Source organism: Streptomyces sp. NPDC088785, from assembly GCF_044750685.1.
In the GTDB taxonomy this organism is placed as follows: Bacteria; Actinomycetota; Actinomycetes; order Streptomycetales; family Streptomycetaceae; genus Streptomyces.
The window spans coordinates 340,762-451,494 of the sequence record NZ_JBIVKH010000004.1 but is presented as its reverse complement, the minus strand read 5'-3'; the positions used below and the strand labels follow the sequence as shown (position 1 = coordinate 451,494).

The 110,733-nt window shown below is 74.6% G+C and carries 104 protein-coding genes (2 of these 104 cut by a window edge); 38 read left to right on the top strand and 66 right to left on the bottom strand.

Annotated elements, in window-relative coordinates; all coding sequences use genetic code 11:
• The 5 genes from ACIP5K_RS16030 to ACIP5K_RS16010 all read right to left on the bottom strand — a co-directional run.
• Positions 1-4,415 carry the 5' portion of an RHS repeat-associated core domain-containing protein gene (locus ACIP5K_RS16030; RefSeq protein WP_401409821.1) on the bottom strand. It extends 2,161 nt beyond the left edge of the window, so only the first 4,415 of its 6,576 coding nucleotides appear in the window; its start codon is at positions 4,413-4,415; the stop codon falls past the left edge of the window.
• A 180-nt stretch (positions 4,416-4,595) separates the two neighbouring features.
• Complete coding sequence (locus ACIP5K_RS16025; RefSeq protein WP_401410221.1) at positions 4,596-8,189, bottom strand: LamG domain-containing protein; 3,594 nt, start codon at positions 8,187-8,189, stop codon at positions 4,596-4,598.
• Positions 8,190-9,072: 883 nt separating this feature from the next.
• On the bottom strand, positions 9,073-9,504 hold the full coding sequence (locus ACIP5K_RS16020) for a nitroreductase family deazaflavin-dependent oxidoreductase (RefSeq protein ID WP_401409819.1): 432 nt from the start codon (positions 9,502-9,504) through the stop codon (positions 9,073-9,075).
• Positions 9,505-9,551: 47 nt separating this feature from the next.
• Positions 9,552-10,208, bottom strand: coding sequence for an aspartate/glutamate racemase family protein (locus ACIP5K_RS16015; RefSeq protein WP_401409817.1), 657 nt, complete (start codon positions 10,206-10,208; stop codon positions 9,552-9,554).
• A gap of 42 nt (positions 10,209-10,250) precedes the next feature.
• The gene (locus ACIP5K_RS16010; RefSeq protein ID WP_401409815.1) at positions 10,251-10,604 is read right to left on the bottom strand and encodes a GNAT family N-acetyltransferase; all 354 of its coding nucleotides are present in this window, start codon (positions 10,602-10,604) and stop codon (positions 10,251-10,253) included.
• Positions 10,605-11,000: 396 nt separating this feature from the next.
• Here ACIP5K_RS16010 and ACIP5K_RS16005 point away from each other — a divergent pair, with 396 nt between their 5' ends.
• Together ACIP5K_RS16005 and ACIP5K_RS16000 are read left to right on the top strand one after the other, a co-directional pair.
• On the top strand, positions 11,001-13,346 hold the full coding sequence (locus tag ACIP5K_RS16005) for an AbfB domain-containing protein (RefSeq protein WP_401409813.1): 2,346 nt from the start codon (positions 11,001-11,003) through the stop codon (positions 13,344-13,346).
• Positions 13,347-13,503: 157 nt separating this feature from the next.
• Positions 13,504-14,337, top strand: a complete 834-nt coding sequence (locus ACIP5K_RS16000; RefSeq protein ID WP_401409811.1) for a PIG-L family deacetylase — start codon at positions 13,504-13,506, stop codon at positions 14,335-14,337.
• 9 nt (positions 14,338-14,346) lie between these two features.
• Here ACIP5K_RS16000 and ACIP5K_RS15995 read toward each other — a convergent pair whose 3' ends face one another.
• A complete protein-coding gene (locus ACIP5K_RS15995) occupies positions 14,347-14,541 on the bottom strand; it encodes a DUF2304 domain-containing protein (RefSeq protein ID WP_401409809.1) in 195 nt (64 codons plus the stop codon).
• A gap of 169 nt (positions 14,542-14,710) precedes the next feature.
• Here ACIP5K_RS15995 and ACIP5K_RS15990 point away from each other — a divergent pair, with 169 nt between their 5' ends.
• Positions 14,711-15,190, top strand: coding sequence for a hypothetical protein (locus ACIP5K_RS15990; RefSeq protein ID WP_401409807.1), 480 nt, complete (start codon positions 14,711-14,713; stop codon positions 15,188-15,190).
• A 33-nt stretch (positions 15,191-15,223) separates the two neighbouring features.
• Here the strand turns inward: ACIP5K_RS15990 and ACIP5K_RS15985 are convergent, their stop codons facing one another.
• Complete coding sequence (locus ACIP5K_RS15985; protein WP_401409805.1) at positions 15,224-17,020, bottom strand: RICIN domain-containing protein; 1,797 nt, start codon at positions 17,018-17,020, stop codon at positions 15,224-15,226.
• A gap of 258 nt (positions 17,021-17,278) precedes the next feature.
• On the opposite strand from ACIP5K_RS15985, the gene ACIP5K_RS15980 reads away from it, so the two are divergent.
• Positions 17,279-18,541, top strand: a complete 1,263-nt coding sequence (locus ACIP5K_RS15980) for an ROK family protein (RefSeq protein WP_401409803.1) — start codon at positions 17,279-17,281, stop codon at positions 18,539-18,541.
• A 103-nt stretch (positions 18,542-18,644) separates the two neighbouring features.
• Positions 18,645-19,013: a hypothetical protein gene (locus ACIP5K_RS15975; protein ID WP_401409801.1), complete on the top strand. Its 369-nt coding sequence runs from the start codon at positions 18,645-18,647 to the stop codon at positions 19,011-19,013.
• Positions 19,014-19,042: 29 nt separating this feature from the next.
• Here the strand turns inward: ACIP5K_RS15975 and ACIP5K_RS15970 are convergent, their stop codons facing one another.
• Positions 19,043-20,932 carry an ABC transporter ATP-binding protein gene (locus ACIP5K_RS15970; protein ID WP_401410219.1) on the bottom strand — a complete coding sequence of 630 codons (1,890 nt, stop codon included), beginning with the start codon at positions 20,930-20,932 and terminating at the stop codon, positions 19,043-19,045.
• A 69-nt stretch (positions 20,933-21,001) separates the two neighbouring features.
• Here ACIP5K_RS15970 and ACIP5K_RS15965 point away from each other — a divergent pair, with 69 nt between their 5' ends.
• The 6 genes from ACIP5K_RS15965 to ACIP5K_RS15940 all read left to right on the top strand — a co-directional run bounded on the left by ACIP5K_RS15965 (position 21,002) and on the right by ACIP5K_RS15940 (position 27,651).
• The gene (locus ACIP5K_RS15965) at positions 21,002-23,272 is read left to right on the top strand and encodes a glycoside hydrolase family 3 N-terminal domain-containing protein (protein ID WP_401409800.1); all 2,271 of its coding nucleotides are present in this window, start codon (positions 21,002-21,004) and stop codon (positions 23,270-23,272) included.
• 19 nt (positions 23,273-23,291) lie between these two features.
• On the top strand, positions 23,292-24,062 hold the full coding sequence (locus ACIP5K_RS15960; RefSeq protein WP_401409799.1) for a crotonase/enoyl-CoA hydratase family protein: 771 nt from the start codon (positions 23,292-23,294) through the stop codon (positions 24,060-24,062).
• A gap of 135 nt (positions 24,063-24,197) precedes the next feature.
• Positions 24,198-24,542 (top strand): DUF1330 domain-containing protein, encoded by a 345-nt coding sequence (locus ACIP5K_RS15955; protein ID WP_401409797.1) that lies wholly within the window; start codon positions 24,198-24,200, stop codon positions 24,540-24,542.
• Between the two features lie 118 nt (positions 24,543-24,660).
• Complete coding sequence (locus ACIP5K_RS15950; RefSeq protein WP_401409795.1) at positions 24,661-24,837, top strand: hypothetical protein; 177 nt, start codon at positions 24,661-24,663, stop codon at positions 24,835-24,837.
• A gap of 406 nt (positions 24,838-25,243) precedes the next feature.
• Positions 25,244-26,482 carry a hypothetical protein gene (locus ACIP5K_RS15945; RefSeq protein ID WP_401409793.1) on the top strand — a complete coding sequence of 413 codons (1,239 nt, stop codon included), beginning with the start codon at positions 25,244-25,246 and terminating at the stop codon, positions 26,480-26,482.
• Positions 26,479-27,651 (top strand): hypothetical protein, encoded by a 1,173-nt coding sequence (locus tag ACIP5K_RS15940; protein ID WP_401409791.1) that lies wholly within the window; start codon positions 26,479-26,481, stop codon positions 27,649-27,651. Before ACIP5K_RS15945 ends, ACIP5K_RS15940 begins: the two co-directional genes overlap by 4 nt.
• 12 nt (positions 27,652-27,663) lie before the next feature.
• Here the strand turns inward: ACIP5K_RS15940 and ACIP5K_RS15935 are convergent, their stop codons facing one another.
• Both ACIP5K_RS15935 and ACIP5K_RS15930 read right to left on the bottom strand, forming a co-directional pair.
• Positions 27,664-29,133, bottom strand: coding sequence for an NAD-dependent succinate-semialdehyde dehydrogenase (locus ACIP5K_RS15935; RefSeq protein WP_401409790.1), 1,470 nt, complete (start codon positions 29,131-29,133; stop codon positions 27,664-27,666).
• Between the two features lie 97 nt (positions 29,134-29,230).
• Complete coding sequence (locus ACIP5K_RS15930; protein WP_401409789.1) at positions 29,231-30,481, bottom strand: aspartate aminotransferase family protein; 1,251 nt, start codon at positions 30,479-30,481, stop codon at positions 29,231-29,233.
• A 202-nt stretch (positions 30,482-30,683) separates the two neighbouring features.
• Here ACIP5K_RS15930 and ACIP5K_RS15925 point away from each other — a divergent pair, with 202 nt between their 5' ends.
• From ACIP5K_RS15925 to ACIP5K_RS15910, 4 genes are all read left to right on the top strand, one after another.
• A complete protein-coding gene (locus ACIP5K_RS15925; protein ID WP_401409787.1) occupies positions 30,684-31,829 on the top strand; it encodes an ROK family transcriptional regulator in 1,146 nt (381 codons plus the stop codon).
• 25 nt (positions 31,830-31,854) lie between these two features.
• Complete coding sequence (locus ACIP5K_RS15920) at positions 31,855-32,889, top strand: Gfo/Idh/MocA family protein (RefSeq protein WP_401409786.1); 1,035 nt, start codon at positions 31,855-31,857, stop codon at positions 32,887-32,889.
• Entirely contained in the window at positions 32,886-33,917 is a 1,032-nt protein-coding gene (locus ACIP5K_RS15915; RefSeq protein WP_401409785.1) for a Gfo/Idh/MocA family protein, read from the top strand. The genes ACIP5K_RS15920 and ACIP5K_RS15915 overlap by 4 nt, the downstream gene beginning before the upstream one ends.
• Positions 33,918-34,123: 206 nt before the next feature.
• The gene (locus ACIP5K_RS15910) at positions 34,124-35,215 is read left to right on the top strand and encodes a mechanosensitive ion channel family protein (protein ID WP_401409783.1); all 1,092 of its coding nucleotides are present in this window, start codon (positions 34,124-34,126) and stop codon (positions 35,213-35,215) included.
• Here ACIP5K_RS15910 and ACIP5K_RS15905 read toward each other — a convergent pair.
• Positions 35,202-36,122 (bottom strand): aminoglycoside phosphotransferase family protein, encoded by a 921-nt coding sequence (locus ACIP5K_RS15905; protein ID WP_401409782.1) that lies wholly within the window; start codon positions 36,120-36,122, stop codon positions 35,202-35,204. The two genes, ACIP5K_RS15910 and ACIP5K_RS15905, sit on opposite strands and share 14 nt — an antisense overlap.
• 181 nt (positions 36,123-36,303) lie before the next feature.
• On the opposite strand from ACIP5K_RS15905, the gene ACIP5K_RS15900 reads away from it, so the two are divergent.
• Together ACIP5K_RS15900 and ACIP5K_RS15895 are read left to right on the top strand one after the other, a co-directional pair.
• Positions 36,304-38,007, top strand: a complete 1,704-nt coding sequence (locus ACIP5K_RS15900) for a PP2C family protein-serine/threonine phosphatase (protein WP_401409780.1) — start codon at positions 36,304-36,306, stop codon at positions 38,005-38,007.
• A gap of 4 nt (positions 38,008-38,011) precedes the next feature.
• Positions 38,012-38,485 (top strand): hemerythrin domain-containing protein, encoded by a 474-nt coding sequence (locus ACIP5K_RS15895; protein ID WP_401409778.1) that lies wholly within the window; start codon positions 38,012-38,014, stop codon positions 38,483-38,485.
• Here the strand turns inward: ACIP5K_RS15895 and ACIP5K_RS15890 are convergent.
• Entirely contained in the window at positions 38,473-39,303 is an 831-nt protein-coding gene (locus tag ACIP5K_RS15890; protein WP_401409776.1) for a class II aldolase/adducin family protein, read from the bottom strand. The two genes, ACIP5K_RS15895 and ACIP5K_RS15890, sit on opposite strands and share 13 nt — an antisense overlap.
• 94 nt (positions 39,304-39,397) lie before the next feature.
• On the opposite strand from ACIP5K_RS15890, the gene ACIP5K_RS15885 reads away from it, so the two are divergent.
• Positions 39,398-40,297, top strand: a complete 900-nt coding sequence (locus ACIP5K_RS15885; RefSeq protein ID WP_401409774.1) for an Lrp/AsnC family transcriptional regulator — start codon at positions 39,398-39,400, stop codon at positions 40,295-40,297.
• Here ACIP5K_RS15885 and ACIP5K_RS15880 read toward each other — a convergent pair.
• Positions 40,270-40,725, bottom strand: a complete 456-nt coding sequence (locus ACIP5K_RS15880) for a MazG nucleotide pyrophosphohydrolase domain-containing protein (RefSeq protein WP_401409772.1) — start codon at positions 40,723-40,725, stop codon at positions 40,270-40,272. The genes ACIP5K_RS15885 and ACIP5K_RS15880 overlap by 28 nt on opposite strands.
• Positions 40,726-40,898: 173 nt before the next feature.
• Between ACIP5K_RS15880 and ACIP5K_RS15875 the strand changes: the two genes are divergently transcribed.
• Positions 40,899-41,666: a polysaccharide deacetylase family protein gene (locus tag ACIP5K_RS15875; protein WP_401409770.1), complete on the top strand. Its 768-nt coding sequence runs from the start codon at positions 40,899-40,901 to the stop codon at positions 41,664-41,666.
• A gap of 140 nt (positions 41,667-41,806) precedes the next feature.
• Here ACIP5K_RS15875 and ACIP5K_RS15870 read toward each other — a convergent pair whose 3' ends face one another.
• From ACIP5K_RS15870 to ACIP5K_RS15860, 3 genes are read right to left on the bottom strand one after another with little or no spacing between them, the layout of a single operon-like run.
• The gene (locus tag ACIP5K_RS15870) at positions 41,807-43,390 is read right to left on the bottom strand and encodes an FAD-dependent oxidoreductase (protein ID WP_401409768.1); all 1,584 of its coding nucleotides are present in this window, start codon (positions 43,388-43,390) and stop codon (positions 41,807-41,809) included.
• The gene (locus ACIP5K_RS15865) at positions 43,387-44,109 is read right to left on the bottom strand and encodes a class I SAM-dependent methyltransferase (RefSeq protein ID WP_401409766.1); all 723 of its coding nucleotides are present in this window, start codon (positions 44,107-44,109) and stop codon (positions 43,387-43,389) included. The genes ACIP5K_RS15870 and ACIP5K_RS15865 overlap by 4 nt, the downstream gene beginning before the upstream one ends.
• Positions 44,110-44,133: 24 nt before the next feature.
• Positions 44,134-45,321, bottom strand: a complete 1,188-nt coding sequence (locus tag ACIP5K_RS15860) for a lycopene cyclase family protein (protein ID WP_401409765.1) — start codon at positions 45,319-45,321, stop codon at positions 44,134-44,136.
• Between the two features lie 208 nt (positions 45,322-45,529).
• On the opposite strand from ACIP5K_RS15860, the gene ACIP5K_RS15855 reads away from it, so the two are divergent.
• Genes ACIP5K_RS15855 through ACIP5K_RS15840 form a run of 4 tightly spaced genes read left to right on the top strand, consistent with a single transcriptional unit; the run spans position 45,530 to position 50,332 of the window.
• Positions 45,530-46,765, top strand: coding sequence for a polyprenyl synthetase family protein (locus ACIP5K_RS15855; protein ID WP_401409764.1), 1,236 nt, complete (start codon positions 45,530-45,532; stop codon positions 46,763-46,765).
• Positions 46,762-48,300, top strand: a complete 1,539-nt coding sequence (crtI, locus tag ACIP5K_RS15850) for a phytoene desaturase family protein (protein ID WP_401409762.1) — start codon at positions 46,762-46,764, stop codon at positions 48,298-48,300. Before ACIP5K_RS15855 ends, crtI begins: the two co-directional genes overlap by 4 nt.
• Positions 48,297-49,322 (top strand): phytoene/squalene synthase family protein, encoded by a 1,026-nt coding sequence (locus ACIP5K_RS15845; RefSeq protein ID WP_401409761.1) that lies wholly within the window; start codon positions 48,297-48,299, stop codon positions 49,320-49,322. The genes crtI and ACIP5K_RS15845 overlap by 4 nt, the downstream gene beginning before the upstream one ends.
• Entirely contained in the window at positions 49,319-50,332 is a 1,014-nt protein-coding gene (locus ACIP5K_RS15840) for a DUF5914 domain-containing protein (RefSeq protein ID WP_401409759.1), read from the top strand. The genes ACIP5K_RS15845 and ACIP5K_RS15840 overlap by 4 nt, the downstream gene beginning before the upstream one ends.
• 22 nt (positions 50,333-50,354) lie before the next feature.
• Here ACIP5K_RS15840 and ACIP5K_RS15835 read toward each other — a convergent pair whose 3' ends face one another.
• Together ACIP5K_RS15835 and ACIP5K_RS15830 are read right to left on the bottom strand one after the other, a co-directional pair.
• On the bottom strand, positions 50,355-50,534 hold the full coding sequence (locus ACIP5K_RS15835; RefSeq protein WP_401409757.1) for a DUF6480 family protein: 180 nt from the start codon (positions 50,532-50,534) through the stop codon (positions 50,355-50,357).
• Positions 50,535-50,590: 56 nt separating this feature from the next.
• On the bottom strand, positions 50,591-50,974 hold the full coding sequence (locus ACIP5K_RS15830) for an SRPBCC family protein (protein ID WP_401409755.1): 384 nt from the start codon (positions 50,972-50,974) through the stop codon (positions 50,591-50,593).
• Positions 50,975-51,162: 188 nt separating this feature from the next.
• Between ACIP5K_RS15830 and ACIP5K_RS15825 the strand changes: the two genes are divergently transcribed.
• Positions 51,163-51,606, top strand: coding sequence for a hypothetical protein (locus tag ACIP5K_RS15825; protein ID WP_401409754.1), 444 nt, complete (start codon positions 51,163-51,165; stop codon positions 51,604-51,606).
• A 31-nt stretch (positions 51,607-51,637) separates the two neighbouring features.
• Here the strand turns inward: ACIP5K_RS15825 and ACIP5K_RS15820 are convergent, their stop codons facing one another.
• From ACIP5K_RS15820 to ACIP5K_RS15765, 12 genes are all read right to left on the bottom strand, one after another.
• Complete coding sequence (locus ACIP5K_RS15820; RefSeq protein WP_401409752.1) at positions 51,638-52,162, bottom strand: flavin reductase family protein; 525 nt, start codon at positions 52,160-52,162, stop codon at positions 51,638-51,640.
• Entirely contained in the window at positions 52,159-52,938 is a 780-nt protein-coding gene (locus ACIP5K_RS15815; protein ID WP_401409751.1) for an alpha/beta hydrolase, read from the bottom strand. The genes ACIP5K_RS15820 and ACIP5K_RS15815 overlap by 4 nt, the downstream gene beginning before the upstream one ends.
• Positions 52,935-54,062 (bottom strand): LLM class flavin-dependent oxidoreductase, encoded by a 1,128-nt coding sequence (locus ACIP5K_RS15810; RefSeq protein ID WP_401409750.1) that lies wholly within the window; start codon positions 54,060-54,062, stop codon positions 52,935-52,937. The genes ACIP5K_RS15815 and ACIP5K_RS15810 overlap by 4 nt, the downstream gene beginning before the upstream one ends.
• Positions 54,059-55,258: an acyl-CoA dehydrogenase family protein gene (locus tag ACIP5K_RS15805; protein WP_401409748.1), complete on the bottom strand. Its 1,200-nt coding sequence runs from the start codon at positions 55,256-55,258 to the stop codon at positions 54,059-54,061. Before ACIP5K_RS15805 ends, ACIP5K_RS15810 begins: the two co-directional genes overlap by 4 nt.
• Positions 55,259-55,337: 79 nt before the next feature.
• A complete protein-coding gene (locus tag ACIP5K_RS15800; RefSeq protein WP_401409746.1) occupies positions 55,338-56,444 on the bottom strand; it encodes an LLM class flavin-dependent oxidoreductase in 1,107 nt (368 codons plus the stop codon).
• A 66-nt stretch (positions 56,445-56,510) separates the two neighbouring features.
• The gene (locus ACIP5K_RS15795) at positions 56,511-57,512 is read right to left on the bottom strand and encodes an ABC transporter ATP-binding protein (RefSeq protein WP_401409744.1); all 1,002 of its coding nucleotides are present in this window, start codon (positions 57,510-57,512) and stop codon (positions 56,511-56,513) included.
• Positions 57,509-58,534 carry an ABC transporter ATP-binding protein gene (locus ACIP5K_RS15790; protein WP_401409743.1) on the bottom strand — a complete coding sequence of 342 codons (1,026 nt, stop codon included), beginning with the start codon at positions 58,532-58,534 and terminating at the stop codon, positions 57,509-57,511. The genes ACIP5K_RS15795 and ACIP5K_RS15790 overlap by 4 nt, the downstream gene beginning before the upstream one ends.
• Complete coding sequence (locus ACIP5K_RS15785; protein ID WP_401409741.1) at positions 58,518-59,465, bottom strand: ABC transporter permease; 948 nt, start codon at positions 59,463-59,465, stop codon at positions 58,518-58,520. The genes ACIP5K_RS15790 and ACIP5K_RS15785 overlap by 17 nt, the downstream gene beginning before the upstream one ends.
• Entirely contained in the window at positions 59,462-60,493 is a 1,032-nt protein-coding gene (locus ACIP5K_RS15780) for an ABC transporter permease (protein ID WP_401409740.1), read from the bottom strand. Before ACIP5K_RS15780 ends, ACIP5K_RS15785 begins: the two co-directional genes overlap by 4 nt.
• Entirely contained in the window at positions 60,490-62,067 is a 1,578-nt protein-coding gene (locus ACIP5K_RS15775; RefSeq protein WP_401409738.1) for an ABC transporter substrate-binding protein, read from the bottom strand. Before ACIP5K_RS15775 ends, ACIP5K_RS15780 begins: the two co-directional genes overlap by 4 nt.
• Before the next feature lie 468 nt (positions 62,068-62,535).
• Positions 62,536-63,492, bottom strand: coding sequence for a DsbA family protein (locus ACIP5K_RS15770; RefSeq protein ID WP_401409737.1), 957 nt, complete (start codon positions 63,490-63,492; stop codon positions 62,536-62,538).
• Positions 63,489-63,914, bottom strand: a complete 426-nt coding sequence (locus ACIP5K_RS15765) for an RrF2 family transcriptional regulator (protein WP_401409735.1) — start codon at positions 63,912-63,914, stop codon at positions 63,489-63,491. The genes ACIP5K_RS15770 and ACIP5K_RS15765 overlap by 4 nt, the downstream gene beginning before the upstream one ends.
• A gap of 167 nt (positions 63,915-64,081) precedes the next feature.
• Between ACIP5K_RS15765 and ACIP5K_RS15760 the strand changes: the two genes are divergently transcribed.
• On the top strand, positions 64,082-64,636 hold the full coding sequence (locus ACIP5K_RS15760) for a cupin domain-containing protein (protein WP_401409734.1): 555 nt from the start codon (positions 64,082-64,084) through the stop codon (positions 64,634-64,636).
• Between the two features lie 11 nt (positions 64,637-64,647).
• Here the strand turns inward: ACIP5K_RS15760 and ACIP5K_RS15755 are convergent, their stop codons facing one another.
• The 12 genes from ACIP5K_RS15755 to ACIP5K_RS15700 form a co-directional block, all read right to left on the bottom strand.
• Positions 64,648-65,382, bottom strand: coding sequence for an ABC transporter ATP-binding protein (locus ACIP5K_RS15755; protein WP_401410217.1), 735 nt, complete (start codon positions 65,380-65,382; stop codon positions 64,648-64,650).
• A gap of 91 nt (positions 65,383-65,473) precedes the next feature.
• Complete coding sequence (locus ACIP5K_RS15750) at positions 65,474-66,511, bottom strand: ABC transporter substrate-binding protein (protein ID WP_401409732.1); 1,038 nt, start codon at positions 66,509-66,511, stop codon at positions 65,474-65,476.
• A 49-nt stretch (positions 66,512-66,560) separates the two neighbouring features.
• Positions 66,561-67,430, bottom strand: a complete 870-nt coding sequence (locus ACIP5K_RS15745; protein WP_401410215.1) for an ABC transporter permease — start codon at positions 67,428-67,430, stop codon at positions 66,561-66,563.
• 5 nt (positions 67,431-67,435) lie between these two features.
• Complete coding sequence (locus ACIP5K_RS15740) at positions 67,436-68,542, bottom strand: LLM class flavin-dependent oxidoreductase (RefSeq protein WP_401409730.1); 1,107 nt, start codon at positions 68,540-68,542, stop codon at positions 67,436-67,438.
• A gap of 144 nt (positions 68,543-68,686) precedes the next feature.
• The gene (locus ACIP5K_RS15735; RefSeq protein WP_401409728.1) at positions 68,687-68,785 is read right to left on the bottom strand and encodes a putative leader peptide; all 99 of its coding nucleotides are present in this window, start codon (positions 68,783-68,785) and stop codon (positions 68,687-68,689) included.
• A 66-nt stretch (positions 68,786-68,851) separates the two neighbouring features.
• Positions 68,852-69,100 (bottom strand): helix-turn-helix domain-containing protein, encoded by a 249-nt coding sequence (locus ACIP5K_RS15730; RefSeq protein WP_401409727.1) that lies wholly within the window; start codon positions 69,098-69,100, stop codon positions 68,852-68,854.
• A complete protein-coding gene (locus tag ACIP5K_RS15725; RefSeq protein ID WP_401409725.1) occupies positions 69,100-69,585 on the bottom strand; it encodes a DUF2975 domain-containing protein in 486 nt (161 codons plus the stop codon). Before ACIP5K_RS15725 ends, ACIP5K_RS15730 begins: the two co-directional genes overlap by 1 nt.
• A 123-nt stretch (positions 69,586-69,708) precedes the next feature.
• A complete protein-coding gene (locus ACIP5K_RS15720; protein ID WP_401409723.1) occupies positions 69,709-69,990 on the bottom strand; it encodes a WhiB family transcriptional regulator in 282 nt (93 codons plus the stop codon).
• A 101-nt stretch (positions 69,991-70,091) separates the two neighbouring features.
• Positions 70,092-70,961, bottom strand: coding sequence for a SigB/SigF/SigG family RNA polymerase sigma factor (locus ACIP5K_RS15715; RefSeq protein WP_401409722.1), 870 nt, complete (start codon positions 70,959-70,961; stop codon positions 70,092-70,094).
• Between the two features lie 70 nt (positions 70,962-71,031).
• The gene (locus ACIP5K_RS15710; RefSeq protein ID WP_401409720.1) at positions 71,032-71,451 is read right to left on the bottom strand and encodes an STAS domain-containing protein; all 420 of its coding nucleotides are present in this window, start codon (positions 71,449-71,451) and stop codon (positions 71,032-71,034) included.
• A complete protein-coding gene (locus ACIP5K_RS15705) occupies positions 71,448-72,566 on the bottom strand; it encodes a B12-binding domain-containing protein (protein ID WP_401409718.1) in 1,119 nt (372 codons plus the stop codon). The genes ACIP5K_RS15710 and ACIP5K_RS15705 overlap by 4 nt, the downstream gene beginning before the upstream one ends.
• Positions 72,563-74,236: a PP2C family protein-serine/threonine phosphatase gene (locus ACIP5K_RS15700; protein ID WP_401409716.1), complete on the bottom strand. Its 1,674-nt coding sequence runs from the start codon at positions 74,234-74,236 to the stop codon at positions 72,563-72,565. Before ACIP5K_RS15700 ends, ACIP5K_RS15705 begins: the two co-directional genes overlap by 4 nt.
• A gap of 386 nt (positions 74,237-74,622) precedes the next feature.
• Between ACIP5K_RS15700 and ACIP5K_RS15695 the strand changes: the two genes are divergently transcribed.
• A complete protein-coding gene (locus tag ACIP5K_RS15695) occupies positions 74,623-75,123 on the top strand; it encodes a MarR family winged helix-turn-helix transcriptional regulator (RefSeq protein WP_401409714.1) in 501 nt (166 codons plus the stop codon).
• Positions 75,124-75,154: 31 nt separating this feature from the next.
• Here ACIP5K_RS15695 and ACIP5K_RS15690 read toward each other — a convergent pair whose 3' ends face one another.
• Both ACIP5K_RS15690 and ACIP5K_RS15685 read right to left on the bottom strand, forming a co-directional pair.
• A complete protein-coding gene (locus tag ACIP5K_RS15690; RefSeq protein WP_401409713.1) occupies positions 75,155-76,348 on the bottom strand; it encodes a PP2C family protein-serine/threonine phosphatase in 1,194 nt (397 codons plus the stop codon).
• 252 nt (positions 76,349-76,600) lie between these two features.
• Complete coding sequence (locus ACIP5K_RS15685; RefSeq protein WP_401409712.1) at positions 76,601-77,098, bottom strand: MarR family winged helix-turn-helix transcriptional regulator; 498 nt, start codon at positions 77,096-77,098, stop codon at positions 76,601-76,603.
• Positions 77,099-77,275: 177 nt separating this feature from the next.
• Between ACIP5K_RS15685 and ACIP5K_RS15680 the strand changes: the two genes are divergently transcribed.
• Positions 77,276-77,449: a CsbD family protein gene (locus ACIP5K_RS15680; protein WP_401409710.1), complete on the top strand. Its 174-nt coding sequence runs from the start codon at positions 77,276-77,278 to the stop codon at positions 77,447-77,449.
• A gap of 121 nt (positions 77,450-77,570) precedes the next feature.
• On the opposite strand, the gene ACIP5K_RS15675 is transcribed toward ACIP5K_RS15680, so the two are convergent.
• From ACIP5K_RS15675 to ACIP5K_RS15660, 4 genes are all read right to left on the bottom strand, one after another.
• Positions 77,571-78,041 (bottom strand): helix-turn-helix domain-containing protein, encoded by a 471-nt coding sequence (locus ACIP5K_RS15675; RefSeq protein ID WP_401409708.1) that lies wholly within the window; start codon positions 78,039-78,041, stop codon positions 77,571-77,573.
• Between the two features lie 100 nt (positions 78,042-78,141).
• Positions 78,142-78,483, bottom strand: coding sequence for a GNAT family N-acetyltransferase (locus ACIP5K_RS15670; RefSeq protein ID WP_401409707.1), 342 nt, complete (start codon positions 78,481-78,483; stop codon positions 78,142-78,144).
• A gap of 81 nt (positions 78,484-78,564) precedes the next feature.
• A complete protein-coding gene (locus ACIP5K_RS15665; RefSeq protein ID WP_401409705.1) occupies positions 78,565-80,058 on the bottom strand; it encodes an APC family permease in 1,494 nt (497 codons plus the stop codon).
• Between the two features lie 154 nt (positions 80,059-80,212).
• The gene (locus tag ACIP5K_RS15660; protein WP_401409703.1) at positions 80,213-81,463 is read right to left on the bottom strand and encodes an amidohydrolase family protein; all 1,251 of its coding nucleotides are present in this window, start codon (positions 81,461-81,463) and stop codon (positions 80,213-80,215) included.
• Between the two features lie 253 nt (positions 81,464-81,716).
• Between ACIP5K_RS15660 and ACIP5K_RS15655 the strand changes: the two genes are divergently transcribed.
• The 5 genes from ACIP5K_RS15655 to ACIP5K_RS15635 all read left to right on the top strand — a co-directional run bounded on the left by ACIP5K_RS15655 (position 81,717) and on the right by ACIP5K_RS15635 (position 87,260).
• Complete coding sequence (locus ACIP5K_RS15655; RefSeq protein WP_401409702.1) at positions 81,717-82,475, top strand: GntR family transcriptional regulator; 759 nt, start codon at positions 81,717-81,719, stop codon at positions 82,473-82,475.
• 102 nt (positions 82,476-82,577) lie between these two features.
• On the top strand, positions 82,578-82,781 hold the full coding sequence (locus tag ACIP5K_RS15650; RefSeq protein WP_401409701.1) for a hypothetical protein: 204 nt from the start codon (positions 82,578-82,580) through the stop codon (positions 82,779-82,781).
• Between the two features lie 51 nt (positions 82,782-82,832).
• Complete coding sequence (locus ACIP5K_RS15645) at positions 82,833-84,344, top strand: MFS transporter (protein ID WP_401409699.1); 1,512 nt, start codon at positions 82,833-82,835, stop codon at positions 84,342-84,344.
• A gap of 169 nt (positions 84,345-84,513) precedes the next feature.
• Complete coding sequence (locus ACIP5K_RS15640; RefSeq protein ID WP_401409698.1) at positions 84,514-85,692, top strand: PP2C family protein-serine/threonine phosphatase; 1,179 nt, start codon at positions 84,514-84,516, stop codon at positions 85,690-85,692.
• Between the two features lie 152 nt (positions 85,693-85,844).
• Complete coding sequence (locus tag ACIP5K_RS15635) at positions 85,845-87,260, top strand: NAD-dependent succinate-semialdehyde dehydrogenase (protein WP_401409697.1); 1,416 nt, start codon at positions 85,845-85,847, stop codon at positions 87,258-87,260.
• A 72-nt stretch (positions 87,261-87,332) separates the two neighbouring features.
• On the opposite strand, the gene ACIP5K_RS15630 is transcribed toward ACIP5K_RS15635, so the two are convergent.
• From ACIP5K_RS15630 to ACIP5K_RS15615, 4 genes are all read right to left on the bottom strand, one after another.
• Complete coding sequence (locus tag ACIP5K_RS15630; RefSeq protein WP_401409696.1) at positions 87,333-87,746, bottom strand: SRPBCC family protein; 414 nt, start codon at positions 87,744-87,746, stop codon at positions 87,333-87,335.
• On the bottom strand, positions 87,743-88,762 hold the full coding sequence (locus ACIP5K_RS15625) for an aldo/keto reductase (protein ID WP_401409695.1): 1,020 nt from the start codon (positions 88,760-88,762) through the stop codon (positions 87,743-87,745). Before ACIP5K_RS15625 ends, ACIP5K_RS15630 begins: the two co-directional genes overlap by 4 nt.
• Before the next feature lie 58 nt (positions 88,763-88,820).
• The gene (locus ACIP5K_RS15620; RefSeq protein ID WP_401409694.1) at positions 88,821-89,645 is read right to left on the bottom strand and encodes an aldo/keto reductase; all 825 of its coding nucleotides are present in this window, start codon (positions 89,643-89,645) and stop codon (positions 88,821-88,823) included.
• 127 nt (positions 89,646-89,772) lie between these two features.
• Positions 89,773-90,990 (bottom strand): MFS transporter, encoded by a 1,218-nt coding sequence (locus ACIP5K_RS15615; RefSeq protein WP_401409692.1) that lies wholly within the window; start codon positions 90,988-90,990, stop codon positions 89,773-89,775.
• 176 nt (positions 90,991-91,166) lie between these two features.
• On the opposite strand from ACIP5K_RS15615, the gene ACIP5K_RS15610 reads away from it, so the two are divergent.
• Positions 91,167-91,631: a MarR family winged helix-turn-helix transcriptional regulator gene (locus ACIP5K_RS15610; RefSeq protein ID WP_401409690.1), complete on the top strand. Its 465-nt coding sequence runs from the start codon at positions 91,167-91,169 to the stop codon at positions 91,629-91,631.
• Positions 91,632-91,917: 286 nt separating this feature from the next.
• On the opposite strand, the gene ACIP5K_RS15605 is transcribed toward ACIP5K_RS15610, so the two are convergent.
• From ACIP5K_RS15605 to ACIP5K_RS15595, 3 genes are read right to left on the bottom strand one after another with little or no spacing between them, the layout of a single operon-like run.
• Positions 91,918-93,192 carry a methylaspartate mutase gene (locus ACIP5K_RS15605; RefSeq protein WP_401409689.1) on the bottom strand — a complete coding sequence of 425 codons (1,275 nt, stop codon included), beginning with the start codon at positions 93,190-93,192 and terminating at the stop codon, positions 91,918-91,920.
• Positions 93,173-93,634: a cobalamin B12-binding domain-containing protein gene (locus ACIP5K_RS15600; protein WP_401409687.1), complete on the bottom strand. Its 462-nt coding sequence runs from the start codon at positions 93,632-93,634 to the stop codon at positions 93,173-93,175. The genes ACIP5K_RS15605 and ACIP5K_RS15600 overlap by 20 nt, the downstream gene beginning before the upstream one ends.
• Positions 93,635-93,674: 40 nt before the next feature.
• A complete protein-coding gene (locus ACIP5K_RS15595) occupies positions 93,675-94,640 on the bottom strand; it encodes an aldo/keto reductase (protein WP_401409685.1) in 966 nt (321 codons plus the stop codon).
• A gap of 92 nt (positions 94,641-94,732) precedes the next feature.
• Here ACIP5K_RS15595 and ACIP5K_RS15590 point away from each other — a divergent pair, with 92 nt between their 5' ends.
• Complete coding sequence (locus tag ACIP5K_RS15590; protein ID WP_401409683.1) at positions 94,733-95,581, top strand: RimK family alpha-L-glutamate ligase; 849 nt, start codon at positions 94,733-94,735, stop codon at positions 95,579-95,581.
• Here the strand turns inward: ACIP5K_RS15590 and ACIP5K_RS15585 are convergent.
• From ACIP5K_RS15585 to ACIP5K_RS15570, 4 genes are all read right to left on the bottom strand, one after another.
• Positions 95,514-96,623 (bottom strand): aspartate kinase, encoded by a 1,110-nt coding sequence (locus tag ACIP5K_RS15585; protein WP_401409681.1) that lies wholly within the window; start codon positions 96,621-96,623, stop codon positions 95,514-95,516. The two genes, ACIP5K_RS15590 and ACIP5K_RS15585, sit on opposite strands and share 68 nt — an antisense overlap.
• Complete coding sequence (locus ACIP5K_RS15580; RefSeq protein ID WP_401409680.1) at positions 96,616-97,650, bottom strand: aspartate-semialdehyde dehydrogenase; 1,035 nt, start codon at positions 97,648-97,650, stop codon at positions 96,616-96,618. The genes ACIP5K_RS15585 and ACIP5K_RS15580 overlap by 8 nt, the downstream gene beginning before the upstream one ends.
• A 202-nt stretch (positions 97,651-97,852) precedes the next feature.
• Positions 97,853-99,148, bottom strand: a complete 1,296-nt coding sequence (locus ACIP5K_RS15575) for a hypothetical protein (protein WP_401409678.1) — start codon at positions 99,146-99,148, stop codon at positions 97,853-97,855.
• 1,008 nt (positions 99,149-100,156) lie between these two features.
• Complete coding sequence (locus ACIP5K_RS15570) at positions 100,157-100,633, bottom strand: MarR family transcriptional regulator (RefSeq protein ID WP_401409676.1); 477 nt, start codon at positions 100,631-100,633, stop codon at positions 100,157-100,159.
• A 72-nt stretch (positions 100,634-100,705) separates the two neighbouring features.
• Here ACIP5K_RS15570 and ACIP5K_RS15565 point away from each other — a divergent pair, with 72 nt between their 5' ends.
• Complete coding sequence (locus ACIP5K_RS15565) at positions 100,706-101,533, top strand: alpha/beta fold hydrolase (RefSeq protein ID WP_401409674.1); 828 nt, start codon at positions 100,706-100,708, stop codon at positions 101,531-101,533.
• Positions 101,534-101,591: 58 nt separating this feature from the next.
• Here the strand turns inward: ACIP5K_RS15565 and ACIP5K_RS15560 are convergent, their stop codons facing one another.
• Positions 101,592-102,311: a 2OG-Fe(II) oxygenase gene (locus ACIP5K_RS15560; protein ID WP_401409672.1), complete on the bottom strand. Its 720-nt coding sequence runs from the start codon at positions 102,309-102,311 to the stop codon at positions 101,592-101,594.
• Positions 102,312-102,493: 182 nt separating this feature from the next.
• On the opposite strand from ACIP5K_RS15560, the gene ACIP5K_RS15555 reads away from it, so the two are divergent.
• The 3 genes from ACIP5K_RS15555 to ACIP5K_RS15545 all read left to right on the top strand — a co-directional run bounded on the left by ACIP5K_RS15555 (position 102,494) and on the right by ACIP5K_RS15545 (position 104,246).
• Positions 102,494-102,796, top strand: a complete 303-nt coding sequence (locus ACIP5K_RS15555) for a metal-binding protein (protein WP_401409671.1) — start codon at positions 102,494-102,496, stop codon at positions 102,794-102,796.
• Complete coding sequence (locus tag ACIP5K_RS15550) at positions 102,793-103,539, top strand: hypothetical protein (protein ID WP_401409669.1); 747 nt, start codon at positions 102,793-102,795, stop codon at positions 103,537-103,539. The genes ACIP5K_RS15555 and ACIP5K_RS15550 overlap by 4 nt, the downstream gene beginning before the upstream one ends.
• Before the next feature lie 128 nt (positions 103,540-103,667).
• Positions 103,668-104,246: a DNA-3-methyladenine glycosylase I gene (locus ACIP5K_RS15545; RefSeq protein WP_401410213.1), complete on the top strand. Its 579-nt coding sequence runs from the start codon at positions 103,668-103,670 to the stop codon at positions 104,244-104,246.
• Here ACIP5K_RS15545 and ACIP5K_RS15540 read toward each other — a convergent pair.
• From ACIP5K_RS15540 to ACIP5K_RS15515, 6 genes are all read right to left on the bottom strand, one after another.
• Positions 104,207-104,635: a nuclear transport factor 2 family protein gene (locus ACIP5K_RS15540; protein ID WP_401409668.1), complete on the bottom strand. Its 429-nt coding sequence runs from the start codon at positions 104,633-104,635 to the stop codon at positions 104,207-104,209. The genes ACIP5K_RS15545 and ACIP5K_RS15540 overlap by 40 nt on opposite strands.
• Before the next feature lie 74 nt (positions 104,636-104,709).
• Positions 104,710-105,579 (bottom strand): methylenetetrahydrofolate reductase [NAD(P)H], encoded by an 870-nt coding sequence (metF, locus tag ACIP5K_RS15535; protein WP_401410211.1) that lies wholly within the window; start codon positions 105,577-105,579, stop codon positions 104,710-104,712.
• Between the two features lie 65 nt (positions 105,580-105,644).
• Entirely contained in the window at positions 105,645-106,628 is a 984-nt protein-coding gene (locus ACIP5K_RS15530) for a carbohydrate kinase family protein (RefSeq protein WP_401409666.1), read from the bottom strand.
• 1 nt (position 106,629) lies between these two features.
• Positions 106,630-107,838 carry a methionine adenosyltransferase gene (gene metK, locus ACIP5K_RS15525; protein WP_401409664.1) on the bottom strand — a complete coding sequence of 403 codons (1,209 nt, stop codon included), beginning with the start codon at positions 107,836-107,838 and terminating at the stop codon, positions 106,630-106,632.
• Between the two features lie 2 nt (positions 107,839-107,840).
• On the bottom strand, positions 107,841-109,271 hold the full coding sequence (locus ACIP5K_RS15520) for a lyase family protein (protein WP_401409663.1): 1,431 nt from the start codon (positions 109,269-109,271) through the stop codon (positions 107,841-107,843).
• A protein-coding gene (locus ACIP5K_RS15515) for an FAD/NAD(P)-binding protein (protein WP_401409661.1) crosses the window boundary here: on the bottom strand, positions 109,268-110,733 show its 3' portion. It continues 502 nt past the right edge of the window; the window shows 1,466 of its 1,968 coding nt (coding positions 503-1,968); its start codon lies beyond the right edge, outside the window; its stop codon occupies positions 109,268-109,270. Before ACIP5K_RS15515 ends, ACIP5K_RS15520 begins: the two co-directional genes overlap by 4 nt.

The following is a 110,733-nucleotide window of genomic DNA, read 5'->3' as shown; positions in this document are numbered from 1 at the left end:
GGCGCGGCCGTCTGCTTCACCGTGCCGTCGAGGTTGTACCCGGTCGAGAACGACAGGGTGCTGGGCACGCCCGCCTTCACCATCGGGTCGTCCGCGGGCAGGGTCATCTCGTTGTTGGTGACCTTGTAGAGGGCGTCGTAGCCGGTGACCTTCTGCGTGTAGGCCCTGCCGGCGGTGCCGCCCTCGTAGCGCACCGCCGTGTCCTGCTGCCCCTTGGCGAGCGTGTCGAAGGTCCAGTGCGCCAGCTTGTCGGCCTCCGTCTTGGCGGTCTGCCACATGTCGGTCTTGCGGCCGAGGACGTCGTACTCGAAGAGCAGTTCCCTGCCCCGGCTGTCCACGGACCGGACCGCCTGGTCGAGGGTGTTGTGGTAGGTGGTGGTCCGGCCCTTGTCGGGGTCGTCGACGGTGGACTGGCGGCCGAACAGGTCGTAGGTGTACGTCCACTTGGACGTGTCGGGGGCGGTCACGGACTCCTGGTGGTCCGCGGCGTCGAAGGTGTACTTCGTGGTGGTGAAGTCGGACCCGGTGGGCTTCGGGCCGGCGTAGTCGCGGCGCGCCACGGTCTGGCCGAGGGCGTTGGTGACCACGGCGTTGGCCGATCCGCCGGCCGGGGCGCTGGTCAGCACGGTGTCGCCCTGGTAGGTCGTGTCGACGGACCACTTGACCGCGCCGTAGGCCTTCGTGACGGCCTTCGCGCCGCGTCCCATGCCGTCGTAGACGGTGTCCGTCTGCTTGGGCGCCTGCCCGCCGTCGATCTGGACCAGCGTGCCGGACGGGCCGGACTTCTCGTCCCAGATGTCGGCCTGCGCGGTGACCGCGAGGCCGCGGCTGTCGTACAGGGTCTGGGCGATGAGCCGTCCCCCCACGCCCGAGGGAGCCTGCACCTGGCGGGTGCGCAGCAGCGAGTCGAAGATCTCGTAGGTGGTGTTGTAGCCGGATCCGTCGCCCTTGAGCGTGCCGCTGGAGACCCAGGGCAGGGCGCCCGACCTGACGCTGTACCCGTAGACGTAGTTCGCCGTCTTGCCGAGAGCGCGCGAGCGGTTGGGGAGCCACACGGCGGTGACCCGGCCCAGGCTGTCGTACGTGGATTCGGTGATCTTCGCGTTGGCGTCCGTGACCTTGAGGTCGACACCGAGACCGAAGTCCTTGGCCGTGGTGGTCCGGTAGCCCTTGGCGTTCTCGACCACGGTCTGCGTGAGCGGGCCCGCCGCGGCCGGCGTGTACCCGGTCCGCGACGTGACCGCGGACTCCGCGTTCTTCAGCAGGGTGGGACGGCCCAGGCCGTCGTACTCGGTGAGGGAGACCTGCTGCCACTGGGGCTGGTCGTCCGCGCCGTACGCCTTGGCCCGCCCCTTCCAGCGGGCGTCGCCCTTGGTGGGCTTCTGGGTGGCCGACCACGTGACCGTGTCGTACGCGGTCGCCTCGTCGGAGACCACGTCACCCGGACGCGAGGAGTCCGCCGGCAGGTCGAGGGAGCCGTCCGCGACGGCACACGCCTTGCCGACGACCCGCGTGCGCGACACCGGGGTGACCAGGCCGATGTCCTCGTTGCGCGCGTACCAGGTGCGGGTGCACTTCTCGTCGCCGGTCACGGCGTCGTCGCCGCGGTCCTCGACCGTGGACGCCAGGCCGAAGCCGTCGTACGTCGTCCTGGTCGTGCGGACGCGGTCGAACGGGGTGCCTCTGCTGGTCACGTTGGTCCGGGCGTGGGACTCGCCCACCCGGACGTAGTAGGCCTCGGTGTCCGCGTACGACTTGTGCTGCGTCGCCGTGAGTTTCGACCACGGGTCGTTGACCGTGGCGGAGACCTCCGTCGCGCCGTCGTAGGACGCCGTCTCGCGCTGGAATCCGGCGTACTGCTCGGAGTCGGTGATCTCCGGCGCCTTCATCCCCGTGACCTTGACGCTCTTGCGCCGGTCCGGGTCCGGGGTCTTCCCGTCGTCCCCGAGCACCCGGTCGGCGTTCATCCCCCGCAGGTACACGGAGACGACCTTGGACTGGGTGGCGCCGGGGACACCGGTGAGGTGGGTGACCTTCCCGTATCCGCGCCAGATCGACCAGGTGCGCTCCTTGGCGGGCGTCAGCGGGTCGTCGTTGTAGTGCCAGGCGCCGCCGCCCGCGTACGCGTAGGTGTGCTGCACGGCCTCGGAGCCGCCCAGTGGATCGGTCGTGCGGACCCCGCTGACCGGGTACTTGTGGAACCAGTCGAGGATCGGGTCCTTCTCGCCGTTGGGCGACCAGTACACGGGGTAGCAGCGCCGGGTGTTCTCGTCCGCCTTCGGCATCGTCTGGCCGGCCACGCAGTCCGCCGCCAGGTAGTCGACGATCGTCTGGGCGCCGGTCTCCGACACCACGGTCCGCAGGCGGGGGCGCTCGAAGGACAGGATGTCGTCGCTGGGGCCGTCCACCCGGTTGGGCAGGAAGACGTGGCCGAACCTGACCGGGTCCAGGGCGAGGTCGCTGCCGCGCTTCCCGGTGTGCTTGATCTCGTCGAGCCAGAGCGACTGGTCGGTGGAGTCACCGGTGTCGCCGGGGTCGAGGTAGAGGTGCTTGAAGTCCCAGGTGTCCACCGGCGAGAAGGCCGGGGGCGACGCGCCGGCGTCCCAGGCGTAGGTGCTGACCGAGGTGAGGCGCTTGCGGGTGAAGAACGCCGGACTCGTGTTGTACGGGCACTTCTCCCCGTCCTTGCACACCTGGTCGAACGGCACGTCGGGCCAGTTGTCGCGGGTGTCGTCGGTGAGGGCGTCGCAGCCGGTGCCGGAGGCGAGGCAGCGCTCGGCGTAGGAGAGGACGATCTTGTTCGAGGCGGCGGGCGTCGCGCTGAAGAGGGCACCGGCGCGCTGGCCGTACCGGATCTCCTTGAGGTAGCCGCCGCGGATGTACTGCGTCCCGGTGTTCTCGTCGCCGAGCTTGTCGTAGTTGTTGGTCTCGTCCTCGTACCAGTACGACATGGCGTTGCCGTGCAGGTCCTCGACGTAGTCGAGGTTCCAGCGCCAGGCCTGCTTCTTGTCGCGGTCGGCGAAGGCGCTGCCCGCCGAGTAGCCCGGCTCGCCCTCGTCGTCGCCGAACACCGGCACCGTCCAGACGGACTTGGTGCGCGTGTCGGCGCCCGCGCCGGCCAGCTTGTTCAGACCGAAGACGAACTTCGTCCCGTCCCCCGTGACGACGGTCCAGTACTCACCGTCGTCGTCGCCGTTCTCCGCGCCCGTGGAGCGGGTGACCTTGGAGGCGTCGTCGTTCTTCAGCCGCCACTGACCGCTCGTGTCGTCCTTGACCAGCTCGGTGGCCTTGCCGTTGAGGACGAGCGAGGCGTTCTCGTACTTCCAGCAGAGGTCGCCCTTGTCGTCGTGGCCGTCCTCACGGCACGAGCCGTACTTGCGCTCGACGTAGGACGAGGTGAGGTCGAAGCCCTCGCCGAGCAGGGTGCCCTGGTTGTTCGTGTTCGCGGTGCGGCCGTCGACGCTTCCCGAGTCGTAGGAGATGCCCAGCTCGGGGGCGGCTCCCGCGGCGGCGGCCGGCGGCTTGAGCGGGTACGACCAGGTGAAGGAGCCTGAACTGCCCCCGGCCTCCCAGGTGGAGGAGGGAGAGAGCGGGGTGGCCTTGTAGTCGCCCGAGGCGGACGCGGTACCGGCCATGACGGCGAGGGTGGTGGGCGCGGACCCGGCCGTGGCCGCGCCGAGGTCGAGGTCCGCCGTGAGCGTGTTCGTCGCCCGGTCGTTGTGCGAGCCGATCGGCTCGGGCGTGCGGCACTTGGCCGCCCGCGGGTCCGTCGCGGCGCAGGGGGGCAGCTCGACCACTTGGAGCCGGCCGGCCCAGTCGCCGCCGTAGGCTGCCGCGAACTTGGTGTAGTCGAGGGTGAGTCGGGCCGCACCGCCGTTCGTCGGGCCCTGCACTTCGAGCGCGAGACCCTTGACCCCGAGCTTCGCGGTGGCCTTGCGCCCGAGGACCTTGACCGTGACGGAACCGGCGGTGGGCGCGCTCCGGCGGGCGCTCTTGTCCCCGCCGGTCCTCGGCAGTGCCTTCAGGTCCAGCGGCAGGGATCCCGGAGCGGCCGACGCCTTCGCCCCGCCGGACAGGTCGAAGCGGGCCGAACCCTCGCCGGGCCAGGTGGTGTTCCTCGCCGCGTCGGTACGCGCCCGTCGCGCGGCGTCGCGATCCGCGGTGGCCGCCTTCTTCACGGCGGCGGCGTTCTTCCTGTCGGCCCTCGCGGTGAAGGGCGACACCTGCTGGGATCGCGGCGCGGAGAGCTCCGGGCGGCCCAGGGGGTCCTTGCCCGCGGCCATGGCGGTGGGCGACAGCAGGCCCGGCAGCATGGCCAGGCCGATGCCGAGGGCGCCGCGTCGTAGCCAGCGGCCGCCGGTGGTCGTGTCAGGACGGCTGCTTCTCGGCAGCCGGTATTTCCCAAGCGGATTCATGTCGTGTTCCTTCTGCGCCCCGGCCTTCGGGGGGCGCGCTGCGACCGCGCCGCGCGGGCGGCGCCGATCGGGCTGGTGGAGGGAATGCCGGCCTCGCCGGCGCGGACGCGGGGTGCGGGAAGCGCTGCGGTCGGGCCGGGCCGGGGGCGTTCGTGGCCCGGCCCGACCGCGGCGGACCGGTCAGCGCGCCAGGAGACCGATGACCTGCGAGGCGACCTGGTCGGCGCTCATCGCCCCGGTCCAGATCCGCAGTTCTTCCAGGGCGCCGGGCAGATAGCGACCCGTGGTGCCGCTCTTGGAGCCGCGGCCCACCGCGATCGCACCGGCGCCCTGCTGGGCCGCGGTGAACCCGGAGTCGGTCTCAGCGGGTTGGTCGAACTGGCCCACGTACAGGTGGAGCCTGCCGTAGCGGGTCTCCGACGTGGCGGCGTCCGCGGGATCGGTCCACTCCCAGGCCTCCTGCGCGTCGAAGACGCCGGTGACCTGGACCCAGGTGTCGGTCTCGGCGATGTCCCCGCCGGGCACCTGGGCGCTCTGCGTGACCTTGCCGTCGGTGCCCACCGCCGTGCGGGTGAACTTCCACTGGTAGACGCCGGCCGCCGGCTTGACCACCGACAGGGCCCAGGAGGACTCCCCCGCCGAGGCCTGCTGGCCCGCGACCTGTGCTTCGTAGCCCACCGGCTTGGCCGCGAGTTTCACCGAGTCCAGCTGGACCCTGGCCGTCGCCGTGAAGGAGCCGGATTCGTCCGTCACCGGGCCGGTGGCCGACGCGTGGCCAGCGGTGCCGTCGAGGACGAGACCGCTCTGGTCGTCCAGCGTCGCGCCCGTGGCCGACAGCTTCAGCGCCGGAACGGGGTACGCGGTCAGCTCGCTGAGCTCGGTGCCGGTCGAGCCCGCCGCGTCCCAGTGCGCCACCAACTCGTTGGCCGGGACGCTGTCCTCCAGCAGCTGGGCCTCCTGGGCGACCTCGTCCCCGGTCAGCGCGCGCTGCCAGACGGAGACCTCGTCGAGCCGGCCCCGGTAGTTCTCGCCCCAGACCCCGCCGACGAAGGAGCGGCCGAACTGCAGGCCGCCCGAGGACACCCACGGGGTGTACGCGGTCGACACCGCGTCGAGCACGACCGGCTTGCCCTGGGGGCGTCCGTTGACGAACAGCTGGATGGTGTCGTTCGTCTTGTCGGTGTCGCCCTTGGTGTCGAAGACTCCCGTGAGGTGCGTCCACACCCGCAGCGGCGGCTCGCCGCTCTCGGACAGCGAGCGCAGGTACACCGCGTTGCTGCCGGTGTCGGTCGCCGTGCGGTTGAACACCCACTTCTTGTACGACGCCGAGTAGTACAGCGTGAACGCCGAGGCGTTCGTGCCGGGCGCCGCGAGCACCACCTTGGTGGACGAGGTGTCGGTCAGGAAGGCCCACGCCGAGATGGAGAAGGAGTCCTTGGTATTGACCGCCGGCGCCGCGGTGGCCGCGTAGCCGTCGCGCGGACTGTCGGCACTGGCGGAGTCGTTGAGGTAGAGCGAGTAGTCGGTGTCACCCCGTCGTGCGAGGGTCGACCAGCCCGCTCGGGCCGTCTGGAGGACGGCGTCGTGCCGGGTGCCCTCCGTCGCCGTGTCCTTCGCGACCGTCACCCCGGACCCGGGCGCGCCGTCGTCGAAGTGCCATCGGCCGACCGGACCCGCCGCCGGGGAGACCTTGAAGGTGAACTCCGCCGGGGTGCCCCAGCGGTTGCGCACGTCCCTCGCCTCCACGGACAGCACCTGGGTGCCGGAGAGCGACGGGGTGACGTCGGGGACCGTGACCGTGGAGCCGGTGACCGTCCTGGTCTCCTTGGCGGAGGTCGTCAGCAGCCGCCAGCGGTATCCGGCGATGTCCTTGTCGGCGGCGTTCGGCTTGAAGGTGAAGCTGCCGCGGACGCCCGGACCGCCCCGGCCCTCGCAGAGGTTGGCCGTGCAGGAGGTGTACGGGGAACCGGCGGTGATGACCGGAGCCTTGGGCGCCGTGGAGTCGATCTTGAAGTAGCACCAGGAGGAGTACGAGGAGAACAGGTCGCCCGACTTGCCGCCGTAGGACCAGTGGGACTGGGTGCGCGATCTGAGCCGGTAGAGGCCGCCGTCGGCCCGGTTCGAGGTGCGCACCTTCTCCAGAGTGCCGTCCGGGGACCAGCCGGGTTTGGGCCGGTAGTCGGACCACACCTGGTGCCAGGCGGCGTCGTCACCGCGCTCGACGACGAACTCGGCCTGGAGCGAACCCTCTTCGTCCCCGGCGTGGTGCTCGACGAGCGTCTGCACGGCGGACTGCACCATCGGGTCGACCCGCGTGACGGTCAGCGGGTCGGAGGACGACTTGTTGCAGTACGCGGTGGTGCCGTCCCCCGGGATCACGCCGACGCTGGTGGGCACGCCGGGCTTGTACGCGTAGTTGACCTTCAACTCGGCGTTGTCGTCGAACCTCTTCCAGGCCTCCGGGTCGCCCTCGTCCTTGGCCCGCAGCATCAGCGTCAGGCGCGAGATGCTCCCGTCGGCGAACTTGCGCACCGTGGAGGCGAGGTTCTCGTCGCTCTCCTCCGGGTTGTCGTTGAACTCGACCCAGGCGTCCGGCTGATCGGGGCTGCACTGGCTGCCGCGGCCGTTGGAGACGTACCGGTCGCCCATCTGGTCCAGCTGCGCCGGTCCCGGCCAGCGGGTTCCCTCGGAGATGTTGTTGGTGCGCTCCAGGTCGACCCACTTGGCGTCGCACGAGAAGGACCAGGTCTCGTAGGCCCGGAAGGTGGCGTCGAGGATGTACTTGCCGGCGAGCTTCGACGGGGAGAACTCGAAGTACATGCGGTTCGTGTAGTTGCTGCCGCAGTAATAGGGCCCGGACACGCTGCACTTGCCGACGCCGTAGTCGCCGTTGAACTGCCAGAACTTGTCGCCGTCGGAGGACAGCACGGTGCGCTCGGAGACGCCCAGGCCGATCGAGGGGTCGATCCGTACCGGATAGACGGTGTCCTCGCCCCGCAGCAGGCCGAGGTCGGGCTTCACGGACACCGTGTCGCCGTTCACGTGGACCGGCATCACGGCGCTCGCGTCACCGGCGCGGGGCTGGGTGCCCTCCTCGACGGGGTCGGGCTCCGCCGTCGCGGGGGTGGCCGCGGCGGTGCGTGCCGACGTCGTGCCGGACGGTCCCTCGGCCTCGCTCGCGGAGTCCCACATCTGTCCGGCGGGACCCTTGAAGACGGTGTTGCCGTTCTGGTCCACGGCGCGCAGTCCGCCCCCGGCGCCCGGCACGATCTCCAGGCCGTCCGAGTGGGCGGTGAGCTCCACCTTCTCGAGCGCCTGCTCGGCCGCGGCCTCGGCGGACTTGACCACGAGCACCTCGCGGTATCCCTCCGCGGTCGCGGTCAGCTCCAGGTCGACGCCGTCGAACACGTCCGCGTAGACGGCCTTCGCGCCGTCTAGGCGGGGTGCGGGCAGCCGGTCCGCCCAGCCGAGCCGCAGGCTGCCCTGGCCGCTGCCGATCTCGATCAGCTTCGCGCCGTCGCCGCCTCCGGAGAAGGCCAGGTCCACCACGGCCGACCTGGGCCCGACCGTGCCGTCAGGCCGCTTCTCCAGTGTGGCGTCCACGGCGTGCCAGCTTCCGTCGTCCGCCCGCACACGCTGCGGCACGGCGGACTGCGTGAAGTTGTACGTACCGTCCGGGTTGGCCAAGGTCGTGGAGTACTCGGTGCGTTCGCCGACCACCTCCACCGGCTCGCCCGTCGCGGCCGCGCGCGCCGTCGCCGCCTCGTGCGTCATGGCCGGTCCCGCGGCGGACCGCGGTCCCGCCTGGGCGGCCGCGGCCGTCACCCCGATGACCGGTAGTGACGCGAAGAGCGCGAGCGCCGTGACCCCGGCCACTCCTCCCCGTCCGCGCCGCCCGTTTCCCGTCGATGTGCGCCACCTGCGTCTTCGCACTTCCCCCACCCAACTTCACGCTTCCTGCAAATGTGTTGGGTCAGTAGATGAAGAAATGATGAGAGTGGTCAAGGCGTTACTGTGCGTGAGAACGGGGCGGGTGATCAGCTTATGTCCGGGCTCGCCCGCCTTCTCCGTCCCCGGGAGCGACCGCGGGGCGCCGTCTCAGGGGGTCGGCTCCACCGGGGGTCGATCACGGCCGGAGCGATCGTCGAGCGGACCGGCGGGCGCGGGCGCTCCGACCGCGCGGGCACAGGCCCGGAACGCGGCGCGGCCCGGTCGCTCGATGCGACCGGGCCACGTTCGCCCTAGAGAGGGGAGGGCTCGGGGTCCGGCGGGGTCGGGTCGGGGTCCGGAGTGGGCCCCGGCGGGGCCGGCGCGGGCGGCGGCTGCGGCACGGGCCGCGGCATCGGCGTCGGCAGCGGGTCGGGCAGCGGCCCCGGGTCCGGGACGTCCGGTCCGGGGCCCGGACTCGGGCCGGGGCCCGGTGTGGGACCGGGCGGGACGGGGTCGGGGAACGGCTGGGTCATGGCGATGCCTCCAGCGTTTCGGAGGGGTGAGGCCCACCGCCCGGTACGGCGGTGGATCTCCACTGTCTCCCGGGGCGCGTTCCCACGCCCGCCGGGTCCACGCGTCCTTTGGGCCGTTCGCGTGCGTCGGACGGCAGGCGGGGCGGCCACGAGCACCGCGCACAGGGCCGTCCGCGTCAGCCGCCCCGGAGGCGTCAGCCGTCGTCGCGCACCAGTCGCACGACCGGGATGTCGCGTGCGGTCTTGCGCTGGTACTCGGCGTAGGGCGGGAACAACGCGACGAGCGAGTCCCAGACGCGGGCCTTGTCCTCGGGCGAGAGGGTCTCGGCGCGCGCGGTGAACCGCTCGGTCTCGACGCGCAGCCGCACCTCCGGGTTCTCCACGAGGTTCAGGTACCACAGGGGGTGCTGGTCCGAGCCGCCGTACGAGGCGACGATCAGCAGGTCGTCGCCGTCCCGTCCGTAGATGAGGACGGTGCGGCGCCACTGCCCGGACCTGCGGCCCCGGTAGTCGAGGAGCAGACAGGGGGCGCCCTGGACCGTGAGGCCCTCGGTGCCGCCGGACTCCTCGTAGACGCGGGCCTGCTCGGCGACCCATCCGGTGGGGCTGACGACGACGTCGGTCATGGGCGGTTCCTCGTCACTCGGCTGCGATGCGGACAACTACCCTCCACTCAAGCACGCGCGGCCCGCGCGCATTCCGCCGCCGCGGCCGCGAGTCCGGGGCCCGGGCTGGAGAGGACGGGGACGGTGGTGCGGGTGCGTCCGGCGGCGCCGGCCAGGGACGCCTGGGCGAGGACGACCACGTCGGCGTCCGCCTCGGTGACGGTGTCGAGGGCGGCGGCGACCCGGTCGAGGTAGGCGTCGTGCTCACCGGCGAGGAACAGCTCCCAGGCGTCCTGGACCAGCAGGGTCCGCGGGTCGACGGGCCGTCCGGCGCGGGCGGCCTCCTCCGCGAGGAGGGCGGTGGTCGGGGCCAGGGTGCTGCGGGTGGTGGCGACGACGACGACCCGGGGTCCCGCGGCGACCGCGCGCGCCGCCATCGGCCGGTCGACCCGGAGCACGGGCACGCCGGCCGCCGCGGCCTGCCCCTCGGCGACGGCGCCGATGCTGGAGCAGGTGCACAGGACGGCGTCGGCCCCGTCGGCGGCGGCGGCCTCCAGGAGCGTACGGACGTCGTCGGCGACGGAGCCCGGGCCCGCGGCGCGGGCCCGCTCCAGGAGTTCCTCGCGGACGAGGTGCCGCAGCGCGAGGCCGGGGTGGGCGGCGTCGCGCAGGCCGTCGAAGACGGGGACGTGGACGGGCGAGGTGTGCAGCAGCGCCAACTTCATGCCCGGCACCCTACGCAGCGCACGCGGCGCCGGCCGCGCGGGTCACCACAGCTCCGGGCGGTCGGCGACGGCCGCCCGCGCGGCGTCGACGAGGGCGCCGGGGGCCTGCGGCGCCTCACCGGGATGCCGGGCCGCCCACCGGACGACGAACGAGCACAGCGGTACGACCGCGATCGCCTCCCGGGCGGCGGTCGCGTACAGCGCGCGGGCGAGGGAACCGCCGACGCCCTTCCCCTCGTGCGCGGGCGGCACGACGGTGTGCACCGCGACGAGGGCGCGCCGCGGCTCCTCCAGCACGAAGTACTGGAGGTGTCCGGCGAGTTCACCTTCCGCGCCGCCGACGCGGGCACGCAGGAACCCGGCGGCGCGGTCGTCGTCGATCACGATGTCGGTCATGGGGCCTCCCGGACGGATGTCTGTCGGACCAGTCTGGAAGCGATCCCGGCCCGGCGCGATCCGGACGACGGGCGCCGCCCGGTCGAGATCGTCGCCGACCGCGCTCCCGGCCGGCATGCAGACGGCCGGGCCGGGCGCGGCCCCGCGGTGACCACACCATTCTTGCCGGTCGAGGGGTTCCATCGATGTACGCAGATCGCGACCCGCCCGCCTGACGCCTCGTCAAAAATCCCCACAAACAACCCGATTCGCCGATCGAGTGGGCCCGGTGGGGCCGGAGGAGAAGTTCTGACGCGGAGTCTGTACAGCGGACTTACAGCGTTGTAAAAGGCAGGCAGCACCCAAGCAGTCCGGACCCGACCGCCACTCCGCGGAATCCGACGAAGGAGCACCCCCATGCCCTTGCGCCCCACCGGGTTAAGACCCGCCGGGTTGAGACCCGCCGGTATCCTGCTGGCCGTTCTCGCCCTCTTCCTGGGCGGTGTCACGACGCTCGCCCCGGCGGCCGCGGCGGCGCCGGCCGCCTGGACGCCCAAGCCCGCGCCCATGACGACCCCGTGGACCGCCCAGGTCTCCCGGGACAACCCGCTGCCGGAGTATCCGAGGCCGCAGCTGACCCGGCCCGACTGGGCCAATCTCAACGGGATCTGGGACTTCGCCGTCACCGGGAGGGACGCCGGGCAGCCCGCGTCCTTCACCGACCAGATCCGGGTGCCGTTCGTCGCGGAGTCCGCCCTCTCCGGCATCCAGCGCAAGATCACCGAGAACGACAAGCTCTGGTACAAGCGCACCTTCACCGTCCCGGCCGGCTGGAACGGCCGCCGGGTCCAGCTCAACTTCGGTGCGAGCGACTGGCGTACGACGGTGTGGGTGAACGGCCAGCAGGCCGGAGCCGTCCACAGCGGCGGCTACGACGCGTTCGGCTACGACATCACGCCGCTGCTGAACGGCGGCACCAACACCCTCGTCGTCTCGGTCTTCGACCCCACCCAGACCGGCGGCCAGGCCGTCGGCAAGCAGCGCATCAACGACGTGACACCGCACCCCGGGGGCGGCATCTTCTACACGGCCGCGTCCGGCATCTGGCAGACCGTGTGGCTGGAGCCGACCGCCGCCGCGCACGTCACCCGGCTCGACATGGTGCCCCGGCTGTCCGATTCGACCCTGCGGGTGACGGTCCAGGGGGCGGGCGTCAGCGGCCAGAGCGCCCGGGTCACGGTCTCCTCCGCGGGCACGACGGTCGGCACGGCGACCGGCGCGGTCGGCGCGGAGCTGACGGTGCGGATCACCAACCCGCACCTGTGGTCGCCGGACGACCCGTTCCTGTACGACGTGCGGGCCGAACTCGTCTCCGGGTCCACGGTCGTCGACTCCGTCGGCTCGTACACGGGGATGCGGTCGATCGCGCGGGCCTCGGTGGGCGGCAAGCAGCGGCTGCTGCTCAACGGCAGGTTCGTCTTCCAGACCGGCACCCTGGACCAGGGCTACTGGCCGGACGGCATCTACACCGCGCCGACCGACGACGCCCTGAAGTACGACCTCCAGAAGCACAAGGACCTCGGCTTCAACATGGTCCGCAAGCACATCAAGGTGGAGCCGCAGCGCTGGTTCTACTGGGCCGACAGGCTGGGCCTGCTGGTGTGGCAGGACATGCCCGCGATGGACACCCGCACCCCGGACACGGCCGCCCGCACCCAGTGGGAGGCGGAGTTCGACCAGATCGTCGACGAGCACCGCAGTTCGCCGTCGCTGGTGATGTGGGTCGACGAGAACGAGGGCTGGGGCCAGTACGACCAGGCCCGCATCGCCGACAAGGTGAAGGCGGCCGACCCCTCCCGGCTCGTCGACAACATGAGCGGCGTCAACTGCTGCGGCGCGGTCGACGGCGGCAACGGCGACGTGGTCGACCACCACGTGTACGTCGGTCCGGGCGTCACCTCGCCGTCCGCCACCCGGGCGGCCGTGCTCGGTGAGTACGGCGGGCTCGGCCGGCGGGTGTCCGGGCACGAGTGGTCGCCGGGCAACGGCTTCTCGTACGAGGACCAGGCCGACGCCGCGCATCTGAACAACCGGTTCGTCGGACTGCTCGACGCGCTGCGGCTGCAACAGATGCCGGCCGGGCTCTCGGCCTCCGTATATACGGAGATCACCGACGTCGAGAACGAGGTCAACGGGCTCCTGACCTACGACCGCCAGGTGGTCAAGGTCGACGAGGCCCGGGTCAGGGCCGCCAACCAGGCGCTGATCGCGGCCTCCGCGAATCCGGGCGGGCCGACGACGCTGCCCACCGGCCCGAGGTCGCTGCGGGTCACCACCCCCGGCTACACCGACCGCTACCTGCGGCACCGGGACGGCCTCGCCTACACGGACGTCGTCACGTCGGCCAGTGACGGCCTGCTGAAGAACGACGCCACCTGGCGGATCGTGCCGGGCCTGTCCGACGGCTCGTGCTACTCGTTCGAGTCGCGCAACTACCCGGGCGAGTACCTGCGCCACCGCGACTTCCGGGTCCACCGGGAGGCGGGGGACGGTTCGGCGCTGTTCCGGGCGGACGCCACGTTCTGCGCGGTCCCCGGGCAGGGCGGCGTCCGGCTGATGGCGCAGAACTATCCGGGCCAGTATCTGCGGCACTACAACGCCGAGGTCCATCTGGCCGTACCCGGCGGATCGCGGGCCGCGGACAGCCCGCAGCTGTTCACCGAGGACACCACCTGGGCCGTGGAGGCGCCCTGGGCCCCCTGACGGCAAGGGGCCCCGCGGGCGCCGGACCGCCCGGTCCGGCGCCCGCGCACGCCCCGGGAGCCGCCCCCGCCCCGGCCCGGGGCGGGCAGGAGCCACGATCGCGGTGCGCCTGCCGCACACTGGACCCTTACGTGGCTTCTGACGAAGGACTTGTCTCATGACCGACCGACCTTTGACGCTCATGGCGGTGCACGCCCACCCCGACGACGAGGCCACCAGCACCGGAGGGGTCCTCGCGCGGTACGCGGCGGAGGGCATGCGCACGGTTCTGGTGACGTGTACCGACGGCGCCTGCGGGGACGGGCCGGGCGGGGTCAAACCGGGTGATCCCGGCCACGACCCGGCGGCCGTCGCCCGGATGCGCCGCCAGGAGCTGGAGGCGAGCCGCGAGGTGTTGGGGATCAGCGATCTGGAGACGCTCGACTACGGCGACTCCGGCATGATGGGCTGGCCGAGCAACGACGCCCCCGGCGCCTTCTGGCAGACCCCCGTGGAGAAGGGCGCGGCCCGGCTCGCGGAGCTGATGGAGCACTACCGGCCGGACGTCGTCGTCACCTACGACGAGAACGGCTTCTACGGCCACCCGGACCACATCCAGGCCCACCGCATCACGATGGCGGCGCTCGGCCTGACGTCGCTGACCCCGAAGGTGTACTGGACCACGATGCCCCGCTCGGGCATGCAGCGGTTCGGGGAGATCATCCGCGAGTTCCACCCGGACATGCCGGAGCCGGATCCCGCCGAGGCCGCCGCGATGGCCGAGATCGGCCTCCCGGACGACGAGATCACCACCTGGGTCGACACCACGCCGTACAGCGGCCAGAAGTTCGACTCGCTCGCCGCCCACGCCAGTCAGGGCGAGAACATCTTCTTCCTGAAGATGGGCAAGGAGCGGTTCGCCGACTTCATGGGCGTGGAGACGTTCGTCCGGGTCCGGGACACCACCGGCGCGGCCGTCCCGGAGAACGACCTCTTCGCCGGTCTGCGCTGACCGGGACGCTCACATCAGCGAGCTGATGGCCGTGACGGCGGAGTCGAGCGTCGAGGACACGGCGGACGCCGCCGACGTACCCGCCAGGTAGAAGCCGAAGGCCGCGCCCACGGCGATGTGGGAGAGCTTGCCCCCGCCTTTTCGCAGCAGGAAGAACACCGCGACGATCAGGATGAGGATCACGGGCAGATGCAGGGCGTCCATCGTTGTCACCTCGGGTCCCGGCCTGGTTCGACGCCCCCGCGCGTCGGCGACAGCTTCGTGCCGGGCGCTGCCACATCCGCCAGGCTATGACCGGCCCGTCACTCCCGCCACCCGGGTGAACACGGAGCGCGAGGGCGGGCCCGCGGCGGTACGCCGTAGGGTCCGCCCCATGGATCTTCCCGACATCGCCGAGGACCGGCTGGCCGGCACCTGGCACATCGTGTGCTCGTCGTTCCCGATGTGGCAGGGCGGCCGGCGCACCGACGCGACCTTCACCTACACCCCGCTGGAGCGGGGCGGCGCCGGCCCGCCGCGGCTGGCCGACGACGTCGGCTACCGCACCGGCGGCGGGCGGCGGCGCCGCATCCGCGGCGTCGACACCCGGCTCACCGCCCGCCCGGGGACGGTGTACCGCTGGCGGGGGCGCGGGCCGCTCGCCCTCCTGTCGAGCGAGTGGGAGGTGCGCGAGATCGGCGCCGACGACGCCTGGGCGGTCATCGTCTTCAGCCGATCCCTGGTGACACCGGCCGGGGCCGACGTCGTCGTGCGCGCCGACCGGCTCACCGATCCCGAGGTGCTCGCGCAGTCGCTGGCGGCCGGGGTCCGCCACGAGGCACCGCCGGTGGCACGGCCCGCGCAGGGCCGTTGATCCCCCTGTCGGGCCTCGCGGCGGGTCCGCGGGTCAGCGCCGGTGCGCCGCGGGCGCGGCGGTGAGGGTGAGGGTCTGTTCGGCGGCGGTGCGGCCGTCGCCGGTCCTCCTCGCCGCGGTGTCCGTCCAGGCCCGTACGGGGGTGGTCTCGGCGGTCCGGTCCGGGTGGCCGGAGAGGCCGACGACGAGTCCGCTGTAGCGGTTGAACAGGCGGAAGGTGCCGGTCGGCGTGCCGTCGGGGCGGGTGGAGGGGATGACGAACCATTGCTGTCCGACGGTGGGGCCGCCGGCCGGGGCGTCGGTCGCGGTGGGGGCCGCGCCCCAGGCGCGTCCGGCGTCGCGGGTCGCGTCGACGCCGAGGAGCTGACCGGTGGCCGCGTTGGCGATGCGGTAGGAGCCGTCGCCCCGGGAGGTGAAGACCCAGCGGCCCCGCGCCGTGCTCGCGCCGCCCGCCGTGGAGGTGGTCCGCGTGCTGCCGGAGACCTGGGTGAGGCGGCGGCCGGCACCGCTGGCGACGGTGTAGGCGGCGCCCGAGGCGACGGGGGCGGCCGGGGTGTCCGTGTCGACGGTCGTCTCGTAGTACTCGCCGGACACGCCGTTCGAGCACTGGAACGAGCAGTAGCTGCGGAACGTCCTGCCGACGACGGCGGAGCCGGTCCGGTTCACGGAGTCGAGCATCCAGCGGTACCAGGAGCCGGTGCGGTAGTCGCCGGTGTCGCCGAGCAGCCGCCACTTCTGGGTGGCGAGGTCGTCGGTGACGTAGAGGCGCTGCGGTTCGCTGGAGTCCTGGACGACGGCCTCGGGCTGGCCGATGTACCGGCCCAGGTGGGCGTCGTAGGCGATGTTCATCGTCAACAGGTCCGACTTCGAGGGGAGTTCACCGGCCGCCTGCTGCTCGGCGACGGTTCCCGCGTTGTCCGGGTCGTAGTCGTGCTCGGGGGCGACGTACCCGGTGGGGTGGGCGGCGTCGACGGGTTCCATGGTGCTCTCCCGGCCGCCGAGTCCGGGCTGCGACCAGGCGCCGTCGTACCACTTGCGCCAGGAGCCGGGCGCCATCTTCGCGGACATCGGGGCGCGGGCCACGTGCGCCAGGCTGCCGTCGGTCCAGCCCCCGGGGACGCCGCCCTTCGGGATCACGCGGGAGTTGTAGAAGACGTAGAAGTAGCCGGAGGCGGTGTCCACGAACAGGCGCGGGTCGCCGTCGCCGTAGGAGTAGGTCTCGTGCGGGAACGCGGTGTCGTCGCCGCGCCGGGTGCTGTAGGGCGAGGTCAGGACATGGTTCTTGATGTCCCAGGTCCTGCCCCGGTCGGTCGAGACGGCGTAGTCGATCGCGTCGTAGTGCAGCCCGTCGCCGAACGGGCTCGGGGTGAACTCGTTGTGCACCAGGCCGTACCAGTCGCCCGAGTCGGGATCGATCCAGACGCCCATCAGGTCGCAGTAGTTCCTGCGCGCGTAGCTGGACGTGTCGGGGGCGGGTGTCGCCTGACGGCCGGTGGGGCCGTTGTCGCAGCGCCAGGTGGTGTCGTCGTTGCGGTCGTCGGGGTTCGCCGGGTTCACGGCGTCGCTCAGCGCGGCGTCGCGGGTCGCCGTGTCGAAGTCGGCACCGCGGTAGAAGGTCCACTCCCGGGGGTCGTCGGCGCCGTACAGGGCGTGCGCGGACTGGAAGTGGAAGCTGCCGTCCTTGTCGATGTACGGCGTGGCGGGGCTGTCGTCCGGGTGGCTCCAGGCGCCCCTGGCCCCGACGGAGACCGTGTAGGCGGGGTCGGCGGCGGACGCCGGGACGGTGGCGGGCCCGGCGAGCAGCACCGCGCTCACGGCGGCCGACGCCAAGACGGCCCTGATTCTGGGACGAACGGGCACAACTGCTCCTCTCCTGCCTGAACGGGCCGTGGGGGCGGGGCCGTTCAGGAGAGCGAGACCACGGGGCGTGATTTAGTTCGACTAGGATCCGAACTAATACGGGGGCTGTCAAGCGATCCGCCGCTCCGCCCCGGTGGCACCTCGATCGGGCTGCCCGGCGGCGGAGTTGTCACTATGGAGCGACCACGGGGCGGCGCACCGCGCACCGGCCACCGTGGACGAAAGGGCATGGGTGAGCACGAAGTGACCGATCTCGGTACGGCGGTCGCCGAGGCCCCCGGCACCCGGGGCCGCGCCTCGATCCGGCGCACGAACCTCGGCGCGGTGCTGGGGCTGCTGCGCGACAACGGCCCGCGCTCGCGCGCCCAGATCGCCACCGACACCGCGCTGCCGAAGCCGACGGTGACCAGCCTCGTCGCCGAACTCGTCGGGCTCGGCCTGGTCCGTGAGGGGCCCACGCGGCGCGAGGGGGCGGTGGGCCGGCCGGGCACGCTGGTGCACCTGGACGGCGGCGGTCTGTGCGGGATCGGCGTGGAGATCAGCACGAGTTACGTCCATGTGCTGGCCCTGGCACTGGACGGCACCGAGGTCCACGCGCACCGGGTGCCGCTCGCGGTGAGGGACCGGGGCCCGGACGCCGTACTGGACTTGACGGCCCGTCTTGTCGGCGACTGCCGCTCCGCGCTGGAGCGTGCGGGGCGGCGCCCGGTCGGGCTCACGCTCGCGGTGCCGGGCGTCGTGGACCGGGCGTCGGCGACCGTGACCTTCGCCCCGGGCATCGGCTGGCGCGACGTGGCCGTGGCCGAGGAGCTGCGGGCCCGCCTCGACCGGGCCGGCCACCGGACGCTGCCGCCGATCGCGCTGGACAACGACGCGAAGCTGGCCGCGCTGGCCGAGTACGCGCAGGTCCGCGGCTCCGGGGTGCGCGACATGCTCTCCCTGACCGGGGAGCGGGGCATCGGCGCCGGCATCGTCAACGACGGGCGGCTGCTGCGCGGCGCCGACGGATTCGCGGGCGAGGTCGGCCACATGCCGCTCGATCCCGCCCGCGACCCGTGCGTCTGCGGCCGGCACGGCTGCTGGGAGACGATGGTCGGCCTCGACGCCATCCTGCGGCTCGCGGCGCGCGGCAGCGATCCGCTGCACGATCCGGACGTGGCCCTGGAGACCCGGCTCGCGGACCTGCGCGGCCGCGCCGAGGCGGGCGAGCCGCGCGCCCTGGAGGCGCTGGACCGGGTCGCCCACGACCTGGGCCTCGGCCTGGCCCTGCTGGCCGACGTCCTCAACCCCCGACTGGTCGTCCTCGGCGGCTACTTCACGTACATCGGCGATCTGTTCCTCGACCGGCTGCACGTCATGCTCCGCACGCGCGTGATGGCGCCGCGCGCGGCCGGCTGCGAAGTGCGCCTGTCCGCCCTGGGGTTCACGGCGGCGGCGCGCGGCGGGGCCCATCTCGCGCTCGACGCGGTGTACACCCGACCGGTTCCCTGACGCGGGGTGACGGCGGTCGGCGGCCGGAGTCCTCGGGGCTCGACTTTCTTACTTACTGGTAAGTAAGATCGTTCGTCCGTCGCCGACGTCTCCGGAGGACCCCTTGCGCCGCGCACCTTCCCACCAGCTCCTCGCCGGCCTGCTCGCCGGGGCGGGCGTCTCCCATCTCCTGCTGCCGGGCCCGTTCGACGCGATGGTGCCGCGCGTCCTGCCCGGCCCGCCGCGCGCCTGGACCTATGCCAGCGGCGCCGTGGAACTGGCCCTGGCGGCGGGGGTCGCGCTCCCCCGCACCCGGGCCCGCGCGGCCACCGCCGCCGCCGCGTTCTTCGTCGCCGTGCTGCCCGCGAACATCCAGATGGCCGCCGACTGGGACGAGCGGCCCGCCCCGCTGCGGAAGGCGGCGCGGGCGCGGGTGCCGCTCCAGGTCCCGCTGGTGCTGTGGGCGCGCAAGGTGGCGCGGGACGCGGCCTGACGCGCCGCCGCGACCGGCGGCCGCGCCGCTCACACCGCCTCGGCCGCCGCCCGCTCGCCGTGGGCGAACTGGGTCCGGTACAGCTGCGCGTACCGCCCCTCGACGGCGACGAGTTCGTCGTGCGTGCCGCGTTCGACGATCCGGCCGTCCTCGACCACCAGGATCTGGTCGGCGGAGCGGATCGTGGAGAGCCGGTGCGCGATGACGATGGCGGTGCGTCCGTCGAGCGCCTCCGCCAGGGCCTCCTGGACCGCGGCCTCGGACGTGTTGTCGAGGTGGGCGGTGGCCTCGTCGAGGATGACGACGCGCTGGCGGGCGAGGAGCAGCCGGGCGATCGTCATGCGCTGGCGCTCGCCGCCGGACAGCCGGTAGCCGCGCTCGCCGACCACCGTGTCGAGGCCGTCGGGCAGGTCACGGACCAGGGTGTCGAGCCGGGCCCGGCGCAGCACGTCCCACAGGTCGTCCTCGCTCGCGCCCGGCCGGGCGAGCAGCAGGTTGGCGCGGACGCTGTCGTGGAAGAGGTGTCCGTCCTGGGTGACCATGCCGAGGGCGCCGCGGATCGAGGTGGCGCTCAGGTCCCGTACGTCGACTCCGCCGATGCGCACCGCGCCCGCGTCGGTGTCGTAGAGCCGCGGCAGCAGTTGCGCGACGGTCGACTTGCCGGCCCCCGAGGAGCCGACGAGGGCGACGGTCTGGCCGGGTTCGGCGCGGAAGGAGATCCCGTGCAGGACCTCGGCGCCGCCCCGGCTGTCGAGCGAGGCGACCTCCTCCAGGGAGGCCAGGGAGACCTTGTCGGCGGACGGGTAGCCGAAGCGGACCTCGTCGAACTCGACGGCGACCGGCCCCTCGGGCACCTCGCGGGCGTCCGGTTTCTCGTCGATCAGCGGCTTCAGGTCGAGCACCTCGAAGACCCGCTCGAAGCTGACCAGGGCGCTCATGACCTCGACGCGGGCGCCCGCGAGGGAGGTCAGCGGCGCGTACAGCCGAGTGAGGAGCAGCGCGAGGGAGACGACGGTGCCCGCTTCGAGCCTGCCGTCGAGCGCGAAGTAGCCGCCGAGGCCGTAGACGAGGGCCAGCGCGAGGGCGGAGACGAGGGTGAGCGCGGTGATGAACGCGGACTGCGCCATCGCCGTGCGCACCCCGATGTCCCGCACCCGCCGGGCGCGCGCGGCGAACTCGCGTGACTCCTCCTCGGGCCGCCCGAAGAGCTTGATGAGCGTGGCCCCCGGCGCGGAGAACCGCTCGGTCATGCGGGTGCCCATCGCCGCGTTGTGCGCCGCGGCCTCGCGCTGGAGCCGGGCCATCCGGGAGCCCGTGCGGCGGGCCGGGACCACGAAGACCGGCAGCAGGACCAGCGCGAGCAGGGTGATCTGCCAGGACAGGGTGAGCATGACGGCCAGGGTGAGGACCAGGGTCACCACGTTGCCGACGACGCCCGACAGGGTGTTGCTGAACGCCCGCTGGGCGCCGATCACATCGTTGTTGAGGCGGCTGACGAGGGCGCCGGTCCTGGTCCGGGTGAAGAAGGCGACGGGCATCTTCTGCACGTGGTCGAAGACGGCGGTGCGCAGATCGAGGATCAGGCCCTCGCCGAGGTTGGCGGAGAGCCAGCGGGCGAGCAGTCCGATACCGGCCTCGGCGAGCGCGATCACCGCGATGAGGACGGCGAGTCGCACCACGCGTGCCTGGTCGTGACCGCCGACGATGGCGTTGACGACGTCGCCCGCGAGCAGCGGGGTCGCGACGGCGAGCAGCGCGGTGAGGATGCTCAGCAGCACGAACCGGACGATGCGCCGCCGGTGCGGCCGCGCGAACGCGGCGATGCGGCGCAGGGTCGCGCGGGCGAAGGGGCGGTGGTGGGATCCGCCGTTCTGGGCGTTCATGACGCTGTGCAGCTGCGTCCAGGCTGTGGTCTCCATGCTCATGCGGACGACAGTAGGACCTCAACCATTGTTGAGGTCAACCGAGGGGACACGAGGAGCCAGGACGTGCCGGAGTTGGGAAGACGTACGTTGTTGTCCGCGATCGGCGTCGGCGCCGCGACGGGCGCACCCGCCCCGGCACGGGCCGCCGCGCGGACGGCGGACGGCCCGCGGCCGGGCCCGGACGAGGCGCGGGTGCGGGCGCTGCTCGCCCGGATGACCCCGGCGGAGAAGCTCGGGCAGTTGCAGCAGCTGCCGTGGGCCTTCGATCTCAATCCGGGCTCGGGGTCGACACGGGCGGTCGAGGACGCGGCGCGGTCGGGCCGGCTCGGTTCGGTGCTCGGCGTCCTCGGCGCGCGGGCGGCCAACGCCTTGCAGCGGCTCGCCGTCGAGGAGTCCCGGCTGGGCATCCCGCTGCTGTTCGGCCTGGACGTGATCCACGGCTTCTGGACGACGTTCCCGATCCCGCTCGCGCAGGCCGCCGCGTTCGACCCGGAGGTGGCGCGCACGGACGCCGAGGTGTCGGCGCGCGAGGCCCGCTCCAACGGCGTGCACTGGACGTTCGCGCCGATGATGGACGTCACGCGGGAGCCGCGCTGGGGCCGGGTCGCCGAGGGCAACGGCGAGGACCCCTTCCTGACCGCGCGGTACGCGGCGGCGAAGGTGACGGGATATCAGGGGCCGGGCGGCCCGTCGAGGACGACCCTCGCGGCCTGCGCCAAGCACCTCGTCGCGTACGGCGGCGCCGAGGGCGGCCGCGACTACAACACGGTCGACGTGTCGGAGTCCCGGCTGCGCAACCTGTACCTCCCGCCGTTCAAGGCGGCGCTGGACGCGGGCGCGGCCACCGTGATGGCGTCGTTCAACACGGTCAGCGGCGTCCCCGGGCACGCCAATCGGCACACCCTCACCGACATCCTCAAGAAGGAGTGGGGGTTCGGCGGAGTGGTGGTCAGCGACTGGTCGGGCGTGCGGGAGCTGATCCCGCACGGCTTCGCCGAGGACGGCGCGGACGCGGCCCGGCTCGCCCTGGACGCGGGCGTCGACGTGGAGATGACCAGCACCGACCTCGGCACCCACGGCCGCCGGCTGCTGCGCGAGGGACGGATCTCGCGGCGGCGGATCGACGACGCGGTCTCCCGGGTGCTGCGCCTGAAGTACACGCTCGGGCTCTTCGACGACCCGTACGCCGACGAGGGCGCGGCGCTCACCGGGCCCTCGGCGCACACCCGCCGGGCGGCCCGCACGGCGGCGGCGCGCTCCATGGTGCTGCTGAAGAACGACGGCGGGGTCCTGCCGCTGAGCCGGAGCCTCGGCTCCCTCGCCCTGGTGGGCCCGTTCGCCGACTCGGCGGATCTGCTGGGTACGTGGGCGGTGCCCGCGGCGGCCGAACGGTTCCCGGCGTCGAAGATCCTGGACGCCGTCCGGAGGGCCGCGCCGGGCACGAAGGTGACGTACGCCCGGGGCGTCGCCCCCGAGGGCGGGGACCCGGCGGGGATCGCGGCGGCGGTCGCGGCGGCGCGGGCCGCGGACCTGACGGTCGTCGTCGTGGGCGAGCCCGCGGCGCTGAGCGGGGAGGCGGCGGCGCGCGCCGACATCGGCCTGCCGGGCGCGCAGGAGGAGCTGATCTCGGCGATCGCGGCGACGGGCAGGCCGTTCGCGGTGGTGCTGGTCAACGGCCGCCCGCTGACGCTCGGTCCGTGGCTGGAGAGGGCGCCCGCCGTGCTGGAGGCCTGGCACCCGGGCATCGAGGGGGGACCGGCCGTCGCGGACGTGCTGTTCGGCGCGGTGAACCCGGGCGGGAAGCTGCCGATGTCGTTCCCGCGGACGGTCGGCCAGCTCCCGGTCCACTACAACCACGAGTCGACGGGCCGCCCCTACGCCGCGGACAACCCGTTCACGTCGACGTACCTGGATCTGCCGCCGACCCCGCGCTTCCCCTTCGGGCACGGCCTCAGCTACACGACCTTCGCCCTCGGCGCCCCGCGGCTGAGCCGGACGCGGGTGTCCGCGCGGGCGCTGCGGCGGGGGGACACGGTGGAGGTGTCGGTGTCCGTGCGCAACAGCGGATCGCGGCCGGGGGACGAGGTGGTGCAGCTGTACGTGCGGGACGTGGCCGCGAGCGTCGTCCGGCCGGTGCGCGCGCTGCGGGGTTTCCGGCGGGTCACGCTCGACGCGGGCGCGGCGACGACGGTGCGGTTCCCGCTCGCCGCGGCGGACCTGGGATTCTGGACGAACGATCCGGCCGGGACGTTCCGCGTCGAGGAGGGGACGTTCAAGCTGTACGTCGGGACGAGTTCGACGGCCGACGCCGAACTCACCCTCGATGTCACCTAGTTCTCCCGGGAGCAGCCGCATGCCGTCCGTCCGCGTCGAACGCACCGCCCACGTCACCACGGTGATCCTCTCCCGTCCCGAGGTCCGCAACGCCGTCGACGGCGCCACGGCCGCGCAACTGGCCGCCGCCTTCCGGGCGTTCGAGGCGGACGACGCGGCGCGGGTGGCGGTGCTGTGGGGCGAGGGCGGCACGTTCTGCGCGGGTGCGGACCTGAAGGCCGTCGGCACCGCGCACGGCAACCGGGTGGCGGCGGACGGCGACGGGCCGATGGGCCCGACCCGGCTGCGGCTGTCCAAGCCGGTGATCGCGGCGGTGAGCGGCCACGCGGTGGCGGGCGGTCTCGAACTGGCCCTCTGGTGCGATCTGCGGGTCGCCGAGGAGGACGCCGTGTTCGGGGTGTTCTGCCGGCGCTGGGGCGTGCCGCTGATCGACGGCGGCACGGTCCGGCTGCCCCGGCTGATCGGGGAGAGCCGGGCCATGGACCTGATCCTGACCGGGCGGCCCGTCGCGGCGCCGGAGGCACACGCGATGGGCCTGGCCAACCGGCTGGTGTCGCCGGGCCGGTCCCGGGCGGCGGCGGAGGAACTGGCCGCCCGGATCGCCGGGTTCCCGCAGGCGTGCCTGCGCAGCGACCGCGCCTCGGTGCGCGAGCAGCACGGGCTCGACGAGGCGGCGGCGCTGCGCGGCGAACTCGGCCACGGGACGGGCGTGTTGCGGGAGGCGGTCGCGGGGGCGGGGCGGTTCGCGGGCGGGGAGGGCCGGCACGGGGCGTTCGGGGAGGGGCCCTGACGGCCGCGCCTACCTCACGGGTAATCGACTACCTCACGGGTAATCGACGCGCCCCGGCGTCGGTGACAGCGTGCGGAGCCCGGGGCCCGGCGCCGCGCCCCGCCCCGGCACGTCGTCACGCCACGAGGAGACGCCATGACCGCCTACGGGTTCGCGCACCTGCGCAGCCGTCGCCCGCACCCCGACATCCTGGAGTACCTGGAGCGCGTCCAGGGCACCCTCGATCCCTTCGGCGGGCGGTTCGTGGTGCACGGCCCGCCGGCGGAGGTGGTGGAGGGCGCCTGGCCGGGCAGCATGGTGCTCATCGCGTTCGCCGACCTGGACACGGCGCGCGCCTGGTACGCCTCCGCCGCCTATCAGGACATTCTGCGGCTGCGGACGGCGCACATCGAGGGGGACGTCCTGCTCATCGAGGGCGTCGGCCCCGGCTACGACCCGCGCGAGCGGGCCGCCAAGCTCAGGGCGGACCACGGTGGTTGAGCCATCAACCGATTGCAGCGGTTCCCCGGGGTTCACCATCATGGCGAACATCACACATGGCGATACCCACGTCACCTACCGGAGCGTAGAGGCGCGCCGATCCCCTAGTCTCGTTCACATGTCCTCCACCCCTGCCCCGCGTTCGACACGTCCCGCCCATGTGGTCAATGAGCAGATTCGTGGCCTTTGGGCGCGCACCGGCGGACAGTTGACCGCGGACGACCGGGCCGAGTACGAGGCGCTGGTGACGGAGTGGGCGGCCGCGACCGGTGAAGGTGTCACGCAGAAGGCCTGACCGGCCGCCCCATCCACCGCGTTCCGTCAGGACTGCGGACGGCTTCCGTGGTTCGCCGCGTTCTTGCGACGGGCCTTCTTCTTGCGACGGCGCTTCGAGGACATAAGGGCCTCCTCTGGGGTGATCGGTGCAATGTGCCCCACCACCAAATCACAGGGGCCCCTCCCTGGCCAACCAGCCCCTGCGGCTTCGCGCGGCGCCGGTCCGGCAGCAGGACGCCCGGCCCCCGGACCCCTGTGGTCCTTGAGCTGCCCGGGAGCCGTGGGAGGCATGCGGCTCGCCGTTCGTTCTGCGCCAGATGTTCACAGCTTCTCCGTAAGGCGTTGACGCCGCGGGAAACGCTCTGACAAGGTCGCGGGGCCCGCCGAACCCCCCGTGATGAGGGACTCAGGAGCCCCCGGACCCGATGAACGCCAGCGCCGCACACGCTCCCGACCACGACTCCTCCGGCCCCTCCGGCCCCGCCCCCGGTCCGGACTGGCGCCGCTTCGCGCAGGACCACTGGGCGCGGGAGCCGGTGGTGGTCCCGGGCGGCCGGCCGCTGGGTCTCGACCCGGCCGGGACCCATGCGCTGGTGCGGGACGCGATCGCGGCGGCCGCACCCCGGCAGGTGCGCCTGGCGACGGCGGACGGCCGGCTGCGGGACCCGGGCGCGCTGCTGCCCGGCCCCGCCGACCCGGACGCGGCCGGCTACGCCGGGCGCCTGGCCCGGGAACCCCGGCTCGCCGGCGACGGCTGGCTGCTCACGGTCGCCGACCCGCTCCGCCACGACTTCACGCTGTGGTCACGGGTGCGGGACGTGCTCGCGGGCCTGTGGCGCCACGTCGGCCAGGCCCCGCTGCCGGTCACCGCGGAGCTGGCCGTCGGCGACCGGCACCACTCGGTGGAGGACACCGCGGCCCCGACCGACACGGCCGCGCTGACCTGGGTGCTCGACGGGGAGCTGACGGTGCGGGTGCGTCCGGAGCACACCGGCACCGAGTACGTCCTGCACGCGCGTACGGGCGATCTGGTCCACTGGCCGGCCGGGGGCACCCACCTCGACCACCGGCCCGGCCGGTGCACGACGCTGCGGCTGAGCGTCCCGGCGCGCACCACCTCGGCGCTGCCGTTCGTGGCGGGCACCCTCACCGACCTCGTGCGGGAGCGCGCCGGCCGGTCCGGCGCCCCGCCCGCCCTGCCACACCCGCTGCCGTCGGCGCCCGACGGCCGGCTCACCGCACCGCCCCAGCTCCTCGCACCGGCGGGCCTGCTCACGGACACCCTGGCCGGGACCGCGCCGGAGCGGGCGCTGCTGACCCGCTGGGCGGCGCTGCGGTCCGCGGCCGGGCTCGAACCGGCGCCGCCGCGGCGGCCGGGCATCCGGCTGACGCCCCGGCACCGATTACGGCGCTGCGCCGAGATCGTCCGGCTCCCCCGCGACGGCGGCCCCGCGGTGTGGGCGGCGAACGGTCACGCCTGGACGGCCCGGCCGGCCGGCGCCGACGCCGTCCTCGCCCGGCTGCGCACCGCGCGGCACGCCGTCGCCGTCGCGGAGCTGGCCCGCGCGGCCCGCACCGCCCCCGACGACCCGGAGCTGCTGACCCTGCTGGGCGAGCTGTACCGGGCCCGCGCCGTGACGGCGGCCCCGGAGCACCACGCATGACCGCACCGGCGCCCATGGACGTCATCGACGCGCTGGACTGGCCCCGCTTCGCCGCGGAGTACTGGGACCGGCGCCCCGTCCTCATCCGCGGCGCGGGACTGCCGCGGGCCCCGTTCGACCCGAACGAGCTCTTCGAGAGCACCGTCATCGCGGCGCAGCGGCCCGGCGCCGGGCACCGCGTCCGGTTCAGCACCGGGCAGCGGACCCTCGTGGACCCCGGCGACCTGCTGCCCCGGCCCGAGGACGCCTCCTTCGACGCCTACGACCGGCGGTTGACGGACCGGCTCGCCGGCGCCTCGTTCTCCCTCACCGTCCTGGGCCTGCACTCCGCGCACCACCCGCTGTGGGCGCGGGAACGCGACTTCCTGTCCGGCCTGTGGCACCACGTGGGACAGCCGGTCGCCGGTGCGACGACGACCCTCTTCCACGGACGCTGCCCGCCCGGCCCCTCGCCCGTCCGGCACGGCGCCGGTTTCCTGTACGCGGCCCGGGGCGCCCGGCGCCTGCGGCTCGGCCGCGACGGGCGGTGGGTGGCGGCCGAGGCGGCGCCCGGCGACCTCGTGTACCGGCCCGCGGGCCACCGGCACACGACGGATCCCGCGCCGGCCGGCGCCGCGCCCACGACGACCGTGCACATCGGCATCCCGCGCGATGCGGCCCGTCCCGGCACCGGACCGCTGCCGCTGCTCGCGGCCGGCCCGGACCCCCTCGCCCCGCGGGCGGGCTGGGGCGGCGACGGCATCCACGTCCCGGACCCGGACCCGCCGGACGAGCTGCCCGCCGAGCTGCCGCCGGTGCTCGCGGCGGCGCTCGACCACTTCCGCCGGGCGGCGCGGCCCGCGGCCCTGGAGCGCCGGGTGGCCCGCGCGGCGCTCTCGCACGCCACCAACGGCGGCCTCGACCCGGCGCCGCCGCCCGCGCGCCCCGGCTACTTCACCGACGACGACGCGGTGCGGGCCACCGAACGCGTCCTGTGGTCCAAGGTCGGCGGCCACCGGCTCGTGGCGGCCTGCGGACACGTCCTGGAGACCGAGCTGTCGGCTCCCGAACTGTCCGCCGTGATCGGCCTGTTGAACGCCGGGGAGACGGTCCTGGTGGGTGAGCTGGCGCCGCCCGCGCGCTCGCTGCTGGCGCGCCTGGCCGGTTTCCGGGCGGTGGTGCGGCTGTGAGCGCCGCGCCGGTCAGCGCTCCCGGGCGCCCGTGGGGATCGCGAGGTATTTGTACTCCAGGAACTCCTCGATGCCGACGCGCCCGCCCTCGCGGCCCAGACCGGACTGCTTGACGCCGCCGAAGGGGGCGGCCGGATTGGAGACGAGGCCGGTGTTGATGCCGACCATGCCGGTCTCCAGAAGCTCCCCGACGCGCAGCGCCCGGTCCAGATCACGGGTGAAGACGTACCCGACGAGCCCCCACTCGGTGTCGTTGGCGACGCGTACGACGTCGTCCTCGTCGTCGAAGGTGAACAGCGCGGCGACCGGGCCGAAGATCTCCGTGGTGGCGAGCTCGGCGTCGCGGGACACCTCGGTGAGCACCGTCGGCGGGTAGAAGTTCCCCTCCCCCGCCGGGACTTCGCCGCCGGTGAGGACCTTGGCGCCGCGCTCGACCGCGTCCCGCACCAGCCGCACGACCTTGTCGCGGCCCGCGCCGTCGATGAGGGGGCCGACGTCGGTGCCGGGGTCGGTGCCGTCGCCGACGGTCAGCGCCCCCATCCGGGCGGCGAGGCGGCCGGCGAACTCCTCGGCGACGGCGCTGTGCACATAGAGGCGGTTGGCGGCGGTGCAGGCCTCGCCCATGTTCCGCATCTTGGCGACCATCGCGCCGTCCACGGCCGCGTCCAGGTCGGCGTCCTCGAACACGATCAGCGGCGCGTTGCCGCCGAGTTCGAGCGAGGTGCGCACCACGGTGTCGGCGCACTGGGCGAGCAGGACGCGGCCCACCCGGGTGGAGCCCGTGAAGGACAGCTTGCGGATGCCGCCGCCGCGCAGCAGGGGTTCGACCACGCCCGCCGCGTCGGAGGTGGTCAGCACGTTCAGGACGCCCGGGGGCAGTCCCGCCTCGGTGAGGACGGCGGTCAGGGCGAGCGTGGACAGCGGGGTCTGCGGGGCCGGCTTGAGGATCATCGTGCAGCCCGCGGCGACGGCGGGGCCGATCTTGCGGGTGCCCATGGCGAGGGGGAAGTTCCAGGGGGTGATGAGCAGGCAGGGGCCGACGGGCTGGCGCAGCACCAGGTGGCGGTTGCGGCCGTCGGGGCTGGTCGCGTAGCCGCCGTCCACGCGGACCGCCTCCTCGGCGAACCAGCGGAAGAACTCGGCCGCGTACGCGACTTCGCCGCGCGCCTCGGCGAGCGGCTTGCCCATCTCCAGGGTCATCAGCAGGGCGAGGTCGTCGGTGCGGGCGATCAGGATCTCGTGGGCCCGGCGCAGGATCTCGGCGCGCTCCCTCGGGGCGGTCGCGGCCCAGGCCCGCTGGGCCCGCGTCGCCGCCGCCAGGGCGCGGGCGCCGTCGGCGGGGCCGGCGTCCGCCACGTGGCACAGGGTGGCGCCGGTGGCGGGGTTGTCCACGGGCATCGTGCGGTGCGCCGCCGCGGGGTGCCAGGCACCGTCGATGTGGAGGTCCTTCGGTACGGCCGCGATGACGGGGGGCGTGGTCATGGTGGAGGCTCCCGGAGGGTGGGGTCGGCTGAGGTCGTCCTTCGGGTTCACGCCACGACGAGGGGCGCGGACGACCGGGGGGAACGGCGCGGCGCGCTCACGTGGCGGACGACACCGCCGCGCTCCACAGCGACAGCGCCTCGTCGACCTGGGGTTCCGAGACGACGAGGGCCGGGATCATGCGGACGACGTTGCCCCAGGGGCCGCAGGTCAGCAGGAGCAGACCGGCGTCGGCGGCGGCCTGCTGGACGTGCAGCGCCGTCGCGGGGTCGGGCTCACCGTCCGGCGTGGTGAACTCGCTGGCCAGCATCAGCCCCAGCCCCCGTACGTCGCCGATCCCGGGCGTCTTGGCGGCGACCTCCTCCAGCCCGGCCCGCAACCGCGCCCCCATCGCCGCCGCGTTGGCGACCAGCGACTCCTCCTCGATGACGTCGAGCGTGGCGCAGGCCGCCGCGCAGGCGACGGCGTTGCCCCCGTACGTGCCGCCCTGCGACCCGGGCCGCGCCCTGCCCATCAGCTCCCGGGACGCGGCGATCCCGGACAGTGGGAACCCGGACGCGAGGCCCTTGGCGGTGATGAGCACATCGGGGCGCACGTCGAAGTGGTCGTGGCCCCAGAAGCGCCCGGTGCGCCCGACGCCGGTCTGGATCTCGTCCAGGACGAGCAGGATCCCGTACCGGTCGGCCCGCTCCCGCAGCCCGTGCAGGAACGCCGAGTTGGCGGGTACGTACCCGCCCTCCCCCAGCACCGGCTCGACCAGGATCGCCGCGGTGTCGTCCGGGTCCGAGACGGTGGCCAGGAGGTGGTCCAGCTCGCGCAGCGCGAACCGGGTCGCGGTCTCCTCGTCCCATCCGTAGTGGAAGGCGTTCGGGAACGGCGTGATGGCGACCCCCGCCATCAGCGGCCCGAACCCGGTCCGGATCTTCGTGCCGGACGTCGTCAGGGAGGCCGCCGCGACGGTCCTGCCGTGGAAACCGCCGTGCGCGACGACGATGTTGGGCCGGCCCGTCGCCTGCCGGGCGAGCCGCAGCGCCGCCTCCACCGCCTCGCTGCCCGAGTTGACGAAGAACAGGCTGTCCAGGCCGTCGGGCAGCACCCCGCCGAGCTTCTCCACCAGCCGCTGCAACGGCTGGTGCATCACCGTCGTGTACTGGCCGTGGATGAGGGTGGCCACCTGCTCCTGCGCGGCCGCCACCACCCGTGGATGGCAGTGCCCCGTGCTCGTCACCCCGATCCCCGCCGTGAAGTCCAGATACCGGCGGCCGTCGATCCCGTACAGATGGACGCCCTCCCCCCGCTCGGCGACGACGGGAGTGGCCTGACGCACATGCTCGGACAGTTGGGTCATGCCTCCAGCGTCGGCTCCGGGCCGAAGAGGCGTCAATGGGCCGCGGGTGGCGCCGCGGCGCGTGCGCCCCCGTCGCGCGGGCCACCGGGAAGCGCAGGAGTCCTGCGCAATTTCCGTGCCGGTGGGGTTCCCGGGCGGGGACGGTTATGCAACAGTCCTGCGCATCCGGACACGCGCGCTCCATCCTGCGGAGGGAGAATCCGTGGCGGTGCACGACCGGTCGCGAGGACACGACCTCGCGGCGCTGCGCGATCTCAACACGACCGTGGTGCTGCGGGAGTTGCGGAGCGAGAGCCCGCGCACGGTGAGCGGGCTCGCGGGCGCCACGGGCCTGTCCCGGCCGACCGTCGAGGCGCTGGTCGAACAGCTCACCGCGCAGGGCTGGATCGCCGAGGCCGACGTCTTGGTGGCGGGGCGGGCGCCGGGGCGGCCCGCGCGCCGCTTCCGCTTCCGCGCCGAGGCCGGGCACGTGGTCGGCGTCGACGTCGGCGTGCGGGAGATCGTGCTGCTGCTGGCGCGGCTCGACGGCGAGATCGTGGCCCGCGCCCGGCACGCCGTCGCCCCGGGGGCGACGGGCGCGGAGCGGGTGGAGCTGCTGCGCGCGCGGCTGCGGCGCTTCGTCGCCGGGCAGGGCCTCGGCCCGCACGACGTGTGGTGCCTGGGGATCGGGGTGCCGGGCATGGTCGGCGGGACCGGCCGGATCCGGTCGGTGATCGTGCCCGACTGGACCGACCTGGACCTGGCGCGCCGGCTCGCCGACGACTTCCCCGGCCCGGACCGCGTCCTCGTCGAGAACGACGTGAACCTCGCGGTGCTCGCCGAGCACTGGCGCGGCGCCGCCCGGCTCGCCGACGACGTCGCCTGCGTGCTGCTCGGGCCGCGCATCTCCTGCGGCCTGATGATCGACGGCCGGCTGCACCGGGGCCGCCGCGGCGGCGCGGGCGAGCTGGGCCACCTCCCCCATCTCGGCCTCGACCGCGTCCGGCAGGGCTTCGTGTGGCCCGGCGAGCGGCTGCCGGGCGAATCGGTGACGGCCGCCCTGGCCCGGGCCGTGCGCTCCGGGGAGCCGGGCGCGCTCGACGTCCTGGACCGGTTCCTGGCCGGGGTCGCCCCGGCCGTCGCCGCGCTGACCCTCGCGGTCGATCCCGAACTCCTCGTCGTGACCGGCGCGCTGGCGTCGGTCGGCGACCTCCTGCCCCCGCTCCTCTCCGCACATCTGCGCCCCCTCACCCTCCACGTGCCGCACCTGGCGGTCGGCGCGCTGGGCCGCGAGGGCGTGGCCCTGGGCGCCGTGCGACGCGCCCTCGACGCCGCCGAGGCACGCCTCCCCCGACGGCACGACGTCTGAATCCGGCCTCCCCGAAAGGACGTTCATGGCAGACCTCGACGTGGGACTGATCGGCGCGGGCGGCATCGCCCGCACGCACCTGCCCGCCTGGACCGCGCTCGGCGCGCGCGTCACGATCCTGTCCACCGACGGCAACGCGCGCCCCCTGGCCGACCGGTACCGCGAGTCCGGCGTGACGGCCGTGGACTCGCTTCCCGAACTCCTGGACCGCAGCACGGTCGTCGACCTGTGCACCCCCACGTTCACCCATCAGGAACTCGCCCTCGCCGCGATCGCCGCGGGCCGGCACGTGGTGTGCGAGAAGCCGCTCGCGCTGTCCGTCGCCGGGGCGCGCGCGATGGCGGACGCCGCCGAGGCGGCCGGGGTGCTGCTCCTCCCCGCGCACGTCGTCCGCTACTTCCCCGCGTACACGGCGCTCGCCTCGGCCGTGGCGGCGGGCCGCGTCGGCGCTCCCGCCGTGCTGCGGCTCACCCGCTCCGGCCGCTTCCCGGTGTGGGCGCCCTGGTTCGCCGACCCGGCGCTGTCCGGCGGCATCCTCGTCGACCAGATGATTCACGACCTCGATCTCGCGCGGCTCCTCGCGGGCGACGTCGTCCGGGTGCACGCCCAGGTCCGCGGCCGGCAGGCGGCGGACCCGCCGGAGGGGGCGGTGACCACCGGCACCGCCGTCCTCACCCACGCGTCCGGCGCGCTCAGTCACGTCCTCGGCGTGTGGGGGCCGCCGGACCTTCCCTTCCGTACGACGTTCAGGGTCGCCGGGCCCGACGGGATCCTCGAACACGACTCGGCGACCCCCACCGGTTTCCGGGTCCTCGCGCAGGGGCGGCGCCCCGTCGGCGAGGGCATCCCCGGCAGCCCGATGACGGAGAGCCCCTACCTCACCGAGCTGCGCGAGTTCGCCGCCGCCGTCACGGGCGGCCCCGCGCCGCGGGTGTCCGCCCGCGACGGCGTCGAGGCGGTGCGGATCGCGGTGGCGGCGGCCGAGTCGGCCCGCACCGGGGACCCCGTGGAGCTCGGCGGACCGCGGCGGCCGACGACGGATCCGGCGGCCGGGTCGTGACGGGGACGCCGGTGGTGAAGGTGGGCGTGCTGTCCTTCGCGCACGTCCACGCAGGCGGGTTCGCGCGGCTGCTCGCCGGCATGGACGGTGTGGAGGTGCGGGCCGCGGACCCGGACCCGGATCCCGCCGCGCCCGGCGAGGTGCGCGGCGCGGAGTTCGCCGCGCGCCTCGGCGTCCCGTACGCGGACACGTACGAGGAGCTGTTCGCCTGGGGGCCGGACAAGGTCGTGGTCTGCGCGGAGAACGCGCGGCACCGGCCGCTGGTCGAACGGGCCGCCGCGCACGGCGTGGACGTCCTCTGCGAGAAACCGCTCGCCACGACGCCGGAGGACGGGGTCGCCATGGTCGAGGCGTGCCGGGCGGCCGGGGTGCGGCTGGCCGTCGCGCACCCGGTGCGGTTCAGCCCCGCGTACCTGGCCGTGCGGGACGCCGTGCGGGCGGGCACGGCCGGGGAGGTGCTCGCGGTGGCCGCCGCCAACAACGGCTACCTGCCCGCGGGGCGGCGCCGCTGGTTCGTCGAGCCGCTCCTCGCCGGCGGCGGCGCCCTCATCGACCACACCGTGCACGTCGTGGACCTCCTCGACGACCTCTTCGAGGGCTGCCCGGTGACGTCGGTGTACGCGCAGACCAACAACGTGCTGTACGGGGCCCGGGGCGATGTCCCCGTGGAGACGGCGGGGCTGCTCACCCTCACGTACGCGAACGGGGCCGTCCTCACCCTGGACTTCAGCTGGAGCCAGCCCCGGCACCATCCGGCGTGGGGCGGGCTGTCGATGCGGGTGGTCGGCGAGCGGGCGGTGCTGGAGATGGACGCGTTCGACCAGAAGGTGTTCGGGTTCGACGAGCGGGGCCGCCGTGGGGTGGAGATCCCGTACGGGGTCGGTCTGGACGAGCTGATGATGCGGGCGTTCCTGTTCGGGGAGGGGGACGTCGGGGTGACGGACGGTGGGGCGGGGGTGCGGGCGCTGCGGGTCGTCTCGGCGGCGTACGCGTCGGCCGGGACCGGGCGCACGGTCCGGCTCCCCTGAGCCCCGCGCACCGGTGGGGCTTCTCGCGCGGTCCCCCGCCACGACGCGGGCCGCCCCCTCCACCCCGTGGCGGGGGCGGTCGGGCGGGTGGGGCAGGATGAGGCCGGTTCGCCGACGAACCCCGTACCCCGAACGAGCAGGTGTCACTTGACGAAACATCACAGAGCCGCTCCCGGCGCCGAGTTCTCCCGCACCGGGGGTGAGGGATGACCCGCGCCGCCGACCTCCACGACCTGATCGTCGCCGGGGCGGCGCTGAGCGGCGGACTGCTGGCGGGCCTGCTGCTGCGCATGCTGCTGCGCTGGCTCGGCGTCCGCGCCGGCCGCACCCGCTGGGGCGGCGACGACGTGATCGTGGACGCCCTGCGCACCCTCGTACCCTGGGCGGCGGTGGCCGCGGGCGCGGCGGTGGCGGCCGAGGTGCTCCCCCTGACCGCCCGCACCGGCCGCACGGTGAACATGGTGCTGACGGCGTTCGTGATCGTGGCGGCCACCCTCACGGCGGCCCGGGTCGTCACGGGCCTGGTCCGCACGGTGACCCAGTCCCGCTCGGCGGTCGCGGGATCGGCGACGATCTTCGTGAACATCACCCGGGTCGTGGTGCTGGCGATGGGCTTCCTCGTCGTGCTCCAGACCCTGGGCATCTCCATCGCGCCGCTGCTCACGGCCCTCGGCGTCGGCGGCCTCGCGGTGGCCCTGGCGCTCCAGGACACCCTGGCCAACCTCTTCGCCGGGGTGCACATCCTCGCCTCGAAGACCGTGCAGCCCGGTGACTACATCCGGCTCAGCAGCGGCGAGGAGGGCTATGTCGTCGACATCAACTGGCGCAACACGGTGGTGCGGCAGCTCTCCAACAACCTCGTGATCATCCCGAACACCCAGCTGTCGGGCACGAACATGACCAACTTCAGCCGCCCGGAACAGGAGATGACCCTCACCGTGCTCGCGGGCGTCGGCTACGACAGCGACCTGGAGCACGTCGAGCGGGTCACGGTGGAGGTCGTCGCCGAGGTCATGAAGGACGTCGAGGGCGCGGTCCCCGAGCACGAGCCGCTGGTGCGCTTCCACACCTTCGGCGACTCCCGGATCGGCTTCAACGTGATCCTGGGCGTCGGCGAGTTCAGCGACCAGTACCGGATCAAGCACGAGTTCATCAAGCGCCTGCACCAGCGCTTCCGGGCCGAGGGCATCCGGATCCCGTCACCGGTGCGGCAGGTGGCCCTCGCGCAGGGCAGCCCGTCGATCATGATTCCGCAGCAGCGCGACGCGTCGGCGGGCGCGGACGTCAGGATCGGGTGAGCCCGCGCGGCACGGGCCGGCCGAGGAGCCGGCCCAGGACCCGTGCCGCGTTGTCGGCCATGAAGGCGTTGCGGCCGCGGTAGTAGGACAGTTCGAGCGCGGCGATGCTCAGCGCCCAGCCGCGGCCGCGCGTCCAGGCGGCGTCGTCGCAGCCGACGGCGGCGCGGAAGGTGTCGCGCAGGCCGTCGTCGAGGACGTACCAGGCGACGATCAGGTCGACCGCCGGGTCCCCGACGCCCGTACAGCCGAAGTCGATGACGGCGGCGAGGCGGCCGCTGTCCGCGTCGACCAGCAGGTTTCCCGGCTCCAGGTCGCCGTGCACCCAGACGGCGGGGCCGTCCCGGCGGGGCGCCGCGAGCGCGCTCTCCCACAGGGCGAGCGCGGCCGCGGTGTCGACGGCGCCGTCGAGCCGTGCCAGGGCGGCCCGGGTCTCGGCGTCGCGCGGGGCCAGCGGCCCGCCGCGCTCGGCCGCCGGGGCGCCGGTGGTGTCCGCGCGCCCCAGGGCGCGGACGAAGTCCGCCACGTCCCGCGCGAGCTGCGCGGGCTGCCGGTCCGCGCCCGCCTCCGGCAGCACGCCGTCGATCCAGCGGTGGACCGACCACGGCCACGGATAGCCGCGCCCGGGGACGCCCGCGCCGACCGGCTCCGGTACCGCGCAGGGCAGCCCCGGGGCGAGGCGGCGCAGTGCGGCCCGCTCCCCCGGCACGTCCGCGGCCGCGCCCGGGGTGCGCGGCATGCGGACGGCGAGGTCGTCGCCGAGCCTCAGCAGCAGGTTCGAGGTGCCGTCCGACGCCACGTACCGCAGGGGCAGCGCCGCCCACCGCGGGAACTGGTCGGCGAGCAGTCCCGCGACGAGCGCGCGGTCGATGTCGGGCTCGTCGTCGTGCATCCTGCGCGGGGTCGTCATGGACGCCTTTCCCTGGGCGGTGGTCGGGCGGGCGAGGCTACCGTCCGGCCCGTCGGGGAATCACGCCGTTTTCCCGCACTGCGCCACCCGCGGACTCCGCCGGTGTGCGCGCGGCGGCGGAGCAAGGTCAACTGAAGGTACGCGCCCGTACGCGCCCCACCGGATCCCCGGAGGAACCACCATGGCCCAGGCGGCACCCGGTCCACCGGACCCGCCCGCCCCGCCGGAGCTGACCGCGATCGACGCGCTGCTGGCGCGGCAGGCCCGCGAGGCGCTGCGGCACTCCTTCCGGCTCCTGGGCGGGGAGGACGTGCGCGACGCCGCGCTCGGCGCGCCGGAGCTGCCGGTCGACCCCCCGGAGTGGGCGCGGGCGGTGGCGGGCGCGACGGCCGAGCCCACGGTGGTCTTCGCGCCGGTCACGGACGCGGCGGGGCAGGTCGTGGACTTCGTGGACGTGGCCGTGAACGCCGCGGGCCAGAGCCTGGCGGACCGCGCCCGGCCCCGGCACGGGCAGCTGCTGACCGTGTCCCAGCCGTCGTCGCAGACGTCCGGGCTGTTCGCGGCGATGCTGCGGGTCCTGGCCACCGGGGAGCCGGTGATCGGCCGGGACTGGGACGCGACGCTGATGGTCGGCGGCGAGCCGCTGCACCGGCGGGTGCGGATCACGGCGACGCGCCACCACGGCCATGTGGTGGTGACCTTCGACGGCACGGCCCGCCGGCACGAGCTGATCAGCGGCCGGGTGCAGGAGCAGGGCCTCATCGGCTGGGGCGAGTGGGAGCTGGGCTCGGGGCACAGCGACTGGTCGCCCGGCCTGTACGTGATCTTCGACAGGCCGCAGGGCTCGGTGCCGCTCACGCTGGGCGAGCTGGCCCGGCGGCTGGTGCCGGAGGACCGCACCGCGTTCCGGGTCGCCCTGGAGCACGTCGTGTCGGGGCTGCCCGTCGAGCTCGACCTGCGGCTGCACCTCACCGACCACACCCGCCACATCCGCTTCACCCTGGAGCCGCTGCGGGCGGCGAGCGGTCCGGTGTGGGGGCTCCAGGCCCTCGTACGGGACGTGTCGAAGTCGTACCGCAGCCGGGTGCAGCTCGACGCGGCGGTGCGGGCGGCGGAGCGGCGACGGCAGCGGGCGGACGCGGAGGCGCGGGTCGCGGCCCGGCTGCGCGAGGCGGTGCTGCCCTCCCATCCGCCCGAGATCACCGTGCAGGGGGTGACCTCGGCGGTCGCCTACCGGCCCGCCGAGACCCGCTCGTCGATCGGCGGCGACTGGTACAACGTGCAGGCGCTGCCCGACGGGCGGGTCCTGTACGCGCTCGGCGACGCGGCGGGCCACGGGCTCGACGCGGTGGCCCGGATGGCGGCCCTGCGCGGCGGCCTCGCCGGACTCGCCCACACCGGGCAGCCGGTGGAGGCGCTGACCGCCTGGCTGAACCGCATCACGTTCGACACCGGGACGGACGGCACGGCCACCGCGATCGTCTGCCGCTACCACCCCGACCGCGAGCTGCTGCGCTGGGTGTGCGCGGGGCACCCGCCGCCGGTGCTGCTGCGCGACGGGAAGGCCACCCTCCTGGACGGGACGACCGGGCTGCTGCTCGGGGTGCTGCCGGAGGTGACGTACCGGGCGGCCGAGCTGTTCCTGCGCGACGGCGACACGGTCCTGATGTGCACGGACGGGCTGGTGGAACGCCGGGACCAGGACATCACCGAGGGACTGGCGGCGCTGCTGGGCGCGGTGGAGCGGCACGCCGGGCTGTCGCCCCAGCTGCTGGTGGACACGGTCAGCGCGGAGCTGCTGCCCGCGCCGCAGGAGGACGACTCGTGCCTGCTGGCGCTGCGGCGCGGCCATGCCGGCACCGGCGGCCACGGCTGGGCGGACTGAGCGCATGTGCCACTACTGCGGCTGCCGGGACATCCCGCTCATCAAGGAGTTCATCGCGGAGCACGAGCGGGTCACCGACACCGCCGGGGACGCGCTGCGCGCCCTCGACCGCGGCGATCCGGCGACCGCCCGCGCCCTGGTGGACCGGATGGCCGGGGAACTGGCCGCGCACTGGCGGGGCGAGGAGGACGGCCTGTTCCGCGTGATGGCGCAGGACCCCGAGTACGCCGGGTACGTCGCGGCCCTGGAGGCCGAGCACCGGGACCTCGCGGCGCTGCTCCCGGCGCTCGACCTCACGGCGCCCGCCGACGTCGCCGTGTTCACCGATGCGGTGCGCGAACTGCGGCGGCACATCGCCAAGGAGGAGGACGGGCTGTTCCCGGCCTCCCTGACGGCGCTGTCCGGCGACGCGTGGGACGCCTCGATGGCGGCCTGGCGGAGCGCCCACGGCGGACCGGGCGGGGCTCAGTCCTTGTAGTCCGGCGCGACCCGCTCGACGAGCCGCAGCAGCGCGGCCCAGGCCAGGTCCTGGGCGTCGTGGTCCTCGAAGTCGGATTCCGCGTCGCCCTCGCCGGTGAGCTGGCGGGCGGTGTGCTCGGCGACCCGGTCGGAGGGGAGGACCAGCGGGGCGCCGCCCGCCTGGGCGGTGACCTGGATCTCGCAGGCCTTCTCCAGGTAGTACATGCGCAGGAACGCCTGCTTGGCGCTGTCGCCGACGGTCAGCAGTCCGTGGTTGCGCAGGATGAGCGCGGGGTGGCCGCCGAGGTCGGCGACGAGCCGCTCCTGCTCGTCGAGGTTGAGGGCGACGCCCTCGTAGTCGTGGTAGCCGACGCGGCGGTGGAACTCCATCGACATCTGGTTGACGGGCAGCAGGCCGCCCTGCTGCGCGGCGACGGCGCAGCCCGCCCTGGTGTGCGTGTGCAGGACGCAGTGGGCGTCGGCGCGGGCCCTGTGGATCGCGCTGTGGATGACGAATCCGGCCGGGTTGACCGGGTGCGGCGTCGGCCGTACGGGGTTGCCGTCGAGGTCGATCCTGACCAGGTTCGAGGCGGTGATCTCCTCGAAGAGCAGCCCGTAGGGGTTGATGAGGAAGTGGTGGTCGGGGCCCGGCAGCCGCTGGGAGATGTGCGTGAAGATCAGGTCGGTCATGCGGAAGTGCGCGACGAGCCGGTAGACGGCGGCGAGTTCCCGGCGCAGCCGCAGCTCCTCCGCGGCGTCGGAGCCGGTCCCGCCGACCGGGGCGGGGGACGGAACGGGGGCCGGGGCGGAAGCCGAAGAATGATTCGATCGCAACATGGAACGGAAACTTACGTTTCAGCTGTCTATCCTGTCTACCGTCGATGGCACGGACGCACCCGCCGGGCCGCACCGCTGACCGAGGGGACCGACCGTGGAACTCGACGAGACCGACCTGGCGCTGGTGCGCGAGCTGCGCGAGGACGGACGGCTGCCCTACGAGACGCTGGCCCGGCGGGTGGGCCTGTCCCGTCCGGCGACGCGGACGCGGGTGCGGCGGCTCCAGGAGTCGGGCGCGGTGCGCGTCGTGGCCATCACGCACCCGGCCGTACGGCGGCTGACCGCGTCGGCGCACCTGGCCATCGGCACGCGGGGCGCCGCCGCCCCGGTGGCCCGCGCGATCGCCGGGCTGTCCGCCGCCCCGTTCGTGACGCTGACCAGCGGGCGCCGGTCGATCATGACGGAGCTGCGGACGGCGGGGTTCGGGGAGCTGGAGCGGACGATCGAGCACATCCGGGGGCTCGACGGCGTGCACAGCGTGGACCCGCTGATCGCGACCCGGCACGTGAAGGACCCCTACCTGCCGGCCGGGGAGCCGACCGTCGCCCCGCAGGACGAGACGGACGAGCGGATCCTCGCGGAACTGGAGCGGGACGGACGGCTGCCGTTCGCCGAACTGGCGGCGCGGATCGGGCTGTCGCCGGGTGCGACCCGCTCCCGCACGCTGCGGCTGCTCGACGGCGGTGTCGCCCAGGTGGTCGCGCTGGTGCGGCCCGAGGTCCTCGGGATGGGCTATCTGTGCGGGTTCGCCGTGCGGGTGGCGGGAGCGGCGGCCGAGACCGCCGAGCGGGTGGCCGCGCTCCCCCGGGTGACGTTCCTGTCGACGTGCCTGGGCGGCGCCGAGGTGGTCGGCACCCTCACCGCCGAGTCGTTCGCCGCCGTACGCGGCACGCTGGAGGAGATCAGGGAACTGCCGCGGGTGCGGGAGGTGGAGAGCTGGCTCCACCTCGAACTGGTCAAGGAGCGTTACGACATGGGGCCGCACCCCGCGTGAGCGTCGGAGCCGGCCGGTGCGGGCGGCCACGCGACGACCCCGTCCAGGTCCGGCGGCCGGTAGCCGGGCCCCTTGAGGACCTTGCCGTCGGCCCGGCGCAGCACCCGCCCGTCCGCGTCCCGCTTGCTCATGTTGGACCGGTGGACCTCGGCGAAGACGGCCGGCAGGTCGATGCCCAGCGCGTCGGCGGCGCCGTAGGTGACGTAGAGGACGTCGGCGAGTTCCTTGGCGAGCGCCCGGTGCGCCCCGGCCGGGTCGGCGCCGGCGCGCAGGGCCGCGGCGAGAGCGGTCAGCGCCTCGGCCGCCTCCGCCGCCTCCTCGGTCAGCAACGCACGCCGCAGCTCGCTCAGTTCGGGACGCTCCGCGTCGGCCCGGCCGTCGAAGGCCGCACGGAACTCGGCGACGCACCGCATCGGTTCGTGATCCATGCCCCCGACCCTAGCCGTCCCGCGCACCGCGCTCCGGCGGCCGTTCGTCCCCGAACGCCTGCCGGATTGTCCGTGATCCGTAACGGAGGGAGCCGCGGGCGTCTCCGCGTCGTCCTGCCTAGTGACCGCAGGGTCGAAGGGCATCGGTGCAGCACGGCGCGGGAGGAACGGACATGGGACGACGGGGCCGCGGGCCGGGCTGGAACAGCAGCGTGTTGGGGGCCGCGCTGGCGGTGACCGTGCTGGCCGGGGGCGTCTCGGTGTGGACCGCGCAGGCGGGCGAGGCGACCGGGCCGGCGCCGCGCGCGGGCGCCGCCGCGCCCAGGGCCGTGCAGGCGGTCGGGGTGAGCATCGCGCACGCCTCCGACGCGGGGAGCCGCGGCGTGAACATCACCGTCGACGACGGCCCCGACCCCGAGTGGACGCCGCAGGTCCTCGCCGTGCTCGCGCGGTACGGGGTGAAGGCGACCTTCTGCATGGTGGGCACCCAGGCGCGGGCCCACCCGGAGCTCGTCAAGAAGGTCGTCGCGGCGGGGCACCGGCTGTGCGACCACACGGTGTCGCACAACACCGCGATGGACAAGCGGCCCCGGGCGTACCAGTCGCGGCAGATCCTCGACGCCGAACGCATGATCACCGAGGCGTCCGGCGGGGTGCGGCCGATGTACTACCGCGCGCCCGGCGGGGCGTTCACCCCGTACAGCCGCACCCTCGCCGCGTCCCGCGGGATGCGTCCGCTGGGCTGGAACGTCGACACCAAGGACTTCGAGCGCCCGGGTACGGCCGCCATCGTCGCCACCGTGGAGGAGGAGCTGCCCAACGGGCCGACGCTCCTCTTCCACGACGCGGGCGGCGACCGCGGCCAGACGGTGGAAGCGCTGCGCCGGGTGCTGCCCGAACTGAAGGAGAAGGGCTACTCCTTCGGCTTCCCGGTGCGCTGACGCGCCGCGCCGCCCGGCCCGGCGGGCGCGACCGCCGCCGGTGCGGCACGGGGGTGTCGTGAGGACGGGGATCAGGTCGTCGGTCACGAAGTCCCGGCTGTGGAGGTGGGGTTCGCGGACCCGCTCGATCAGGGTGCGGCTCACCTCCCCGCTCGCGCGGGCCCGCGGCGCGGCGGGCCCGCGCTCCAGCGTGCCGCGTGCCGCAGCAGCGGATCGCGGCCGCGCCGGGGCACGGTCCACAGGTCGTGGCCCCGCACCCCCCAGTGCCCGAGCAGCGCGTTGGCGGCGAGCATGCCGCTGGTCGCGGCACGTTCCATCAGCGCCACCGGCAGGCCGGTGGCGACCAGATCGCCGGCGATCACGAGCCGGGGGTCGCTGGTGCGGACCGTCGGCCGGTCCCCGTACCCCGACACGGCGAACATCGGGCAGTCGTCGCGCCACTCGTGCCGGACGTCGACGACACGGGCCGCGCGGGTCTCCGGATACACCTGGTGCAGCTGGTCGACGAGGCGCTTCTCCTCGGTGGCCCGGTCGACGGGCCCGTCGAGGGCGTAGGCGTGGAGCTCCACCACCGAGCCGCCCGTGCGCCGGGCCCAGCGGTGCGCCTCGCCCTCCCAGCGGTCCAGGACGCTGACGTTGTCCAGCGTTCCGTAGCCGCTGGTCCCGAGGAACCCGGCCCGCGCGGCGGCCACCGGCCGGTCGAGCCACAGCCGGGAGACGAGGAACGCGGGAGCCGTGCGCAGCCGGGCGGTCCGGGCGTGCCAGGCGGCGTCGGCGATGTCCGGGCTGTCCCCCGCCAGTTGGCGCAGGCCGCCGGTGTCGAGGGCGAGGACGCAGGCGTCGTAGCGGCCGGTGTGCGCCCCGGCGGTGAGGGTGAAGCCGCCGCCCGGGGCGGGGGCGAGCCGGTCGACCGGCTGGGCCGGGCGCAGGTCGGCGCCGCGTTCTTCGAGGTAGCGGGCCAGCGGGTCCCACAGGGCGGTCGGGAACGGCTCGTCGGGCACGTCGAAGAGCAGCCCCTCGGCGGAGCCCAGGAAGTAGATGTGGAACATCAGCACCATCTCGGCGGCCGACAGCCGGCGCGGGTCGGCGAAGAAGCTCCGGGAGAACACCTCGAACGCCAGGTGGTGGGCGGCCTCGGGGAAGCGGATCGACCGCAGGAAGTCGTGCGCGCTGACGCCGTCCAGCCGGTCGTAGACCTCCGGCACGCGGACGTCCATCAGCGGGAGGGCGGCCCGCGCGTCGATGCGGGGCATGTCGCGCAGGGTGAAGGTGGGGCTGCGCAGGGCGAAGCCGAGGGCGCTCCAGGGCGGGGTGCGCGGGACGTGCCGGAAGCTGTCCCGGGGGCCGTCGGCGTGCCAGAGCGGGTAGTCGGGCAGCGCGGTCAGCCGTTCCAGGTGCGGATCGGTGCGGCGCAGCAGGGCCCGCAGGTTGTAGTACTGGCGGAAGAAGGCGTGGAAGCCGCGGCTCATCGTGGCCGTCGAGCCGTCGGCCAGGCCGGTGGTCCAGCCGGCGAGCCGTCCGCCGAGCGTCGCCTCCCGTTCGAACAGGGTGACGCGCACGCCGCGTTCGGCGAGGGCGACGGCGGCGGCCAGTCCGGCGATCCCGCCGCCGACGACGGCCGTGGTGGGGGCGGGGTCCGTGACCCGGGACGCGCCGGGCCCGGCCGGAATGTGTGCCGCCCGGCGGTCCCGTGCCTGCGGCGGCGTCTGCGCGGCGCGGCTCATCCTCGGCTCCTCTCGTGCGGCACCCGGCCGACGACGGTGTGGGTGATGCCGGTCTGCCAGCCGGGCAGCGGCAGGACCGTGACCCGTTCGAAGCCCGCGGCGGTCAGCCGGCGGGCGAAGTGCGCCGCGGTGTCGAACTCGAGGACGCTGCGCCACAGATGCCGGTAGAGGGCGCCGTCGCCGAGCGCCGTGGTGACGGGCAGCAGTCCGGCGCAGACCGCCGACCAGACGGCGCGGTGGCGGTGCTTGCCGCTGAGGGTGTACTCGTGCACGGCGACCCGGCCGCCGGGGGCGAGCCCGTCGCGCACGGAGGCCAGGACGCGGTCGGGGTCGGCGGTGTTGCGGAACAGGTAGGCGGCGAACACCGCGTCGAAGCCGCCGTCGATCCCGGCGTCCGCGAGGTGCTCGGCCGGGGTGTGGGCGAAGGTGACGCTCGACGGCCAGGGTTTCGCCGCGGCCCGCTCCAGCATGCCCGCGGAGGCGTCCACGGCGGTGATCTCCGCCTCGGGCAGCACGGACAGCAGCGCGGCGGTCGACGCGCCGGTGCCGCAGCCCAGGTCGAGGACGCGCAGCCCGCGCCCCTGCCCGGGCAGGCCCAGGCGGCGGGCCGAGCGCCGCAGGTGGGCGTGGTAGCCGGGGTTGGCGTTCACCAGCGTGTCGTAGGTGCGCGCGGCGTGGTCGAAGGCTGAGGCGAGCGCGGCATCGCGCAGCGTGGGCATGGTTCTCCTCGGGGCCCGGACGGGTCAGGGGGTGGGGGCGGGACGCAGCGGGCGGGTGGGCAGTTCCACCGCGCTGCGCAGCAGGGGGCCGATCGGGCTGTGGAGTCCGATCGACAGGTCTTCGTGGAGGGCGGTGGCACCGTCGAGGAAGCGCAGCAGGCGTTCCATGGGGACCCGGGAGAACAGGCGGGTGAAGAAGGCCGCTCCGTCGATGCGGCCGCTGTCCAGGCCGTGCAGCAGGACCGCGTCCATGGCCATCGAGCGCCTCGGGTGCGGGGGCGGCGGCGCCGGGTCGCGTCCGGCGAGCAGCGCCGCGGCGATGGCGGTGCTCTGGCGCTGGATGGCGGCGAAGGTGTAGCCGGTCGCCGGGCGGGTGGCGCCGCCGGCCGCGCCGATGCGGAAGGTGCTGCGGCCGGTCCGGCGGGCGAAGCGGGCGTCGGTCATGGGGATGACCCCTTCCTCGCGTGCCTCGATGTGGACGTCGCGGACGCCGAGCACGTCATGGAGGTAGTCCTGGAGGGCGGCGTTGTAGCGCTCGGCGGGCAGGACGGCCCGCGAGAACTGGGTGTACTCCACGAGCGCGGTCCGCTCGCCGGTCGGCAGCACATAGGTGAAGGCAAGCCCGCGGCCGGGCTGGGGGGTGCGGAAGTCCATGAGGTCGACGGCGCCGGGGTCGAAGACGGGCCGGTCGGTGCGGACGAACCAGCCGCGGAAGTGCTGGAGCAGGGTGGTGCGGGCCGGGGGCAGGCTGCCGAGCGGGCGGGAGTCGAACACCCAGCGGGCCGGGATGCCTTCGCGCCGGCCGTCGGCGGTGCGGACGACCACGTGCGCGCCGTCGGCGTCCTCCTCGACGGTCTCGACGGTGCCCTCGGTGCGGGTCAGCGCGTCGTGGGCGGCGAGCCGGGGCGCGAGCACGGCCTCGAGGTCGGTGGAGCGGATCATCTTGTAGCGCAGCGCTCCGGTGCGGGCGTCGACGAGCCGGCCGTCGGTGCCGCGGACCCGGAGCCGGTTCCAGGAGGCGGTGACGGCGTCGTCGTAGCGGCCGGGGCCGTGCTCCCAGAAGCACCAGGTGCGCGCCGGGGGCCGCAGGGGTCCCGCGGGCGCGTCGACGAGGCGGACGGTCGGCGCCGTCCCCGCGGGTGCCGCGCACACCCGTTCCGCCAGCGAGAGCCCGGCGGCTCCGGCGCCGATGATCACCACGTCCGACCGCACGCCCGCCTCCTGTGTCGCCCCACTGTCGCCCCACCTTTTGCTCCGGTCACCCCTTCGTCCGGTGACCCGGCCACGGATGCGCGGATCCGGGCGCCTTTCGCCTGAACGACGTTGCTCCGGTTGCCGCAATCCACCGCATCCGATCACCCGCGCGGCGGGGAATGCCCTACATACTCTCCCCGTTCACCGGCATCCCCAAGGAGCTGACATGCCCCCCGATCAGGCCCTGGGCGTCGCCACGGCGGTGGCGTCCCACGGCGGACCGCCCGGTGGGCGCGCCGCGGGCCCCGCGCGTGCCGCCGTGCCGTCCCGGTCCGTGCAGGTGCGCCGGATCGATGCCGATCTTCCCCGTACGGTGCACGAGCGGCTGACCGGGCTGCTGTCCCGGCGTGTCGCCCGGGCCGTCGCGGTGGACGCGACGTTCGGCCGTGACGTCGCCGAGCGCGTCGCGCGGTTCACGCTCGGCGGCGGGCGGCGCCTGCGTCCGCAGTTCCTGTGGTGGGGGCTGCGCGCCTGTGGTCCGCCCGACGACGAGCAGGTCGAGGCGGCGTTGCGGCTGAGCGCGGCGCTGGAGCTGATCCAGACCTGTGCGCTCGTGCACGACGACGTCATGGACCGGGCGACGACCCGTCGCGGGCGGCCCGCCCTGCACGTCGACCTGGCCGCGCGGTACGGGCCGCAGGGCTCGTCGGACGCCACCCGGTTCGGTGAGTCCGCGGCGGTGCTCGCCGGTGATCTCGCGCTGGCCTGGGCCGACGACGAGGCGGCCGCCCTCGAACTGACGGGCCCGCGGGCCCGTCGGCTGCGCGAGACGTGGTCGCAGATGCGTCTCGAGATGGTCGCCGGGCAGTACCTGGACGTCCAGGGCGAGCACACCCGGAACCGGTCGCCGCGCCAGGCCCTCGACGCGGCCTGCCTGAAGACGGCGCTGTACACGGTGGAGCGCCCGCTCCAGCTGGGGGCGATCCTCGGCCGCGCGGACGACGCCACGCTGCGGGCGCTGTGCGCGGCGGGCCGTGGCGCGGGGCTCGCCTTCCAGCTGCGCGACGACCTCGACGACGCGTTCGGCGATCCGGTCCGCCGGGACAAGCCGGCCGCCGGTGACCTGCGGACCGGCAAGCCCACGTACCTGATGGCGCTGGCCCACGCCCGCGCCGAGCGGGACGGCGACCACCGCGCCCTGGCGATCCTGGGCCGGTCGGGGCGGCAGGTCCTGGACGACGCCGACCTCGACGACCTGCGGTACGTGCTCGAACGCACCGGCGCCCGGCAGCTCGTGGAGGACCGGATCCGTGCCCTGATCGCCCGCAGCGCCCGCGATCTGGAGTCCGTGCCGCTCGACCCCGTGGCCCACGAGCGGCTGCGTCTGCTGCTGCGGCAGGTGGCGGGCACGCCCACGGCGCCGTGCCCGGCCGCCGCCGCGACCGAGGGAGCCGCCCGGTGAGGACCGTACGCGGCAGGACGGATCATGTGGTCGTGGTGGGCGCGGGCCTGTCCGGCCTGGCCGCCGCCCTCCATCTGCTGGGCGCGGGGCGGCAGGTCACGCTCGTCGAGCGGGACGACGAGCCCGGTGGCCGGGCGGGTCTGCTGGCCCGGCAGGGCTATCGGATCGACACCGGCCCGACCGTGCTGACCATGCCCCACCTGGCCGACGAGGCGTTCGCCGCCGTCGGGGAACGCCTCCGCGACCGGGTGGACCTGGTCGCCCTGCACCCCGCCTACCGCGCGTCGTTCGCCGACGGCAGCTCGATCGACGTGCACACCGACGGGCACGCCATGGAGAGCGCCGTCGAGGAGTTCGCCGGGCCCGCGGCGGCGGCCGGCTATGTGCGGCTGCGGCGCTGGCTGGAGCGTCTGTACCGGGCGCAGATGAAGCACTTCATCGACACCAACTTCGACTCGCCGCTGCAACTGCTCACCCCCGACCTGGCCCGGCTCGCCGCGCTCGGCGGCTTCGGCCGCATGGACGCCCGGATCGGCCGGTTCATCGAGGACGAGCGGCTGCGCCGCGTCTTCTCCTTCCAGTCGCTGTACGCGGGTGTGCCGCCGGCCCGCGCCCTGGCGGCGTATGCCGTCATCGCCTACATGGACACCGTCGCGGGCGTCTACTTCCCGCGCGGCGGCATGCACGCGCTGCCGCGGGCGATGGCGGACGCCGCCCGCGCGGCGGGGGCCGACCTGCGGTTCGGCCGGACGGTGCGCAGCCTGGAGCGCTCGGGCGACCGGATCACCGCCGTGGTGACGGACAGCGAGCGGATCCCGTGCGACGCCGTCGTCCTGACCCCCGATCTGCCGATCGTGCACCGGCTGCTGGGCCGCGCCCCGCGCCGGCCGGTCGCGCTGCGGCACGCCCCGTCGGCGGTGATCCTGCACGCCGGGACCGACCGCACGTGGCCCCAGCTGGCGCACCACACCATCTCGTTCGGCGCCGCCTGGCACGACACGTTCGACGAGCTGACCCGGCGCGGCCGGCTGATGAGCGATCCGTCGCTGCTCATCACCCGGCCCACCGCGACCGACCCGACGCTGGCGCCGCCCGGCCGGCATCTGCACTACATCCTGGCGCCCTGCCCGAACACCGACATCGGGCCGAGTCCCGCCCAGTGGGGGGATCTCGCGCCGCGCTACCGCGCCGAGCTGCTGGCCGAGCTGGAGCGGCGCGGCCTGGACGGCATCAGCGACGCCATCGACGAGGAGTGCTTCGTCACCCCCGCCGACTGGCACGCCCAGGAGCACGCGGCCGGCACCCCGTTCTCGGCCGCGCACACCTTCGCGCAGACCGGGCCGTTCCGGCCCCGCAATCTCGTGCGCGGCACGCGGAACGCGGTGCTGGCCGGGTGCGGGACGACACCCGGTGTCGGGGTTCCCACGGTGCTGCTGTCCGGAAAGCTCGCCGCCGCCAGGATCACGGGCTTGCGCGGCAGCGCGCCGGCCCGCTCCCGCTCCCGGCACGACACCCTTGGAGGGGCACCCCTGTGACCGCGCGAGAACTCGATGCCGCGGGCATCACCGACCCCGGCCTGCGCAGCGCCTACGCGCGGTGCCGGGAGCTCAACGCCCGCCACGGGAAGACGTACTTCCTGGCCACGCGGCTGCTGCCCGCCCACCGCAGACCCGCCGTGCACGCCCTGTACGGATTCGCCCGCTGGGCCGACGACATCGTCGACTGCCACGGCGCGGACACCACCGTTGCGGAGCGCGCCGCGGCGCTGGAGCGGCTGGCGGCGCAGCTGCGGCACGGGCTCGCCACGGGGCACGGCGACGAGCCCGTGGTGCGCGCCCTCGCCGACACCGCGCACCGGTACGCGATCGACCCCGCGCACTTCCAGGACTTCATGACGGCGATGCGCGACGACCTGACGGTGACGGACTATCCCGGGTACGCCGATCTGCGCCGCTACATGCACGGTTCGGCGGCGGTGATCGGGTTGCAGATGCTTCCCGTGCTCGGGACGACGGTGCCCCGCGCGCAGGCGGAGCCGCACGCCGCCGCGCTCGGGGTGGCGTTCCAGCTCACCAACTTCCTGCGGGACGTGGGCGAGGACCTCGACCGGGGGCGCGTCTACCTGCCCGCCGATCTGCTGGCCGCGCACGGCGTCGACCGTGACCTGCTGCGGTGGAGCCGGGACACGGGCGGCCGGGACCGCCGGATCACGCGGGCGCTGCAAGCGTTCGAGGCGCTCACCCGGGACGTCTACCGGGAGGCGGTGCCCGGCATCGCGCTGCTCGACCCGGTGTCGCGGCCCTGCATCCGCAGCGCCTTCGTGCTGTACGCGGGCATTCTCGACGCCGTCGCCGACGACCGGTACAGCGTGCTGCACCGGCGGGCCGTGGTGCCCAGGCGGCGGCGCGCGGTGGTCGCCCTGGACGGTCTGGTCCGCATCGCGCACGCCCGGCTGCGGCACCGCTCCGCCCCGTCGGCGGTCCCGCCCCACCGGCCGGGCCCGCACGGGCCGGTGCGGACCGGACGGGCCCGGCTCGCGGACCGGGAGGCGGTATGAGCAGGCGGCCGTGGTCGGCGCGGATCCCGCTGACCTTCCGCAGGGAGCCCGTCGCGTGGGAGCGGCAGGAGCCCACCTGGCGGCAGGCGCGGCCCGCCGTCATCGAGAGCGCCCTGAAGCGGGCCCAGGCCCGGCCCTCGGGCAACTGGTACGTCGTCGGCGCCGCCGCCGACGTCCCGTCCGACGCGCCCCTGGGCCGCACCGTGGCCGGGCGCGAGCTGGTCCTGTGGCGGGACGCGGACGGCGAGGTCGCCGCCGGGCCCGGTGCCTGCCCGCATCTGGGCGCGCCGCTCAAGGACAGCCCCGTCACGTGCGGGACGCTGGTGTGCCACTGGCACGGGCTCGCGCTCGGTGCGCAGGGCACGGCGGCGTGGCGGACCCTGCCCGTGCACGACGACGGTGTGCTGGTCTGGGTCCGGCTCGACGGCGCGGACCGCGAACAGCCGCTGGAGCGGCCCGTGATCCCGGCCCGCCCGGACCCGGGGCGGTCCGTCGCCGCCGTCTACACCGGTTTCGGGCGCTGCGAGCCGGAGGACGTCGTCGCCAACCGGCTCGATCCGTGGCACGGCGCGTGGTTCCACCCGTACTCGTTCGTCGACCTGCGGGTGACGGACGCGCCGTCCGGTGACGGCGTGGAGGCGGCGGACGACGGGTTCGCGGTGGAGGTGTCCTTCCGGCTCACCGAGCGGCTCGTCGTGCCGGTGCGCGCGGTCTTCACCGCGCCGGAGCCGCGCACGGTGGTCATGCACATCACGGACGGCGAGGGGCGCGACTCGGTCGTGGAGACGCACGCGACGCCGCTGACCCCGGCGGGGCATCCGGCGCCGCGGACCGCGGTGGTGGAGGCGGTGATCGCGACGTCCGAGCGGCCGGGGTTCGCCGTGGCGCGGCTCGCCTCCTTCGCGCTGCGCCCGCTGATGCGCGCGGCGGCCGGACGCCTGTGGCGCGACGACCTCGCCTACGCGGAGCGCCGCTGGGCCCTGCGCACCCGCACCGAGCTGCCCTACTGAGCCGCCGGGCGCCCGCGCGGGGTCACAGGCCCCAGATCCGTGCGACGAAGAAGCCCGCCACCAGGACCGAGCCGACGAGGATGAGCAGCACCCACCAGTAGGGGTGTTCCCAGATCCCGCCGTCGGCGCGTTCCTGGTGCGCTTCGGCGATGGAGCCCTCCGCCGGCGGGGTCTCCGACGGCGGCACGTGTGAGGTGGTCATGTCTCCACGGTCCTCCTCATGGCGGGCGTGCGCACCCGGGGGCGGACGCCCGCGGTTCAGGGGCGGACCAGGCGGCGCAGCGCCCACCGGGCGAGGGGCGCGTAGGCGAGGACGACGGGTGCGGCGCCGGTGAGGGTCAGCCGGGTCCGCGCGCCCGAGCTCCCCCACGGATCGACGGCGTGTTCCAGGAGGAGGCGGACCGGTCCCGTCCGGACGCGCCAGCTCCAGGTCCGGGCGTCGTGGTCGACGGCGGTGACGACGAAGCGGACGGCCGGTCCGACGACGGGGCGCACCCGCCCCCGCATTCCGGGGCGCAGGGCGCCCTCCGCCTCCACCGACCGGATCTGCGGGGCCCAGTCGGGCCAGCGGTCGGGGTGGGCGTACCGCCGCCACACCGTGTCCGCGTCGGCGCTTCCCCGCTCACTCAGTGTCAGTCGCACGCACGCAGCGTGTCACACGGGACGGGCCGCCGGGCACGGCGCCGGGCCCGAAGGGGCCGACGGCGGCGTGGAGTGCCGTGCGGCGCGGGTGGGACAATGTCCGTCCTGGCAGCCCGTACGGCCCTGGCCGCATCGGCGGTGTGCGTCGGCCTGCCCGTCCGTCGCCGCAGCCGGAAGGAAGCACGAACGTGATCAAGTGGGTGTTCCTGAGGGCCGGGCAGCGCCCCGTCCCCCGGCCCGTGGCGACGCCGCTGGTGTGGTCGGCCGCCTGCGCCACCGCGCTGCTGTTCGTGGTCCTGCTCAACACGCTCGCGGGGCAGACCCGGCCGCTGCTCGCGCTCACCGTGCTGTCCGTGCTCGCCACCCTGCTGGGCTTCTTCGCCCGCTTCACGGCGGCGCCCGGCACCGCCGTGCTGTGCTGGCTGTTCCTGAACGGCTTCGGGATCCCGCCCGCGGGCACGCTCACCTGGACCCCGGACCGCGACAGCCTCTGGCTCACCTGCCTGCTGGGCGCGACCCTCGTCGGCACGACGGCGGCGCGGGTGGCCCACGCCCGCGCCGCGTACCACTCGCTCGCCCCGGCGGCCGCCGCGCCGACGGCCGCCGCGACCGACGAGCCGCACGCCGCCTGACCGCCGGGGGCCGGTCCGGGCCGCGCCCGGTTCAGGCCCCGCCGGACACCGCCGCGAACTCCCCCGCGTGGTGCACCAGCGCCGGGGCCTCGCGCCGCACGTCGCCCGCGTCGATCTGGCCGACCACGAGGTAGTGGTCGCCGAGGCGTTGCCGGGAGACGACCCGGGCGGTGAGCCAGGCCGGGGCGTCGGCCAGGACCGGCAGCCCGTCGCTCTCCCGACGGTGCCGGACGCCCTCGAAGCGGTCGACGCCGCTGCGCGCGAACTGCCGTGCCAGGCCGGTGTTCTCCGCCCCCAGCAGGTGCACGGCGAACCGCTCGGCGCGCTGCACGGCGGCGGCGGTCGACGCGGTGGCCCCGAGGCAGAAGGAGACGAGGGCCGGGTCGAGGGAGACGGACGTGAACGACGTCGCGGTGAACCCCGCCGGGCCGGGGACGGTGATCACGGTGATGCCGGAGGCGTGCCGGCGCAGGGTCCGGCGGAGGACCTCGCCGGCGTCCTCGCGGTCGTCGGGGACCGCGGCCCGCTGAGGGGTCGGCAGAGAGGTGGTGGTCATGGCGCTCGCCTTTCGGTCGGTCGCGGTCGGTGCTGTGCGAGGGGTTCGACGCTGAGGATCGGGCGCAGGCCCGGGTCGGCCCGCAGCCGTTCCAGCCACTGCACGACGGCTGCGGCGGTCGTGCGGTGGGAGGCGTCGTTGAGGACGTCGTGCACGCCGTCGTGCACGACCGCGAGGGCGGCGCCCGGCAGGCGCCGGGCCAGCGCGCGGACCTGGCCGAGCGGCGTCAGTGGATCGGCGGCGCCGTGCAGGAGGAGCGCGGGGACGGCCGGGAGGACGTCCCCGGGCAGGAGGTGTGCGGGGATCGGGCCGGTCAGCAGGCCGCGGCCGAACTCCGCGTCCCGCGACAGCGTGTGACGGTGCGTCGGGCACGAGGTCCGGGCGGCCAGCTCCGCCTCCCAGTCGAGGTCCGGCGCGCCCGCGCCGAGCGCGGTCCCGGCGAGGACCAGTCCGGCGAGCGGCACCTCTCCCCCGGCCCGGGCCGCCGCGCCCAGGGCCTGGAGGGCGCCCGTGTCGCTGCCGACGAGGACGACCGGTGCGGCGGGGGCGGCGCCGAGGACGCCGGTCACCGCGAGGAGCACGTCGGCGGCGTCCTGCCGGGGTGTGGTGTCCAGGGCGTGCACGACGTACCCGTCGGCGGACAGCCGGCGGCCGAACCGCTCGTAGACCGGGCCGTGTTCGCCGCGTCCGGGGAGGACCACGAGGGTGCCGCGCGGGGCGACGGGGGCGGGGGGCCGCCAGGTGTGGGCGGTGGCGGCCGGGGCGGCGTGGGTCATCGGGTGCTTCCCGCGGGGGTGAGGGCGGCGCGGTGGGCGAGTTCCTGGCGGACGAGGGGCAGCAGGTGGCGCCCGTAGTCGATGGCGTCGTCCAGCGGGTCGTAGCCGCGGATGAGGAGGGTGGTGGCGCCGATGTCGACGTAGTCGAGCAGGGCCCGCGCCACCGTCTCGGGGGTGCCGACGAGGGCGGTGGTGTTGCCGCCCGCGCCGGTCGCGGCGGCGGTCGGCGTCCACAGGCAGCGGTCGTGCAGGTCGGCCTTGGCGGCCGCGGCGAGCAGGCGCCGCGAGCCGGTGTTCTGCGGCGCGGCCTTCCCGTCGGTGAAGAACGCGCGGCCCGGTCCGGCCTTGATCGTGTCGAGGATGCGGTGGGCGCGTTCCCAGGCGAGCTCCTCGGTCGCGGCGAGGATCGGGCGGAAGGAGACGCTGATGCCCGGGGCCTCGGTGCGGCCCGCGGCCTCGGCGGCGGCGCGGACGGCGGCGATCTGCTGGGCGGTCTCGGCCAGCGGCTCGCCCCACAGCGCGAAGGTGTCGGCGTGCTTGCCGCCGACCCGGTACGCGGCCTCGGACGAGCCGCCGAAGTAGAGCGGGATGCCCGATTCCCGGTACGGCAGCACGCCGGGCGCGTAGTCCTCGAAGCGGTAGTGGCGGCCCTCGTGGCCGAACGGCGCGTCGGCGGACCAGGAACGCCGCAGGATGCCCAGATACTCGTCGGTGCGGTCGTAGCGCTCGTCCTTGTCCAGGTAGTCGCCGTCGCGCCGCTGTTCGACGTCGTGGCCGCCGGTGATGGTGTGGACGGCGACCCGCCCCTCGGTGAAGTGGTCGAGGGTGGCGAAGGCGCGCGCGGCGAGCGTCGGGGCGATGACGCCGGGCCGGTGGGCGATGAGCAGGCCGAGGCGTTCGGTGCGGGCGGCGACGTACGCGGCGACCTGGGGGCCGTCGGGCCGGGTGGAGCTGTAGCCGATGAGGATGCGGTCGAAGCCGGCGTCCTCGTGGGCGCGGGCGAAGCGGGCGGTGTAGGCCGCGTCGATCACCGGGCCGTGGGCCGGCCGGCTCTCGGAGCCGTCCTGGGTGCCGATCATGCCGATGAACTCGACGGACGTGGCCGGGGGCGGGGTCGTGGTCATGGGGTGTCCTTCGCTGCGAGGGGGTGCCGGTCGAGGGCCGCGCGGCCGGCGGCGGTGAGGAGGAAGTCGTCCTGCGGGGTGTGGATGCGGCTGCACAGCACGTCGCGGTAGTGCCGCTGGAGCGGGTTGGCGCGGGTCAGGCCGTGGTTGCCGGTGAGCTGGAGGGCCTGTTCGACGGCGCCGATGGCGGCGCGGGTGCCGAGGAGTTTGGCGGCGCCCGCCTGTCGGGGGGCGTCCGGGTCGCCCGCGTCGACGCGGGCCGCGAGCGCGTCGACCAGGACCGCGGCGCCGGTCAGCGCGGTCTCGATCTCGCCGACGGCGCTCTGGAAGCGGGGCAGCGTCGCCAGCGGGGCGCCGAGTCCCGTGGGGACGCGTTCGTGGAGGAAGCCGACGAGCCAGTCGCGGGCCGCCTCGGCGACGCCCAGGTACAGGGCGGTCAGTCCGAGCGCGCCCCAGGCGCCGCCCACCGCGTCCGGCGTGGCGGGGCCGGGGGCGCCGAGCGCCACGACCTCGTCCACGGGGACGCGTACGCCGTCGAGGAGCACGTCGTCGCTGCGGCTGGCCCGCAGTCCGACGTGGTCCCAGGTGGGGTCGACGGTCAGCCCCGGGCTGTTCCGGCGGACCAGGAACGAGCCGACGCGGACCGGGTCCTCGTCGGTGCGCGCGTGGACGAGCATGCGGTCGAGTCCGACGGCGCCGGTCGAGTAGATCTTGCGGCCCGTCAGTTCCCAGTGGTCGCCCGCGCGGCGGGCGGTGGTCGCGGGCAGGCCGCCGCGGACCGGGCTGCCCAGTTCGGGTTCGACGCGCAGCGTGTTCACCAGGGCGGGGCGGGTGGCCGCCGCGTCGAGGAAGTCGGCGTACGCGGCGGCCGGCCAGCTCGGGGTCCGGGCCTCGGCCGCGTGCACGAACAGGGTCATCGCGCTGATCAGGGCGACGGACGGATCGCCCGTGCCGAGGGCGCGCAGGATCCGCACCGTGTCCGCGAGCCCGGCTCCTGGCCCGCCGTGGCGGGTGGCGACGGTCGCGGTGAGCAGTCCCGACGCGTGGACGAGGGCGAGGCCGTCGGCGGGGAAGGAGCCCGCACGGTCGTGGGCGTCGGCGCGGGCGGCGAGCGCGCGGGTGACGTCGGCGAGCCGGTCGAGCCGCGGGGCGGGGAGGGCGGGCGTCTCGACGGCGGCGGGGTCGCGGCGGGTCACGGGGTCTCCGGTCGGCGGTCGGGGGCGAAGAGGTGGCCGGCGTGCCGTGGGGGGCGGTGGCCACCCGGGCGGGGCGCGCTCACGCGGGCACCGCGGCGGGGTCGGCCGCGGCCGTCGCCGCGGGGGCGGAGCGCACCAGGTCGATGAGGGCGGCGTAGTCCCGTGCGTCGGCGAGCGGGGAGAAGCCGCGGATGAGGAGCGTGGAGACGCCCAGCGCCACGTAGTCGAGCAGGGCGTCGGCGACCTGCTCGTGACTGCCGACCAGGGCCGTGGAGTTGCCGGCGGCGCCGGTCGTGCGGGCGATCTCGGTCCACAGCCGCTTGTCGTGGACCTCGCCCTGGGCCGCGTACTCCAGCAGGCGCTGGGCGCCGCGCTGTGCGGAGTGGTCGAGGGGGAAGGACCTGCGCAGCTCGCCGAAGCGCTCTTTGGTCAGCCGCAGGATCTCCCGGGCGCGCTCCCAGGCCTCGGTCTCGGTGGCGGCGGTGATCGGGCGCAGGCTCACGCTGAACCGCGGGTCGCGGCCGTGCGGCGCGGCGGCGGCCCGCACCTCGCGGATGCGCTCGGCGATGCCGGCGAGCGGTTCGCCCCAGAAGGCGTAGACGTCGGCGTGCCTGCTGCCGGTGCGGACGGCGTCGGCCAAGGCGCCGCCGAAGTAGACGGGGATCGGCGCGGCCGGGCGCACGGCGGAGAGGCCGCCCCTGACCCGGTAGAACTCGCCTTCGTGGTCGAAGGGTTCGGTGGCCGTCCACTCCTTGCGGACCACGTCGAGGAAGTCGTCGGTGCGGCGGTAGCGGGTCGGCTTGTCGGTGAAGTCGCCGTCGCGCGCCTGGTCGGCGTCGTCGCCGCCGGTGATGACGTGCAGCGCGACCCGGCCCGGATGGAAGGCGTCCAGGGTGGCGAGGGCGCGGGCCGCGAGGGTCGGGGCGACGAAGCCGGGCCGGTGCGCGAGGAGGACGCCCAGCCGGTCGGTGTGCTGGAGGACCTGGTCGGCGACGGTGAAGCCGTCGGGGCTCGCCGAGGAGTGGGCGATCAGGACGCGGTCGAAGCCGGAGGCCTCGTGCACCCGGGCGACCTCCCGCACATATGCGGGCTGGACGACGGGGCCGTCGGCGCGCGGGCCGCTCTCGCTGGACTCGTGGGTGGCGGCGAAGCCGATGAATTCGACGGAACGGGCGGGGGCGGACATGACGAGGTGACTCCTTGGGGTCGAGGAGGGGCGCGGGGCGGTCGGGGAGGCGGGGCGCGGGCGGGGTCAGCGGACGCGGTCGCGCCAGGTCCCGGCGTGGTGGCAGGCGACGGTCCGCCCGGCGGTCCCGGTCGTGCCGGGCTCGGTCCGGCAGGTGTCGTCGGCGAACCGGCAGCGCGGGGCGAACACGCAGCCGAGGGCGTCCGGCCAGGGTGCCCGCCCGGCGTCCGGCCTCAACTGGGCCGGGAGCAGGCGGTGTTCGGTGCGGACGCTGGGGGCGGAGGCGGTGAGCAGGGCCGTGTACGGGTGGCGGGGGCGCCGCAGGACGTCGCCGACGGGGCCCTGCTCGACGAGGCGCCCCCGGTAGAGGACGGCCACCCGGTCGGCGATGCCGGCGAGGGAGGACAGGTCGTGGGAGATCACGACGACGGCGAGGCCGAGTTCGCGGCGCAGCCGGTCGAGGAGGGCGAGGACGAGGTTGCGGTTGGAGGCGTCGAGGGCGCTGACGGGTTCGTCGCTGCACAGCAGCCGGGGCCGGGTGACGAGGGCGCGGGCGAGCGAGACGCGCTGCCGCTGTCCGCCGGAGAGCTGCCCGGGGACGCGGTCACCGATCCGGTCGGCGTCGAGGCCCACGAGCGCCAGCGTCTCGTCGGCGCGCGCGGCCCGCTCCCGCCGGGTGAGGACCCCCGCCACCGTGAGGGGTTCGGCGACGATCTGGCGGACCGTCAGGTCCGGGTCCTGGGAGCGCAGCGGGTCCTGGAACATGTACTGGACCTGTCCCGAGCGGCGGAACGCGCGCAGGGCGCGCCGGTCGAGTCCGGTCAGCTCGCGTCCGCCGAAGCGCACGGCGCCCGCGTCGGGCCGCACCAGGCCGACGGCGGCCCGGGCGAGGGTGGTCTTGCCGGAGCCGGTCTCGCCGATGACGCCGACGATCTCCCCGGCGCGCACGTCGAGTTCGATGCCGCTGAGCACCCGGGTGCGGTGCGCGGCGCCGCGCAGGGCGCCCCGGCGGCCGTAGGAGACTCCGAGGCCGCCGATCTCCAGGAGGGTGTCGGGGGTGGTGGTCACCGGGCGGCTCCTTCGGGGGTGGCGGTGCTCGCGGGGCGCAGGCAGCGGGTGCGCCGGCCGCCGTCCAGGGTGCGCAGGGCGACCGGTCCGTCGACGCACTCGCGGGCCGCGTGGGCGCAGCGGTCGGCGAACCGGCAGCCCGGCAGGTCGGCGCCGGTCTCGGGCGGGAGGCCGGGGATGGTGTCGAGCTCCCTGCGGCCCCAGTCGCCGAGGGACGCCACGCGCAGCAGCGCCTCGGTGTACGGGTGCGCGGGCGCGGCCAACACCTCCGCGGTCGGGCCGTCCTCGACGATCTCGCCCGCGTACATGACGATCACGCGGTCGCAGGACTCGGCGACGACGGCGAGGTCGTGGGTGACGAGGAGCAGCGTGAGGCCGTGTGCGGCGCGCAGGGTGCGCAGCAGTTCCAGGATCTCGGCCTGGATGACGACGTCCAGGGCGGTGGTCGCCTCGTCGGCGATGAGGAGTTCCGGTTCGCAGGAGACGGCGATCGCGATGAGGACCCGCTGGAGCATGCCGCCGGACAGTTCGTGCGGGTACTGGTGGAACAGCTCGTCGGGCCGGTGCAGGCCCACCGCGGCGAACAGTTCGACGGCGCGCCGTCGTGCGGCGGTCCGGCCCAGGCCCCGCCCCACCCGCAGCTGCTCGGCGAGCTGGCGGCCCACGGTGAGCGAGGGGTTGAGGTAGGAGGCGGGGTCCTGGAAGACGGCTGCGACGCGGCGGCCGCGCACCGTGTTCCACTCCCGGCGGGTGAGGGAGGTCAGTTCGGTGGTGTCGGTGCCGTCCGTGGCGAGCGCGACCCGTCCGGCGGCGACCTCGCAGCCCCGCGGGAGCACACCGAGCACGGACCGGCAGGTCAGGCTCTTGCCGCTGCCCGACTCCCCCACCAGGCCGACCGCTTCGCCGCGGGCGAGGGTGAAGGAGACGTCGCGGACGGCGGCGACGGACCGGCCGACCGTGACGTCGAGGCCCTCGACGGTGAGCACGGGCGCCGCGGCCCCCGCTTCAGCCAGTGGTGACACGGCGCTCGGCCTCCTCGGACGGGGTGGACGTCCCGACGGGTGTCCCGGTCCCGGGAGCGGGCCGGCCGGGCGGTGGGCCGGCCGTGGCGCGGGGCGGGGCGTGGGTGCGGGTCACGGGCGCCGCGCCGCCGTCGCGGATCGCGTCCGCGAGCAGGTTGAGCGCACCGACGGTGATCATGATGGCGGCGCCGGGGACGAGCGGCGCCCACGGCTGCTGGGCGAGGTAGCCGAGGTCGGAGGCGAGCATCCCGCCCCAGGTCGGCGCGGGTGCCTTGACGCCGAGGCCGAGGAAGGTGAGCGAGGAGACGACCAGCAGGGCCTGGCCCGCCACCTGTGCGGTGGTCACCGCGATCGTCGGCAGGATCCTGCCCCAGACGTGGGTGCGCAGGATCCAGCGGCGGGAGGCGCCCATCAGCTCGGCGGCCTCCACGTACTGCGCCCGCTTCAGGCCGAGCGCGGCCGCCCGGGTGACGCGGAAGTACAGCGGGGCGAAGAGGGCGCCGAGGGCGAGCATGGCCTGGTGGACGCCGTTGCCGAGGGCGCCGACGACGGCGATCGCGAAGACCGTGAACGGCATGATCATCAGCGTGTCGGCGGCCCGCTGCGTGCTCCATTCCACGGCGGGGCCCAGCCAGACGGAGGCGAGTCCCGGCAGTACGCCGATCAGCAGGGCGGCGCCGACGGCCTCCAGGGCGCCGCCGATCGACAGGCCCGTACCGGACACGACGCGGCTCAGGACGTCCCGGCCGAGGTAGTCGGTGCCGAGCAGGTGGGCGGCGCTGGGCCCCTGGAGCATGTCGGCGGGGTGCTGCGCCAGCGGGTCGCCGGGGGCGAGGGTGCCGCCCGCGACGGCGAGCACCGCCACCGCGGCGAGCACGGCGAGGGCGATCCTGGCCGAGCGCTGCCGCCAGGTGATCCGGAGCACCCTCATGCCGCTCCCTCCTTGCGCGCGGTGCGCCCGTCGCGGCGGGCCGCCGGGTCGAGGGCGCCGAGGGCCGTGTCGACCGCGATGTTCGCGACCAGGACGACGGCGACGGTGACCAGGAGGGTGCCCTGCACGACGGGGATGTCGTGCCGTTCGGCGGCCTGGAGGGAGAGTTGCGCGATGCCGGGCAGGTTGAAGATCTTCTCGGTGACGACGGCGCCGCCGAGGATGACCGGGACACTCATCCCGAGGACGGTGAGGGCGGGTCCCGCCGCGTTGCGCAGCACGTGTCCGAACAGCACCCGGCGGGCGGAGTATCCGCGCATCTCGGCGCCGACGACGTAGTTCTCGCGCAGCGCCCCGACCAGGGAGGTGCGCAGTTGCCGGGCGAGGGAGGCGGCGGCGTCCAGGCTCAGCGCGAGGGCGGGCAGGATCGCGTAGCGCAGCCAGGGGCCGGCGCCCGCGTCCAGCGGTGCGTAGCCGCCGGTGGGCAGGGCGCCGAACTGGACGGCGAAGACGACGATCAGGACGATGCCGATGAGGAACGGCGGCAGGGTGGCGAGCACCGAGCAGACGAGGGTGACGGCCCGGTCGACGCGGCCCCCGGCGTGCAGGGCGGCGGCGATCCCCGCGCCGCCGCCGACGACCACGGCGAGCAGCAGGGCGAGTCCGGCGATGGACAGATCGACGGGGAGGGCCTGGGCGATGCTGTCGGCCACCGGCACTCCGGTGAACCACGAGGTGCCGAGGTCGCCGCCGAGGGCGTGCCCGAGCCAGCTCGCGTACTGCGCGGGCAGCGGCCGGTCGAGGCCGAACTGGGCCTCCATGCGGGCGATGTCGGCCGGGGTGGCGAGGTCGCCGAGGACGGCGGCGGCCGGGTTGGCCCGGGAGAGCGCGCCGAGGGCGAAGGTCAGCAGGGAGGCGAGGAGGAAGACGGTGGCGGTGGTGGCGGCGGCCCGGCCGAGCGGGCGGGGCGCCGCGGCGAGGCGGGCGAGCGGCCGGGCGCGCCGGCCGCCGAGGGCGGGTGCGCTCATCCGACGGTCACCCCGTCGAAGCGCTGGACGACGGTGTAGGCGGGGATCTCGGAGACCTCCGGGCTGCGGGCGAGGATGCGCGGGACGGTGTACAGGAACACGTTCGGCATGTCCCGCACCGCGATGCCGGTCGCCCTGCGCAGCACCTCGGGATAGTCGGGCGCGTCCAGGGGGGTGCGGCGGACGGCGTCGAGGGCCTTCTCCAGGTCGGGCGAGGTGGTGCGCCCGGGGTTCATCAGGCCCTCCTTGCCGAAGAGCACCTGGAAGGCCTGGGCGGCGGAGTCGCGGCCGGCGAACTGGTCGACGACGAGCGCCTTGGCCCGCTGGATGTAGACGATCTGGGTGGCCTGGTCGGCGGGGATGGTCTCGATGGTGGCGGTGATGCCGACCTTCTTCAGCTGGGCCTGGATCAACTCCGGTACGCCTTCGGCCTTCTGCGTGGTGAGGGTGAGCTTCAGGCCGTCCGCGTGGCCGGCCCCGGCGAGGAGTTCCCTGGCCTTCTTCGGGTCGTACGGGAACAGCTTGTCGAGGGCGTCGTCGTGGCCCGCGTAGCCCTGGGGGAAGGGCTGGCGGGTGGTCTCGCCGTAGCCGAAGGAGGCGGTCCTCAGCAGTTCCTCGCGGTCGATCGCGTACTTCAGGGCGAGGACGACGTCGGGGTCGGTGAACGGCTCGCGGCCGTTGTGCACGTCGAGGACGGCCACCACCATGGACGGGATGACCTGCACCTTCAGTCCGGCCGCGCGGGCGGCCTTGACCTGGCTGCCGGGGATCTGGGCGACGTTGTACTGGCCGGACCTGAGCGCGGCGACGACGGTGGAGGGCTCCGGGAGCGGGTACAGCTCGAAGTTCTCCGTCCTGATCCGCTTCGCGTCCCAGTAGGTGCGGTTGCGTGCGAGGACGGCCTTGGAGTTCTCCACGTAGGAGACGAGCGTGTACGGTCCGGCGCCGGCCGGCTTCGTGGCCAGGCTCGTGGGGTCCTTCTCGAAGACCTTCGGGTTGACGATCATCCCGGTCTTGCCCGCGAGGAGCGCGGGGATCTGGAAGTCGGGTGCGGCCAGGCGGAGTTCGACGGTGTGCGCGTCCAGGGCGCTGATCTTCTCGACGCCGGTCAGCTGGGAGGCGACCAGGGACTTCGCGTCGTCGCGCCCGCGTTCGAGGCTCTTCTTGACGGCCGTCGCGTCGACCGGGCTGCCGTCGGAGAACGTCGCGCCGGGGCGGAGCGTGAAGGTGACCGCCGTGCCGGCGTCGTCGTACTTCCACGACGTGGCGAGCGCGGGGACGGCGTCGCCCTTCGGGTCGAGCTGGGTCAGGCCCGCGTAGACGAGGGAGAGGGAGTGCACGTCCCAGCCGGCCGAGGAGGTGACGGGGTCCCACGAAGTGGGCAGGTCCCAGCCCCACTTGAGGGTTCCGCCGCCGCTCCTGGCCGTCGAGGTGGACTGTCCGCCGCAGGCGGTCAGGGCGAGGGAGGCCCCGGCGGCGAGGGAGACGCCGAGGAAGGAACGGCGGGCGAGCGGGCGGGCGGACGGTGGCGTCGAGGGCTGCCGGGGGACGACGGGCGGATGGAACGCAGGCATGGGAGCACACCTTTCTGACCGCGCGTCGCCGGACGCGGGCGCGGGCAGGTCGTGGGACGCCCGGACGGCGGGGCGCGGGCACCGGGGGTGGAGGGCCGGGGAACGGGGGCGCGGCACGGGGCCGCACCACCGCGGGCGGTCGTGGAACGAGCGGTCGTGACGCGGCGCGGTCGGCGCCGGTTCGCCGGAGCGGGTCCTCGCGACGCCGCGTGGCGCGGGCCCGCCACGACGGGCCGGATCACGACAGGCCGGTGCGGAGATCCGTCACGGGAACCCGGCACGGCAGGTCGGCGCGGGAGGCGGTGCGGGACGGCGTCGGCCGGAACCGCGCCGCCGGGAGGGGCGGGCGGGCGCCGCGGGGGTCAGCGACAGAGTGCGCTGGAGGTGCGCCGGTAGTCCACGTAGCGGCAGACCACGCCGGGATGCGTCGAAGGCATGCCCATATCCTCACGGCCGCCCGCCGCACTGTCAATGGACACCTTTAGGTGTCTCATTGTCCGAGACCCCTTCTGCCTGCGGGTTCGTCGCCGGATGGCGGGCCGCCTCGTCGGGATGGAGCCACAGCGGGCCGTTCCCCGTCGCGACCCGCACGGCGTCGGCCGGCGGCTCCGACGCGCCGGTGAGCAGCAGGAGTTCGGGCCCGGTGAGGCTGCGCCACAGCCGGACCGCCGCGTCGGCGCCGAGCGGGCCGGGCAGGTGCAGCGGCGTCCCCGCGGCGGTGGACGCGGCGTCGAGGTACGCGCGCAGCGGGCGCCAGCCCGGCACGCAGATCCGGCCTCCCGGCCCCTCGAAGACGAGCGTGGGCAGGGCGTAGCGGTGGCCGTCGGCCAGCTCCTTGGCGCGGCCCGGATGGGGTCCGGGCGCGCGCAGGCCGAACACCTCGGGCAGGGGGCGCCGGGCCTCCGCCCGGTCCGCGCGCACGGACTCCCGGGCGGCCGACAGCGCCCGGTCGTCGAGGAGCCGGTCCGGGTCGAGCCCCGGCACCCCGCGGACGGCCTGCGCGGCGGCGGCCAGGGTGTCGGCGGGCCGGCCCAGGACGAAGGTCGTCTCACGGAGCCTGCGCAGGACCCGGTCGGCGACCTGCCGGCCCTGCGCCTCGGCGGACCTGGCCACGACGGACGCGGGCCAGCTGGTCCGGGTCAGCCAGTGCAGCCGGCCGGCGTACGGGGCGCGGGTGTGGGCCGCGACGCCCTCGATGAACCCCTCGTACCAGCGCGCCTCGGCGTCGGGGTCCGGGGCGGGGTCGTCGTCCTCGTCGAAGAGGATGCCGAACACCCGGCGCCAGCGCAGCCGGGGCGCCAGCCCGTGCCGCAGCAGCCGGAGGACCGGCTCGGAGCCCCACGCCCAGGGGCAGGCGGGATCCGTGAACTCGGTGACGAGGACCAGGGGTTCGGCGCCGGTGCCGGCCGGCTCCCCCGTCCTCATGCGCGCACTGCCTTGCCGTCCGCTCCCCGCCGGGCCAGGTCCGCGATGGTGGTGCGGGCGAGCAGGGTCTCGGCGGCCGTCTCGACCCCGTGCCACAGCCCGGGCAGGCCGGCCGCCGCGCCGGGGTACCCCAGCGTCTCGGGGCGCTGGCCGCGCACGGTGAGGAACGCGCCGTCGACGGCGGTCATCACCTGCGCGACGGAGATCTCGGCCGCGTCCCGGCCGAGCCAGTACCCGCCCTCGCAGCCGCGCTGGCTGCGCACGAGCCCGGCCGAACGCAGGTCGCGGAAGACCGACTTGAGGAAGCGGAACGGAATCTCCTGCGCCGAGGCGATGGATTCGCACGTCAACGGCCGTGCGCTGTCGGCCGCCAGTTCGGCGAGCGCCCGTACCGCGTAGTCGACCCTGGCGGAAATCTGCATGTCACCGTCTTCCCGAGCGTCTGGTCCGGCGGCCCGGTCCACCCCGCTCCGAGCGCGCCGGAGCCGGACCGCACGCAATGGACACATCTTGACATCCTTTTCTCCGGGTCTCTACGGTCGGCCCCAGGATCTTGCGTTGCGCCCTTCGACGAGCAGGACGTTCTCCCATGACTTCGCACCCCGGACCCGACGCCTTCCACCCGCACCTGACCGGGTCGGGCGAACTCCCGCTGAGCGCGCGGCTGCACCACGTCCGCGCCGACGGGCTCGACGGCGACACCGCCCAGACCGGCGGGATGCGCCGGTTCGCCGCGATCAGCGGGGACAGCGTCGGCTCCGAGCGGCTGTGGATGGGGCAGACCCACGTCGCGCCCGTCACCGCGTCGTCGAACCACCACCACGGGGCCTCCGAGACGGCGATCCACGTGGTGAAGGGCCACCCGGAGTTCGTCTTCCTCGACGACTCCTCGGGCACGCCGCAGGAGGTCCGCATCCGCACGGCTCCCGGCGACTACATCTTCGTCCCGCCGTTCGTCCCGCACCGGGAGGAGAACCCGAGCCCCGACGAGGAGGCCGTCGTGGTGATCGCCCGCAGCACCCAGGAGGCGATCGTGGTGAACCTCCCGGAGCTGTACGTGCTGGGGAAGGGACCGGACGGCTCCGCACCGTCCTCCCCCACCGGCCCCACCGGCCCCGCCAGCCCCACCAGCCCCGGCGCGTAGAGCGGGCGCGCTCAGGCGGCGGCCGCCTCCCGGGTGGCGGCGGCCAGTTCGGCGCGCAGCGCGGCGAACCGGGCGTCGCCGCGCAGGGCCGCCACGTCGGTCGTCGCGGCCCGCGGCAGCGGGACGGACATCTCGCCGACGACCCGTCCCGGGCCCGCCGCCATCACCACGACCCGGGAGCCGAGCAGGACGGCCTCCTCCGCGGAGTGCGTCACGAACACCACCGTCGCCCCCGTGACCGCCGTCAGCGTCCTGACCTCCTCCTGGAGGCGCTCCCGGGTGAGCGCGTCCAGCGCCGCGAACGGCTCGTCCATCAGCAGGATCTGCGGTTCGGCGGCCAGGGCCCGCGCGATGGCGACGCGCTGCTGCTGCCCGCCGGACAACTCCCAGGTGCGCCGCCCGGCCATCCCGGACAGACCGACGGCGGACAGCAACTCCTCGGCCCGCGCCGCCCGTTCGGCACGGGCCACGCCGTGCCGGGCCAGCGCGAAGGACAGGTTGCCGCCCACCGTGCGCCAGGGGAAGAGGCGCGGCTGCTGGAAGACCACGCCGACCCTGCGCCGCACCTCCACCGACCCGGCGGCGGGCCGCTCGAACCCGGCGATCAGGCGCAGCAGCGTCGTCTTGCCGCATCCGGAGGGGCCGACGAGCACCACGAACTCGCCGGGACCGACCGTCAGGGAGACGTCGGCGACGGCCGTCACGGGGGCCTTGGCCGTGCCGTAGCGGACGTCGACCCCCGCCAGCTCGACATCCTGCGGACCGGCCCCGGGGGCCTGCGGGGACCCGGTCCCGGCCTGTCCGGCGCCGGGCACGGCGGCGCCGGGCGCGGCCTCCTCAGCGCGCGGCACGGGACAGCTCCTCGACGGCGAGGGCCTTGTCGAAGACGGACTGGTCCGGCACCGCGTCGACGGCCTTCTGACCCTTGAGGAAGACGGCCGCGTCGTGCAGGTTGCGGGCGAGCGCGCCGGGGGCGCCGGGCCTGCCGAGGTGGTCGGGCCCCTGCTGCTCCTTCGCGGTGAGCAGGACCAGCTGGGCGAGCTGCTTCCTGGCCTGCGCCGGGCTGAGGCCGAGTTCGGCGCCGATGGAGGTGGCGGCCTTCGCGGGGTCGCTCTTGGCGAGCTTGACGGCCCGGTCCTCCGCGCCGAGCCAGGCGTCGACGATCTTCGGGTGCTTGGCGGCGAAGGCGGTGGTGACCACGCCGAGGTCCGCGGTCGGCTTGCCCTTCGCCGCGATCTCCCGGCTGGTGACGAGGACCTTGCCGTCCTTCTCCAGTTCGGTGAGCGCGGGCGTCCACACGTAGGCGGCGTCGATGTCGCCGCGCTGCCAGGCGGCCAGCGCGTCCTGCGGCTGGAGGTCGACGAGGTGCACGTCGGAGGCGCGCAGCCCGGCCTCCTCCAGGGCGGCGAGCAGCGAGTAGTGGGAGGTGGAGCCGAACGGCGTGGCGATCTTCCTGCCCTTGAGGGCCTTGACCGACCCGATGCCCTTCTTGGCGACGAGGGCCTCGTTCTCGCCGATCACGTCGTGGATCCACACCACCTTGTACGGGATGTTCAGCGGCGCGGAGAGCCCCTTGGTGACCGGGCTGGAACCGGCGAGTCCGAGGTCGACGGCTCCGGCGATCACCGCCGTGTTCACGTCGCCGCCGGAGTCGAACTTCACCCACTTCACGTCGACGTCCGGGAGCGCCTTCTCCAGCAGCCGCTGGTTCTTCACCACCAGATCGGCGTTGGGTATCGCCTGGTAGGCGATGCGCACCTGGGTCTTCCCGCCGCTCTCGGCGGCGTCGGCGCCGTCGCCGCAGGCGGACGCGGTGAGCGCGACCAGGGCGACGGCGGCGGCGAGGAGGGCGGTGCGGGGCGGGGCGGCGGACATGACGGTTCCTTCGTACGGGGAGTGGGGACGGGTGGTGCGGGTGCGGGGGTCAGGATCGGCCGCGCCACGGGACGGCCAGCCGCTCCACGCCCTTGAACAGCGCGTCGAGGAGGATCCCGGAGACGCCGATGGCGATGATCCCGGCGATGACGACGTCGGTCTGGTTGTAGCGCTGGGCGTCGCGGATCATGCCGCCGATGCCCGGTACGCCGTTGATGGTCTCGGCGGCGACGACGGAGGTGTACGCGATGCCGACCGCGATCCGCACCCCGGTGAGGATCTCCGGCAGGGCGGCGGGCAGCCGGACGGACAGCAGCAGGGACACGGGTCCGGCGCCCAGGGCCCGCGCGGCCTCCACCAGGTCGCCCGGCACCTGGCGGACGGCGGCGGCGGTGGCGGCCGCGATGGGCGGCAGGGCGGCGATGACGAGGAGCCAGATCTTCGGGGACTCGTCGATGCCGAACCAGATGACGAGCAGCGAGAGGTAGGCCAGGGGCGGCAGGGTGCGCAGGAAGGTGACGGCGGGTTCCAGGACGACGGCGACCGGTTTGACGACACCGATCAGCAGGCCGAGCGGCACCCCGGCCAGGGTCGCGTACCCGGTGCCGATGCCGATGCGCCGCAGGGAGACCCCGAGGTGCTCGATGAGCAGGTGGCCGCTGAATCCGCGTACTCCGTCGTGGACGGTCGACGCCTCGACGAAGGCGTGCCCGACGTCCGCGGGGGACGGGACGAGGACGCGCGGCCAGACGCCCGCGGCGACCACGGCCTGCCAGCCCGCGATGAGCACGACGAGGGCGAGGAGGCGCAGGGCGGTCCAGCGCAGGGCGGTGGCGGCCGCCCACGCGCGGCGGTCGCGCGCGGGGCGGGCGTCGTCCGGGGCGCGGCGGACGTCCCGCGCCGCGCCGGTCCTCTCCAGCAGGCTCACGCGGCCGCCTCGGTGCGGGCCCGCAGGCGGGGCGCGACCTCTTCGCCGACCCGGTACGCCTCTTCGAGGTGCGGATACCCGGACAGGATGAACTCGTCGACGCCCAGCCGGTGGTACTCGAAGAGGCGCGCGGCGACCTCGTCGTGCGAGCCGACCAGCGCGGTCCCGGCGCCCTCGCGCACGAGGCCGATGCCGGCCCACAGGTTGGGGGCCACGGTCAGGTTCTCGGCGGAGCCGCCGTGCAGGGCGGCCATCCGGGCCTGTCCGATGGAGTCCATCAAGGCGAAGCGTTCCTGGGAGGCGCGCACGGCCGCCGGGTCGAGCCCGGCGAGGATGCGGTCGGCCTCCGCCCAGGCCTCGGCCGCGGTGTCCCGGGTGATGACGTGCAGCCGGATCCCGAACCGCAGCCGGCGGCCCCGCTCCTGCGCCTTCTGCCGTACGCGGGCGATGCGTTCGGCGATCGCCGCGGGCGGCTCGCCCCACAGCAGCTGGACCTCGGCGTGGCGGGCGGCGACGTCCTCGGCCGCGGCGGACGCGCCGCCGAAGTAGAGGGGGACGCGGGAGGCGGTGGCCGGGTCGGCCAGCCGGGCGCCCTCCACGCGCACGTGGCGACCCGCGAAGTCGACGGGCTTGCCGTCCAGCAACTCCCGTACGACGTGCATGAGTTCGCCGGTCCTTTCGTACCGCTGCTCCTTGGGGAGCGGGTCGCCGTACGCCCGCTGCTCCACCGGGTCGCCGCCGGTGACGACGTTGAGGGCGATGCGGTCGCCGAACAACCGGCGGAAGGAGTCGGCCTGTTGGGCGACGAGGGTCGGCTGGGCGAGCCCGGCGCGGAAGGCGACGAGGAACCCGATGCGTTCGGTGACGGCGGCGACGGCCGGGGTGAGCACCCAGGGATCCACGCAGCCGAGCCCCACCGGGGTGAGCACCTTGGCGAACCCCGCGCGCTCGGCGGCGCGGGCGACCTGGGCGAGATAGCCGAGGTCGGCCGCGCGGCGGGTGGCGGCGGAGGTGCGGCCCTGGACGGCGGTGACGCCGCCGGGGTCGCGGCCGTCACCGCCGGTGGGCAGGAACCAGTGCAGTACGGGGCCAGGGGTGGACATGCGGGCGCACCTCGTCGGGGTCCGGGAGCTGAGGACGGGGAGGCCACCGGCCGACAGCCCGCGCGGCGGCGTGGGTCACGCCCGGCGGGTGGGAAGAGAGCTGCGGTCAGCGGCGGGAGGGGTTGCTACGGCTCGACGGAGCGGTCAGCAACAGAGCGCGCCCCAGGGCGCGTCGGCCCGACAGAGCATCCCGGAGACACGCAGCAGATCCACGTGGCGGCGGGAGACCAGGGCGGGGTTCATGGCCGCATGATGACCCGGACCGGGCACCCGCAACAAGCCGCGTCCATCATGTGGATCCGCCCGTGCTCACCCCTGGGACGCGCGGGCCCGCGCCGCCTCGGGGCCGACGGTGTCCGGCTCCCAGCGCAGCAGGTCGCCCGGCTGGCAGTCGAGCGCCTCGCAGAGCGCGGCGAGGGTCGCGAAGCGGACCGCCCTGGCCCGGCCGTTCTTGAGCACCGCCAGGTTGGCCGGGGTGATGCCGACGCGTTCCGCGAGGTCGCCGACGGACATCTTGCGGCGGGCCAGCATCACGTCGATGTCGACGACGATGGGCATCAGATCACCCCGTCCAGCTCCGTCCGCAGCCGCGCCGCCTCGCCGTCGCGCGCGACGGCCTGGGCGAGCAGCATGCGCAGCAGGAGGACGATGAGCGCGACGCCGAGGATGGCCACTCCGACCCCGCCCATGATGAGCGTGACGCCCGGATCCTCGCGCTGGCCGGGTGCGTTGAGGGCGGTGACCGTGAACCACAGGAGGGCGGCCGCGACGATCGCGCCGATCATGCCGTTCACGTACCGGAAGGCGGCGGGCGAGAACACGGTGCCGCGGCGGACCATCGCCACCAGCCGCCAGACGCAGACCAGGGCGACCTGCGCCGCGAGCATGCCGGCGACGGTGACGAGGCGCAGCGGGGTGAGCGGGAGCGAGCCGTCCTCCGGGTCGGTGGCCAGCGCCCACACCATCGACACCTGCACGAACACGGTCCCGGCGAACACCGCCACGAGGACGGCGCGCAGCGCTCGTACCGTCAGTCGTCCCATGACCCACCCCTGTCCAGCCCTGTCGACCCACCGCACAACGATAGGAATCTATCGAGATTCGATAGATGGAGCAAGGGCTGACCCAGGGGAGGTGACCGTCGGGGTGGCGGCGGGGGCCGCGGGTCAGGCGGGCGCGGCGGTCCGCTCGTGCTGGCGCCGCGCGTTCTCCAGCAGTTCGGCCCAGGACCGGACGTCGGGCCTGCGGCGCAGCAGGGCGCGGCGCTCGCGGTCCGTCATGCCGCCCCACATGCCGTGCTGGATCCGCTGGTCCAGGGCATGGGCCAGGCACTCGGTGCGCACCGGGCACGGCTTGCAGATGCTCTTGGCGTGCGACTGCGCGGCGCCGTCGAGGAACATCTCGTCGGAATCCACCGCGCAGCAGCTGGCTCGCTCTTCCCACTCCACCTGCCCCGGTTGCCCCCGCCCGCGGTTTCTACGCCGGCCGCTTCACCGGGCGTTTCGCCGCGGGCGGTGAACACCGGGGCGTGCGGGGGACCTGCCGGGATCTACTGGGTCGTCATCAGACCGGCCCGCAGACGCCCTATCACCTGGGCGATCAGCCGGGACACATGCATCTGGGAGCAGCCGATGGCCTCGGCGATCTCCCGCTGCGTCCGCTCCTCGACGAAGCGCAGGTGGATCAACTGCCGGTCACGGTCGCCGAGTTCGGCGATGAGCGGCGCCAGGGAGTGGAAGTTCTCGACGAGTTCGAACCGCTCCTCGTCGACCCCGACGAAGTCGGCCAGCAGGGTGTCCGTCTGGTCGTCGGGCCCGCTGACGGTGGCGTCGAGCGAGACGGCGTTGTAGCCGTTGGCCGCCTTCTGCGCCTCGGCGACCTCGGCCGGGTCGAGCTGCATCAGCTCCGCCAGCTCGGCCGTCGTCGGCAGCCGGCCCAGCCGGGTGCGCAACTCCTCGGTGGCGCGGGACAGTTCGAGCCGGGCCTCCTGAAGCCGGCGCGGCACGTGCACCGCCCACGAGGTGTCACGGAAGAACCGCTTGATCTCGCCGGTGATGTAGGGGATGGCGAAGGAGGTGAACTCGACCTCCCGGGTCAGCTCGAAGCGGTCGATCGCCTTGATCAGACCGATCGTGCCGACCTGGGTGATGTCGTCCATCTGCTGGGCGCCGCGGTGCCGGAAGCGGGTCGCCACGTACTTGACGAGGGAGAGGTTGACCTCGATGAGGACGCTGCGCACGTAGCTGTACTCGGCCGTGCCCTCCTCGAGCCCGGCGAGGCGGTCGAAGAAGTGTCGTACGACGCCCCGGGCGTCCTTGGGCGCTATCGAGGACGGATCCGCGTAGGCACGGGCCACCAGGCTCTCGCCGCCCGTGGGGGCCGTGCTGTCGGTATGTTCCTGTCCGGTCACGCTGATCATGTGTCCGCCTCTGTGAACGATGCTCTCTGGTGTCCTGCGGGCGCGGAACGCTCCGCGCCGGTCGTCGTGGTCATCTGCTGCGGTGAGGTGGCGCACCCTCCAGAGGAGCGGGCCGGGAATCGGCGCCGGCCTGCTCCTGTTCGGTCTCGGGTGACGCCGGTTCACCGATGAGGTAGTCGCGGGTCCCGGTGATGGTCAGCAGCCGCTCCAGGTTCCGGGGGCGCGCGCCGAGCCGCAGGACCATGCCGGCCGCGTCGAGCCGGCGGCGCAGGGACAGGAGGGCCGACAGGCCCATCGAGTCGATGCCGAGCAGGCCCGCGCAGTCCAGTTCGAGCACCCGCGCCGCGGGGTGGTCGTCGAGGAAGCGGCCCGCCTGCGCCAGGAAGGAGTCGCTGGTGTCGTAGTCCAGCGCGCCGGCCGGCGCGAGCGTGAGGACGCCGTCGCGCAGGCCGGAGACGGCGAGGGCGAAGGACGTGTAGGCGGCCGTCATGCGGACCGCCCCGGGGCCGGAACGGTCAGGGCGCCGCGCGCCGCGGCGAGGATGCGGTCGGCGCGCGGGAAGTCCTTCAGCTGCTGTCGCAGGGAGTCGAGCGCGGGCAGCAGGCTCCGCGGCGGGACGCGGCGGGCCTGGAGGATGCCGGCGGTCCAGGTGATGAAGGTGGTGAACAGCTCGGCGTCGTCGACGTACACGGCGGTCGCGAGGTGGGTGACGATGTGGTCGATGTCCTCGGCGGTGCGCTCGCGCTGGAACGCGCTGTAGGCGCGCATCGGCGCGAAGGCGTCCTCCAGGTCGGTGAGCGTCTGTTTGACCAGTTGCCGCTTCGACTGTCTGACCAGGGTGTACTCCTGGTCGTTGAGGTGCGGCAGGTCGAGGTCGGGCAGCCGGGCGGCGTCGGCGGTGGGCCGGTCGAGTCCCCGGGTCAGCAGGGTGTGCGCGCCGACGGCGTCCGGGGCCCAGGCCGCCTGCATCCGGCGGGCGTAGCGGCCCTCGGGGCCGAACGCGGCGCCGCCGGCGATGACCGGGACGCCGGCCGCCTGGCAGGCGCTGATCGCGGTGTGCGCGGTGGGCAGGTGCGCGGGGATCGACGAGGACAGCAGGACGGCGTCCGCGGGCCGCTGGTGGAGATGGGCGATCAGGTGCTCGGTCGGCACCTGTGCGCCCAGGTAGTCCACGTGCCAGCCGCGCAGCCGCAGCACCTCGGTGACCAGCCGGGCGGGCAGGGCGTGCCATTCGCCGTCGACGCAGGCGACGGTCACCCGGCCCCGCGGCCCGGCGTGCCCGGGGTCGGGGGCGGACGCCGCCAGGTCGGCGACGGCGGAGACGCACCGCTCGTTGATGGCGGTCGCCGCGTGCTCCTGCGCGACCGTGATGGAGTTGGCCGCCCATTCGACGCCGACGCGCTCCTGCACCGGCGCGATCAGTCTCAGCAGGATCCGCTCCGCCGCGGCCCGCAGTCCCGGCGCGCCGGCGGGGCCCGTGGCGCGCCGCACCAGGTCGACGGCCCGCGTCTCGTCGCAGTCGACCGCCGCCTGCCACAGCTGCTCGCGCAGGTCGTCCGGGCCGGGGCCCGGCCCGTCGGTGAAGGTGCCGCTCTGTGTGCTCATGAGGTGAACCTGCCCCGGGTGTGCCCGTCCACGGCCGCGAGATGGTTCCGACGGGGTGCGGTGATGGACAGCAGGGCCAGATCGTCGTGCGGCCGGCCGTCCGCCCACTGGGTGGCGACCATCTGCACCCGCTCGGTGACCGCTTCGGCCGGCAGTCCGGCGCACTCGGACAGGGTCTGGCGCAGCCGCTCCTCGCCGAACAGGGTGTCGCCGAGCGGTCCGCCGCGCGCCTCGGTGATGCCGTCGGAGTAGAACAGGCAGGTCTCCCCCGGCGCGAGCTCGACGGCGGCCGTGGTGACCTTGAGCCGGTCGGTGGGGAGCGCGCCGATCAGCACGCCCTTGGTCCGCGCCGCCTCGACCCGTCCGTCGGCGCGCAGGATCAGCGGGGTGGGGTGGCCCGCGCTGGACACCCGCAGCCGCAGCCGGTTGCCCTCGCGGCGCACGGAGGCCAGGGCGAGGGTCGCGAAGCGCGTGTGGTGCGAGGACAGCAGCGCGTTGTTCAGCAGGGTGAGCAGTTTGAGGTGGTCGGCGGCGAACGGCAGCAGCGCCTCGATGGTGTTGCGGATCTTGCCGGTCAGGACCGCCGCCTCCAGGCCCTTGCCGCAGACGTCGCCGAGGACGGCGAAGGTCTCCCCGTCCTCGCCCGCGGCGGGGTGGACGTCGTAGAAGTCGCCGCCGATCCGCTCGGACGCGGTGGCCGCCCGGTAGCGGCCGGAGAAGTCGATGCCGTGCACGCTCTTGAGCACCGGCGGCAGCAGTTCCCGCATCAGCACGTCGGTGATGTGCGACTGCTCGGCGTAGATCCGCGCCGCGGACAGGGCCACTCCGGCGCGGGCGGCGAAGAGCCGGGCGAAGGCCTCCTCGGCCTGGGTGAACGCCGCTTCCTCGGACTGCCGCAGCAGGACGATGGCACCGGCGGGCACGCCGTGCCCGGGCAGCGGCACCACGACGACGGAGCCGATCCGGGCGCCGTCCTGCGTGAACTGCCGCGGGACCGCCCACTCCGGGACGAGCGCCGGGTCGATCCAGCGCGAGGGCACCGGCGGGAAGCCCGCCAGGGCCTCCGGCAGGCCCGGCATGCTGTCCGGGTCCACCGCGATCCGTTCCTGCTCCACCGGGCCGCCGGTGACGCACCGGGTCACCGGGTACAGGCGTCCGGCCTTGACGCCGACGATGACCGCCGCGTCCGCGAGATGCTGCGCGGCCATCCGGGCGGTCACCTCCATGCATCGGTCCACGTTCAGGGAGGCCAGCAGTTCGCCGGAGATCTCCTGGAGGACCCGCGAGCGGTTCCGCTCGACGTCCAGCTCGTCGCGTACGTTCCGCAGATCGCTGTCGTCGACCAGCCACCAGGCCACGGCGCCGTCGGCCGTACGGCTGGGGAACGCGTCGACCGTCGCCTCGCCGATCCGGCCCCGGGCCACCGCGACCGGGTCCCGGCCGTCGCCGGCGGCGGGCCGCAGGGCGTCGGCGTGCGCCTCGGCCAGCCAGGAAGGCGCCACGTCCGAGAGCAGCGCGCCGGCCCGCACCCTGTCGAGGAGGGCGCCGGCCCGGTCGTTGCAGGACAGCACGCGGCCGCGCCCGTCCACCGTGACCGACGGGTACGGGCCGCGGCGGCCCGTGGAGGCGCGGGTACTTCGGGAGCTCTTCGACTCCGTTGGGGTTTTCATCGCGCGGGGCCCCGCAGAGCGCGGCCCCCCACCCCCCTTCGCTGGGGTTCCTGGAGCAGACAACGACGTGGGGAGGTCGGCCTAGGCCGCACCGTCGTTCTTACGATCCGTCATAGTTGCCATAGGGCAACAGTCGCACGATCAACACCCTCGGGGCAACCACCCCCCGCCGACAGGGCCGGTCGCGGCCCGGAATCCGGCTCCGGGCCTTCTCTTGCGCAACGACGCGCGCAGCACACTGCCCTCGTTCACCAGAGTGATCTCTCTCAGATCTTCACAAATGCATCGAGATGATCACTTCTGCGGGCGGATACTTCGTGTGAATCGGGAAGACGTGGATAACGCGCCCCCGACAGCCTCACCCCGCGAGAGGTGTACCCCGTCTCATGAAAGACAGTGACGACCGCGCTGATCTCATCGGTCCACTGGAAGACCCGCGCCCTTCTCTGGCGGCGGACACGGCGGCGGCGGTCGACCTCCTCGTGGCGCTGTGGACCCGTACCGCCAGGACGACGGGCACTCCCCAGCTGTCCGCCCTGCAACTGCACGCCCTGCACGCCGTGCGGACGCGCCCGGGGCTCAATCTGGGCGCGCTGGCCGGAACGATCGGCACCGCGCCCTCGGCCGCCAGCCGGCTGTGCGACCGGCTCGAAGCGGCGGGCATGATCCGCCGCGAGCCCCCGCCGACCAACCGGCGCAGGATCGGCCTGATCCTCACCCGGCGCGGGCAGGACGCGCTGGACGCCGTGTCGGCCCGGCGGGAGCGCCTGCTCAGGGAGGTGCTCGACCGCATGCCGGCCGACACGCGCGCGCAGTTGCTGAGCGGGCTGCGGGCCTTCGCCACGGCGTCGTACGCGGCGGAGCGCGGCGAGCCGCACCACCGGTGAGGAGCGGGGCGGGGCGGCGGGTGCGTCCGGGTCAGGCCCGGGGGCCGCGGCCGAACCAGTCCAGGCAGAGCACGAGCGCGTCGTCGGCGACGTCGGGGCCCGCCCCCCTGTCCAGGTACGCGGACAGTTCGTGCAGGATCGCGCGGGGCACCACGGCGGCCGGCAGCAGGCGGGCCGCCTGGATCGCCCGGGCCAGCGCCTTCTCGCCGAAGGGCTCGCCCTTGCCGGAGAGCGCGGCGAACACCCCGTCGCTGACGAAGATCAGCCGGTCCCCCGGCCGCACCTCGAAGTCCTGGGTGACGTAGTCGGTCTCCTCGAACATGCCCAGCGGCATCTGCGCGTCGAAGTCGATGTGCTCCACCGTCCGGTCCCGCTGGCGCCACAGCTGGGGCGAGCCGCCGTCGACGACCTGGACGCGGCCGGTGTCCAGGTCGAAGGCGAGCAGCAGCGTCGCGACGTACTCCTCGCCCCGGTACTGGGCGAACAGCGCCTGGTCGGCCAGGGCGGCCTGGTCCGCGATGCCGATGCCCGCGCGCCGCGCGTTGCGCAGCGCGTTGACGGCCAGACTGGTCAGCAGCGCCGCCTGGATGCCCTGGCCCATGCCGTTGGTGATGCTGAGCGTGAGGGTGCTGGAGGTCTCCGCCCAGTCGAAGTTGTCGCCGTAGATGGCGTACGCGGGCTCCAGCTGGGCCCCGATCTCGTACTCCTTGCGGGCGCAGGCACGGCCGGGCAGCAGGTGCCACTGCACCTCGGCGGCGAGGGTGAGCCGGCTGGCGCGGCGGGCCTGGAGGTAGACGTCCGTGTCGCGTTCGGCGACGAGGATCTCGTGCCCCACGATGTCGGCGACGGCCGTGATCTCGTCGAGCACCTGCGGCGCGACCTTCTCCTCGGACAGTCGCACGGGCAGCCGCACGGTGAGGATGCCGAGCCGGTCGCCGTGCGCGGTGACCGGCACGTGGAGGTCGACGCAGTCGTCGTGCACGTCCAGCTGGACGCGCTCGCGGCTGTCGAAGGCCCGCCCCTGCCGGCTGCCGGCGATCGGCACCTGGAGGGCCTCGGCCGGGCCGTCCGCGACGGACCGCAGCACCGTGGTGCTGTAGTCGGCGAGCAGAAGGTCGACGTGCACCGCCCCGTAGTGCTCGGCCAGCGCGGCCCGCGCCGCCGGAAGGAGGTCGTACGGCGCGGCGGTGCGCAGCGCGCGTTCCACGGCCAGGAAGTTAGTCACGGCAGCCTTCGTCGGTGGTGCGAGCACAGCTCAGCGGTGGTCGGGAGATGAGGCCGAACGGCCGAACGGAACCATTGCCACACGACAAATATTGTCGGGCGGCAACGATTGAGTGTATCTCTCGGGGCCACGGCGTTCAGCGGGTGTGGGCCTCCGGCGCCGCGGGGCCGGGCGCCCGGCACGGGCGGGCCGGGACACACGTGTCCCCGTGAAGGGTTCATGACGGGTGCGCGGCGCTCGGCCGCCGGGCCCTCAGGCGATCGCCGAGGAGTTCCCGTCCTGCGCGCGGTCGAGGCCGATGCGGTCCGCCGCCGCCTCCCGCAGTTTCTCCAGTCCCTCGGACAGGACGCCGAGGTCGGCCGGCGCCATCGTCCGCAGGACCTCCTCGAACTCCCGCATGCGCGCCAGGCGCAGCTCGTCGAGGACCCTCGCGCCCTGCGGGCTCAGGGTCAGCTCGACCTCGCGCCGGCTCGTCGCGCTGGGGATCCGCTCCAGCAGTCCGGCGGCCTCCAGCCGGTCGCACAGGCGGCTGACGGAGGACGGGCCGGTGCCCAGCGCAGCCCCCAGCGTGCGCTGGTTGACGCTGCGCTGTTCCTCTATCACCTTCAGGGCCCGCAGCTGCGACGGCGGGAGCGGTCCGGGCGGCGCGGTCTCCAGGCCCCGGCCCCAGAGCACCTCGAGCAGCTCGGCCGCGCGGCTGGCGGCGTGCGCCACCTGTTCGGGGTGGCGGGGAGGGAGGTGTCGGGGCATTCCTGCACCCTCTCTGCGGGAGAGTGACGTGGGCGGACGTCGAGTTTACCGTCATGAATAATCCGCCCGGCACGGATCGGGCAAACCCGCGGTTCGGTTCCTGATGTTTAGCCGCGCCGCGCGCGGCCAGTCGGAGGGTGAGCACATGATGTCGATGCCAAGGGAGCGTGAGCGGACATGACCGCCAACGAGAAGGCCAAGGCGAAGAGCGACCAGGCCGTGGGCGCCGCGAAGAAGACGGCCGGCGAGGCCGTGGGCAACGAGCGTCTCACCGCCGAGGGCAAGGCCCAGCAGATGAAGGGCGACGCCCGCCAGGCCAAGGAGAAGACCAAGGACATCGGCAAGCACTGATCGTCCGGCTCATCGGCGAAGGGGCGGCCCCGTGGGGCCGCCCCTTCGCCGTGCCGCGTGCGGGTCCCGGGGCGGCCGTCCCTCGTGTCCGGCGGACGGCCGCCCCGGTACGGGGATCAGTTCATCGGGACCCGGTCGCCGACCACAGCCCGTCCTCGGCCTGCGCGGCGAGACCGGCGTCGGCCAGCGTCTTCAGGTGCCGCGCCACCGTGCGCGGCGTCCAGCCCACCGCCGCGCACACCTGGTCGAGCGTGCTGCCGCCGGCCGTTCGCGCCAGGGCCTCCAGCGTGAGCCGGGCGTTCTTGTGAAGCGGCGCCGCGGTCTCCCCGGTCGGCTGGGGGGTCCGGGGCGGCCGGGGTGCCGTCTCGCGCGGGGCGGGGCGCCGCTCGGCCGCACCGGCGGGGGCGGGGACGCGCAGCCGCCCGTAGCCGAGGTTGCGCAGCACCCGGTCCAGGTCGGGCTCGACCTTCTGGCCCGGCAGCGTCACCGGGGCCGTGGATTCCGCGCGGGGCGCCGTCACCGTGCCCACGGGCCGCGGGGTGCGGTTGACCGTGCGATGCCTGCGGCCCTTCTTCTTGGTGGTGTTACTCATCCGTCGCCTCCTCGAACGCGTTGATCATGGTCACGTGTTCAACGACGAAAGGGCCCGGAGGACGCGCCCGGCTCGAACTCGGTTGCGAGCGGGGGGTGTGTCAGCGCTTGAGGACGCCGTCCAGCCACTCCAGGATCTCGGGGGTGACGGGGTCCGTCAGGTCGGCGTACTCCTCGTGCTTCTTCAGGAACTTGGCGACGTACGGGCAGACGGGCACGATCCGCCCGCCCGCGCGGCGCACGTCGTCGAGCGCCTCGCGGACGAGCGTCGAGGCCAGCCCCTGGCCGGCGTACGCGTCGTCGATCTCGGTGTGGAAGAACACGCGCCGGTCGTCGCGGTCCCGGTAGGCGGTGAACCCGGCGGTGGCGCCGTCCACCTCGATCGTGTAGCGGTGGCGCTCGTCGACGCGGCGGACCACGGGGGTGGCGGCGGGCTGGGTCATGGCGGGTCCTCCGGAGGCGGTCGACGGGCGAAGTTTCGCCGGGCCGAGGTTACTTCACGGTCCGTGCGGGCCGGACGTGCGTCACCCGTCCCGCTCCACGTCGACGGTGGTCAGCGACGCGTACCGCCCGGGGTCGCGGCGCCGGATCCGCAGGGCCACCGCGAACCCGGCGACCAGCACCAGCGGCAGGGGCACCAGGAGGACGGCGTTCACGGCGCCGGTGCGCCCGGTCAGCAGGTCGAAGTGGACGACGGCGAGGACGGTGAGGACGGCGAGCCCCGCGCAGGCGAGCAGCGGCGACCAGACGACGCGGGCCGCGCTCATCCCGCGCCGGTCCCGGCGGAAGTAGGCCCAGACGGCGAGCGCGGCGAGCGCCTGCATGGCCATGATGCCGAGCACGCCGATGCCGTTGGTCCACAGGAAGACCTCGCCGTACGGGTCGGCTGCGAGCAGCGCGCCGACGGCGATGAGCAGCAGGTTGAAGCCGCTCTGGGCGACGACGGCGCCGCCCGGTGAACCGTGCCGTCCGCTGACCCGGCCGAGGCGGCGCGGCAGCAGGCCCTCGCGGCCGAGCGCGTAGAGGTAGCGGGCGGCGGCGTTGTGGAAGGCGAGGGTCGCGGCGAACGCGCTGACGATGATCAGGCCGTGCATGGCGTCGGCGAGCCAGGCCCCGACGTGGAGTTCGGCGGCGCTGAACGTCAGGTCGGGTCCCGCGGCGGCGCCCGCGAGGCCGACGGCCCGCTCGGTGCCGAAGGCGCCCATGATCAGCCAGCAGCCCACCGCGTAGAACACGGCGAGGAAGCCGATGGCGATGAACGTGGCGCGGGAGACCGTGCGGCGCGGGTCGCGGGCCTCCTCGGCGTAGATCGCCGTCGCCTCGAATCCGGTGAAGGCGCCGATGACGAGGACGAACATGCCGGCGACGCCGCCGGTCGCGAGGGTGGAGGGGTCGAAGGAGGCCGGGTCGAGGGCGGCGGTGCCGCGGTCGCCGAGGATGCCCGCGTCCATGACGAGCAGGGAGAGCACTTCGAGGACGAGGGCGGCGCCGAGCACCTTGGCGCTGAGCGTGACCTTCAGCCAGCCGAGGACCCCGACGGCGGCCACGCACACGCCGGACAGGACCCACCACGGCAGGTCGGCGCCGGTGGCGTCGTGTATGGAGTCGGCCGCGAAGTAGCCGAAGGCGGCGGCGACTCCGGGGGTGATCAGGTTGTAGGAGACGACGGCGACATAGGCGGTGCCGACGCCGAGGACCCGGCCCAGGCCGTGGGCCACGTAGGCGTAGAAGGCGCCCGCGTTGCGCACATAGAGGCTCATCGCGGTGAACCCGGCGGCGAACAGGACGAGCAGGACGCCGGAGACGAGGTAGGCGAGCGGGGCGCCCGCGCCGCCGAGGCCGATCGCGAACGGGGCGACACCGGCGAGCACGGTCAGCGGCGCGGCGGCCGCGACGACGAAGAAGACCAGGTCGGAGGTGCCGATCCGGCCGGCGGCGAGCCGGCCTGCGGCGGACCGCGGCGCGGCGGGGACGGCACCGCCACCGCTCGGCGGTGTGGTGGGGTCGAGGGTCGTCATGGATGCACTCCGTTGGGCGGGTGACGGGCGGGGACGGGCGGTTCGGGGACGGGCGGTTCGGGGAGGGCGAGAGGCGCGTGCGGGCAGGGCGGACCGGGGCCGGGCGTCGGTGACGCCCGGCCCGTCGTGCGGGCCGCCGCGGGGCGGCGGTGCCTCAGTGCCCGGGGGGCTGCGGGGCGAAGGACGGGTAGGCCGCGTCCACGTCGGTGGGGCCGACGACCCGGCCCCCGTGCAGGACGAGGACGCGGCGCGGATGGGCGGCGACGGCCTCGGGGACGCCGCCCGCCGCGACGGCCACCAGGTCCGCGCGGGCGCCTTCGCGCAGGCCGTGGCCGTCCAGGCCGAGCGCGGCGGCGGCCTCGTCGGTGACCAGGGAGGCGGCGGCGCGCAGTTCCTCGTCGGTGGCGAAGCCGCTCTGGAGGGCGATGATCGTGGCGCGCTCCAGCATGTCGGCGGTGCCGAACGGCCACCAGGTGTCGCGGATGTTGTCCGAGCCCGCGAAGACCCGCACGCCGTGTGCGCGCAGGCGCAGCACGGGCGGGATCGAGTGGCGCGGTCCGTTCGTCATGATGGCGACGCCCGCGGCGCTCAACGCGGCGGCGGTGCGGTCGAGTTCGCCGTCGTCGACGTCGCCGAGACAGTACGCGTGGCTGATGGCGACCTTGCCGGACAGGCCGAGCGCGGCGGTGCGGTCGGCGATCGCGCGCACCTGGGCCGTGCCGGCGGTGCCGCCGTCGTGGAGGTGGATGTCGACGCCCGCGCCGTGCCGTTCGGCGAGCCGGAAGACGACGTCGAGCTGGCCGTCGACGTCGCCGTCGAAGCCCGCCGGGTCGAGGCCGCCGATCAGGTCGGCGCCCTCGGCGAGGGCGGCGTCCAGGAGGTCGGCGACGCCGGGCGCGGTGACCACGCCGCTCTGCGGGAAGGCCACGAGCTGGATGCCGAGCCGGTCCGCGAACCGCTCGCGCACGGCGAGGAGCTCGTGCAGTCCGTCGAGCCCGACGTCAGGGTCGATGTCGACGTGGGAGCGGACGTGGCCGGTGCCGAGCGCGACCATGCGGTGGGCGAGGGCCGCGGCCCGTTCGCCGACCGGGACGGTGGGCCCGTGGCGGGCGGCGCGTTCGCTCGCGATCTGTTCGCGCAGGTCGGCCGTGGCCCGGTGGGGCACCCAGGGGCCGCCGATGAGCGTCTTGTCGAGGTGGGCGTGGCCGTCCACGAGGGCGGGCATCAGCAGCGCCCCGCCGAGGTCCACGGCGCCGGCCGGGAGCGGCGCGGCCGGGGCGTCGCCCCGGCGCTCACGGATGGCGTGCACGCGCCCGTCCCGCAGTTCGACATCGGCGGCCCGGCCGTCGGGCAGCACGGCGTCGACGAGGACGGCCGGGGTGCGGGGGGCGGGGGATGGGGACATGGTGCTCCTTCGTGCGGGGGCGCTGTGCACCCGTTGCGCGTGCGGCGCTGCGGGAACCCGCGGCGGGCGGTGTCGGTGAGTGCCCTGTTCAGCGGGGTGCCGCGCCAAGCTAACTGGTATACCAAATACCAGGCAATGGCCTCGGGGAAGATTTTTCGGCCGCGCCTGGATCTGCGAGGATGCCGACGGCGGCAGTCCGCCGCACCGCCCGACCGCCCGCACCGCCCGCCCCCGACCCCGCCCGGAGCCCCCTGTGCCGACCGTGCCGACCTCGCGCCCCACCGGGCCCCGCACCTCCGCCATCGGGGACACCCAGCTGTCCCTGCGCGACCGGGTCTACGTGGAGCTGCGCGAGCGGATCATCGAGGGCCGGTATCCCGCGGGCCTGCGCCTGGTGGAACGCGAACTCGCCGAGGAGCTGGGGGTCTCGCGCGTGCCCGTGCGCGAGGCGATGCAGCGCTTGGAGGCGGAGCGGTTCCTCACGGTGCAGGCGCGGCGCGGCGCCGTGGTCGCCGATTTCGGGCCCGCCGACGCGGAGCACCTCTTCGACGTGCGGGAGAACCTGGAGGAGCTGGCCGCCGGGCTGGCCGCGCGCCGCCGTGACCCGGCGGGCCTGCGCACCCTGGCCCAGCTGCTGGGGCGCACCCGCAGGGCGTCCGCGGCGGGCCGGCTGCGCGACGTGGTGAACCTCAATGCGGACTTCCACCGGGCCGTCGCCGAGGCGTCGGGCAACCCGGTCCTCATCGACCTGATGGCGCCGCTGGACTCCCGGCTGCGCCGGCTGTTCCACCTGACCTCGGTGCCGGACGACGCCGGGCCGATGTGCGGCGAGCACGAGCGGCTGCACGAGGCGATCGGCGCGGGGGACGAGGAGGCGGCCCGGGCCCTGGCGCGGGCCCACGTGGCCGGCACCCGCGCGGCGGCGCTCGCCCTGCTGGCCGCGCACGCCCGGACGGACGGCGCCGGCCCCGCCCCGGACGGGGCCGCGGACCCGGGACCGGACCCGGCGTAGGGGTGCCGCGCCCGGCGCCCGCCCCCCGCTCGGGACGTCGCGGGTGTGAACGGCGCGAGACGGGTACCCGTCGGCGGCCGTGCCGAGGAAAGGAAGCTCGCCGTGATCGTCGTGGCGATCGTGGCGCTCCCCGTGCTGGGGGCGCTGCTGCTGGTCGGAGACCTGATCGAGGACTGGCTCTCGCGGGAGGGCCCCCGGCACGCGCGCGCCCACCGGCGCCTCTGCACGCCACGGGGCGGTGCGGTGCGGCGCCGCACCGGGGGCACGGGGTACGGCTCGCACGGCAGCGGGTCGCATGCGGCCTGACCGACCGGCCCCGGCATGCGCCGCTGTGCGATCTTTGTTCGACTGTGGAGCATGATGTCTGCTGCCGAGGGGGCCTCGGGCCCCGGCTCCGGGCCGGACGCGTACGTACCGGATCCGCGGCGCTGGAAGGCGCTGTGGGTCACGCTCGTGGCGGGTTTCATGAGCCTGCTCGACGTCACGATCGTCGCGGTGGCGCTGCCGACCGTCCAGCGTGACCTGCACGCCTCGGCCGCGCAGGTGCAGTGGGTGGTGTCCGGGTACGCCCTCACCTTCGCCCTCGCGCTGGTCACGGCGGGACGTCTCGGGGACGCCCTGGACCGACGGCGCATCTTCCTGCTGGCCCTCGGGGCGTTCGTGCTGTGCAGCGCGGCGTGCGGCGCCGCGCCCGACGTCACCTCGCTGGTGGTGGCCCGGCTCGCCCAGGGGCTGGCCGCCGGCTGCATGGCGCCGCAGAACTCGGCGCTCATCCAGCAGATGTTCCGGGGCGCCGAGCGCGGCCGGGCGTTCGGCCTGTTCGGGTCGGTCGTCGGCATCTCGTCCGCCGTCGGCCCGATCACCGGCGGCGCCATCCTCGCGCTGGCCTCCGGCCCGCAGGGCTGGCGGTGGATCTTCTACGTCAACGTGCCGATCGGTGTCGTCGCCGTCCTGCTCGGCCGCCGGCTGCTCCCCCGGGTGCGGCGCACCGGCAGGGGCTCGGTCGACCTGCCCGGTGTCCTGCTGCTGGGCGCGGGTGTCCTGGCCGTCATGTACCCGCTGGTGCAGGCCGACTCCGGCGGCATCGGACGCCTGTGGTGGCTGTGGCCCGTCGGCGCCGGGCTCCTGGCCGCCTTCGTCTGGTGGCAGCGGCGTCTCGTCGCCCGGGACGGGCAGCCGCTGCTCGACCCTCGGCTGTTCACGACCGTGCGCGGCTACGCCGTCGGCGCCGGTGTCGGCACCCTGTACTTCATCGGGTTCAGCGGGGTCTGGCTGGTCTTCGCGCTCTACTACCAGCACGGTCTCGGCTTCTCCCCGCTGCGCTCCGGTCTCGCCGTCACGCCGTTCGCCGTGGGGTCCGCGAGCGCGGCGGTGGTCGCCGGGCGGCTCGTCGACCGGTTCGGGCGGCGGCTGACCGTCTGGGGCCTGGCCGCCGCCATCGCCGGCCTGGGCGGCACGGCGCTGCTGCTGCGCTACGGGCCGGTGGACGCGGCGCCCTGGATCGCCGCCCCGGCGCTCTTCCTCGGCGGCATCGGCGGCGGCTTCGTCGTCTCGCCCAACATCACCATGACCCTGCGGGACGTGCCCGTGCGTATGGCGGGCGCCGCCGGGGGCGCGCTCCAGACGGGCCAGCGGCTCGGCGCCGCCGTGGGCACCGCGGCGCTGCCGGGCCTGTTCTACCTGGTCCTGGGCCGCGCCGACGACTACCGCCGCGCCCTGTTCGTGGCGCTGGTGGCCGCGCTCACCGCGATGCTGGCCTCGCTGGCCCTGGCCACGTTCGACTGGACGCGGGACCGCCGGGCCCGGCAACGGCACGCCGACTGCGCGGACGAGGTGGCCAACACCCCGGTCCACCACTGGCAGAGCTGACCCGCCACGGGGGCGGGCAGCGCCGGTCCTTCCGCGTGCGGCCCGCCGGGAGCGCTGATATCCAGGGCCCATCGGGTGACCACAGGCGCGGCCGGACCGGTCCGGCACGGCCGGTGGGGCGAGCGCCCGGGACCGCCCGGCGGTCTCCGCAACGAGCAGGAGAGGCGCGATGACGGTCCCTGAATCGGCCGAAGGCCCGCTGGGTGATTTCCTCGCCGATCCGCGCAACCTGCCCCTCGACCTGGTGACCTCGGCGGCGCGCGCCTCCCGGGCCCTCGGGCTGCGCGACGCCGTGATCTACATCGCCGACATCCAGCAGCGCCGCCTGACACCGCTGAACTCGACGGCGGCGCCCCTGCTGATCGACGGCACCCTCGCCGGCTGGAGCTATCGCACCCAGTCCCTGCGTGTCGAGGAGGACGGCACCGTGCTCACCGCGTGGCTGCCGCTGATCGACGGCTCCGAGCGGCTCGGCGTCCTCGCGGTCCGCGCGCCGACGCTCGACGCCGGGGTGCTGCGGCGCGGGCGGACGCTGGCCGCGCTGCTGGCGATGATGGTCACGTCGAAACGCACGTACAAGGACAACTTCGTGCGCCGGTCCCGTACGGCGCCCATGGAACTGCCCGCCGAACTGCTGCGCGCCTATCTGCCGCCGCGCACGATCGGCACCGCGCACACCGTGTCCACGGCCGTGCTCGAACCGGCGTACCAGGTCGGCGGTGACGCCTACGACCACGCCCTGTCCGAGAACACCCTGCACGCGGGGGTCGTGGACGCCGTCGGCCACAACCTCTCCTCGGGGCTGACGGCCGTGGTGTCGCTGGCCGCGTGCCGCAACGCGCGCCGGACCGGCGCCGACCTTCCCGACCTGGTGGCGGCCGTCGACGACGCGCTGATCCAGTGGCTGCCGAAGCAGTTCTGCACCGCCGTGCTCGCCCGGGTCGACCTGTCCACCGGCGTGATGCGCTGGGTCAACTGCGGGCATCCGCCGCCGCTGCTGATCCGCGACGAGAACGTCATCGCCGGGGCGCTGGACCGCCCCGCGCAGCTCCCGATGGGCTATCCGTCCCGGTTCGTCGCCGGGCCGCGGACCGCCCACGAGTTCGCCCTGAAGCCGGGCGACCGCGTCCTCATGTACACCGACGGCGTCACCGAGGCGCGCACCGCCGACGGCAGCCAGCTCGGGCTCGACCGCTTCGCCGAGTACGTCATCCGCACGGCGGGCAGCGGGGAGCTGGCGCCGGAGACGCTGCGCCGCCTCATCCACTCGCTGCTCGACGCGCAGGAACACCGCCTGCGCGACGACGCCACGATCCTGATGTTCGAGTGGCGGCCGGTGACGAACTGACCCCCTTCGCGTGGACGCGAAAGAGGACCAAGGTCCCGATATGCCGCGCCGGTGCGGGGCACACCGGACAACAGGGGCCCCCGGGGCCCCGGACACCCCGCACGCCCCGGGCCCCCCTTCCCCGAAGTCGACGTCTTTGTTCTGGAGTTCTCATGTCGGAGCAGCGCAAGAGCCGGTTCGCGACCGTCAATCCGTACAGCGGGGAAACCGTGAAGGAGTTCCCCGTCATCGAGGGCGAGGAGGTCGACGCCGCGGTCGAGGCCGCCGGACGGGCTGCGAAGGCGTGGGGTTCGACGCCGATCGCGGAGCGGGCCGCCGTGGTCGGGCGGGCCGCCGCGCTGATGCGGGAGCGGAAGGAGGAGCTCGCCCGGACCATCACCCTGGAGATGGGCAAGCTCATCTCCGAGGCGCGCGGCGAGGTCGACCTCGCGGCGTCGATCCTCGACTACTACGCGGAGCACGGCCCCGGTTTCGCCGCCCCCGAGCCCCTCGACGTGGGCGAGGGCGAGGCGTACCTGCTCAGTGAGCCCCTGGGGGTGCTGCTGGGCGTCATGCCCTGGAACTTCCCGCTGTACCAGGTGGTGCGCTTCGCCGGCCCCAATCTGGTGCTCGGCAACACGGCGCTGGTGAAGCACGCCGGCATCTGTCCGCAGTCCGCCCTGGCCCTGGAGCGGCTCTTCCGGGACGCCGGAGCCCCCGAGGGCGTCTATGTGAATCTCTTCGTCGGCCACGACGAGATCGAGCGCATCATCGACAGCCCCGTCGTGCGCGGTGTGTCGCTGACCGGCAGCGAGGGCGCGGGGGCGAAGGTCGCCGAGCGGGCCGGCCGCAACATGAAGCCCAGCCTGCTCGAACTCGGCGGCAGCGACGTCTTCATCGTCCTCGACGGGGACAACCTCGACCGCACGGTCGGCGCCGCGGTCGCGGGCCGCATGGCCAATACCGGCCAGAGCTGCGTGGCCTCCAAGCGCTTCATCGTGCTGGACGACGTCTACGACGACTTCGTGGCCGGGATGCGCCGCGCGTTCGAGGCGCTGGAGCCCGGCGACCCCGCCGACGAGTCGACCACCCTGGGCCCGCTCTCCTCCGAGCAGGCGGCCGCCGACCTGGCCGACCAGATCCGCGAGACGGTCGAGCAGGGCGCACAGCTGGTGACCGGCGGGCACCGTGTCGACCGCCCGGGGGCCTTCGTCGAGCCGACGATCCTCACCGGCGTCACGCCCGGCATGCGCGCCTACGCCGAGGAACTCTTCGGCCCGGCCGCGGTGGTCTACCGCGTGGCCGACGAGGACGAGGCGATCGCCCTCGCCAACGACAGCGCGTACGGCCTCGGCGGTTCCGTCTTCTGCTCCGACCCGGAGCGCGGGCGCCGGGTCGCCGAACGCGTCGAGACCGGCATGGTCTGGGTGAACCACCCGACGTCGACCCAGCCCGACCTGCCGTTCGGCGGGATCAAGCGCTCGGGCTACGGGCGCGAGCTGTCCGCGCTCGGCATGCGCGAGTTCGTGAACCGCAAGCTCGTCAGGGTCCTGCCGGCCGATGCGCCGCTGCGCGGCATCGCCGGCTGAACACCCCCGGACGCGACGGCCCGCGGGGCCCGGGGCGCGAGGGCCCGGGTCCCGCGGGCCGTCACCGTCGGGTCAGGCGGCGAGCGTCTTCGCCAGGGCGGTCAGGCCGTCCCGGTAGATGCCCTCGAAGAGGGCGCTCGCCTCGGCGTCGCTCACGCCGTCCGGCGTGAACGTCCCCGACCACTCGACCCGGGACCCGGCCGGGCCGAGGTCGACGACCCGCAGCGTGGAGCGGTAGCCCGTGACGGGAAAGGGCGCCCGCTCGATCGCGTAGGTGTAGCTGCGGGCGTCGGCGTCGAAGGCTTCGAGGCGTTCGACGATGACCCCGCCCTCGGCGTTGGTCAGGGTGCGCAGCCGGCCGCCCCGGCCCGGCACGCTCCGGGTGATGTACGGAAGCCAGTCGGGCAGGGCGTCGAAGCCGCCGATGAGCTGCCAGACCCGGTCGGCGGCCTGCGGCACGTCGAGGGCGGCGCGGGCGGCGCTCACGCGGCGTCCTCGGCCGGGACGGGCGCGTCGTGCGCGATGATCCGCTGCTCGCGCAGCGCCTTCCAGAACGCGTACGGGACGTCCTGGGTCAGGGCGGCGAGGTCCTCGGCGATGCGGCCGGGGCGGGTCGCGCCGGGGATGGCCGCCGCGACGGCCGGGTGGGCCAGGACGAACTGGAGGGCGGCCGACTTGATGCCGATGCCGTGCTCCTGGGCCAGGCCCTTGATCCGGCCGACCTTGTCGACGATGTGGGCGGGCGCCTCGGCGTACTCGAAGTGGTTGCCGCCCGCGAGGATGCCGGAGCTGTACGGGCCGCCGACGACGATGTCGACGCCGCGCTCGGCCGCGGCGGGCAGCAGGCGCTGGAGGGCGCGGGAGTGGTCGAGGAGGGTGTACCGGCCGGCGAGCAGGAACGCGTCGGGCTGCGGCTCCTCCAGGTCGAGGGTGGTCTCCAGCGGCTCCACCTTGTTGACGCCGAGGCCCCAGGCCTTGATGACGCCCTCGTCGCGCAGCCGGGTCAGGGCCCGGAAGGCGCCGGTGCGGGCGCTCTCGAAGCGGGCGATCCACTCGTCGCCGTAGAAGTCCTGGGCGATGTCGTGCACCCAGACGATGTCGAGGCGGTCGGTCTTCAGGCGCTTGAGGCTGTCCTCGACGGAGCGCAGCGTCGCGTCCGCGCTGTAGTCGTTGATGATCTTGTTGGGGCGGCCGTGCTCGAACAGGGCGCCCTTCTCGCCGAGTTCCCGGCTCGCGGGGTCCTCGACCTCGTCCAGGATGACCCGGCCGACCTTGGTGGACAGCACGTATTCGTCGCGCGGCTTGTCGGCGAGGACGTCGCCGAGCCGGATCTCCGCGAGGCCGGCGCCGTACAGCGGCGCGGTGTCGAAGTAGCGGATGCCCTGGTCCCAGGCGGCCTGCACGGTGGCGGCGGCCTCGTCGTCGGGGATGGCGCGGAACATGTTGCCGAGGGGGGCGGTGCCGAAGCCGATGCGGCCCGGCAGGAGTGAGCGGATGCTCATGGGTGGTGCCTCGATCCGTGTACTGCGTGGGGGTGGGGTGTGGGGTGTGGGGTGCCGGTCAGTTGAGGGTGTCGGGGTCCGGGCCCGTGCGCATGCCGCGGTCGAGCGCGGTGAGCGCGTCGAGCTCCTGGGCGCCGAGCTCGAAGTCGAAGACGTCGAGGTTCTCCCGGATGCGGCTGTCGGTGACCGACTTGGGGATGACCACGTTGCCGGTCTGGAGGTGCCAGCGCAGGACGACCTGGGCGGGGCTCTTGCCGTGGCGGGCGGCGATCGCGGTGACCGCGTCGTCCTGGAGGACGGCGCCCTGGGCGAGCGGGCTCCACGCCTCGGTGACGATGCCGTGGCGGGCGTGGACCTCGCGCAGCGCGGCCTGCTGGAGGCCGGGGTGCAGCTCGATCTGGTTGACGGCCGGGACGACGGAGGAGGCGGCGATCAGGCGCTCCAGGTGCGCGGGCTGGAAGTTGGAGACGCCGATGGCGCGGGTGCGCCCGTCGGCGTACAGCTTCTCCAGCGCGCGCCAGGTGTCGAGGTACAGGTCGCGGGCCGGGGTCGGCCAGTGGATCAGGTACAGGTCGACGTGGTCGAGGCCGAGCTTGTCGAGCGAGGCGTCGAAGGCGGCGAGCGTGGCGTCGTGGCCCTGGTCGGCGTTCCACAGCTTGGTGGTGACGAACAGTTCGTCGCGGGCGATGCCGGACTCGGCGATGGCCCGGCCGACGCCGCGCTCGTTGCCGTAGATCGCGGCGGTGTCGATGCTGCGGTAACCGGCCTTCAGGGCGCTGGCGACGGCGGCGGTGGTCTCCTCGTCGGGGACCTGGAAGACGCCGAAGCCGAGCTGCGGCATGGTGACGCCGTTGTTGAGGGTGACGGTGGGGATGGAGGTCATGCTGTTCTCCTTGGTGCGCGAACCCGTACGGGGGCGGTGCGGATCTGACGGGTCTGATCGGTCGTTAGATCGGTAGGTCGATAGGTCGATAAGTCGGTGGCCTGTGGGGCTGTTGGTCCGTGGGCGTTCAGTGGTGCGCGGCGACGGCGGGCCGCTCGGCCGCGGCCGGGGCGGGCGCGACGGCGGGTGCGTGCCGTTCGGGGGCGCGGCGCTCCAGGGCGGCGGAGACGACGGCGAGCACCAGGGCGGCGGCGGCCAGGACGGCGCCGACCCAGTTGGGCGAGGTGTAGCCGAACCCGGCGGCGATGACGATGCCGCCGAGCCAGGCGGAGAGCGCGTTGCCCAGGTTGAAGGCGCCGATGTTGACGGCGGAGGCGAGGGTCGGCGCGCCGTGCGCGAAGTCCAGTACGCGCTTCTGGAGCGGCGGCACGGTCGCGAAGCCCAGGGCGCCGATGAGGAACACGGCGACGGCGGCCGTGATCTTGTTGTGGGCGCCCGCGGTGAACAGGGCCAGCACCACGGCCAGGCCGCCCAGCGCGGTGAAGAGCATCGGCATCAGCCGCCGGTCGGCGAACTTTCCGCCGGTCAGGTTGCCGGCCACCATGCCGAGGCCGAACAGGACGAGCAGCCAGGTCACGGAGGACTCCGCGTAACCGGCGACGTCGGTCATCATCGGCGCGATGTAGGTGATGGCCGCGAAGACGCCGCCGAAGCCGAGCACGGTCATCGCCATGGCGAGCAGCACCTGGACGTTCTTGAAGGCGGCCAGCTCGTGGCGCAGGTGGACGCCTTCGGCCTTGGGCAGGTCGGGGACGAGCCTGGCGATCCCGGCGAGGCCGAGGACACCGAGCGCGGCGACGATGAAGAAGGTCACGCGCCAGCCGGCGCTCTGCCCGACGAAGGTGCCGAGGGGCACGCCGACGACGTTGGCGACGGTCAGGCCGGTGAACATCATGGAGATGGCGCCGGCCTTCTTCTCGGGGGCGACCAGCTCGGCCGCGACGACGGAGCCGATGCCGAAGAAGGCGCCGTGGGCCAGCGAGGCGACGACCCGGCCGACGATCATGACGGCGAAGACGGGGGCGACCGCCGAGATCACGTTGCCCACGATGAACAGGCCCATGAGCAGCATCAGCATGTTCTTGCGGGAGATCTTGGTGCCGACGACCGTCATCAGCGGGGCGCCGAACATGACGCCCAGGGCGTATCCGGTGACGAGGAATCCGGCGGTGGGCACCGAGACGCCGAAGTCGGCGGCCACGTCGGGCAGCAGCCCCATGATGACGAATTCGGTGGTGCCGATGCCGAAGGCCCCGATGGCGAGGGCCAGGAGCGCGAGGGGCATGGGAGTAGCCTTCCCGGGGGACGTTGCGATAGCGCCTTACGAGCGATCACAATAATTGCATGCGCTGGTTAATTGCAAGCGCGGTATAGTGGCGTATGCCTCATCAGGCGTGCGGGGCCGCACCGGGCGCCCCCGGGGCCCGGAAAAGCCCGAGGACCACGGAAGGACGCGTGACCATGACTGCCACCGACCCCGCGCTCACCGCTCTCGCCCAGGGCTGGTGCGCGCTGTCCCTGCTGCACGGGCGGATCGAGACGCACATCGAGCGGGCCCTCCAGGCCGGACACGGCCTGAGCGTGCGCGAGTACTCCCTGCTCGACGTCCTGAGCCGACAGCACGACGGCGACGGCGGACACCTCCAGATGAAGCAGGTCGCCGACGCCGTCGTCCTCAGCCAGAGCGCGACGACCCGGCTCGTCACCCGCCTGGAGGACCGGGGCCTGCTCCAGCGCTACCTGTGCCCCACCGACCGGCGCGGCATCTACACCGACGTCTCCGAGGACGGCCTGCGACTCCTGGCAGCGGCCCGCCCGACGAACGACCGGGCGCTGCGCGAGGCGCTGGACGCGGCAGCGGCGGAGCCCGACCTGGCGCCCCTGGTACGGGTCGTCCGTCAGGGGCCGGTGCCGGTCGGGGGCTGAGCGGGACCGGAGGCGCCCCCGGTCACCTCCGGCGCCCCGCCGGGCCGCCGCCGCGTGGCCGCGCTCGGTGGCAGACACCCCCGCGGGGGCCCACAGTCGCAGTCGGAGCACCCAGACCCCGTGCCGAATGCGAGACCACCATGAACGACCCCTTCACCACGGCCGAGATCCTCACCCGCGCGGCGGCGTGCGACGGCGAGCCGCACGGCGGATCGGCGTGCGGGCCGGCGGCCTGCCGGACGGATGCCCCGGCGCCCGTCCCCGCGCCCGGGACGGTGGAGGGCGCTCAGCCGCGCTCGTCGTACGTGCGCTGGTTGTAGCCGAGGTCGACGAGGAGTTCCTCGCTGTCGGGGCGCTGGTCCCGCGACCGGTCCCCCGGCTCGGGGTCGATGGCCATGGCCCCGGTGTCGGTCCAGATCAGGCGGCCGTCGGCGGCGACCGAGCTGCGGGCGGCGTTCCGGTTGTCGGGATGGATGCAGTAGGGCACGTCGAGGACTCCGCGCCGGAACGCGGCGACGAGCGCGTCGTCGATGTGCGCGCCGCAGGCCAGCGCCGATTCGATGAGCGCGGCGGCCGCCCCGGTCAGGGACCGGTGGTCGGAGTCGGGGGGTGCGCCGCGGCGCCGTTCCTGTCGCGCGATCGTGGCCGCGCGCCGCAGGGCGACGGCGTTCTCCTCGATGGTGGGGATGCGGTCGGCCTCGGCGGAGGTCTTCACGATGAGCCGCTCGGCTCCCCCGGCGACGGCCAGGGCCGCCGCCTTCTCGTTGAGCGCGGTGGCGCCCTCGGCGGACTCGGGGAAGAGGCCCATGAAGGTGTAGAGGACGATGTGCCAGTCGCAGTCCGGCAGGTAGCGACCGGCGAGCGCGCGCAGGGCGCGCAGGGCGCGGGTGTCCTGGCCGTGGTGGGTCTGCTGGGCGTAGCTCAGGGAGATGTCGCGGATTCCGTGGGTGCGGAAGAAAAGGCCCTCCAGCACGGTGATGGCCAGCAGGAGTTCGGGTGGGCACAGCTGGCCGAGCATGCAGCCGCCGAAGGACTCGATGTGCGGCCTGAACACCGTGTCGCGGGACGCCGCGAGGATGTCGCAGGCCTCGGCCCAGGCGGTGACCGCGTCGCGCAGGGGCAGCGAGCTGTAGGGCAGGCAGTAGGAGACCGGGCCGCCCTCGGTGAGGGCGATGCCGACGTCGAGTCCGGCCCGGACGATGTCCTGGGGTTCGGCGGACCCGTGGCGGATCTGCACGGGGAAGTGCGCGTCCTGGATGCCCTCCAGTACGGCGCGCGTCTGCGCCCGGTCGGCCGTCACGACGGGGTAGCCGTTGAGGGACTCCCCGTGGCGCACCGCGGCGCGCGCGGACCCGTAGGCCCCGGTGCGTGTGTAGGCGTCGACGGTGAGGGTCCCCACCGTCCAGTCGTCGGCGTCGCGGACGGCGGCGAGACCTTCGCGCATCAGCCGGGGGTCGCCGAATCCCATGCGTGGCTGGACGGTGAGGTGCCGCCGCGCGTCGGCGGTGCGGACGTAGCGGGTGAAGGACGGGCGGGCCGGGTCAGCGGCTGCTGCGCGCATGGGGGTGCTCCCGTTCGTCCGCCGTGCGCGCGATCTCCCGCACGATGCGCCGCAGTTCCGCGGGGGTGTCGCTGGTCTCGTCGGCCTGCTCGACGAAGGCGTATCCGGCGTCGTCGAGCCGGGCCTGGTCGTCGTCGGGGAGCCGGCCGGAGGTGGTGAGCTTGCCGCCGACGGCGAAGGGGACGGACGCGAGTTCCGGCGCCGTGCGCAGCCGGTCGGCGAGGCGCACGGCGTCGGAGACGCCGTGGCCGTTGACCGTGCTGACCAGCACGAGGTCGGGAGCCTGGGCGCGGGCCGCGTCGAGGTAGTGGGCGGCCTGGGTGCACACGGGCAGCACCTGCGTGGTGCAGCCCAGTTCGCGCAGCGCGAGATCGAGGTAGACCAGGTTCCACATGTGGCTGTCGGAGGCGACGGTGCCGATGATGATGTGCGGGGTGCTCATGGGGTTCCTTCGCTGAGGGGGAGGCGCGGGCGTCCGGGGGTCAGGCGCGGGCGCCCTGGGCGGCCGGCAGGCCGTCGAGTGTCCTGAGGTCGTCGGCGTCGAGGTGGAGGTCGCCGGCGCGCGCGTTGGTGCGCAGGTTGCGCAGGCTCCGGGTGCCGGGGATCGGGACGACGCGCGGTCCTTGGGCGGTGATCCAGGCGAGGGCGATCTCGGCGGGGGTGCGCCCGTAGCGCCGGGCGAGGGCGGTGACGGTGTCGACGAGCGCGAGGTTCGCCGCGAACCGCTCCTTCTGGAAACGCGGCATGTGGCGGCGCTGGTCCTGCTCCGGGATGTCGTCGGGGCGGGTGAAGCGCCCGGTCAGGAAGCCGCGGCCGAGCGGCGCGTAGGCGAGGAAGGCGATGTCGTGCGCCCGGCAGTACGGCAGCACCTCGGGCAGGGCGTCGCGGGTCCAGAGCGAGAGTTCGGACTGGACGCTGGTGACGGGATGGACGGCCGCCGCGGCCGCGATCTGCCCGGGCGTCACCTCGGACAGGCCGAGGTGCCGCACCTTCCCCTGCCGGACGGTTTCCGCGAGCGCCCCCCAGGTCTCCTCCAGGGGCACGTCGGGGTCGACGCGGTGGAGTTGGTAGAGGTCGATGTGGTCGACGCCGAGCCGGCGCAGGCTGGCGTCGACGGAGGCGCGGATGTGCTCGGGCTTCGCGTCGTGCGAGTAGGTGGGTCTGCCGTCGGTGTCGTCGTCGAGGACCAGGCCCACCTTGGTGGCGACCGTGACCTCGGCGCGGTCCATGGACTTCAGGGCGCGCCCCACGAGCTCTTCGTTGGTGTACGGCCCGTAGACGTCGGCGGTGTCGAGCAGGGTGACGCCCAGGCCCTGGGCCCGGCGCAGGACGTCGAGGGCACCGTCCTCGTCGCGGCCGCGGGGGTCGTAGGCGTGCGTCATGCCCATGCAGCCGAGGCCGATGCGGCCGACGTCGGGGCCGCCGACGGCGAGTGGGACCCGATCCATATCAGAACTCCTGTCAACTTACTTACCGAATAGTGACTTTCGTGGTCAGTTGATACATTCGTCGCCTTGTGTTCCGACGGAGAGGAGGGGCTATGCCCGCCCTGCTGCTGGTGACCGATCTGACCTACGAGGCCGCCGGGCGCCGCTACTGCGATGAGGACATCGCCCTGGCGGAGTCGCTGCGCACCTCATGGGAGGTCGCCCTGACCAGTCCCCGGCAGGCGGCCCGGCTGGTGGACCGGTTCGACGCCGTCCTCGTGCGCAACAGCGGCCCGGTGACCGGCTACCGCCGCGAGTACCAGGCGTTCCGCCGGCGCGTGGCCGAGACCGGCGTCCCGGTCTACAACCCCCTCGACGCCCGCGCGGACATGGCGGGCAAGGGGTATCTGGTCGACCTCACCAAGGCCGGGGCCGCGGTGGTGCCCACGGCCGACCACCTGGACGCGGCCCGCCTGCTCGCCGACGGGGGCGACTGCATCCTCAAGCCCGTCGACGGCGCCGACTCGCAGGGGCTGCGGCGGGTGTCCGCCGCCGACCTGGAGTCGGCCGATCTGACCGGCATGATCGTCCAGCCGGTGGTGGACTTCCGCTACGAGGTGTCGTTCGTCTTCGTCGACGACACCTTCCACTACGCGCTCTACGCCCCCGATCCCGAGCGGCGCTGGGAACTCGAGGTGTACGAGCCGTCCCCGCAGGACCTGCGGTTCGCCCGGCACTTCATCGAATGGAGCGGACTCCCCCACGGCGTGCAGCGCGTCGACGCGTGCCGCACCGCCGGTGGGGAACTGCTGTTGATGGAGCTGGAGGACCACAATCCCTACCTTTCGCTGCTCGCTCTTCCCGACGGGACCCGGGAGGCGTTCCTCACGGATCTCACGCGGTCGTTGGGGCGGCTGGCCCAGGAGGGGCGGGCGGGCCGGGCGGCGTCCTCGCGAGGATGAGGTCCGCGTGGGCTTCGCGCGCCCACTCCAGGGCCTGCCGCTCGTCGCGGGCCAGCAGGTGCCGCACCTCGTCGTCCACGAGGGTCACCAGGCGCTCGCCGGTGATCCGCCCGGGCAGGCCGCGCCCTTCGAGGAAGCGCGGGACGTCGAAGTAGCCTCCCGTCACCACCACGAGAGGGCGGTCGCGGACCCGGGGGACGACGAGGTTCAGGCCCTGGGACGCGAGGTGGGAGCGCACGGTGTGCACGTCGTACGCGCCGGGCAGTTCGATCACCGTCGAGCGGTGGTCCAGCACGACGAGCGGCGGGCTGCCGTCCCGTCCGATGCGGGAGCCGACGCGGAAGTCGTCCCGGTTGAGCCGGCACACCAGGGTCGTGCCGCTGTGCCGGGCGGCGCGGACCGCCTGCGGGTGCAGCACCTTGGCCCCGTGCTCCGCGCACAGCAGCGCACGCTCCCAGCTGACCCGTTCCAGCAGCCGGGCGTCGTCGACGAGACGCGGATCGGCGGAGTAGACGCCCTCCACGTCCGAGTAGATCTCGCACTCGTCCCTCCGCAGCGCCGCCGCGAGGAGAACCGCGCTGAGGTCCGAGGTGTTCTTCCCCAGGTAGCGCGGATCCTCCCCGGCGCCCGCGCCCTGCCCGCCGGGCACCACGACCAGGTCGTGGTTGCGCAACGTCTCCTCCAGTCCGCGGGGGTCCACGTGGATGCTGTCGACCGCGGTCGTGGTCTGGCGCAGCCCGATGGCGCCACCGAACAGGGCCCCCGCGCGCAGGCCCGCGTCGACGGCCGCGGCGCGGAGCAGCGCGGCGCCCTGGGAGTCCGCGAGCGTGATGGCGCCTCCCGCGACGGGTGCCCCCGCGTCGGGGGCGGCTTCCGTGACCAGCTCGCGCAGCTGTTCCGTGCTGCCGGGCATGCCGCTGACGACCACGACCAGGCGCTGCCCGGCGCGCACCCGCTCGGCGAGGTGGCGGGCGACCCGGCGGAAGCCGGCCGCGTCCGGGAAACTCGATCCGCCGAACTTCAGCACGTGCGGGTCAGCCACGGCGGACCGCCCGCCGGGCCACCGACTCGGCGATCTGGAGGGCGTTCAGGGCCGCCCCGATGCGCAGGTTGTCCGCCACGAGCCAGAACAGGATCCGCCGCCCGTGCTCCGGGTCCGTACGGATCCTGCCGACGTGCACCAGGTCGGGTCGCGGGTTGCACCGCGGGGTCGGCGGTCCGTCGCTCCAGACCCGCACCTCCGGGGCGGCGGCCAGCAGCTTGGCCACCTCGTCGGCCGGGACGGTGCGGGCGCAGTCGACCACCACGGACTCGGCGTGGCCGTCGACGACGGGAACGCGCACGCAGGTCGCGGTCAGATCCAGGTCGGGCAGCGCCAGGATCCGCCTGGCCTCCTGGCGCATCTTGCGCTCCTCCAGCGTCCCTCCGTCGTCGAGGAGTTCGTCGATCAGCGGGACGACGTTGAAGGCGAGCGGCGGATCGAACACGTCGGCCACCGCCTCGGCGTCGGGGTCCCGCAGGGCGTGCCGTGCCCCTTCGAGGAGTTCGCGCGTCCCGGCCCGGCCGCGTCCCGAGGCCGCCTGGTAGGTGCTGACGGTGACCCGGGTGAGCCCGTGGTGCTCGTGCAGGGGCTGGAGGAGCCGTACCAGGGGGATGGTGGAGCAGTTCGGGTTGGCGACGATGCCGCTCGCCGGCAGCCGCTCCAGCACTCCCCCGTTGACCTGCGGTACGACCAGGTGGGCGTCCGGGCGCATCCGGAAGGCGTTGCTGTTGTCGATCACCAGGCATCCGGCGGCCACGGCCCGCGGCGCGTGGGTGGCGCTGACCTCGGTGCCGGCCGAGAAGAACGCCATGTCGCGCCCGGTGAAGTCGTACTCCGCGAGATCGTGGACCGGCAGCGGGTCGGCCCCCACCCGCACCGTGCCGCCCGCGGAGCGCGCGGACGCCACCAGCTCGACGTCCCGGGCCGGGAACCCGCGGTCTCTCATCAGGGCGAGGAAGGTGCGTCCCACGGCCCCGGTGGCACCTACAACGGTCACCCGGGGGTGGGCAAGGCGGTCAGGAGTCATGCGGGCTCCTCCACAGCGCAGTCGCTTGGCCGACGGGACGCGGTCCGGGACGGCCCAGCCGCCGCGGGTGCCGCAATCCGCATCATTGAGTACCTCTCACCACCAAGTGCCCTTGGCCGAGCACGGCATGGGGCCTCCCGGGGCGTCGGGGCGTTGCACGTGCTGCGCGCTTGTTCGTTCGTGAACACGGCCCGCCGCGGCCTCACGAGCGGTTGAACAGCTCGACGGCTCCTCGCATCCCGGAGTGGCGGGTGTGCGCGGCCATGCGGCGCGCGGTGTCCCGCAGGAGTTCGCGCAGGCGCGGCGAGTCCACGTGGTCGGCCGCCGCGACCGCGCGCCGCCAGCTGTCGGTCGCCGCGTCCAGGTGACCGATGCGCATCTGGAGGTCGGTGAGCATGACCAGGGACAGGGCGAGCGGGCGCCGGTGCTCCTTCTCGCGCAGCCGTACGGAGACCCGCGCCGCCTCCACCGCCTCGGCGTTACGCCCCAACAGGTGCAGGACGACCGCCCGTTGGTACTGCACCGCCGCGAGGTCGTACCGCTCGTAGGGGTCGGTGGCCTGCGCCGCGTCGGCCAGGCAGGTCTCCGCCTGTTCCAGGCACCGGGCGGCCCGCGCCCCGTCGCCGTCCGCCGCGTACACGGCGGCCCGGCCGGTCAGCACGAACCCGCGCACCGCGTGCCCGGGGGCACAGGTGGACGCACGCGCGAAGAAGCGTTCCGCCGCGGGCAGCTGACCGACCTGGCGGGCGTGATTGCCCAGGGTCCGCAGCACGATCGATTCGGCGAGCGGCGCCCCGCCCTGGCGCGCCAGCAGCAGGGCGCTCTCGTAGTAGCGGTTCGCCAGCCCGCTGTGGCCGGCGTCGAACGTGGCCAGCCCCAGCAGATGCACGACCTGGGCGGCCTCCGCGCGCATCCGGCGCGACCAGTCGTCGCTCGCCCGCGACAGGAGGTAGCGCAGCACGTCGTCCATGATGAAGGTGCGCAGGGCCGAGCGCACCGGCCCGCTGCCCTGCCGCTCGAACAGCTCGTAGAAGTGCTGCCGTTGTGCCCGGACGGCCGTCAGGTCCCCGGCGGTGGCCCGCCGCTCCAGGCGGGCGGCAGGCGGAGGCACGGGCCCCTCAAGGGGACGTTGCGGCCAGTAGGGCTGCCCCAGCAGTAGGTCGCGCCGCGCGGGGTCGCCCTCCGCGCGGCCGAGCCACACGAGTCCCTCCTCGACGGGCCGGGTCGGCGAGGGCGGGACCTCGGCGGCGGCCAGCCCGATGTCCCCCGCCGTCAGGAGGCGGCCCAGGCGTTCCGAGAGGACCTGCGCCACCACATCGCCGACGAGCCGGCTCGGCACGACTCCGCTCACCCAACGGGCCACGCTGCTGCGGTCGTAGCTCCAGAGGTGTCCCGCCTGCGCCCCCACGACGTCGACCTTCCGGGCCAGTGCCGCGTACGAAAGGCCGGCCTCCCGCAGGTGTCCGGCCAGCAGCTCGTTCCGCTCGCGTGCAGCCATTCCGCTCCTCGCACCAGCCCGCCGCCGCCCGCACGTCCAGCAGGTCCGCGGGCAGCGGCCCCGCTCTCTGCGCGCAGTCCCTTTCGTGAGCCTCCCGCCGCGCGGATGCGCCCGTTCGCGGCAGATCCGGGGGCGGTGGAGGACGCGCACCACCACGCCGACACCCCGCGGAGGCCGACGACAGCCGGGCGGGCGGCGCGCGGGAGGGCGACGGCCGGGCCGGGTGGGCGGCCGGGGGCCGCCTCCCGCGTCGGTCGCGGGGGCCGTCCCATCCGGCGGGCCGCCGGTGCGACCGGCGTCCGGAGGGCCGAGGACCCGGTGGCGTCGTCCGGCGGGACCTCGCGCCGCGCGGGCACTCCGGATCGGGGCCGGTGCCGAGGCCGGACGGCGGCGTCCGGCCCTCAGGGGCCCCGGACGGGCAGACCCCCGTACGGGAACCGCATCAGTCCGGTCCCGGCGCCCCGGGGGCGGGGGCGCGCGGCGCCTGGCTCGGCACCCGGGCCCCCTGACAAAGGGTCGGAACCGCGCCGCCGGGCGCGCACTCCGCCCCGCAGCGGCGCCGCTCCCCCGACCGGGCCCGCGCCGCCCCCTCGCCGCACACCGAGGACAGCGCCCGCGGGGGCACCGCCCGTCCGGTTCCGTCCGGCGACCGGCCGCGCAGGCCGCGGCCCCTCCCGGTCCCGATAGCGGCTCCGGGCCGCCCCCGGGCCGTGCTCCCCGGAGCATCCGGTCGGCGATCCCGGAGCGTCCGTTCCCTGATCAGCGACGGGCAGGACGGGCACAGCGCACCTCGCAACGAGCGGTAGGGGACGCAGGACCCCTACCCCGGGCGCCACGCGTCCACCTGCCGGGCCGCGTCGGGCAGGTGCGCGACCCCTCACCCGTGCGAGTGCGCCGTGCACGGTGGCGGGCGGCCCCACCGCCGAGCGGAACGGGGAGGACACCTCCCGGCGCGCAACGGTCGGAGCGTCGCCGCACGTGGAGACTCCGCGGCGGGGACGACGGCCGTCAGCCCGCGTCGCCGTGGACGGAACGCGCCCGCTCCGCGGACTCCAGTGCCGAGGCCAGGAAGCGGCGCACCGTCTCCAGCTCGCCCTCCTCCAACCCCTCGGCGGCCGCCACCACTTCGCCGATCACCGGCCCGAAGAACGTCCAGCCGAGGTCCGTTGCCCTCTCCTGCACTTCCAGCAGGACGCGCCGCCGGTCGGCCGTGTCCCTGCGGCGGCGGACCAGCCCGAGCCGCTCCAGCCGGTCCACCAGGGCGGTGGTCCCCGCCGAGTTGAGGCGCAGGTGGCGGCCGAGCCACCCGGGCGTGGCGCGGGTGCCGGTGCGCGCCGCGTCCAACAGGTGGATCAGTGCGCGCACATCGGTGGGGTGCAGTCCCTCACGGGCGGCGAACTCGGCGCCCAACAGGTCGAATTCGACGGTCACCGCGCGCAGCAGATGCACCAGTCCCATCGCCGGGCTCCGATCGTCCACGCCCATGCCTCCGCTTCCCGCCGCCCACGCCGTAATATCTCGCTGAACGAGATTATCGCTGAGCGAGAGGAACGTGCTGTGGCTCCCTCTGCTTTCGACCTCGTCTACGACGAGTTCCGCGCCCGCTGGCCCGGCTCCACCGAGGAGCGCGATGTCGCCACGCCCTACGGGCGCACCCGGGTCCATGTGTACGGACCCGAGGACGGCGAGCCGCTGGTGCTGCTGCCCGGCGGCTCGGCCACCGGGCTGGTCTGGTTCGCCAACGCACCGGCGCTCGGTGCGCGATACCGGGTCCACGCGGTCGATCTGCTGGGCGACGCGGGACGCACCGAGAGGCGCGGCACGCCGTTGAGGAGCGCCGACGACCTGATCGCCTGGCTGGACGCCGTGCTCGACGGGCTCGGCCTCACGCATACGCACATGTGCGGCCACTCGTACGGCGCCTGGCTGGCCGTCAGGTATGCACTGCACGCACCGCGGCGCGTCGACCGCCTCGCCCTCGTCGATCCCACCCAGGTCTTCGCCGGGTTCCGCCCGGGCTACCTGCTGCGCGCGCTGCCCGCCCTGATCCGGCCGAGCGAGGCCCGGGCCCGCGCCTTCCTGGCCTGGGAGACGGCCGGGGTCCCCCTCGACGATGCCTGGCAGCGCCTCTACGCGCTGGCCACCACCGTTCCCGGCCGCAGGATCGTCACCGGGCGCCGCCCCCGGGCCGCCGGTCTGCGCGGGCCGGTCCTCGTCCTGCTCGCGGAGCACAGCCGCGCGCACGACGCCGCCGAGGTCGCCGCCCGGGCCCGCCGGACGCTCCCGCACGGCGAGGTGGCACTGCTGCCCGGCGCCACCCACCACTCCCTGCCCCTCGCCGATCCGGAGCGGTTGAACGACCGGCTGCTGGATTTCCTGGGCTGACGGGAGCGGCAGGGGGCGACGGACCCGGGCCGGTGTCACGCAGGCGCCCCGGATTCCCTCACGCGGCGTCGTGGAAGACCAGGCCCAGGGTGTGGCGGCGACCGGAGCGGACCGTGTTCACGCCGTGCCGCATCGGGCCGTTGGACCAGCCCCGGCTGCTGCGCACCGGGCGGTCGCGGGTCGTGAAGACGAGGCCGTGGCCCTGGGGCACGACGGTGGCGAAGCCGCGCGTCTGGGCGCGCGGCCGCTGCTGCGTCATGAGGAACTCCCCGCCGGTGAAGTCGGTCCCGGGGGCGTCGAGCCCGACGACGACCTGGAGCGGGAAGAGCATGTCGCCGAACACGTCGCGGTGCAGGGCGTTCCAGTCGCCGGGACCGTAGCGCAGCAGGATCTGCGCCGACCTGCTCTGGCCCGCTTCGTGGCACAGCTTGAGCCACTGCTCCAGCTCGTCCGGCCACGGCGCGGGCTTGCCGAGCCTGGCCGCCCAGTCCCGGGCGACGGGCAGCAGCCGCGGGTAGAACGCCTCCCGCAACTCCCTTACCTCGTCGGGCAGATCGTGGGTGAAGTAGCGGTACTCGCCGGAGCCGAAGCGGTGCCGGGCCATGTCGACCGTCGTACGGAAGCGCTCCGGCTGGTCGTAGAGGGCGGTGACCGCGCGGCACTCGGCCGGGGTGAGGAGCTGACCGGTGAGGGCGCTGCCGTACGCGTCGAGGTCGTCGGTCAGGGCCGCCCAGTCGCACGCTGCGACCCGGTCCGCGAGACTGAGGTGCTTTGCCATGGCGGGAGGTCCTTACGTAGGGGTGCGTCCGTCCACTGTGCGGGCCGGACCGGTGGTGTGCTGGCGGAATTCGGACGTCGCTCTGCGGGGTGCGGCGCTCCCGGTCGGGCCGGCGCGTCCAGCGGGAACGCGACGTCCGGAATCCGCCAGCCCGCGCGCCGGTCCTCCGGGAGGCTGGTCCCGTGCGAGAACGACGAGAGACAGCCGCTCCGCAGGGTGCCGGGTACCTGCTGCGCGACGGTGACGACCGGCCCTACCGGAGCCCGGAGCCCGGGCGGTGGGGCGGTCACCGCCGCCTGAAGCTGTACGGGTGCCTGGACTGCCCGTCGGCGCTGCGGGCGCTGGCACGCGGCCATTACGCCGCGTACCGGGTCTTCTTCCGCGACCGGGCCACCGCCGTGCGCGCCGGGTACCGGCCGTGCGCGGTGTGCCTGCCGGACGCGTACCGCCACTGGCGGGCGCGGCGCGGGCAGGACGCCTCGTGAGCGCCCCGTACCGGCGGCCGGCCGCGCGCTCGCCGCTCGTGTCCCCGGCGGCGCTGGGGTCCGTGGGCCCGGTTCCGGTGCCCGCCGCGCACACGCGGGCGGAGCTGGACACCGTCGTCGGGCTGCTCCGCGCGACCCGGCCGCCCGTCCACTGCGTGGCGGTGGGGCACGGCCGGGACGGCGCCTCGCTCGCCGCCACCGACGCCTTCGTCCGCGCCTGGCGGGACCTCGGCGGCACCGTCGTGGCGGTCGTCGACTGGCCGGAGGAGGCCGCCTCGTGGCTGCGGGCCGCCCGCAGGCTCACCGAGTCCGCCCCCGACGCGTGGGTCTTCTGCGGCGCGCTGCCCGGCTTCGCCCAGCTGGCCCGACGCCTGCGGCACGAGGGCCACTGGGACCCGGCACGCTCCGTCGCCTTCGGCGCGCTGGGCGATTCCCGGCTGCCGGAGCTCACCGGTGCCGACGTCCTGGAGGGGCTGCGGGGAGCGCGGGCCGACGGTGGCGTCTGGTGGGTCGAGGACGACGGGCGGGTGCACGACGGTCCGCCACCGCGACCGCCGCGACCGCCGGGCCCGGGACCCACAGACCCGGCAGGACCGACAGGACCCACAAGCCCGGCAGGCCCGGCAGGCCCGGCAGGCCCGACCCAACCGGCAGAACAGGCCCAACCGGCAGCACAGGCAGGCCCCGCGGGACTCGGAGAGCCCGCGGCACAGGACACCCCTCGGAAGAGAGAGCGCACGTGACGGACGACGGCATCAGGACCCCCGGCGGCAGCACGCCCGGCACGAGCACCCCGGGCGCCCGGGTCCGGGTGGACCGTGCCTCCCCCGCCGTCGTCGGCGACGACGGCGTCGAGCGGTGCGCCTGGGCGATGGAGCACCCCCTGGTCCGCGCCTACCACGACACCGAGTGGGGCATGCCCGTGCACGGCGAGCAGGCCCTGTTCGAGCGCGTCACCCTGGAGGCCTTCCAGGGCGGGCTCAGCTGGTTCACCGTGCTCGCCAAGCGGGACGCCTTCCGCACGGCCTTCCACGGCTTCGACCCGGAGGTCGTCGCGGAGTACGGCGACGCCGACGTGGAGCGGCTGCTGGCCGATCCGGGGATCGTGCGCAACCGCCGCAAGATCGAGGCGGCCCGCACCAACGCCCGGGCCACGCTGGCCCTGCGGGAGCGCGGCGGCCTCGACCGGTTCCTGTGGGACCGGCGCCCCGCCCGCACCCCCGCGCCCCGCACCGCGGCGCAGGTCCCGACGAAGGACGCCGGATCCGCGGCGCTCGCCAAGGAGCTGCGGTCCGTCGGGTTCGTCCACCTCGGCCCCACCAGCGTGTACGCCCTGATGGAGGCGGTCGGCATGCTGGACACCCACCTGGCGGGCTGTCACCGGCGCGGGGCCTCCGGCGTGCACGGCGCTCAGGTCAGCGCGTCGGCCACCGCGGCGGGATCCCAGTAGAACGGACGGATCTCCACGAGACGGCCGTCGCGGACGGTCATCTCCTGCACGATCCGCGTGTCCAGTTCGCGGCCCGTCGTGCGGGCCACGAACCTGACCCGGTTCGTGACGACCACGTCGGGGCCGTTCACGAAGCAGTGCTGGTCGAGGAACTCCATGACCTGCCAGGCGTCCCCCATGACGGAGAGGAACCGCTCGATCCCCGACGGGCCGCGCCAGGTGCCCGCGTAGGGCAGGCCGGGCGCCTGGTGCAGGGTCACCTCCGGGTCCAGGCAGTCGGCGATCTCCTCGAAGCTCGCCCGCCCGGGGCCGCCGGCCTCGACGTACGCGGCCTCGGCGGCGAAGAACCGCTCCAGGGTGTCCCGCGTGCTGGTCTCCGTTGTCGTCATGCTCCCTCTCCGGTCTCCTACGGTCGGCCGGGGTGTGGCCGCCGTAGGAGCCAACGAGAGGCGCTGACGCCGGGTTACTGCGGATCGGGGCGGACGTTCTGGTGGATTTCGAGCACGGTGTCGTATTTGTTGAGGGTGATGTAGTGCAGCCCCGGCGCGCCCTCCGCCAGCAGCCGCGCGGCCATCGCCGTCGCGTGCTCGACCCCGATGCGGCGCCCCTCCTCGGGGCGGTCGCGGGCCGCCTCCAGCCGGTGGACGAGCGCTTCGGGGAAGGTGGCGTCGGACAGTTCGGCGAACCGGCGGATCTGGCGGACGTCGGTGGCGGGCATGATCTCCGGCACGATGGGGATGTCGCAGCCCGCCCGCTCCACCCGGTCGCGCAGCCGCAGGTAGTCCTCGACGTCGAAGAACATCTGGGTGACGGCGAAGTCGGCGCCCGCCCGGCACTTGGCGACGAAGTGCCGGATCTCGCTGTCCCAGTCGGGCGAGCGCGGATGCCGTTCCGGGAAGGCGGCGACGCCGATGGTGAACCCGCCCAGGGACCGCACCAGTTCGACGAGCTGGTAGGCGTGCGTGACGCCTTCCGGGTGCGGTGTCCAGGGGCCCCGCGGATCGCCCGGCGGGTCCCCGCGCAGGACGAGGACGTCGCGCACCCCGGCGTCGGCGTACTGGCCCACGATCCTGCGCAGCTCCGCCACCGAGTGGCCGACCGCCGTCAGGTGCGCCACCGGCCGCAGCGTCGTCTCGGCCGCGATCCGGCGGGTGAGGTCGACGGTCCGCTCCCGGGAGGATCCCCCCGCGCCGTAGGTGATCGAGACGAACGCCGGGGACAGGGCCTCCACCCTGCGCACGGCCGCCCACAGGGCCCGCGCGCCGGCCTCGGCGCGCGGCGGGAAGAACTCGAAGGAGAACACCGGCGCCCCGGCGGCCAGCCGCTCCCGCAGCGAGGCGGGCTGCCCGACGGGCGTCGGCGCCCGCTCGGTGCGCGGCGCCGTGCCGGGCGGCGCGCTCACGGCAGGTCCTCGATCAGCGGCGCGACGTCCCCGGCGGCCACGGACCCGTAGGCGGCGTGGATCCGGCTCAGCAGCCGGGACGGGTCGATCTTGTACTCCTGCGTGCCCACCGACTCCAGCACCTCCGTGGCGAGCGCGCAGCCCAGCTGCACACCCCGCTCCGTCGGGAGGCCGCGGGCCACGGCCGCCAGGAAGCCGGCCCGCAGCGCGTCCCCGACGCCCGTGGGGTCGACGGCCGCGCCGGTCGGCACGGCCGGCACGTGCAGGACCGGCCGGGCGCGCTCCAGGATGTCGGCCCCCTCGGCGCCCTGGGTGCACACCCAGGTGCCGACCCGCGCCAGGATCTCCGCCCGGTCGAGACCGGTGCGCTCCACGAGCAGCGAGGCCTCGTACTCGTTGGTGAACAGGTAGCGCGCGCCGTCGATCAGCTCCCGGGCCTGCGGGCCGTCGAGGCGGGCCAGCTGCTGGGAGGGGTCGGCGGCGAACGGGACGCCGATGGCGCGGCTCTCGCGGGTGTGGCGCAGCATCGCCTCGGGGTCGTCGGGGGCGATCAGCACCAGGCCGAGGGGGCCGAGGCGGTCGTGGAGGTCGGACAGCGAGATGGTCCTGGCCTCGGCCATGGCGCCGGCGTAGAAGGTGGCGATCTGGTTGTGGTCCTGGTCCGTGGTGCACATGAAGCGGGCGGTGTGCAGGGTCTCGCTCACGTGGACGGCACGGGTGTCGACGCCGTTGTTGACCAGCCAGGAGTCGTAGTCGGCGAAGTCGTGGCCGACGGCGCCGACCAGCAGCGGGCGCAGCCCGAGACGGCCCAGGCCGACCGTGATGTTGGCGGCGACGCCGCCCCGGCGCACCTCCAGCGCGTCGGCGAGGAAGGACAGGGAGATCCGGTCGAGCTGATCGGCCAGCAGGTGGTCGGTGAAGCGGCCGGGGAAGACCGCGAGGTGGTCGGTGGCGACGGATCCGGTGACGGCGAGCCGCATGTCACACCCCCGCGGCCGTGCGCAGTGCGGCGGCGCGGTCGGTGCGCTCCCAGGTGAAGTCCGGCAGTTCGCGGCCGAAGTGGCCGTAGGCGGCCGTCTGGGCGTAGATGGGGCGCAGCAGGTCGAGGTCGCGGATGATCGCGGCGGGGCGCAGGTCGAAGACCTCCTCGACGGCTCGTTCGAGGCGGCTCTGGGCCACGGTGGCGGTGCCGAAGGTCTCGATGAAGAGGCCGACCGGCCGGGCCGTGCCGATGGCGTACGCGACCTGCACCTCGCAGCGCGCGGCGAGTCCGGCGGCGACCACGTTCTTGGCGACCCAGCGCATGGCGTACGCCGCCGAGCGGTCGACCTTGGAGGGGTCCTTGCCGGAGAAGGCGCCGCCGCCGTGGCGGGCCATGCCCCCGTACGTGTCGATGATGATCTTGCGTCCCGTCAGTCCGGCGTCGCCCATCGGGCCGCCGACCTCGAAGCGGCCGGTGGGGTTGACCAGCAGCCGGAAGTCGTCGCTCTCCAGCTTGATGCCGTCGTCGGCCAGCTGGGCCAGGACGTGGTCGACGACGTGGTGCCGGATGTCGGGCGTCAGCAGTTTGTCGAGATCGATGTCGGCGGCGTGCTGGGAGGAGACGACGACCGAGTCGAGGCGGACCGGGCGGCTGCCCTGGTACTCGATGGTCACCTGGGTCTTCCCGTCGGGGCGCAGGTAGGGCACGGAGCCGTCGCGGCGGGCGGCCGCCAGGCGGCGGGCCAGCCGGTGCGCGAGGTCGATCGGCAGCGGCATGAGGGTCGGCGTCTCGTCGGTGGCGTAGCCGAACATCAGGCCCTGGTCGCCGGCGCCCTGGAGGTCCAGGGAGTCGTGGCCGTCCGCGGTGCGCGTCTCGGACGCCCGGGAGACGCCCTGGGCGATGTCGGGCGACTGGCTGCCCAGGGAGACCGAGACGCCGCAGGAGGCGCCGTCGAAGCCCTTGGCCGAGGAGTCGTACCCGATGGACAGGACGGTGTCGCGCACCAGTTGGGCGATGGGCACGTAGGCGGTGGTCGTCACTTCCCCGGCCACGTGCACCTGACCGGTCGTGATCAGGGTCTCGACGGCGACGCGGGCCGTCGGGTCCTCGTGCAGCAGGGCGTCGAGGACGCTGTCGCTGATCTGGTCGGCGATCTTGTCGGGGTGGCCTTCGGTGACGGATTCCGAGGTGAACAGGCGGCGGGACATCATCACTCCTGGGGAGAGGCGGGCGGTGCGGGCACCGTGAGCGAACGGTTCACGAGGGCGTCGGCGGCTCCGGTGTAGGCGGTCGGGTCGAGCAGTGAGGTCAGCCGGCGGGCGGTCAGGTGCGCGCGCACGTCGGGTTCGGCGCCGAGCACCCGGCCCAGGTCGAGACCCTTCGCGTCGGCCGTGCGCGCCGCCTCGCTCAGCAGCTCCCGGGCGCGGGCCCGGCCGAGGTGGGGGGTGAGCACGGCGGCCAGCCGCTCGGTGACGACGGCGCTCGCGGTCAGCGCGAGGTTCGCGCGCATCCGTTCCGGGTCCGGCGTCAGGCCCTCGGCGAGCTCGGCGGCCGTCCACACCGCGCCGCCGGTCAGCCGCACGGCTTCGCGCAGCAGCAGCCACTCGGCGTGCCACACCCCCGCCGACCGTTCGTCCTCGGTGATCAGACACTGGGTCAGCCCCGCGGTCAGGGCGGGCACCTGGAGGGCCGCGCTGCGCACCAGGGTGGACAGGACCGGGTTGCGCTTGTGCGGCATCGCGGACGAGCTGCCGCGGCCGGCCACGGCCGGTTCGCCGGCTTCGGCGATCTCGGTGCGGACCAGGACCTGCACGTCGACGGCGAACTTGCCGAGGGCGGCCGCGGTGAAGGCCAGCGCGGCGGCGAGGTCCGCGACGGGGGTGCGCAGGCTGTGCCAGGGCAGCCGCTGCCCGGCCAGCCCGGTCTCCTCGGCGAACGCCGCCGCGAGGAGGGCCGCGTAGTCGTCGGGCAGGTCCTCGCCGGCCCCGGCCCGGGCGTGCTCCAGGTATCCGGCGAGCGTGCCGGCGGCGCCGCCCAGGGAGACCGGCAGCCCGGCGTGCGCGCGGGCCAGCCGGTCGCGGGCGTCGGCCACCAGCTCCCGCCAGCCGGCCGCCTTGAGGCCGAAGGTGGTGGGCACCGCGTGCAGCGCGAGGGTGCGGCCGGCCATCGCGGTGTCGCGGTGCCGGCCGGCGAGCCGGCCGAGCGCGGTGACGATCCGGTCCGCGTCGGCCAGGACGGGCGCCACGGCACGCCGGCACATCAGCATCGTGCCGGTGTCCAGGATGTCCTGGCTGGTCGAGCCGCGGTGCACGTACTCGGCGGCCGCCGCGTCCTCGGCGGCCACGGCCCGGGTCAGCTCCGCGACCAGGGCGACGACCGGGTTGGCGCTCTCCCTGGCCCGGACGGCCAGGGCGCGCGGGTCGAAGCGGTCGGCCCGCGCCGCCCGGGTGATGGCCTCGGCCGCCCGGGCCGGCACCGTGCCCAGCCGGGCCTGGGCGCGGGCCAGGGCGGACTCCGCGTCCAGCATCGCCTGGAGCCATGCCTTCTCGGTCGTCTCCCGCTCGGCCGGGGCGCCGGCCCTGACCGGTGACAGCAGTCCGGCGTCCGGCCCCGGGTCGTGGGGCCCGGCGGCGTGCGTCATGTGCTCATCTCCAGTACGTCGGCGGGGTGCGGGGCGGTCGCGTCGGCGGGCGGCAGGTCCAGGACGGCCCGTGCCATGGCGTCGGAGTCGCCGAGGGTCACGGAGTTGACGCCCGGCCGGATGCCGGCCGCGGTCACCCAGTGGACCGACTCGGTGGGCACCCCGTAGGCGAAGCGGCGCGGATGGATCCGGCCGTCGGCGTCCACCGTGTGGTACGGGCGGGCCGACACCGCCACGCCGCCGGACTCGACACTGGTGCCGCGGGCGCCCTGGAGCCGGTAGGGCTTCACCTGCCCGGTGTCCAGGAGGTGCCGCAGCAGCGGGTCGGCCGTGTACCGCACGTCGGGCTCGGGCAGCCGGGCCTCGATGAGCACGGAGGCGCGCACGGGCTCCTCGTCCACGTCCGGCGAGACCGCGACGAACGCGTCCCGGCCGCCGTCCGCGGCGAGCGTGAACCGGGCCCGCGGGCCGAGCAGGTGGACCACGCCCGCCTCGATCAGGGCGACCAGCTCCTCGATGCGCGAGGCGGGCGGCCCGATCGACAGGAAGGCGTTGAGCGGGGTGTACCAGCCCTTGAGGTCGTCGCGGTAGGAGCTCCCGTCCAGGCCGCCGTGGTCGACGACGAGCCGGATCTCGTTGCGCAGGTCCCGCAGCACGTCGAGGGCGGCCTTGACGGGGCCGCTGACATTGCCCAGGCGGGCGTGGCGCACGTCGTCGGCCAGGTAGCCGGTCAGCCAGTCGTGGAAGTCGGCGCGGGACGCGAAGCGGCGCCCGCCGGTGGGCCGTTCGATCGCCTGCCAGTCCCAGCGCTCGTCGGCGCCGACCCCGTAGGCGTCGAGCAGCGCGCCGGCCTCCTGGGCGGTGGTGGTCGCCACGTAGCGCCCGGCCAGTTCGACGGCCCGGGCGGCGGGTCCCTGGCCGCGCAGCAGGGTCTCGTAGTAGACGCTCTCCACCTCCTTGGCGATCAGGGGCCACAGGTCGCCGGTGAAGTGGACGTGCTCGCCGGCCCGGCCGCGCCGGCGCAGGGCGTCGACGACCTGGGGGGTCAGCAGCCGGGGTTCGTGGCGGCCGTGCGCCCCCTTCTCGTTGTCGCCGCGCGCGTGGTACGGGATGCCGCGCCGGGAGCCCGCGTACAGGCGCGGCTCCCGTCCGGAGGCGAGGTAGACCAGTCGCGCCCCCTGCCGCACGAACGTGCCGCCGCGGCCGCGGGTGAGCAGCGCCATCTGGTCGAAGAAGTTCAGGCCGAGCCCGCGGATCAGCACGTTCTGGCCGGGCCTGACGCTGGACAGGTCCAGGTCCGCCGGGTTGGCGGGCCGCACGTAGGTCAGCCCGCGCAGGGCCGCGGCCCGGGCCCACGCGGCCTCGGTGGCGCTGGGCAGTTCGGGCAGGTGCCCGAGGGCGAGCACCACGGCGTCGAGGTCGCACAGCCGGGTGCCGTCGGCCAGCGTGAGCGTCTGCGCGG

Excerpts from the sequence above, each read along its gene's own strand:
- ACIP5K_RS15940 (WP_401409791.1), top strand. The coding sequence starts at position 26,479 with ATGACCGCACCGGCGCCCATGGACGTCATCGACGCGCTGGACTGGCCC.
- ACIP5K_RS15955 (WP_401409797.1), top strand. The coding sequence starts at position 24,198 with ATGACCGCCTACGGGTTCGCGCACCTGCGCAGCCGTCGCCCGCACCCC.
- ACIP5K_RS15570 (WP_401409676.1), bottom strand. The coding sequence starts at position 100,633 with ATGGGCGTGGACGATCGGAGCCCGGCGATGGGACTGGTGCATCTGCTG.
- ACIP5K_RS15625 (WP_401409695.1), bottom strand. The coding sequence starts at position 88,762 with ATGAGCATCCGCTCACTCCTGCCGGGCCGCATCGGCTTCGGCACCGCC.
- ACIP5K_RS16015 (WP_401409817.1), bottom strand. The coding sequence starts at position 10,208 with ATGAAGTTGGCGCTGCTGCACACCTCGCCCGTCCACGTCCCCGTCTTC.
- ACIP5K_RS15875 (WP_401409770.1), top strand. The coding sequence starts at position 40,899 with ATGGGACGACGGGGCCGCGGGCCGGGCTGGAACAGCAGCGTGTTGGGG.
- ACIP5K_RS15980 (WP_401409803.1), top strand. The coding sequence starts at position 17,279 with ATGGGTGAGCACGAAGTGACCGATCTCGGTACGGCGGTCGCCGAGGCC.
- ACIP5K_RS15730 (WP_401409727.1), bottom strand. The coding sequence starts at position 69,100 with ATGCCCATCGTCGTCGACATCGACGTGATGCTGGCCCGCCGCAAGATG.
- ACIP5K_RS15670 (WP_401409707.1), bottom strand. The coding sequence starts at position 78,483 with ATGACCCAGCCCGCCGCCACCCCCGTGGTCCGCCGCGTCGACGAGCGC.
- ACIP5K_RS15870 (WP_401409768.1), bottom strand. The coding sequence starts at position 43,390 with ATGAGCCGCGCCGCGCAGACGCCGCCGCAGGCACGGGACCGCCGGGCG.
- ACIP5K_RS15765 (WP_401409735.1), bottom strand. The coding sequence starts at position 63,914 with ATGCAGATTTCCGCCAGGGTCGACTACGCGGTACGGGCGCTCGCCGAA.
- ACIP5K_RS15780 (WP_401409740.1), bottom strand. The coding sequence starts at position 60,493 with ATGAGCGCACCCGCCCTCGGCGGCCGGCGCGCCCGGCCGCTCGCCCGC.
- ACIP5K_RS15620 (WP_401409694.1), bottom strand. The coding sequence starts at position 89,645 with ATGACCTCCATCCCCACCGTCACCCTCAACAACGGCGTCACCATGCCG.
- ACIP5K_RS15930 (WP_401409789.1), bottom strand. The coding sequence starts at position 30,481 with ATGACCCAACTGTCCGAGCATGTGCGTCAGGCCACTCCCGTCGTCGCC.
- ACIP5K_RS15700 (WP_401409716.1), bottom strand. The coding sequence starts at position 74,236 with ATGAAAACCCCAACGGAGTCGAAGAGCTCCCGAAGTACCCGCGCCTCC.
- ACIP5K_RS15740 (WP_401409730.1), bottom strand. The coding sequence starts at position 68,542 with ATGTCCACCCCTGGCCCCGTACTGCACTGGTTCCTGCCCACCGGCGGT.
- ACIP5K_RS15705 (WP_401409718.1), bottom strand. The coding sequence starts at position 72,566 with ATGAGCACACAGAGCGGCACCTTCACCGACGGGCCGGGCCCCGGCCCG.
- ACIP5K_RS15520 (WP_401409663.1), bottom strand. The coding sequence starts at position 109,271 with ATGACGCACGCCGCCGGGCCCCACGACCCGGGGCCGGACGCCGGACTG.
- ACIP5K_RS16005 (WP_401409813.1), top strand. The coding sequence starts at position 11,001 with ATGCCCTTGCGCCCCACCGGGTTAAGACCCGCCGGGTTGAGACCCGCC.
- ACIP5K_RS15645 (WP_401409699.1), top strand. The coding sequence starts at position 82,833 with ATGATGTCTGCTGCCGAGGGGGCCTCGGGCCCCGGCTCCGGGCCGGAC.
- ACIP5K_RS15615 (WP_401409692.1), bottom strand. The coding sequence starts at position 90,990 with ATGCCCCTCGCGCTCCTGGCCCTCGCCATCGGGGCCTTCGGCATCGGC.
- ACIP5K_RS15775 (WP_401409738.1), bottom strand. The coding sequence starts at position 62,067 with ATGCCTGCGTTCCATCCGCCCGTCGTCCCCCGGCAGCCCTCGACGCCA.
- ACIP5K_RS15675 (WP_401409708.1), bottom strand. The coding sequence starts at position 78,041 with ATGAGTAACACCACCAAGAAGAAGGGCCGCAGGCATCGCACGGTCAAC.
- ACIP5K_RS15660 (WP_401409703.1), bottom strand. The coding sequence starts at position 81,463 with ATGTCCCCATCCCCCGCCCCCCGCACCCCGGCCGTCCTCGTCGACGCC.
- ACIP5K_RS15880 (WP_401409772.1), bottom strand. The coding sequence starts at position 40,725 with ATGGATCACGAACCGATGCGGTGCGTCGCCGAGTTCCGTGCGGCCTTC.
- ACIP5K_RS15785 (WP_401409741.1), bottom strand. The coding sequence starts at position 59,465 with ATGAGGGTGCTCCGGATCACCTGGCGGCAGCGCTCGGCCAGGATCGCC.
- ACIP5K_RS15810 (WP_401409750.1), bottom strand. The coding sequence starts at position 54,062 with ATGACCACGACCCCGCCCCCGGCCACGTCCGTCGAGTTCATCGGCATG.
- ACIP5K_RS15600 (WP_401409687.1), bottom strand. The coding sequence starts at position 93,634 with ATGAGCACCCCGCACATCATCATCGGCACCGTCGCCTCCGACAGCCAC.
- ACIP5K_RS15935 (WP_401409790.1), bottom strand. The coding sequence starts at position 29,133 with ATGACCACGCCCCCCGTCATCGCGGCCGTACCGAAGGACCTCCACATC.
- ACIP5K_RS15560 (WP_401409672.1), bottom strand. The coding sequence starts at position 102,311 with ATGGCAAAGCACCTCAGTCTCGCGGACCGGGTCGCAGCGTGCGACTGG.
- ACIP5K_RS16000 (WP_401409811.1), top strand. The coding sequence starts at position 13,504 with ATGACCGACCGACCTTTGACGCTCATGGCGGTGCACGCCCACCCCGAC.
- ACIP5K_RS15895 (WP_401409778.1), top strand. The coding sequence starts at position 38,012 with ATGTGCCACTACTGCGGCTGCCGGGACATCCCGCTCATCAAGGAGTTC.
- ACIP5K_RS16010 (WP_401409815.1), bottom strand. The coding sequence starts at position 10,604 with ATGACCGACATCGTGATCGACGACGACCGCGCCGCCGGGTTCCTGCGT.
- ACIP5K_RS15640 (WP_401409698.1), top strand. The coding sequence starts at position 84,514 with ATGACGGTCCCTGAATCGGCCGAAGGCCCGCTGGGTGATTTCCTCGCC.
- metK (WP_401409664.1), bottom strand. The coding sequence starts at position 107,838 with ATGTCCCGCCGCCTGTTCACCTCGGAATCCGTCACCGAAGGCCACCCC.
- ACIP5K_RS15815 (WP_401409751.1), bottom strand. The coding sequence starts at position 52,938 with ATGACCCACGCCGCCCCGGCCGCCACCGCCCACACCTGGCGGCCCCCC.
- ACIP5K_RS15580 (WP_401409680.1), bottom strand. The coding sequence starts at position 97,650 with ATGACTCCTGACCGCCTTGCCCACCCCCGGGTGACCGTTGTAGGTGCC.
- ACIP5K_RS15770 (WP_401409737.1), bottom strand. The coding sequence starts at position 63,492 with ATGAGGACGGGGGAGCCGGCCGGCACCGGCGCCGAACCCCTGGTCCTC.
- ACIP5K_RS15995 (WP_401409809.1), bottom strand. The coding sequence starts at position 14,541 with ATGGACGCCCTGCATCTGCCCGTGATCCTCATCCTGATCGTCGCGGTG.
- ACIP5K_RS15890 (WP_401409776.1), bottom strand. The coding sequence starts at position 39,303 with ATGTTGCGATCGAATCATTCTTCGGCTTCCGCCCCGGCCCCCGTTCCG.
- ACIP5K_RS15945 (WP_401409793.1), top strand. The coding sequence starts at position 25,244 with ATGAACGCCAGCGCCGCACACGCTCCCGACCACGACTCCTCCGGCCCC.
- ACIP5K_RS15665 (WP_401409705.1), bottom strand. The coding sequence starts at position 80,058 with ATGACGACCCTCGACCCCACCACACCGCCGAGCGGTGGCGGTGCCGTC.
- ACIP5K_RS15605 (WP_401409689.1), bottom strand. The coding sequence starts at position 93,192 with ATGCGCGCAGCAGCCGCTGACCCGGCCCGCCCGTCCTTCACCCGCTAC.
- ACIP5K_RS15920 (WP_401409786.1), top strand. The coding sequence starts at position 31,855 with ATGGCAGACCTCGACGTGGGACTGATCGGCGCGGGCGGCATCGCCCGC.
- ACIP5K_RS15575 (WP_401409678.1), bottom strand. The coding sequence starts at position 99,148 with ATGGCTGCACGCGAGCGGAACGAGCTGCTGGCCGGACACCTGCGGGAG.
- ACIP5K_RS15840 (WP_401409759.1), top strand. The coding sequence starts at position 49,319 with ATGAGCAGGCGGCCGTGGTCGGCGCGGATCCCGCTGACCTTCCGCAGG.
- ACIP5K_RS15715 (WP_401409722.1), bottom strand. The coding sequence starts at position 70,961 with ATGATCAGCGTGACCGGACAGGAACATACCGACAGCACGGCCCCCACG.
- ACIP5K_RS15540 (WP_401409668.1), bottom strand. The coding sequence starts at position 104,635 with ATGACGACAACGGAGACCAGCACGCGGGACACCCTGGAGCGGTTCTTC.
- ACIP5K_RS15855 (WP_401409764.1), top strand. The coding sequence starts at position 45,530 with ATGCCCCCCGATCAGGCCCTGGGCGTCGCCACGGCGGTGGCGTCCCAC.
- ACIP5K_RS15835 (WP_401409757.1), bottom strand. The coding sequence starts at position 50,534 with ATGACCACCTCACACGTGCCGCCGTCGGAGACCCCGCCGGCGGAGGGC.
- ACIP5K_RS15710 (WP_401409720.1), bottom strand. The coding sequence starts at position 71,451 with ATGACGGCCGCCTACACGTCCTTCGCCCTCGCCGTCTCCGGCCTGCGC.
- ACIP5K_RS15735 (WP_401409728.1), bottom strand. The coding sequence starts at position 68,785 with ATGAACCCCGCCCTGGTCTCCCGCCGCCACGTGGATCTGCTGCGTGTC.
- ACIP5K_RS15970 (WP_401410219.1), bottom strand. The coding sequence starts at position 20,932 with ATGGAGACCACAGCCTGGACGCAGCTGCACAGCGTCATGAACGCCCAG.
- ACIP5K_RS15865 (WP_401409766.1), bottom strand. The coding sequence starts at position 44,109 with ATGCCCACGCTGCGCGATGCCGCGCTCGCCTCAGCCTTCGACCACGCC.
- ACIP5K_RS15685 (WP_401409712.1), bottom strand. The coding sequence starts at position 77,098 with ATGCCCCGACACCTCCCTCCCCGCCACCCCGAACAGGTGGCGCACGCC.
- ACIP5K_RS15950 (WP_401409795.1), top strand. The coding sequence starts at position 24,661 with ATGTCCTCCACCCCTGCCCCGCGTTCGACACGTCCCGCCCATGTGGTC.
- ACIP5K_RS15695 (WP_401409714.1), top strand. The coding sequence starts at position 74,623 with ATGAAAGACAGTGACGACCGCGCTGATCTCATCGGTCCACTGGAAGAC.
- ACIP5K_RS15910 (WP_401409783.1), top strand. The coding sequence starts at position 34,124 with ATGACCCGCGCCGCCGACCTCCACGACCTGATCGTCGCCGGGGCGGCG.
- ACIP5K_RS15725 (WP_401409725.1), bottom strand. The coding sequence starts at position 69,585 with ATGGGACGACTGACGGTACGAGCGCTGCGCGCCGTCCTCGTGGCGGTG.
- ACIP5K_RS15750 (WP_401409732.1), bottom strand. The coding sequence starts at position 66,511 with ATGTCCGCCGCCCCGCCCCGCACCGCCCTCCTCGCCGCCGCCGTCGCC.
- ACIP5K_RS15990 (WP_401409807.1), top strand. The coding sequence starts at position 14,711 with ATGGATCTTCCCGACATCGCCGAGGACCGGCTGGCCGGCACCTGGCAC.
- ACIP5K_RS16020 (WP_401409819.1), bottom strand. The coding sequence starts at position 9,504 with ATGACCGACGTCGTCGTCAGCCCCACCGGATGGGTCGCCGAGCAGGCC.
- ACIP5K_RS15900 (WP_401409780.1), top strand. The coding sequence starts at position 36,304 with ATGGCCCAGGCGGCACCCGGTCCACCGGACCCGCCCGCCCCGCCGGAG.
- ACIP5K_RS15820 (WP_401409752.1), bottom strand. The coding sequence starts at position 52,162 with ATGACCACCACCTCTCTGCCGACCCCTCAGCGGGCCGCGGTCCCCGAC.
- ACIP5K_RS15760 (WP_401409734.1), top strand. The coding sequence starts at position 64,082 with ATGACTTCGCACCCCGGACCCGACGCCTTCCACCCGCACCTGACCGGG.
- ACIP5K_RS15800 (WP_401409746.1), bottom strand. The coding sequence starts at position 56,444 with ATGTCCGCCCCCGCCCGTTCCGTCGAATTCATCGGCTTCGCCGCCACC.
- ACIP5K_RS15595 (WP_401409685.1), bottom strand. The coding sequence starts at position 94,640 with ATGGATCGGGTCCCACTCGCCGTCGGCGGCCCCGACGTCGGCCGCATC.
- ACIP5K_RS16025 (WP_401410221.1), bottom strand. The coding sequence starts at position 8,189 with ATGACGCACGAGGCGGCGACGGCGCGCGCGGCCGCGACGGGCGAGCCG.
- ACIP5K_RS15530 (WP_401409666.1), bottom strand. The coding sequence starts at position 106,628 with ATGCGGCTCGCCGTCACCGGATCCGTCGCCACCGACCACCTCGCGGTC.
- ACIP5K_RS15960 (WP_401409799.1), top strand. The coding sequence starts at position 23,292 with ATGCCGTCCGTCCGCGTCGAACGCACCGCCCACGTCACCACGGTGATC.
- ACIP5K_RS15610 (WP_401409690.1), top strand. The coding sequence starts at position 91,167 with ATGACTGCCACCGACCCCGCGCTCACCGCTCTCGCCCAGGGCTGGTGC.
- ACIP5K_RS15680 (WP_401409710.1), top strand. The coding sequence starts at position 77,276 with ATGACCGCCAACGAGAAGGCCAAGGCGAAGAGCGACCAGGCCGTGGGC.
- ACIP5K_RS15590 (WP_401409683.1), top strand. The coding sequence starts at position 94,733 with ATGCCCGCCCTGCTGCTGGTGACCGATCTGACCTACGAGGCCGCCGGG.
- ACIP5K_RS15635 (WP_401409697.1), top strand. The coding sequence starts at position 85,845 with ATGTCGGAGCAGCGCAAGAGCCGGTTCGCGACCGTCAATCCGTACAGC.
- ACIP5K_RS15905 (WP_401409782.1), bottom strand. The coding sequence starts at position 36,122 with ATGACGACCCCGCGCAGGATGCACGACGACGAGCCCGACATCGACCGC.
- ACIP5K_RS15545 (WP_401410213.1), top strand. The coding sequence starts at position 103,668 with ATGGAGCACCCCCTGGTCCGCGCCTACCACGACACCGAGTGGGGCATG.